This is a genomic window from Brucepastera parasyntrophica (assembly GCF_022376835.1).
Lineage (GTDB): Bacteria > Spirochaetota > Spirochaetia > Treponematales > Treponemataceae > Brucepastera > Brucepastera parasyntrophica.
The window spans coordinates 1,129,216-1,244,558 of the sequence record NZ_CP084606.1 but is presented as its reverse complement, the minus strand read 5'-3'; the positions used below and the strand labels follow the sequence as shown (position 1 = coordinate 1,244,558).

Annotated in this window: 101 protein-coding genes, 1 tRNA gene and 4 pseudogenes (1 of these 106 running past the window's edge); 85 read left to right on the top strand and 21 right to left on the bottom strand. The window is 48.7% G+C overall.

All coding sequences use genetic code 11. From position 1 onward, the window contains the following. Nucleotides 1-54: 54 nt before the first annotated feature. The 11 genes and pseudogenes from K7I13_RS05950 to K7I13_RS05900 all read left to right on the top strand — a co-directional run. Nucleotides 55-639 carry a hypothetical protein gene (locus K7I13_RS05950; RefSeq protein WP_255948741.1) on the top strand — a complete coding sequence of 195 codons (585 nt, stop codon included), beginning with the start codon at nt 55-57 and terminating at the stop codon, nt 637-639. Nucleotides 640-989: 350 nt separating this feature from the next. Then, nucleotides 990-1,946 carry an ACP S-malonyltransferase gene (locus K7I13_RS05945; protein ID WP_255948739.1) on the top strand — a complete coding sequence of 319 codons (957 nt, stop codon included), beginning with the start codon at nt 990-992 and terminating at the stop codon, nt 1,944-1,946. Then, nucleotides 1,946-2,689 (top strand): 3-oxoacyl-[acyl-carrier-protein] reductase, encoded by a 744-nt coding sequence (gene fabG, locus K7I13_RS05940; protein ID WP_255948737.1) that lies wholly within the window; start codon nt 1,946-1,948, stop codon nt 2,687-2,689. The genes K7I13_RS05945 and fabG overlap by 1 nt, the downstream gene beginning before the upstream one ends. Beyond that, nucleotides 2,686-3,939: a beta-ketoacyl-ACP synthase II gene (gene fabF / locus K7I13_RS05935; protein WP_255948735.1), complete on the top strand. Its 1,254-nt coding sequence runs from the start codon at nt 2,686-2,688 to the stop codon at nt 3,937-3,939. Before fabG ends, fabF begins: the two co-directional genes overlap by 4 nt. Continuing rightward, nucleotides 3,936-4,412, top strand: a complete 477-nt coding sequence (gene fabZ / locus K7I13_RS05930) for a 3-hydroxyacyl-ACP dehydratase FabZ (RefSeq protein WP_255948733.1) — start codon at nt 3,936-3,938, stop codon at nt 4,410-4,412. Before fabF ends, fabZ begins: the two co-directional genes overlap by 4 nt. Next, a complete protein-coding gene (gene fabV, locus K7I13_RS05925) occupies nt 4,409-5,605 on the top strand; it encodes an enoyl-ACP reductase FabV (protein ID WP_255948731.1) in 1,197 nt (398 codons plus the stop codon). The genes fabZ and fabV overlap by 4 nt, the downstream gene beginning before the upstream one ends. Nucleotides 5,606-5,634: 29 nt before the next feature. Beyond that, nucleotides 5,635-6,108: an acetyl-CoA carboxylase biotin carboxyl carrier protein gene (gene accB, locus K7I13_RS05920; RefSeq protein WP_255948729.1), complete on the top strand. Its 474-nt coding sequence runs from the start codon at nt 5,635-5,637 to the stop codon at nt 6,106-6,108. Continuing rightward, a pseudogene (locus K7I13_RS05915) lies at nt 6,105-7,422 on the top strand (acetyl-CoA carboxylase biotin carboxylase subunit). Before accB ends, K7I13_RS05915 begins: the two are co-directional and overlap by 4 nt. Nucleotides 7,423-7,442: 20 nt before the next feature. Beyond that, nucleotides 7,443-8,215 (top strand): annotated as a pseudogene (gene accD / locus K7I13_RS05910) (acetyl-CoA carboxylase, carboxyltransferase subunit beta). Continuing rightward, complete coding sequence (locus tag K7I13_RS05905; protein WP_255948725.1) at nt 8,212-8,427, top strand: hypothetical protein; 216 nt, start codon at nt 8,212-8,214, stop codon at nt 8,425-8,427. Before accD ends, K7I13_RS05905 begins: the two are co-directional and overlap by 4 nt. Then, nucleotides 8,358-9,149 (top strand): annotated as a pseudogene (locus K7I13_RS05900) (acetyl-CoA carboxylase carboxyltransferase subunit alpha); the annotation flags it as partial. The gene K7I13_RS05905 and the pseudogene K7I13_RS05900, both read left to right, overlap by 70 nt. 145 nt (nt 9,150-9,294) lie before the next feature. On the opposite strand, the gene K7I13_RS05895 reads toward K7I13_RS05900, so the two are convergent. The 3 genes from K7I13_RS05895 to K7I13_RS05885 form a co-directional block, all read right to left on the bottom strand. Next, entirely contained in the window at nt 9,295-10,545 is a 1,251-nt protein-coding gene (locus K7I13_RS05895; RefSeq protein ID WP_255948723.1) for a hypothetical protein, read from the bottom strand. 290 nt (nt 10,546-10,835) lie between these two features. Next, nucleotides 10,836-11,642: an outer membrane lipoprotein-sorting protein gene (locus K7I13_RS05890; protein WP_255948721.1), complete on the bottom strand. Its 807-nt coding sequence runs from the start codon at nt 11,640-11,642 to the stop codon at nt 10,836-10,838. A 156-nt stretch (nt 11,643-11,798) separates the two neighbouring features. Then, complete coding sequence (locus K7I13_RS05885) at nt 11,799-14,564, bottom strand: efflux RND transporter permease subunit (protein WP_255948719.1); 2,766 nt, start codon at nt 14,562-14,564, stop codon at nt 11,799-11,801. 335 nt (nt 14,565-14,899) lie between these two features. Between K7I13_RS05885 and K7I13_RS05880 the strand changes: the two genes are divergently transcribed. Next, complete coding sequence (locus K7I13_RS05880; RefSeq protein ID WP_255948717.1) at nt 14,900-15,310, top strand: ArsR/SmtB family transcription factor; 411 nt, start codon at nt 14,900-14,902, stop codon at nt 15,308-15,310. A gap of 113 nt (nt 15,311-15,423) precedes the next feature. Here the strand turns inward: K7I13_RS05880 and K7I13_RS05875 are convergent, their stop codons facing one another. The 3 genes from K7I13_RS05875 to K7I13_RS05865 all read right to left on the bottom strand — a co-directional run bounded on the left by K7I13_RS05875 (nt 15,424) and on the right by K7I13_RS05865 (nt 19,458). Then, nucleotides 15,424-15,930, bottom strand: coding sequence for a hypothetical protein (locus K7I13_RS05875; RefSeq protein WP_255948716.1), 507 nt, complete (start codon nt 15,928-15,930; stop codon nt 15,424-15,426). 217 nt (nt 15,931-16,147) lie between these two features. After that, on the bottom strand, nt 16,148-19,297 hold the full coding sequence (locus tag K7I13_RS05870) for a FlgD immunoglobulin-like domain containing protein (RefSeq protein WP_439647467.1): 3,150 nt from the start codon (nt 19,295-19,297) through the stop codon (nt 16,148-16,150). A gap of 17 nt (nt 19,298-19,314) precedes the next feature. After that, nucleotides 19,315-19,458 carry a hypothetical protein gene (locus K7I13_RS05865; protein ID WP_255948714.1) on the bottom strand — a complete coding sequence of 48 codons (144 nt, stop codon included), beginning with the start codon at nt 19,456-19,458 and terminating at the stop codon, nt 19,315-19,317. Nucleotides 19,459-20,894: 1,436 nt separating this feature from the next. Here K7I13_RS05865 and rsxC point away from each other — a divergent pair. From rsxC to era, 7 genes are all read left to right on the top strand, one after another. Beyond that, nucleotides 20,895-22,280: an electron transport complex subunit RsxC gene (gene rsxC, locus K7I13_RS05860; protein ID WP_255948713.1), complete on the top strand. Its 1,386-nt coding sequence runs from the start codon at nt 20,895-20,897 to the stop codon at nt 22,278-22,280. Beyond that, nucleotides 22,280-23,284 (top strand): RnfABCDGE type electron transport complex subunit D, encoded by a 1,005-nt coding sequence (locus tag K7I13_RS05855; protein WP_255948712.1) that lies wholly within the window; start codon nt 22,280-22,282, stop codon nt 23,282-23,284. Before rsxC ends, K7I13_RS05855 begins: the two co-directional genes overlap by 1 nt. Continuing rightward, the gene (locus K7I13_RS05850) at nt 23,281-24,405 is read left to right on the top strand and encodes an FMN-binding protein (RefSeq protein WP_255948711.1); all 1,125 of its coding nucleotides are present in this window, start codon (nt 23,281-23,283) and stop codon (nt 24,403-24,405) included. Before K7I13_RS05855 ends, K7I13_RS05850 begins: the two co-directional genes overlap by 4 nt. Nucleotides 24,406-24,518: 113 nt before the next feature. After that, on the top strand, nt 24,519-25,148 hold the full coding sequence (gene rsxE, locus K7I13_RS05845; protein ID WP_255948709.1) for an electron transport complex subunit RsxE: 630 nt from the start codon (nt 24,519-24,521) through the stop codon (nt 25,146-25,148). Continuing rightward, the gene (locus K7I13_RS05840) at nt 25,145-25,723 is read left to right on the top strand and encodes an electron transport complex protein RnfA (protein ID WP_255948708.1); all 579 of its coding nucleotides are present in this window, start codon (nt 25,145-25,147) and stop codon (nt 25,721-25,723) included. The genes rsxE and K7I13_RS05840 overlap by 4 nt, the downstream gene beginning before the upstream one ends. A 9-nt stretch (nt 25,724-25,732) precedes the next feature. Beyond that, the gene (locus K7I13_RS05835) at nt 25,733-26,548 is read left to right on the top strand and encodes an RnfABCDGE type electron transport complex subunit B (RefSeq protein ID WP_255948707.1); all 816 of its coding nucleotides are present in this window, start codon (nt 25,733-25,735) and stop codon (nt 26,546-26,548) included. 9 nt (nt 26,549-26,557) lie between these two features. Further along, a complete protein-coding gene (era, locus tag K7I13_RS05830; RefSeq protein WP_255948706.1) occupies nt 26,558-27,493 on the top strand; it encodes a GTPase Era in 936 nt (311 codons plus the stop codon). A 207-nt stretch (nt 27,494-27,700) separates the two neighbouring features. On the opposite strand, the gene K7I13_RS05825 is transcribed toward era, so the two are convergent. Then, nucleotides 27,701-28,174 (bottom strand): hypothetical protein, encoded by a 474-nt coding sequence (locus K7I13_RS05825; protein WP_255948705.1) that lies wholly within the window; start codon nt 28,172-28,174, stop codon nt 27,701-27,703. Nucleotides 28,175-28,491: 317 nt separating this feature from the next. Between K7I13_RS05825 and K7I13_RS05820 the strand changes: the two genes are divergently transcribed. From K7I13_RS05820 to K7I13_RS05700, 26 genes are all read left to right on the top strand, one after another. Then, on the top strand, nt 28,492-34,443 hold the full coding sequence (locus K7I13_RS05820; RefSeq protein ID WP_255948704.1) for an Ig-like domain-containing protein: 5,952 nt from the start codon (nt 28,492-28,494) through the stop codon (nt 34,441-34,443). Between the two features lie 230 nt (nt 34,444-34,673). Further along, nucleotides 34,674-35,996 (top strand): uracil permease, encoded by a 1,323-nt coding sequence (gene uraA, locus K7I13_RS05815; protein ID WP_255948703.1) that lies wholly within the window; start codon nt 34,674-34,676, stop codon nt 35,994-35,996. 167 nt (nt 35,997-36,163) lie between these two features. After that, entirely contained in the window at nt 36,164-36,517 is a 354-nt protein-coding gene (locus tag K7I13_RS05810; RefSeq protein ID WP_255948702.1) for an alkaline phosphatase family protein, read from the top strand. After that, complete coding sequence (locus tag K7I13_RS05805) at nt 36,481-37,209, top strand: alkaline phosphatase family protein (protein WP_255948701.1); 729 nt, start codon at nt 36,481-36,483, stop codon at nt 37,207-37,209. Before K7I13_RS05810 ends, K7I13_RS05805 begins: the two co-directional genes overlap by 37 nt. Next, nucleotides 37,179-37,337, top strand: coding sequence for a hypothetical protein (locus tag K7I13_RS05800; protein ID WP_255948700.1), 159 nt, complete (start codon nt 37,179-37,181; stop codon nt 37,335-37,337). Before K7I13_RS05805 ends, K7I13_RS05800 begins: the two co-directional genes overlap by 31 nt. A 47-nt stretch (nt 37,338-37,384) precedes the next feature. Then, nucleotides 37,385-38,104 carry a hypothetical protein gene (locus K7I13_RS05795; protein WP_255948698.1) on the top strand — a complete coding sequence of 240 codons (720 nt, stop codon included), beginning with the start codon at nt 37,385-37,387 and terminating at the stop codon, nt 38,102-38,104. 236 nt (nt 38,105-38,340) lie between these two features. Continuing rightward, the gene (locus K7I13_RS05790) at nt 38,341-39,321 is read left to right on the top strand and encodes a glycosyl hydrolase family 18 protein (RefSeq protein ID WP_255948696.1); all 981 of its coding nucleotides are present in this window, start codon (nt 38,341-38,343) and stop codon (nt 39,319-39,321) included. A 265-nt stretch (nt 39,322-39,586) separates the two neighbouring features. Then, on the top strand, nt 39,587-40,483 hold the full coding sequence (locus K7I13_RS15595) for a glutamine synthetase III domain-containing protein (protein ID WP_369413706.1): 897 nt from the start codon (nt 39,587-39,589) through the stop codon (nt 40,481-40,483). Nucleotides 40,484-40,497: 14 nt separating this feature from the next. Further along, entirely contained in the window at nt 40,498-41,679 is a 1,182-nt protein-coding gene (locus K7I13_RS15590) for a glutamine synthetase III family protein (RefSeq protein ID WP_369413705.1), read from the top strand. A gap of 803 nt (nt 41,680-42,482) precedes the next feature. Next, the gene (locus K7I13_RS05780) at nt 42,483-42,863 is read left to right on the top strand and encodes an ArsR/SmtB family transcription factor (RefSeq protein WP_255948694.1); all 381 of its coding nucleotides are present in this window, start codon (nt 42,483-42,485) and stop codon (nt 42,861-42,863) included. 1 nt (nt 42,864) lies between these two features. Next, the gene (locus tag K7I13_RS05775) at nt 42,865-44,844 is read left to right on the top strand and encodes a heavy metal translocating P-type ATPase (protein ID WP_255948692.1); all 1,980 of its coding nucleotides are present in this window, start codon (nt 42,865-42,867) and stop codon (nt 44,842-44,844) included. Between the two features lie 148 nt (nt 44,845-44,992). Then, a complete protein-coding gene (locus K7I13_RS05770; RefSeq protein ID WP_255948690.1) occupies nt 44,993-45,445 on the top strand; it encodes a hypothetical protein in 453 nt (150 codons plus the stop codon). Nucleotides 45,446-45,636: 191 nt separating this feature from the next. Beyond that, nucleotides 45,637-46,002, top strand: coding sequence for a hypothetical protein (locus tag K7I13_RS05765; protein WP_255948688.1), 366 nt, complete (start codon nt 45,637-45,639; stop codon nt 46,000-46,002). Between the two features lie 636 nt (nt 46,003-46,638). Beyond that, nucleotides 46,639-47,982: a hypothetical protein gene (locus K7I13_RS05760; RefSeq protein ID WP_255948686.1), complete on the top strand. Its 1,344-nt coding sequence runs from the start codon at nt 46,639-46,641 to the stop codon at nt 47,980-47,982. Next, the gene (locus K7I13_RS05755; RefSeq protein ID WP_255948685.1) at nt 47,976-48,875 is read left to right on the top strand and encodes a carbohydrate-binding domain-containing protein; all 900 of its coding nucleotides are present in this window, start codon (nt 47,976-47,978) and stop codon (nt 48,873-48,875) included. The genes K7I13_RS05760 and K7I13_RS05755 overlap by 7 nt, the downstream gene beginning before the upstream one ends. Continuing rightward, nucleotides 48,836-49,555, top strand: coding sequence for a hypothetical protein (locus K7I13_RS05750; protein ID WP_255948684.1), 720 nt, complete (start codon nt 48,836-48,838; stop codon nt 49,553-49,555). The genes K7I13_RS05755 and K7I13_RS05750 overlap by 40 nt, the downstream gene beginning before the upstream one ends. After that, complete coding sequence (locus K7I13_RS05745; RefSeq protein ID WP_255948683.1) at nt 49,543-50,592, top strand: leucine-rich repeat domain-containing protein; 1,050 nt, start codon at nt 49,543-49,545, stop codon at nt 50,590-50,592. Before K7I13_RS05750 ends, K7I13_RS05745 begins: the two co-directional genes overlap by 13 nt. A 103-nt stretch (nt 50,593-50,695) precedes the next feature. Next, on the top strand, nt 50,696-51,979 hold the full coding sequence (locus K7I13_RS05740; protein ID WP_255948682.1) for a hypothetical protein: 1,284 nt from the start codon (nt 50,696-50,698) through the stop codon (nt 51,977-51,979). A gap of 47 nt (nt 51,980-52,026) precedes the next feature. Beyond that, nucleotides 52,027-53,976, top strand: a complete 1,950-nt coding sequence (locus K7I13_RS05735; protein WP_255948681.1) for a hypothetical protein — start codon at nt 52,027-52,029, stop codon at nt 53,974-53,976. Nucleotides 53,977-54,068: 92 nt separating this feature from the next. Further along, nucleotides 54,069-54,347, top strand: coding sequence for a hypothetical protein (locus tag K7I13_RS05730; protein ID WP_255948680.1), 279 nt, complete (start codon nt 54,069-54,071; stop codon nt 54,345-54,347). 11 nt (nt 54,348-54,358) lie between these two features. Then, nucleotides 54,359-56,413, top strand: a complete 2,055-nt coding sequence (locus K7I13_RS05725; RefSeq protein WP_255948679.1) for an autotransporter outer membrane beta-barrel domain-containing protein — start codon at nt 54,359-54,361, stop codon at nt 56,411-56,413. Further along, nucleotides 56,365-56,754 (top strand): hypothetical protein, encoded by a 390-nt coding sequence (locus tag K7I13_RS05720; protein WP_255948678.1) that lies wholly within the window; start codon nt 56,365-56,367, stop codon nt 56,752-56,754. The genes K7I13_RS05725 and K7I13_RS05720 overlap by 49 nt, the downstream gene beginning before the upstream one ends. 41 nt (nt 56,755-56,795) lie before the next feature. Continuing rightward, nucleotides 56,796-58,019, top strand: a complete 1,224-nt coding sequence (locus K7I13_RS05715) for an autotransporter outer membrane beta-barrel domain-containing protein (protein WP_255948677.1) — start codon at nt 56,796-56,798, stop codon at nt 58,017-58,019. Continuing rightward, on the top strand, nt 58,016-58,264 hold the full coding sequence (locus tag K7I13_RS05710; protein ID WP_255948676.1) for a hypothetical protein: 249 nt from the start codon (nt 58,016-58,018) through the stop codon (nt 58,262-58,264). Before K7I13_RS05715 ends, K7I13_RS05710 begins: the two co-directional genes overlap by 4 nt. A gap of 492 nt (nt 58,265-58,756) precedes the next feature. After that, nucleotides 58,757-59,011 carry a hypothetical protein gene (locus tag K7I13_RS05705; RefSeq protein WP_255948675.1) on the top strand — a complete coding sequence of 85 codons (255 nt, stop codon included), beginning with the start codon at nt 58,757-58,759 and terminating at the stop codon, nt 59,009-59,011. A 264-nt stretch (nt 59,012-59,275) separates the two neighbouring features. Next, complete coding sequence (locus K7I13_RS05700) at nt 59,276-61,552, top strand: SGBP N-terminal domain-containing protein (RefSeq protein ID WP_255948674.1); 2,277 nt, start codon at nt 59,276-59,278, stop codon at nt 61,550-61,552. Here K7I13_RS05700 and K7I13_RS05695 read toward each other — a convergent pair. Continuing rightward, complete coding sequence (locus tag K7I13_RS05695) at nt 61,549-61,740, bottom strand: hypothetical protein (RefSeq protein ID WP_255949396.1); 192 nt, start codon at nt 61,738-61,740, stop codon at nt 61,549-61,551. The two genes, K7I13_RS05700 and K7I13_RS05695, sit on opposite strands and share 4 nt — an antisense overlap. On the opposite strand from K7I13_RS05695, the gene K7I13_RS05690 reads away from it, so the two are divergent. Beyond that, complete coding sequence (locus K7I13_RS05690) at nt 61,663-62,433, top strand: RNA-directed DNA polymerase (protein ID WP_255948673.1); 771 nt, start codon at nt 61,663-61,665, stop codon at nt 62,431-62,433. The two genes, K7I13_RS05695 and K7I13_RS05690, sit on opposite strands and share 78 nt — an antisense overlap. Before the next feature lie 128 nt (nt 62,434-62,561). Here the strand turns inward: K7I13_RS05690 and K7I13_RS05685 are convergent, their stop codons facing one another. From K7I13_RS05685 to K7I13_RS05675, 3 genes are read right to left on the bottom strand one after another with little or no spacing between them, the layout of a single operon-like run. After that, entirely contained in the window at nt 62,562-62,879 is a 318-nt protein-coding gene (locus K7I13_RS05685) for an XRE family transcriptional regulator (RefSeq protein ID WP_255948672.1), read from the bottom strand. A 2-nt stretch (nt 62,880-62,881) separates the two neighbouring features. Beyond that, entirely contained in the window at nt 62,882-63,232 is a 351-nt protein-coding gene (locus tag K7I13_RS05680) for a type II toxin-antitoxin system RelE/ParE family toxin (RefSeq protein WP_255948671.1), read from the bottom strand. A gap of 17 nt (nt 63,233-63,249) precedes the next feature. Then, entirely contained in the window at nt 63,250-63,588 is a 339-nt protein-coding gene (locus K7I13_RS05675; protein WP_255948670.1) for a hypothetical protein, read from the bottom strand. A 355-nt stretch (nt 63,589-63,943) separates the two neighbouring features. Between K7I13_RS05675 and K7I13_RS05670 the strand changes: the two genes are divergently transcribed. The 4 genes from K7I13_RS05670 to feoB all read left to right on the top strand — a co-directional run bounded on the left by K7I13_RS05670 (nt 63,944) and on the right by feoB (nt 67,296). Beyond that, nucleotides 63,944-64,026: transfer RNA gene (locus tag K7I13_RS05670), tRNA-Leu, on the top strand. Between the two features lie 320 nt (nt 64,027-64,346). Beyond that, nucleotides 64,347-64,634 (top strand): FeoA family protein, encoded by a 288-nt coding sequence (locus K7I13_RS05665; RefSeq protein ID WP_255948669.1) that lies wholly within the window; start codon nt 64,347-64,349, stop codon nt 64,632-64,634. A gap of 231 nt (nt 64,635-64,865) precedes the next feature. Continuing rightward, nucleotides 64,866-65,087: a FeoA family protein gene (locus K7I13_RS05660; protein ID WP_255948668.1), complete on the top strand. Its 222-nt coding sequence runs from the start codon at nt 64,866-64,868 to the stop codon at nt 65,085-65,087. Between the two features lie 46 nt (nt 65,088-65,133). Next, on the top strand, nt 65,134-67,296 hold the full coding sequence (gene feoB / locus K7I13_RS05655) for a ferrous iron transport protein B (protein WP_255948666.1): 2,163 nt from the start codon (nt 65,134-65,136) through the stop codon (nt 67,294-67,296). 583 nt (nt 67,297-67,879) lie between these two features. Here the strand turns inward: feoB and flgN are convergent. Then, nucleotides 67,880-68,356: a flagellar export chaperone FlgN gene (flgN, locus tag K7I13_RS05650; protein ID WP_255948664.1), complete on the bottom strand. Its 477-nt coding sequence runs from the start codon at nt 68,354-68,356 to the stop codon at nt 67,880-67,882. 11 nt (nt 68,357-68,367) lie between these two features. Beyond that, nucleotides 68,368-68,808, bottom strand: a complete 441-nt coding sequence (fliS, locus tag K7I13_RS05645) for a flagellar export chaperone FliS (RefSeq protein WP_255948662.1) — start codon at nt 68,806-68,808, stop codon at nt 68,368-68,370. Between the two features lie 408 nt (nt 68,809-69,216). Between fliS and K7I13_RS05640 the strand changes: the two genes are divergently transcribed. The 11 genes from K7I13_RS05640 (at nt 69,217) to K7I13_RS05590 (ending at nt 83,372) form a co-directional block, all read left to right on the top strand. Beyond that, nucleotides 69,217-70,344, top strand: a complete 1,128-nt coding sequence (locus K7I13_RS05640) for a DUF362 domain-containing protein (protein WP_255948660.1) — start codon at nt 69,217-69,219, stop codon at nt 70,342-70,344. A 124-nt stretch (nt 70,345-70,468) separates the two neighbouring features. Continuing rightward, a complete protein-coding gene (gene ftsH, locus K7I13_RS05635) occupies nt 70,469-72,466 on the top strand; it encodes an ATP-dependent zinc metalloprotease FtsH (protein WP_255948658.1) in 1,998 nt (665 codons plus the stop codon). A gap of 148 nt (nt 72,467-72,614) precedes the next feature. Further along, nucleotides 72,615-73,268 (top strand): LolA family protein, encoded by a 654-nt coding sequence (locus K7I13_RS05630; RefSeq protein WP_255948657.1) that lies wholly within the window; start codon nt 72,615-72,617, stop codon nt 73,266-73,268. A 15-nt stretch (nt 73,269-73,283) separates the two neighbouring features. Then, entirely contained in the window at nt 73,284-74,423 is a 1,140-nt protein-coding gene (locus K7I13_RS05625; protein WP_255948656.1) for a helix-turn-helix domain-containing protein, read from the top strand. A gap of 1 nt (nt 74,424) precedes the next feature. Then, a complete protein-coding gene (locus K7I13_RS05620; protein WP_255948655.1) occupies nt 74,425-75,894 on the top strand; it encodes a MiaB/RimO family radical SAM methylthiotransferase in 1,470 nt (489 codons plus the stop codon). Then, entirely contained in the window at nt 75,891-78,194 is a 2,304-nt protein-coding gene (locus K7I13_RS05615) for an ATP-dependent helicase (protein WP_255948654.1), read from the top strand. The genes K7I13_RS05620 and K7I13_RS05615 overlap by 4 nt, the downstream gene beginning before the upstream one ends. A gap of 258 nt (nt 78,195-78,452) precedes the next feature. Then, a complete protein-coding gene (gene gatC / locus K7I13_RS05610) occupies nt 78,453-78,764 on the top strand; it encodes an Asp-tRNA(Asn)/Glu-tRNA(Gln) amidotransferase subunit GatC (RefSeq protein ID WP_255948653.1) in 312 nt (103 codons plus the stop codon). Nucleotides 78,765-78,797: 33 nt separating this feature from the next. Further along, nucleotides 78,798-80,237: an Asp-tRNA(Asn)/Glu-tRNA(Gln) amidotransferase subunit GatA gene (gatA, locus tag K7I13_RS05605; RefSeq protein ID WP_255948652.1), complete on the top strand. Its 1,440-nt coding sequence runs from the start codon at nt 78,798-78,800 to the stop codon at nt 80,235-80,237. Nucleotides 80,238-80,257: 20 nt separating this feature from the next. Continuing rightward, on the top strand, nt 80,258-81,739 hold the full coding sequence (gatB, locus tag K7I13_RS05600) for an Asp-tRNA(Asn)/Glu-tRNA(Gln) amidotransferase subunit GatB (RefSeq protein ID WP_439647481.1): 1,482 nt from the start codon (nt 80,258-80,260) through the stop codon (nt 81,737-81,739). 3 nt (nt 81,740-81,742) lie between these two features. Beyond that, on the top strand, nt 81,743-82,705 hold the full coding sequence (locus tag K7I13_RS05595) for a hypothetical protein (RefSeq protein ID WP_255948644.1): 963 nt from the start codon (nt 81,743-81,745) through the stop codon (nt 82,703-82,705). Between the two features lie 172 nt (nt 82,706-82,877). After that, nucleotides 82,878-83,372, top strand: a complete 495-nt coding sequence (locus K7I13_RS05590; RefSeq protein WP_255948643.1) for a hypothetical protein — start codon at nt 82,878-82,880, stop codon at nt 83,370-83,372. A 168-nt stretch (nt 83,373-83,540) separates the two neighbouring features. Here K7I13_RS05590 and K7I13_RS05585 read toward each other — a convergent pair whose 3' ends face one another. Together K7I13_RS05585 and K7I13_RS05580 are read right to left on the bottom strand one after the other, a co-directional pair. Further along, nucleotides 83,541-83,996 (bottom strand): hypothetical protein, encoded by a 456-nt coding sequence (locus tag K7I13_RS05585; protein ID WP_255948642.1) that lies wholly within the window; start codon nt 83,994-83,996, stop codon nt 83,541-83,543. A 722-nt stretch (nt 83,997-84,718) separates the two neighbouring features. Beyond that, nucleotides 84,719-85,831 (bottom strand): HD domain-containing phosphohydrolase, encoded by a 1,113-nt coding sequence (locus K7I13_RS05580; RefSeq protein ID WP_255948641.1) that lies wholly within the window; start codon nt 85,829-85,831, stop codon nt 84,719-84,721. A gap of 873 nt (nt 85,832-86,704) precedes the next feature. Here K7I13_RS05580 and K7I13_RS05575 point away from each other — a divergent pair. From K7I13_RS05575 to K7I13_RS05520, 12 genes are all read left to right on the top strand, one after another. After that, nucleotides 86,705-88,390: an adenylate/guanylate cyclase domain-containing protein gene (locus K7I13_RS05575; protein WP_255948640.1), complete on the top strand. Its 1,686-nt coding sequence runs from the start codon at nt 86,705-86,707 to the stop codon at nt 88,388-88,390. Next, nucleotides 88,369-89,877 carry a hypothetical protein gene (locus K7I13_RS05570; RefSeq protein ID WP_255948639.1) on the top strand — a complete coding sequence of 503 codons (1,509 nt, stop codon included), beginning with the start codon at nt 88,369-88,371 and terminating at the stop codon, nt 89,875-89,877. The genes K7I13_RS05575 and K7I13_RS05570 overlap by 22 nt, the downstream gene beginning before the upstream one ends. Before the next feature lie 13 nt (nt 89,878-89,890). Continuing rightward, on the top strand, nt 89,891-90,616 hold the full coding sequence (locus tag K7I13_RS05565; RefSeq protein WP_255948637.1) for a hypothetical protein: 726 nt from the start codon (nt 89,891-89,893) through the stop codon (nt 90,614-90,616). After that, on the top strand, nt 90,617-91,582 hold the full coding sequence (gene msrB, locus K7I13_RS05560) for a peptide-methionine (R)-S-oxide reductase MsrB (protein WP_255948635.1): 966 nt from the start codon (nt 90,617-90,619) through the stop codon (nt 91,580-91,582). Nucleotides 91,583-91,640: 58 nt separating this feature from the next. After that, complete coding sequence (locus tag K7I13_RS05555) at nt 91,641-92,333, top strand: hypothetical protein (RefSeq protein ID WP_255948633.1); 693 nt, start codon at nt 91,641-91,643, stop codon at nt 92,331-92,333. Nucleotides 92,334-92,359: 26 nt separating this feature from the next. Then, nucleotides 92,360-93,151 (top strand): metallophosphoesterase family protein, encoded by a 792-nt coding sequence (locus K7I13_RS05550; protein ID WP_255948631.1) that lies wholly within the window; start codon nt 92,360-92,362, stop codon nt 93,149-93,151. Nucleotides 93,152-93,336: 185 nt separating this feature from the next. Next, the gene (locus K7I13_RS05545) at nt 93,337-93,618 is read left to right on the top strand and encodes a hypothetical protein (protein ID WP_255948630.1); all 282 of its coding nucleotides are present in this window, start codon (nt 93,337-93,339) and stop codon (nt 93,616-93,618) included. 140 nt (nt 93,619-93,758) lie between these two features. After that, on the top strand, nt 93,759-93,986 hold the full coding sequence (locus K7I13_RS05540) for a hypothetical protein (protein ID WP_255948629.1): 228 nt from the start codon (nt 93,759-93,761) through the stop codon (nt 93,984-93,986). A 78-nt stretch (nt 93,987-94,064) separates the two neighbouring features. Continuing rightward, nucleotides 94,065-94,568 carry a hypothetical protein gene (locus K7I13_RS05535; RefSeq protein ID WP_255948628.1) on the top strand — a complete coding sequence of 168 codons (504 nt, stop codon included), beginning with the start codon at nt 94,065-94,067 and terminating at the stop codon, nt 94,566-94,568. Nucleotides 94,569-94,880: 312 nt separating this feature from the next. Further along, nucleotides 94,881-95,615 (top strand): ATP-binding protein, encoded by a 735-nt coding sequence (locus tag K7I13_RS05530; RefSeq protein ID WP_255948627.1) that lies wholly within the window; start codon nt 94,881-94,883, stop codon nt 95,613-95,615. Between the two features lie 118 nt (nt 95,616-95,733). Beyond that, complete coding sequence (gene hcp, locus K7I13_RS05525) at nt 95,734-96,717, top strand: hydroxylamine reductase (protein WP_255948626.1); 984 nt, start codon at nt 95,734-95,736, stop codon at nt 96,715-96,717. Then, nucleotides 96,714-97,280 carry an anaerobic carbon-monoxide dehydrogenase catalytic subunit gene (locus K7I13_RS05520; RefSeq protein WP_255948625.1) on the top strand — a complete coding sequence of 189 codons (567 nt, stop codon included), beginning with the start codon at nt 96,714-96,716 and terminating at the stop codon, nt 97,278-97,280. Before hcp ends, K7I13_RS05520 begins: the two co-directional genes overlap by 4 nt. Before the next feature lie 122 nt (nt 97,281-97,402). On the opposite strand, the gene K7I13_RS05515 is transcribed toward K7I13_RS05520, so the two are convergent. Together K7I13_RS05515 and K7I13_RS05510 are read right to left on the bottom strand one after the other, a co-directional pair. Then, nucleotides 97,403-97,645 (bottom strand): acylphosphatase, encoded by a 243-nt coding sequence (locus K7I13_RS05515; RefSeq protein WP_255948624.1) that lies wholly within the window; start codon nt 97,643-97,645, stop codon nt 97,403-97,405. A gap of 1 nt (nt 97,646) precedes the next feature. Next, complete coding sequence (locus tag K7I13_RS05510) at nt 97,647-98,726, bottom strand: aminotransferase class IV (protein ID WP_255948623.1); 1,080 nt, start codon at nt 98,724-98,726, stop codon at nt 97,647-97,649. A 599-nt stretch (nt 98,727-99,325) separates the two neighbouring features. Between K7I13_RS05510 and ychF the strand changes: the two genes are divergently transcribed. Genes ychF through K7I13_RS05485 form a run of 5 tightly spaced genes read left to right on the top strand, consistent with a single transcriptional unit; the run spans nt 99,326 to nt 105,223 of the window. Beyond that, nucleotides 99,326-100,435: a redox-regulated ATPase YchF gene (gene ychF / locus K7I13_RS05505; protein WP_255948621.1), complete on the top strand. Its 1,110-nt coding sequence runs from the start codon at nt 99,326-99,328 to the stop codon at nt 100,433-100,435. A gap of 51 nt (nt 100,436-100,486) precedes the next feature. Continuing rightward, complete coding sequence (locus K7I13_RS05500; protein WP_255948619.1) at nt 100,487-101,476, top strand: endonuclease/exonuclease/phosphatase family protein; 990 nt, start codon at nt 100,487-100,489, stop codon at nt 101,474-101,476. A gap of 31 nt (nt 101,477-101,507) precedes the next feature. Then, nucleotides 101,508-103,982: a hypothetical protein gene (locus tag K7I13_RS05495; protein ID WP_255948617.1), complete on the top strand. Its 2,475-nt coding sequence runs from the start codon at nt 101,508-101,510 to the stop codon at nt 103,980-103,982. Continuing rightward, on the top strand, nt 103,937-104,152 hold the full coding sequence (locus tag K7I13_RS05490) for an FG-GAP repeat domain-containing protein (protein WP_255948615.1): 216 nt from the start codon (nt 103,937-103,939) through the stop codon (nt 104,150-104,152). The genes K7I13_RS05495 and K7I13_RS05490 overlap by 46 nt, the downstream gene beginning before the upstream one ends. A gap of 9 nt (nt 104,153-104,161) precedes the next feature. Beyond that, nucleotides 104,162-105,223, top strand: coding sequence for a hypothetical protein (locus K7I13_RS05485; RefSeq protein WP_255948613.1), 1,062 nt, complete (start codon nt 104,162-104,164; stop codon nt 105,221-105,223). A gap of 104 nt (nt 105,224-105,327) precedes the next feature. Here K7I13_RS05485 and K7I13_RS05480 read toward each other — a convergent pair. Further along, nucleotides 105,328-107,141: pseudogene (locus K7I13_RS05480) on the bottom strand (phosphoenolpyruvate carboxykinase (GTP)). Nucleotides 107,142-107,323: 182 nt separating this feature from the next. Here K7I13_RS05480 and K7I13_RS05475 point away from each other — a divergent pair. From K7I13_RS05475 to K7I13_RS05460, 4 genes are all read left to right on the top strand, one after another. Continuing rightward, on the top strand, nt 107,324-107,689 hold the full coding sequence (locus K7I13_RS05475) for a GntR family transcriptional regulator (RefSeq protein ID WP_255948611.1): 366 nt from the start codon (nt 107,324-107,326) through the stop codon (nt 107,687-107,689). Then, entirely contained in the window at nt 107,689-108,390 is a 702-nt protein-coding gene (locus K7I13_RS05470; RefSeq protein WP_255948610.1) for an ABC transporter ATP-binding protein, read from the top strand. The genes K7I13_RS05475 and K7I13_RS05470 overlap by 1 nt, the downstream gene beginning before the upstream one ends. A gap of 15 nt (nt 108,391-108,405) precedes the next feature. Beyond that, complete coding sequence (locus K7I13_RS05465; RefSeq protein WP_255948609.1) at nt 108,406-109,260, top strand: hypothetical protein; 855 nt, start codon at nt 108,406-108,408, stop codon at nt 109,258-109,260. A 99-nt stretch (nt 109,261-109,359) separates the two neighbouring features. Beyond that, entirely contained in the window at nt 109,360-110,127 is a 768-nt protein-coding gene (locus tag K7I13_RS05460) for a phosphatase PAP2 family protein (protein WP_255948608.1), read from the top strand. Nucleotides 110,128-110,223: 96 nt separating this feature from the next. On the opposite strand, the gene K7I13_RS05455 is transcribed toward K7I13_RS05460, so the two are convergent. Then, nucleotides 110,224-110,616 carry a hypothetical protein gene (locus tag K7I13_RS05455; RefSeq protein ID WP_255948606.1) on the bottom strand — a complete coding sequence of 131 codons (393 nt, stop codon included), beginning with the start codon at nt 110,614-110,616 and terminating at the stop codon, nt 110,224-110,226. Between the two features lie 91 nt (nt 110,617-110,707). Then, a complete protein-coding gene (locus K7I13_RS05450; RefSeq protein WP_255948605.1) occupies nt 110,708-111,949 on the bottom strand; it encodes a carbohydrate ABC transporter substrate-binding protein in 1,242 nt (413 codons plus the stop codon). Nucleotides 111,950-112,014: 65 nt separating this feature from the next. Here K7I13_RS05450 and K7I13_RS05445 point away from each other — a divergent pair, with 65 nt between their 5' ends. Beyond that, a complete protein-coding gene (locus K7I13_RS05445; RefSeq protein ID WP_255948604.1) occupies nt 112,015-112,512 on the top strand; it encodes a hypothetical protein in 498 nt (165 codons plus the stop codon). Nucleotides 112,513-112,615: 103 nt separating this feature from the next. Here the strand turns inward: K7I13_RS05445 and K7I13_RS05440 are convergent, their stop codons facing one another. After that, nucleotides 112,616-113,929 carry an aminotransferase class I/II-fold pyridoxal phosphate-dependent enzyme gene (locus K7I13_RS05440; RefSeq protein WP_255948603.1) on the bottom strand — a complete coding sequence of 438 codons (1,314 nt, stop codon included), beginning with the start codon at nt 113,927-113,929 and terminating at the stop codon, nt 112,616-112,618. A 95-nt stretch (nt 113,930-114,024) separates the two neighbouring features. On the opposite strand from K7I13_RS05440, the gene K7I13_RS05435 reads away from it, so the two are divergent. Together K7I13_RS05435 and K7I13_RS05430 are read left to right on the top strand one after the other, a co-directional pair. Beyond that, nucleotides 114,025-115,041 carry an AAA family ATPase gene (locus K7I13_RS05435; protein ID WP_255948602.1) on the top strand — a complete coding sequence of 339 codons (1,017 nt, stop codon included), beginning with the start codon at nt 114,025-114,027 and terminating at the stop codon, nt 115,039-115,041. Between the two features lie 13 nt (nt 115,042-115,054). Beyond that, nucleotides 115,055-115,343: the 5' portion of a DUF58 domain-containing protein gene (locus K7I13_RS05430; RefSeq protein ID WP_255948600.1), read on the top strand. Its footprint extends 596 nt past the window's final position; only the first 289 of its 885 coding nucleotides appear in the window; the start codon lies at nt 115,055-115,057; its stop codon lies beyond the right edge, outside the window.

Genomic DNA, 115,343 nt, shown 5'->3' with positions numbered 1-115,343 from the left:
GGTGAAAGATCCTTTTGTGGAGAATTCTACTGAAAAAGTTCAGGAGGGAAAATTATGGAGGAATATTATAAGAAAGTTTATACGGTATTATCTGAAATATATAATTCCGATAAAATTATTCCGGATCATTGTCAGAATGAAAGATATTTACACCATTATTTTTCCCGTAAAATACAGGACTCTTACCGGATAAACTATGCCAATCTTATTGAAAGTAAACTGCACTCGGAATGGCCCACATACAAGAAGGAAACGGATATCCTGTTTGCAAAATACCGGTATAACAAAGAAACAAAAGTATATGAAATAATTGACCCAACGGAAAAAATAGGCCGGGGAGGTTTTATTGACTTTGCCATCGATGAGTATAAGAATCCACGTTTCGCTATTGACTTTACAGCCAAGTACAGCTGGGATAGCGAAGACATAATATTTGATTTTATGAAACTTCTGGATTCAAGAAATCAATTCACTGAGTGCATATCTTTTAATCTTCTTTTTGATGAGAAAGATCTTAGAAAAAAAGGATCTTTAACACGATTGGAAAATAAAATGAACGCCGCAAAAAAAACACGGAAGAAAGACTTGGAAAGTATTTTGACAGAAACAGAAAGTTTCTTTTCCGGATTATTGAAATAAGCATTTCGGGCAAAAACAGCCGGCACCTGAAAAATGTAATGAATACGTTTTTTTTACGGTGATCCCGGCATTCTATGCCCATGAAACTGTAGCCTTCCGCTTTAGAGCGCCGGAATTCCGTCAAAAAGTATTTTTCTTCTATAAAAAGATTATGTAATTAAATGCTGATACCATCCATACTCCCGGTACAATTCCGCCGGGAACAGGCAGCTTAGGAGGGAATTTGCCGCTCCGCTAAAACTTTCCTGTAATACAGCCTTACTGCCTTGACTTTTATTGGAAAAAAGGGGAATCTATGTACTGATTGTTGACGAAATGACGTTTAATGTCAAAATAAAAAAGGAGAGGATATGCCGGTTTTTTTGTTTCCGGGGCAGGGCGCCCAGTTTTCAGGTATGGGAATGGATATGTACGACGCGGACACGGACGGTTCGATGGGAATCCGCAACCTTTTTGATTCAGCAAGCTCTATATATGGGAAAGATATACGCACTGTTTTGAATTCCGACGCGGAAGTTCTTAAAAGAACGGATGTGAGCCAGATAGCCATAACCGTGGTATCCCTGGCCGCTGTCCGCTTTCTTTCAGCCCGGAATATAGGGGTTTCGGCCTGTGCCGGTTTCAGCCTGGGCGAATATCCCGCGCTCGCGGTTTCCGGCATCCTTTCGGAAGAAGATACGCTGAAACTCGTAATCGAACGGGGGCGGATCATGCAAAAGGCCAGCGATGCACTCGCATCTTCCGGGGATGAGCCTGCCGGTATGTCGGTTGTTCTCGGACTTTCCTCCGGGCAGATTGATGAAATTATCGCGTCCTCCGGAACCGGAGATCTGTATGCGGCAAACTATAACAGTCCCCTGCAGACAGTGGTTTCAGGGACCGCTCCGGCGCTGGAAAAGGCAGCCGAAATTTTCAAGGAAGCCGGCGCGCGCCGTGTGCTCAGGCTCAAGGTCGCCGGCCCGTTCCATTCTCCCCTCATGAATGAGGCGAAGGAAGAATTCGCGGCAGTGCTTGAGAATTTTGCTTTTTCGGATCCCTCTATTCCTGTGTTTTCCAATGTTACGGGAAAGCGGATTACAGGCGGGGCGGAAGCGAAGCAGTGCGCGGCCCGGCATTTGGTAAGTCCGGTGCGCTGGACCCTTGAAGAATCCGAAATTGCCTTGCTGATGCAGGGCCTGAAAAATGAAATACGGGAAGATATTCCTGAGCTGATTGAAGCAGGTCCCGGAAAAGTATTGAGCGGTCTCTGGACCGATTCAGGACTGCCCGGGGTCTGTAAACCATATACGGAAGCAGGGAGAGAATAATGTTACTGGAAGGAAAAACCGCATTGATAACCGGCGCGAGCCGCGGGATCGGCAGGGAAATTGCCCGCCGTTTTATTGAAGAAGGAGCAGAGGTCTGGGGCCTGGCTACAAAACCCTCGGAAGGCGCTAAGGAACTGGCTTCTTTTGCGGAGCAGAAAGGGACCGGGTATCATGAACTTATTGCCGATATCGGGGACGCCGGAATGGTCCAGTCTGTTATTTCCCAGGCGGTAAAGGATTCCGGCGGATTTTCCATTCTTGTAAATAACGCCGGTATTACCCGCGACGGCCTTTCTTTCAGGATGAAGCTGGAAGACTGGAACGATGTCCTCCGCATTAATCTGACCGGGACTTTTCTCGTGAGCCAGATTGTGTCTGCGGACATGATCCGGAAACGGGCGGGCTCAATTATCAACCTTTCAAGTATTGTCGGTCTGCATGGTCAGGGCGGCCAGGTAAATTATGCGGCAAGCAAAGCCGGCATCATCGGCTATACAAAGAGTCTTGCGAAGGAAACTGCCGGAAGGGGAGTCCGCGTCAATGCGATTGCCCCCGGATTTATTATAACGGAAATGACTGAAGTTATTCCCGAAGAAGCGAAAAAAGTCTGGCTTGAATCAATTCCCATGAAACGGGCCGGAACTGTAACCGAAGTTGCGGACGCTGCTGTGTTTCTTGCTTCGGACTTATCAACATATATTACCGCACAGGTAATCGGAATTGACGGAGGAATGGGAGCATGAGCAGACGTGTAGTAGTAACAGGACTTGGCGCGGTTACACCGCTTGGAAATTCGGTAAATGATACCTGGGCTGGGATCCGGGCCGGAAAATGCGGCATAGACCGTATTACTCTTTTTGATACAACCGATTTTGAAGTGAAAATAGCCGCTGAAGTAAAAAATTTTGATCCGTCCCAGCACGGCATAGACCGGAAAGACGCCCGCAAGATGGCCCGTTTTACCCAGTTTGCATGCGCGGCTGCGGTTGAAGCTATCCGCGACGCGGGATTTGATAAGGAAACAATATCAAAAGTCAACTCGGGAATTATGGTGGGAAACGGAATCGGTGGTTTTGAAATTCTTGAAGCTTCATTTAAAAAATATTTTGAGGCCGGTAACACCCGCATCCCGCCCCTTTCAATTCCCATGCTCATAATGAATGAGGGGCCTGCAAATATCAGTATGATGTACGGCATTACCGGGCTTTCCTGGACGCTTGCGACCGCCTGCTCTTCGGGAACCGACGCGCTTGGCGTGGCGCTCGATCTTATCCGCTCCGGCCGGCTTGATGTCTGTGTCGCGGGCGGAACTGAAGCGTCCATTACCGGATTCGGCATCGGCAGTTTCACTGTCCTTCAGACACTTGCTGCTTCATTCAATGATGACCCGTGTAAGGCCAGCCGTCCATTTGACAGGGACCGCGAAGGTTTTACAATGGGCGAGGGCGCCGGCATTCTGATTCTTGAAGAACTCGAGCACGCGCTTGCGCGCGGAGCAACCATTTACGCCGAATTTACCGGATACGGCGCTTCGAGCGATGCCTACCATATCACCAGTCCCAGGCTGGATGGTAGCGGCGGGGCAATGGCCATTGAACGGGCTTTAAAGGATGCCGGAATAAAGCCGGAAGACGTCCAGTATTACAACGCTCACGGGACTTCGACTCCGGTCAATGATCCCGCGGAAACGCTCATGCTGAAAAATGCGTTCGGCGAACATGCCTATAAAATGAAAGTGTCGAGTACCAAGAGCATGACCGGACACTGTGTAGGTGCGGCCGGCGCTATCGAGGCCATCATAGGTATTAAAGCCCTCAATGACAATTTCTATCCGCCTACAATTAATCTTGAAAATCCGGATATTGAACACGGCTGTGATCTTGACTATGTTCCGAATGTGGGAATTGAAGCCCCGATGGACTGTTTCGCGTCAGGATCGCTGGGGTTCGGAGGCCATAACGGCGTTATTGTTATGAGGAAGTATAAAAAATGAATCCAGCCGATTTGAATGATAAAATGGTCCGCGCGGAAGAACGGAAAAAAATAGAACAGCTTCTGCCGCACCGTGACCCCTTTCTTTTTGTTGATGTTATTGACGTAACTGATGAGAAACAGGTTGTCGCAAGGCATGTTTTTTCCGAAGATGAGTTTTTCTTTAAAGGCCATTTTCCGGAATACCCTGTTGTTCCCGGAGTTATTCTTGTCGAAACTATGGCCCAGGCAGGAGGCGCCGGACTTGTGCGGCGCGGCATTATGAGTGATGATTCGCTCTTTTTTCTTGCCTCGGTTGACAAGGTGAAATTCCGGAAACAGGTCCGCCCCGGCGATGAAGTACGCCTGGTAATCGAAAATCTCAGAGTTTCACCAAAAATGATAAAACAGGCGGGAAAGGCTTTTGTTGGCGAAGATCTTGCGGCAGAAGCTGAATGGCTTTGCCTGGTCGGCGGAAAAGGAGACATTGCATGATAATTAAACCAATGATACGGAGCAATATCTGTATAAATGCCCACCCCGCCGGCTGCGCCGCTGAAGTGGACCGTCAGATAGCCTATGTCCGTGAGAAGGCCGCGGAAAAACATATAGAAAAAGGAAAACTGAAGGCCGCGCTGGTGCTGGGCTGTTCAACCGGATACGGACTGGCAAGCCGCATCACCGCCGCCTTTGAGTATGGGGCTTCAACGGTCGGGGTTTCCTTTGAAAAAGAAGGAACTGAAAGCCGCGGCGGAACACCGGGCTGGTACAATAATCTTGCCTTTGACCGGGCCGCCGCAGACGCGGAGCTTCCTTCGGTTACCATCAACGGAGACGCTTTTTCGGATGAGGTAAAAGCCAGAGTTATTGAAACCGCAAAAATAATGGGGATTACTTTTGACCTTGTTGTATACAGCCTGGCCAGTCCGGTACGGACTGATCCCGAGACAGGTGAGCTGTATAAGTCGGTACTTAAGCCCTTCGGAAAACCCTACAGTGGTCAGACTGTTGATCCGATGACAGGAAAGCTCAGCAGCATGAGTGCCGAACCGGCGACCGAAGAAGAAGCGGCCCAGACCGTCAAAGTCATGGGCGGTGAAGACTGGGAACTCTGGATTACACAGCTTTCAGACGCAAATATTCTTTCGGACGGCTGCATTACTGTGGCCTATTCCTATATCGGTCCCGCTCTTTCCCATGCCATTTACCGCGACGGAACTATCGGCGGCGCAAAAAAACATCTTGAAAAAACTGCCCGCGAAATGGACGCGGAGCTGAAAAAAGATATGAACGGGCAGGCCTTTGTTTCAATTAATAAGGGACTGGTTACCCGTTCGAGCGCGGTCATTCCGATTATTCCGCTCTATCTTTCAGTTCTCTTTGCGGTTATGAAGGAAAGGGGAACGCATGAAGGCTGTATTGAACAGATCGAACGTCTGTTTACCGAACGCCTTTATACAGGAGGTCCGGTTCCGGTCGACGGGGATCATCTGATCCGTATCGACGATTGGGAACTCGACCCCGAAGTACAGAAAGAAGTGGACAGGCGCCTCGCAATGATAACGGAAGAAAACCTTCCTGAATACGCTGATCTGGCAGGTTACCGCCATGACTTTCTCGCCGCCAACGGTTTTGATGTTGACGGAATTGATTATGAAGCCGATGTTGCGCGGCTCGATACGATTTAGCCTTTTCACTCAAAGGAGATTGCAGGCTTATGGAAGAAAAATTTCTGCTTGAACTTTTTGACCGCTTTAATTCCTCAGACGCCGCTGAACTGAAAATTTCAGCGGATGGTTATACCTTTGAACTTCGCCGCAAGGAAGCGTGTATTGCAGGAAGCCCGGCTGTTCCTGCCTCGGCGCCACCTCCTGTTTATAACGCTGCCGCGGATAAAAAGCCGGAGCCGGATTCAAAACCTGCGAAGAACGCTGCTCCTGCGGCGTCCGATACCATAATCATCAAAAGCCCCGTTGTGGGAACCTTTTACCGGTCGCCGAATCCGGACGCGCCCGCTTTTGCCGAAACAGGCAAAAAAGTTTTAAAAGGACAAAAGCTCTGCATTATAGAAGCAATGAAAATGATGAATGCCCTTGAAGCTGAGTTTGATTGTGAAATTGTGGATGTACTTGCCAATAACGGCGATCTTGTTGAATTCGACCAGCCCCTGTTTGAGGTCCGTCACGTATGATTAAACGTCTGCTGATTGCAAACCGCGGTGAAATAGCAGTCCGGATTATCCGGACCTGCCGGGAACTGGGCATAAAAACAGTGGCCGTGTATTCAACCGCCGACCGGGATGCGCTTCATGTGCAGATGGCGGATGCGGCGGTTTGCATAGGTCCGGCAAAATCATCAGACAGCTACCTGTCAAAATCAGCTCTTATAACCACAGCGATCCGTACCGGCTGCGAAGCTATTCATCCCGGCGTCGGATTCCTGTCAGAGAACGCCGATTTTGCGCGGGAAGTAATAAAGGCCGGACTCATCTGGATCGGCCCGGACCCTTCGGTAATTGAAATGCTCGGCGACAAGGTTGTCGCACGTGATACCGCCCTGAAATTCGGATTGCCGGTTACTCCCGGATCCCCGGGACCCATTGCGAAAAAGAAGAAGCAATTGAGGTCGCCCGGACCTGCGGATACCCGGTAATTATCAAAGCCGCTTCAGGCGGCGGCGGAAAGGGAATGAGGATTGTCTGGAAGGATGAAGACCTTCAGGAGAATCTTGAAATTGCATCCCGTGAAGCTGAAGCGAATTTCGCGGACGGTACCGTATATATAGAAAAATACCTGCAGAATCCGCGCCATGTTGAATTGCAGGTAATAGCTGACGGGAAGGGCGGAGTCGCCGTTCTGGGTGAGCGGGACTGTTCCGTCCAGAAAAACCATCAGAAGCTGATAGAAGAAAGTCCTTCGCCCGGTGTTTCTCCCGTGATGAGAAAAAAATGGGCGACGGAGCGCGCAATCTTTTTTCAAGCCTGAAATACTGCGGGGCCGGAACAATAGAATTTCTTGTGGTTAAGGACGAGTTTTTCTTTATGGAAGTAAACGCCCGTATCCAGGTAGAGCATCCGGTCAGTGAATTTGTGACCGGGACCGATCTCATCCGGGAACAGATACTTGTATGCTGCGGGGAGCCCATGACCATTGACCCTGATAATATTCGCCTGAGCGGCTGGTCAATTGAGGCAAGGATAAATGCGCTTGCGCCCGGAAAAGTTTCCAGGCTCGATATCCCCGGCGGACCCGGTGTACGCTTTGATTCTTTTTTGTACACAGGCGCGACTGTTTCGCCTTTTTATGATTCCATGGTCGGCAAGCTTATTGTCCATGATATTGACCGGCCCCATGCCCTTGCCCGCCTCGAACGCGCGCTTGATGAACTTCATATTGAAGGCGTTCCGGTAAACACCGGTTCCCAGAAAAAAATAATTTCAAACAGGATATTCAGGTCCGGCAGTTTTGGTACCGGACTCTATGCCCAGCTGGAGGCTGAACTGTGAGCGGAAAAAATGAAAATATAATTACCTGCAATTCCTGCAAGGCCGAAATAAAAGAAGACGCCTTGCAGAAAAACCTGAAAGTCTGCCCCTCCTGCGGTTATCATTTCAGAATGGAACCCCGGGAACGCATTGACTATCTTACGGACAAGGACAGTTTTGTGGAGTTCTGCAAAAACATGAAAAGTCTGAATCCCATTGCAATGGACGGATATGAAGAAAAACTCAGCGAAGCTGAAAAAAATCAAACATGACCGACGCTGTCATAACCGGCACCGCTTCGATAGATTCGATGCCCGTTGTGCTTGCCCTTATGTCCTTCAGTTTTATGGGAGGTTCCATGGGTTCGGTAGTCGGCGAAAAAATTTACCGCACTATGATGAAGGGCCTTCAGACAAAATCGCCTGTTATTATTTACGCGACTTCGGGCGGGGCCCGTATGCAGGAAGGGATTTTTTCCCTTATGCAGATGGCGAAGACCGCGAGCGCAACCGCGGAACTTGACCGGGCGGGCATTCCCCTGTTTGTGGTCCTTTGCGATCCGACGACCGGAGGCGTAACGGCGAGTTTTGCCATGCTGGGTGATATTACGCTTGCCGAACCCGGCGCCCTCATCGGCTTTGCGGGACCAAGGGTTATTGAAGGAACTATAAAACAGAGTCTGCCTGACGGATTCCAGCGAGCGGAATTTCAGCTTGCAAAAGGTTTTGTTGATTACGTTGTCCCTCGCAGTGAGCAGAGGGAGCTTTTCAGGAAATTACTGAAAGCCCATGGTGTTTCCGGAGGCGGTAAATGAGTGCACAGAAAAATGTCAGATCGAGTATTGAAGAATTGCAGAAGCTGGCCGAAAAAGCCGGAATCGATATTTCTGATGAAATAAAAAACATCACAAAAAAGTCGAAGAACAGAACAAGTCAGCGAATGCCTGGAAACGGGTCGAACTTGCGCGGAACCCTGACCGGCCCCGCGCCCTTGATATTATCCAGTACATTTGTGAAGATTTTATAGAACTTCACGGGGACCGCTGCTATGGCGATGACCCCGCGCTTATCGGCGGGATCGGATTTATAGACAGTATTCCTGTTACTATAATTGCCAATCAGAAGGGCCGCAATCTGAAAGAGACAATGGAGCGTAACGGAGGCATGGCCAATCCGGAAGGTTACCGGAAAGCACTCCGGCTCGCGAAACAGGCTGAAAAATTCCACCGTCCGATTATCACTCTTATTGATACGCAGGGAGCCTATCCCGGGCTCGGCGCTGAAGAACGCGGAATAGGAGAGGCCATCGCGGTGAATCTGCGTGAATTCAGCCAGCTGAAAACCCCTGTTATCTGCATTATTATAGGCGAAGCCGGGTCCGGCGGGGCTTTGGGAATCGGAGTCGGGGATAAAATTTATATGCTTAAAAACGCGGTGTACTCCGTTATTTCTCCTGAAGGATATGCTTCCATTCTGCTCCGCGATGCTTCCCAGGCAAAACATGCGGCGGCTATGATGAAAATTACATCGGAAGACCTGCTTCAAATGAAAGTCTGCAACGGCATCATAAAAGAACCGGAGGGAGGAGCCCAGTTTGATCCCGCCGGGACTGCCGCGAATATAAAGGATGTGATAATCCGTGACCTGAAAGACCTTATGCCGCGCAATCCAGCGGTGCTTGTCCGCTACCGGAACCAGAAAATAAGCAAGATAGGGCATTTTACCGAAGAAGATGAAGAATGCTCATAAAGTAGTATATGAACAGTTGTTCACCTATTATATGAACAACTGTTCATATAAGGGTTAACGGTCGTTCATATAAGAACCGCTGATTCAAAACGGCTTTTTCGTTACACGGTTTTTGAAAAAGCCGTTTTTGCTTTCCTGCTCAAAATCAGAATTTATAAGTTAATCCTGCCTGAATAAAACTGTTGTTCCGGTAATCGTAAAATTCACCGTCCTTATTGGTGTTTACATATATGCCCTGCAGGGTCAGGAATAAACCGTCCGCCGCGTTAAATGAAATCTTCGGCTGTACAAGAAATTCCCTGCCTTCAATTCCCCAGATAAAGTTACAGGAAAGCTCAAGTTTGTCCCTTAAAAAGGAGTCCTTTAAAACTACCGCAATTCTGTTGGAAGAATAATAGCCATTTGACCTGTAGTCGGTATCATATCCCGGCGGAATGACTCCGCTGCCTATTTTATCATTATGCAGAATATACATTCCCTGGTTCTGTATATTGATATTGAAATTATGGACAGGAAGATCAACATCAAAACCGGCGACCCAGTTAATGCTGCTGTTCCGCACCCACGGGTCCTCTCCCTTAATATCTCTGGTAAGATAATACGCTGCTTCTCCGCGCAGATTAAACCGGCCCGCGGCGGCCGCGGCTTCGATACCGAAAATCTGGAGCGAATCATAATGCAGTGCGGGCAGGGCTGAATCGGCTGCCAGGGCGTCTGGGACGCCGGCGGCTTCCATCGCTTTCGCTGTAAGATATCCGGAAAGATCAGCGGTGGGCTGCTTGTAATGTCCCGCATACCAGGACACCCCCATGTCCACAGGCCCGAAGGTATGGGTAAGACGAAGCCCTGCCTGACCGTAATCAAATGAAGCGGTTTCAGGAATGATGGTATCCGCCTTTGCCTGTATGGAGGCTATCGCTGCGGCGTCGCCTGAGGCAAGCGCGGCCGCGGCCTGGGCGCCAAGCACTTCCGCGGCCGTCCCGGCAAGCTCCGTGACAGCCGACGGCATCCATATCCCGGAAGAGGCGGAACGGTCAGCTGTCATAAATGGTGTATACACAGCTTCGGCCTTCATTCCGAAAGGGGCGTTCCACACAACGCGGAACATGGGTTCGGCGATCCGGCGGTCAATGTATTCGGGAAAAATAAAATCTGTATAATCATTCGCGTTAAAGCTGTCGATGACATGGAGCTTGTCCCCCTTGCCCCAGACTATTTTCATTTTTCCGCCCTCGATTATGAAATTCCCGGCAAACAGTCTGATAGTCAGCTCTTCAAGAATATCTTCGGGATATGTTTTTATTGAGACGGCGTCAAATTTAAGAGAAGCTTTTATTTCCGACGCCGTACCATCGTACCCAAAATCAAGATTGAGTTTTGGAAACGCAAAAATCAAATCTCCGTTTTTGTCGCTGTCAAAATAATCTTTATAGGCGCTGCCCCCGACAATAGCCCTGGCATCAAAGGAAGCCCTGCCGCCGAAGGAAAACGGCGAGACTTCCTCAGTACCGAAATCATTAAACCCGCCGAAAACTTCCTGACCGTCAAAATATCCGGAATCGGCTTCGCCCGAAAAGGGATCCTGGGATATGCCGCGATACAGCAGAGCAGTACCGCGGCGGCAAGCCGGACCGTTCTTTTTTCATATTAATTCCTCCAATAATTTATTACCCGATTTTTTGAATGTTATGGCCGGCCGGTGTTCAGGAAGTTCTGGGTAAATACCGAATCGCTCACGGGTTTGTCGACTTCAATATTTGTGATAACCATACGTGTGGAATGGCCGGACTGTATATTTTTCAGAAGGGAACTTACCGGTATATTATATTCCTGCACCTTGCGGATGTTTTCGACGGTGAGTTCTTTCAAAAGCCTTCCTTTTTTATCAAACATCTGACTGTACACGGGCAGCAGGGTTTCCTTATCAATGCAGACAATGCGGTACGAATATTCCGATGAAGACGGGTCTTTTGGAGTTGAACGTACCTCCCAGCAGTCATATCCGTTTGCTTTTTTTTCCGACAGTAGTTCATGACTATCGTCATCGACCTCTCTTGAACTCATATCATCATAAGAGGCGTCCGTGCCCATAAACGGCTTGCTTCCTTCCGAAGCCGCTATCCTCCGGGTTGTCCTGAGCGCGGGCAGATAAATCCATTTGTCATCAGCCCTGTCTTTGTTTTCAATCTGGAGGAACCGTGTATCTTTTACCGACGCCGGACTCCTGAAGACCATTACCGTTGATTTCAGACCGTCCTTCTCTTTTCCCCATTCTTCTACCACACGTGTTTCAGTGTTTCCATTCTGTTCTATCAGCTCCATCCGCACCAGCGTATGCGTGTATGACGGTGAGGGCGCGTCATGCGATTTTTTGATTACCGCGCGTCCGTCCGTTACTTCGGCTTCGCCGGCAAATAACGGGAATGCAGCCATTACGCCGCACAGTATAAGCGCGGGTATCTTTGCCGCTGGCATTTTTTTAGTCAGTTTCATATATACTCCATTAATTTAAGTTTCCGGTGTAATGAATTAACCGATTCATTGCATCGGAAACAGTTTCAATCGGATATAGTCAAATAATTTATTATTTGGTTATACTGTTCCTTAAAAATAAATTTCCGTTTCCGGATATAATTCCATCCTGTGCGCTTATTCGTTCCGGTTTCCCCGGCCTTTTTTACTGCGCCTCATAAATTTCGGGTCCAACATATTTAAAATTCCCGGAAGAACAGTCATCGCAAGAAGAGAGCTGGTGAACATAACTACCGCGGCGAGAATTCCGATATACCTGAGTACCACAAATTCCGAAAAGCACAGTACAAGAAAACCGAACCCGACCGCCATAGCATTGGTGACAATTCCTCTCCCGCTTTTTTTGAGCGTCCGCTTTATCACTTTTTCCGGGTCATCACAGACCGCGCGTTCCTCACGGTAATTGGTCATAAAATGGATGGTATAATCAATACCGACTCCAACAGCTATTGACGCAATAATGCTGGTAAACATATCAAGATTTATTCCCAGAAAACCCATTGCCATATAATTCAGCAGAATACTGAAAAGCAGAGGTACACAGCCGATAAGTCCCGCGAACGGGGATTTAAATGAAACGGCAATTATAATGAACACGCTTATCAGGGAAAATAACAGACTGCTTAACTGGCTTGAAATAATCATGTTTGTCATTGTGTATTCAAGTTCCGCGTTTCCCGCGGCTTCAATCCTATAGCCGTCCGGGAAAAAAGCTGCTGCGTATTCCTTCGCATCATCAATAATATTGCCGATAGCTTTTGAACTCCTTGTTCTGAGCTGAACAGTCATCCTGACTGTCCGGGGCTGAAGCGAATCATCAATAAACTTGTCAAGCGAACCGCTGAACAGCAGGAGATACTGGGATACAAGATCACTGAGCTCCTCCCGGGTTGCGGCAGGATACTTTGATACCTCCCAGGGAATTTCATAATACGCGGTTCCGTTATAATTCAGTTCGCGTTCAAGCTCACGGACAATGTCTTCGATCCCTGCGTTTTTCCCTCCCGCAAGTGCGTAAGCCCTGTTGAGTATTGCGAGACCTTCCCCGATCGAGAGCTGCTGCGAAAGAAGCCGGCTGTATTCAATGTTGGGGTCAATAAATGCTTCATATCCGGCTGACTTGTCTTCCTGATAAAAGGATCCGTAAAAAAAATCTTCCTCCCCGAATGCGGAAAAGCCGGTGTTATCAAAACTGTCAAAACCGGCTTCTCCGGCGGTTTCATAGAATTCAGCCGCTTCCGGAATATGCATCACCTGGTTCATTCTTTTTACGAATGTTGAAAAAGAAACAACCTTTCCTATTTCACCGTATTTTCCCGTAAGGTAGCCCTGCATATCATCAAGAGGTTTAAGAATTTCGGACCTTGTCATATCGCCTTTTTCATTTCCACTCACAATAAAATAAATGCTGTTTGTACCGGCGAATTCTTTATCAACAAAATCTATGTCCAGCCGCATTGCGCTGTCCGCCGGAAAGTAATTTATAAGGGCAGTCTCAACCACCAGTTTCCGTATGCCAAACACTGACAGAACAGCAATCGCTATGCAGGTAACGGCGAGTCTGGCCGGCGTCCCCGCAAGCGTACGGTATATGGCGAACAGAGGCGATTTTCTTTTTTTCTGCTGGCTTTCCGGAGTTTCCGCAGGGTTTTTATCCGTGCCGGCTTCGGACAAAACGGTTCCCCCGCCGGTGTCCTTTCCGTCCTGAGCTGCTTTTGTTTTCCGTGAAAACAACTTTGTTTTTTTTCCGACATTTTTCAGCGGCTTTACCATCAGAAGGGCGGGAATAAAAGTTGTTGCGAGCAGGAGAGAAAAAACAACACCAAGCGCGGTAAATACGGCGAAGCTGCGCAGCGGAACAAGCGGGCTTGTTACCAGGGAGACAAACCCGGCAACTGTTGTAATGCCCGCAAGCAGTACTGCCGGAAGAACGCTCTTCAGCCCTTCCATGATAACTTCACTGTGCCGTTCCCTTGTCAGTTCACCCCGGACATTTTCAAGAGCTATATAATAATGATTGAGAACATGGATGCCGTAGGCTGAACCCACCGCAATCAGGGCAACCGGAATAACACTCGACACAATGGTAAAAGTAATGTTCAGCATAGCCATGATGCCAACCGACCATATAGAACTCATAAGCACAGTAACCAGAGGCAGCAGGGTTCCGTCAAGGGATTTGAATGAAAGAAAAAGACAGATGAGCAATACCAGTACTACCAGAGGGATAAGCACAATTAAATCGGAAAGCATAAATTTCTGCGCATTTTCGCTTACAACGATGTCACCGGTAAAGAGGACCGACAGATTAGGATTATCCGCTTCTTCCCGGACTATCCCACGCAGGTTATCAAGGACAGTCTGCTTTTGGACAGAACTCAGGGTTTCTTCGACAGTGACCGCCATCTGTGTACTTTTCAGATCATCCGAAATAATAACCCGGTTGTACATATCGGGCCAGTCGCTGAGTTTCTGGCGTATTAAAACAATATCTTCCGTTGATCCTGTATATTCCGCCGGTATGAGACTTCCCGCGGTAAGGCTTCCGTCTTCAACCTGAATGTAATCCACATTGGTCAGGGACGTGATTTCATTAACGAAATCAGCTTCTTCCGCCCGTCCGGTGATGCGTCCGATTATCTCAAGATATTCGGGTGTCAGTATCGTTCCGCTTTTAGCCTGGATAATGATACTCAGCATTTCGGTGCTGCCGAAATCATCTTCCATCGCTTTAAACCGTTTGTACGATTCATGCTGCTGCGGAAAATACTGCCGCAGCGAATTGTCAATTTCCACGTTTCCAAGCTGCAGGGAAAAAAATACAGTGAGCGCAAGACAGACTGTAATTATAATCCAGGGCTGCCTGAATACCCTTTTTTGCATACAATAGCCTCCGTTAATGGTTTAATAGTTTAAACGTTCAAACATATAAACCAAATATATAAAACTTATATAAAAAATGTCAATAAAAAACACTGCTTTTTTGCAGGAATTCCACTTTTTATTTTGGTACAGCGCTTCACTTCTTCTTTAATATAGGTTCCGAACTGGCAGGAAAATGACAGAAAAACAGACGGGGAAACCTTGGCCTTTCTAATTTATAAAGAAGCCCCGGAATTTAAAAATCTTGACAGTTTTTATCTATTGATACTATATTGAAAAAAACGCAGTATCCATGTTTTTGCGGAAAAAGGCCGCTGCGCCGGGAGAAATGATCAATGATAAGCCAGAAAGAAATTAACCAGCTGATAAATAAATTCAGAATCTGCAGTCCTCTCTTTATTGCCCTTGGAGAGGAGGCCAGACAGCGTATCCTGCTTATCATTGCGGAAACCGGTATAACTGGCATGAATGTTTCCGATATCACAAAGAAAACGGACCTTTCCAGACCGGCCGTTTCCCATCACCTGAAAATACTGAAAGACTCCGGTTTTATATCTTCATATAAAAAAGGAACCCAGAATTTCTATTTTGTAACTCTGCAGAAAAATATTGACATTGTGAAAGATCTTATCAATTCAATTGAAATAAAGCTTAATTCCATTGATCCGCATGAACTTGAAAGAGACGCACCCTGGTTGAGCGAGGCTGGTTGTGCACCGAAACCCCGCGTCAGGAAACGTCGCTGAAATCAACTCTTCTTTACGCGCATCCGCATAAAAAAAACGGCCCGTTTACAGCGGGCCGTTTTGCCTTTTCAGAAAACAGCCGTATGAGCAGCTGTTAATTCCGGGCTGAAATATCATTCATCCTGTTTGATATTTTTCACATTCGTAATATTCAGAAAAACCGTTTCAGGTTCATATTTCCATATCTGCGAACCTTCCGGATAATAAGCGACAGTCGTGAGATAGTCATCCGTCCCGTTTGTATATACAAATTGATAAACCATATCAGTATCATTAAGCGCTTCATTGACCGGAGTAATTAGATTGCCGAAAGCGTCCGGAATGTCGGCTATTGATGAAGCTCTTATTATTACCGCTTCCGCAAATACTGAAAACCCGTCGGTCCCCACCGGAACAATTACAGCGGTCAGTGTACCGTTATCCCGGTTAACTGAATACTGTACTGCTTTTGCTCCCTGTGGGAGAGCAATTTCTCCGAGTCCAAAGGCCGTAAAATCGCTGCTGTTCCACTGGTTTGTCTCTGCCTGGCCGTTTTGTGCCTGTGCCTTTTCCCTGTTTGTGCATGCAGAGAATATAAGCACAAGCAGCAGGGCTGCGGCGCATAATGTTTTCCTGTTCATGAAAAATCTCCTCCTTGGATATACAAAGACAGGGGCCGGCGCAATTGCCGCCGGCCCCGTCCTGTTTTATTCGAGGCGAGGGTTTAATACCCCTCTGCTCTGCGGCGGTTTTTATAACAACCTATAAAACCGTTCGTTTTTATAGGTTCCATGGTATTAAACCCGAGACCAATTCCTCGGGAGAGAAAAATACTCCGCCGCTTTGCGGCGGGGTATTTTATTTAATCAGAATAAATTCAACGCGCCTGTTTTTCCACCAGTTTTCACGGTCGCTCCAGGCGGCAACCGGTCTGGTGCCTCCCATTCCGATAGTTGAAAGCCGTGAGCCGTCGACGCCGTTCCGTATAAGGAACTGTTTTACGGCTTCCGCCCTTTGCTGTGACAGCGGAATGAGTTCGGTTTCCTCTTCACGCTGCGTATTGCTGACGTTATTGGCATGACCTTCAATCTGTACCTTGTAGTCCTTGAACTTGTTCAGTATTTCGGCAACGCGCCGGAGAACCTGCGTGTTCTTGTCAACAATTGCCTGATCGAGGCCGTTAAAGTCCGCCGCGTTAGCCCTGAAGATAATGGACGGAACCGCTATCTTCAGTTTATCGCCGTCACGTATAACCAGAACATCGACGGGAACATAGCCGCGTACAACAGAAGTCATTCCTACATCATCCGTTACCGTGAAGGTGAACGGATAATCGGTGGCGGCCTGGACCAGTTCACCTTTGAGCGAACGTCCGTCCCAGATAATGCGTTCCGTTATTTTTCCCTTGCCTCCGGTTCGCCAGAATACATTGCCGCTGGTTCCTTCGGGTTCATAGATTTCAAATGACCAGTCGGTGAACGGTGACGCGGATTCCGCGGTCAGGTCAATAAAGAGTTCGTCATCAACCCCGTCATTATCCGGGCTGAAATATTTCGGCGAAAGCCTGACATTCAATGCTGGCGGTTTCGCGTTCACCAGGAATACCGGTGTCGCGACAGTGACCACATCGCCCTTTACATATTCGAGATTCAGTTCGGCATAGACTTTTCCCTGCGTGACAGCACCCGCATCATTTTTCCCGTCCCAGTTAACGGTCGCGGGAAGTGTGCTGGAAGTTGAAGAATTCCATGTCCGGATTGCTGAACCTCCTCCTTCGGGCTTGATTGCAAGCGACCACGAGGCAAGTCCATCCGGAATACTGGTTACAATGGACAGTTTCTGGGTGTCCTTGATACCGTCACCGTTCGGAGAGAACGCCGGGAGTTCCGCAGTCAGGAAAGCCTTTGGAACACGGGCGTCCACAACTATACCGGAGATGTTTTGCGTGGTTTTGTTTCCCGCCTTGTCTTCGGCAGTTACGGTATACGTGTATGTCCCGTCTGCGACCCTGTTTCCCGAATCATCGGTAGCGTCCCAGATTATATTTTCCACAGTCCCGTTCCAGTGATAATTTTTAACCACAGTCCTTCCTGTTGAAATGGCGGCTGTCCACAGATCTTCTTTTGAAGAAGTCTGATTTATCTGGATGGTATCGCGTTTCCCGTCTCCGTTTGGCGAGAACAGCAGATAAGGGGCGGAAATTTCTATTTCCGGGAATTCAGTGTCAATTTCAAAGTTCGGCGCCGCCGACCGCGAAACCTGCTGGTTAATAAGAGTGACTTCGAGGGCCGCTCCGTATATGCCGTCAGGACTCCGCGTGCCTGTTGAAGCGCCTTCTGCGGGGTCTGCAATACCGTTCCATGTAAAGGATACGGGGACCCTGCCTCTGCCGGTAAATGTTTTTACAACAGCGCCTGAAGTATCGGTAATTTTCAGCGAATACTGATCAACGGCGGTTGCGGCCTTTATTATCGGGGTAAAGATAATAGTATCTTTTACATTGTCTCCGTTGGGGGAGAAGGCGGTTGTGTTTACCTGCAGAATCAAGTCTGCTTTTTCGGTATTGAGTTCAACTGCCGCGATATTAGAATACCCGGTATTTCCCGCCCGGTCGGTACTCACGAGGCGGTATCCGTATTTGCCGTCCACCGCGAGTTTTCCCGTGTCATCGCGTCCGTCCCAGACTGTCGTAGTGTCCGGGGTCGCTCCGAACCGGAAGGTCCTGACCGCTGTTCCTGCGGGCTCACCAGCCGCGTTTAATGCAAAGATTTCTCCGGTCCAGGCTGTTTCCGCACTTGCCTGCTGCGTGAATGTCACTGTGTCCAGATTACCGTCGCCGACCGGCGAGAAAATCTGGCCGGATGCCCTTACCTGGGCTTCGGGCGGAGTAATATCCATAGTAAAGAAGGGTGAACGCGCGACAGGCGCATAGCCGTTAATATATTGAGCTGAAATGACGGCCTGATAGTCTCCTTCGGCGATGATTTTCCCTGTTTCATCTTTTCCGTCAAAGGCTATTACCCTAGGGACGTCAGTTCCCGCATATGTTCTGACTGTGGTTCCGCTGCGGGAGTTTACCGCGATCCGCCAGGTAATCAATCCTGTGGTTACCGGAATACTCGGCGTCATCTGAACTGCATCCCGTACGCCGTCTCCGTTCGGGGAGAACGCATTAATGTCAATGCTTATATTAATAGAAGGTTTATCAGTGTCTATAATAATATTAGTAATCCGCGCTGAGGATGTGTTTCCTGCCCGGTCAGTTGATGTAATGGTATACGAATATACTCCGTCAGGAACAATTGTATTATTGTCGCCCTTGCCGTCCCAGATAAAATCGGCCGGCGCAGCGTTTCTGGTTTCAATTAAACGTACTATTGTTCCCGCGCTGTTTTCTATAGTTGCGGTCCATAAATCCTCGACCGAACCGCTCTGGGTAATTTTAAAGGTATCCTTGTTGCCGTCCCCGTCCGGACTGAAAATCATTGCGTTTGCGCCTGTCGGAGGGGAAATGGTTATTTCAGGATGCGTGTTATCGACAAAAAACTGGTATTTTTGTGAAGTACCGACGTTTCCGTTATCATCTTCGGCGGAAATCCAGAAATAATATGTTCCGTCAGGGGCAGTCTCTCCCGAATCCATTATGCCGTCCCAGCGGAGGGTTGAAGGCAGGGGTATTCCTTCCTTTACTCTGGTCAGAAGTTTCCAGAAGTTCTTAAAGAAATTTCCAATCCCATTTGATCCGCTCATTTCAGGGCGCTGTTCCTTGTTTTCTATTTTTCTGACAACATTTCCATGTTCATCTTCAATTACAAATGACCAAGCCTGTACATACCGCTGGTCATTTATTGAAAGGGGAAATTCAAGAGCATCCTGCACACCGTCATTATTCGGTGATATATACCGGTAAGTCATCGGCCCCTGGGCAAAAGCGGGAACCAGGGAAAAACAAATCATAAAAAAGCTGCAAAAAAAGAATATGCGAAAACGCATGGTAGTCCTCCTCATGTATAGTCCCGGCAATATTATTCTTCAGGGAAATCGATGCTGATAACCGGCGGTTTTGTATCTTTTACACCGAGTTTAATACTCGCCCCCGCTCCTGCCGCGTAAATATCACCCTTGAGATGCTTAAATGCCGCGGTGGGTGTGAATTCACTCTGCCCCATCCGTTTCTCGTGAGAAGGGAATCGCCCTCCGGCGACCCGACTTTCAGTTTTACGCTTATTCCTACGGAAGGCATAAGCGATTGAAGTTCTTTCCGCATTTCAACCGCATTCAGGGACCAGCCTGTTTTTACACAGAAAATATCGGCAAACACAATTTCAAAACCCGTATCAAAAATAAAGTTCTGGAAAGTCGGGAATGAAAAATCAAATGAAGCGCCGATTTTTACAACACGGTGGTTCAGAAGGATAGCCGAGACTCCCAGGTGGGGAGTAAAAGCGGAGGGGTAGCCGGATATTTCTGTACCTTCGCCGTAAATTCCCTTTGAGTCTGCCGGAGTAAAAGGACGGCCAAGTCCTGTTATTGAAAGTCCGATTTTAGTATTTCTCAGGAATCCGACGTCTCCGAAAACATATATCCAGCCGAGTTCTCCGCTGACGCCCCAGGAATTATCAGCCCCGAAGGAAGCCGTAATTCCCGCTCCAAGATATACCCTGTCGGTTAAATCTTTTGAGGCGGACAGATGCAGAGTTCCCGCTGTTCCGAGCGGAAGGGATTCATCAAAAGGCGAGGTGAGAAAATTCAGGCTCCCCGCAAAAACTCCAGCCCTGGTCGGAAAAACGGCACCTGCGTTAATTATGTGTCCCCAGCCGTCTTCATTGCCTGCCCCGATAAGGGCCGCATATGAGACATCGAGAACGGTCCGCTGCTCTCCGGCCCCGATCGCCGGATTTACAGCCAGCTCGCCGGGCAGAGCCGCATCAAAGGCTCCCCCGTTACACTTGTCCCGCGGCCAAGAAGGTCCGGGGAAAGAAATACCGAACTCCCGTCTCCTCCGATCGGCGGATTATATGCAAACAAAACTGCTGCACCTATTACCAAGAAAATAAATCCGAACACAGTACGCGGCCTGAAATACATTTATACTCCTTTAAGGTACGTTTCTGATACAAAGAAATAGCTAATTCTTTGTATCAGAAACATTTGCAATCGGAAGTAGTCAAATAATTTAAATTATTTGACTATACTCCTCCTGAGAAAAAGAACGGGCCAAAGAATTCAATCAGCCCTTATGCCATTTATAACAATAAAACATTATTATAGTTATTTTTCTTCCACTTAGTATTAATAATAATAAATTCCGTTAGTTATATGAAGTAGTCGGCAGGGATTACTGTTAATAATCCCCAAAACCTCCGCCATAAACGCGCAGAAATATCTCCGGAAACATGAATTTCCGGGTATTATGTTGTTTATATGCAATATATCGGTAATAAAACAGAAAAACTCGCTTATTTGAAAGAAAAAATATCTGTCCGGATAAAATGACGGTTTTTTTATCTGGAATTTAAAAAAATGGATATAAACAAAAGTACTGACGGTTTTTCTCCGAAAGGAAAGTCTTGACTTGAGATTTCTGGCGGGATAGTATCACAGAATGAATATTAAATCCTTCAGGGGAGGAATCCATCCTCCCCAACGGAAGAAAATAACGGAAAATCTTCCTATAGAACCTCTCTTTCCCCATACGAATGCGGTATGTATTCCCATAACCCAGGGAGGGGCGCCGAACGCTCCCATAGTTAAAGTAGGCGATACTGTTGCCCGGGGCCAGAAAATAGCGGAATCCGACGCATTCATGTCTGTACCCGTCCATGCTTCGATTGCGGGCGTAGTGAAAAAAATAGAAAACCATCTTGTTATCGGAAATACGGACGCTCTTTGTATTATTATTGAAGATGACGGGTCCGGACAAACCTCCTTTATGGATCCCCTCGATCCTTTCACCTGTACTACCCAGGACGCTGTCAAACGTGTCCGGGATGCGGGTATTGTCGGTATGGGTGGAGCTTCTTTTCCGACCCATGTAAAACTGAATCCCCCGAAAGAATGCAAAATTGATTTACTGATTGCGAACGGTGCTGAATGCGAACCCTATCTGACTATTGACGCCCGCATGATGCAGGAGTCAGCCTCAAAAATAGTTGACGGCATCGCAATAGCCATGCGCATAACCGGCGCGTCCCGGGGTATTATTGCGGTTGAAGACAATAAACTTGATGTCCTGCCCTATCTGGAAAAGGCGGTCGCGGAACTGCGGGCAAATCCCATCGGGGCCGGCGCCCGGAATATTTCGGTAGCATACTGTAAAACAAAGTACCCCCAGGGAAGTGAGAAAATCCTTATCAAAGCCCTTACCGGGAAAGAGGTGCCTTCCGGCTGCCTTCCGGCCCATGTCGGCTGTGTCGTTAATAATGTGGGAACGCTGAAAGCTATTTCGGAAGCCTTCAGGGAAGGGAAACCGCTTATCGAACGGACTCTGACCGTTTCCGGCGGGTCCTGTGTTAATCCAAGAAATATAGAAGTTCCGGTCGGGACGCTCCTTGGCGATCTGATCCCGTCGTCTTTTACCCTGCATCCCGGAACAATAAAAATTGTAGTCGGCGGCCCCATGATGGGAATTGCCATGAAAAGCGCTAATTTTCCCATTATAAAAAGTACGTCCGGTATCCTGTTTTTGTCGGCAAAAGAAGCTTCAATTGAAGAGGAAGGCGCCTGTATAGGCTGCGGCCGCTGCATCCCTGCCTGTCATTGCCGTCTGATACCCGTGCAGATGATGAAAGCGCTCAAGGCTTCCGACCTTGAAGAATCAAAACGTTACGGCTTGATGGATTGTGTCGAATGCGGCGCATGCGACTACGTTTGTCCGGCCCGGATAAAACTCGTACAGCGTTTCCGTGAAGGAAAACAGCTTGAACGGGCTGAAATACAAAAAAAGAAAGAAATGGCCGCCGCTCAAAACTCAGCCAAAGGGGTCCGGTAATGGCAGAATCCGACAGAAATGAAATATATTTATCATCCAGTCCTCATATATTAACGCCTATTGCGACCAGGCATATAATGCTTGTTGTTGTACTCACCCTGCTTCCGATTGCCGTTTACGGAGTTTACCTTTACGGAATGCCGGCGCTTGTCCAGATTCTCACAGCGGTTATTTCCTGTGTTGCTTTTGAATCTTTGTTCCGGTTTATTATGAAAAAAGACATCCGCGCGGGTGATTTTTCAGCTGTCATTACCGGTCTTCTGCTGTCCATGACCCTGCCTCCGGCCATTCCGGTCTGGATGACTATTACGGGCAGTTTCTTTTCTATTATAATAGCCAAGGAGTTTTTCGGAGGACTTGGAGCGAATGTGTTTAATCCTGCTCTTTCCGGCAGGGCTTTTATGTTTGTCAGTTTTTCGGCTGCCATGAGCAAGTGGATTGCTCCCCGGACCATGGACGCCGTTTCTTCCGCAACAATGCTCGGCCGCATGACGAACCCGGAAGGCTCTGTGTTATCCATTTCCGAAATCGTGCAGAATTCAGGGTTTGATTCAAAAGCCGATCTGTACTGGCGCTATTTTACCGGCGAACGGAGCGGGTGTATCGGCGAATCGGCGATAATACTGATTCTGATTGCATTTTTTGTGCTTCTCGTTACAAAGGTAATAGACTGGCGGGCCCCTGTTGCCATGGTAGCAACGGCGGTCCTTGTTTCCTGGATCGCGGGTTATGATCCGCTTCTTGTACTTCTCTCCGGCGGACTGCTTTTCGGCGCCGTTTTTATGACAACAGACTATACCACTTCACCTGTCACTCCCTGGGGCAGAATCCTTTTCGGCGCCGGCTGCGGCCTTATTACGGCCTTTATCCGGATTTTCGGCGGATATCCCGAAGGAGTTATGTTCAGCATTCTTATTATGAATTCCCTCGTTCCCTTTCTTAACAGAATTATTCCGCGCAAATACGGCTGGCAGCCAGGGAAAAAGGAGCAGGCAGCAAAATGAAAAACATGGTAAAACTTGCTCTGATACTGACAGTCTTTGCTTCCGTTGCCTGTGTCGCTCTTGCCCTGGTATACAATGCAACGGCTCCTATTATTGAGGGGGCAAAAACCAGGGAGGAATTTGCCGTTTTTCAGGAATTTTTCCCGAATGCGACAGGATTTGAGGATGTAAAGAATAATATTGAAAGCGGCAGCAGTTCAATTTCATTTGACACGGCCTATGTAGCAAAAGAACAGGATTCCGTCATTGGCATGGTTATCAGCGCGACAGGAAGAACCTACGCGACAACTACCGTTCTTCTTGCCGTGGATATGAACCGGAAAATCAAGACTCTGAAAATAAATACGAGCGATACGCCGGGTATCGGCTCAAAGGCCGCCGAATCTCCTTTTAAGGACCATTTTCCCGGAAAATCGGTTGATGACGAATTCAAGCCGGGCACTGATATTCAGGCTATATCTGGCGCGACTATCAGCTCCCGGACTATTTCAAGCCTTATTAAAACAGCTTCTTATCAGGCCGCCGATTACCTTGCGTCGCATTACGGCGGATTATCCGGCAGCGGCGGATCGGCTCCCATTTCTGCGGACCTCACACCGATGTCTGTTACTGACGCCCTTGCCGAACTGTTCCCCGGAGCGGACGCGGAGCCTCTGCCTGCCCGGTCCATAACAAACACTGTGGAAAGAAGTATTGTACTGACGGACGCCTGGCTGGTAAAAAAAGACGGTTCCGTAATAGGCGCGGCAGTGCAGGGCAGGGGGCAGACCTATCATGCTTCCACCATTCTGGTCGGTGTCGCCATGGACCGTACTCTCGCCGGGATACGGATTAACGCTACTACTGATACGAGAAATTACGGGTATGAAATGCTTAACCCCAATTTTTATCTGCAGTTTGCAGGCAAATCGGTTGACGACGATTTTACAGCAAATTCGGCGAAAATAGGTTCGGACATTGATGCGCTTTCCGGCGCAACTTCCAGCAGCATGGGAGTAGCGAATATAGTCAAAATTGCCGGATATGAGGCGGCTAATTTCCTCGCGGAACAGTATGGCGGGAAAACAGCTCCTTCCGGGGCCGGTAATTTCATATTAAACACTATACCGGACGAACAATAAAGATCAGTATAGTCAAACAATTTGAATTATTTGACTATTTCCGATTGTAAGTGTTTCTTATGTAAAAAATTAACCAATTCTTTACATAAGAAACGTAAATTAAAGGAATATACATGAAAAAATACGGAAAAATATTCGCAAACGGCCTGGTTACGGAAAACCCTCTGCTCGTTCTGATGATAGGGCTCTGTTCCTCCCTGGCGATTACGACCAGTGTCGCCAACGGACTCGGGATGGGACTCGCCATGACCTTCGTTCTGCTTATGAGCGAAATAATAGTAAGCCTGTTCAGAAAACTGATACCGGACGCAATCCGCATTCCTGTTTTTATAATTATCATTGCGACTTTTACTTCCATAGTGGATTTTCTTATGCAGGCCTTTACCCCCGGGCTGTCCAAATCAATGGGCGTTTTCATCCCTCTTATTGTTGTTAACTGCATTATCATGGGACGGGCCGAAGCCTTTGCCTCAAAACGGCCGATTGATGAAGTGGTTTTTGACGCGCTTGGCATGGGAATCGGGTATACCTGGGTGCTTGTCGCTATTTCCCTGATACGTGAAATACTGGGTTCCGGAACTATTTTTAAAATTCCGGTTATCCCGCAGGAATACACAATAGGTTTTTTCAATCAAGCGCCCGGAGGCTTCTTTGTTTTCGGACTGATGATAGCCATTACCTTTTCGATAAAAAAATACGCTGAAAAAAGAAAACAGATCGCGGCAAAGGAGGAAGAAAAATGAGCGAGCTAATGAAAATTTTTCTTTCATCGATGCTTTCCGATAACGTTGTTCTTATTCAGTTTCTTGCCCTGTGTCCTTTTATAGGAATGTCAACTGATGTTAAAAAATCAACAGGAATGGGAATGGCCGTGCTTTTTGTCATGGTTCTGGCAACGGCGGTAACCTATCCGATATATACCTTTATTCTGCAGCCGATGGGACTCGGCTTCCTTCAAACCCTTATCTTTATTCTCATTATCGCAAGCCTTGTCCAGCTTGTTGAATTTTACCTGAAAAAAAGCATTCCTTCGCTGTACAATTCAATGGGAGTATATCTGCCGCTTATCACAACAAATTGCGCTATCCTGGCTGTAACCCTGAATGTTATTATCAAGGAATATAATTTTGCACAGGGGCTGGTGTACGCCGCCGGAACTTCCGCGGGATTTCTTGTTGCGCTCATATTATTCGCCGGGATCCGGAAGCAGATAAAAATTGCGCCTGTCCCGAAATTCCTGCAGGGAACGCCCATTCTGTTTATAGCGGCGGCCCTTCTTTCGCTTGCGTTCGGCGGGTTCAAGGGCCTTTTAAATTAGGAGAAAAAAGTGCACATTATTATTGCGACCTTCATAGTTTCAGCTGTACTTGCGCTGGTACTCGGATTTCTGCTCGGGTTTTTCAAAAAAATCTTTCATGTTGAGACAGACCCTACCGTCGAAATGATCCTGAACGCGCTCCCCGGTTCAAACTGCGGGGCCTGCGGGTATCCGGGCTGTGCGGCCTGCGCCGAGGCCATAGCCGGCGGACTGGCTCCCGTTACCGCCTGTACTTCAGGCGGCGCGGACGTAACAAAGGCTGTCTGCGCGATTATGGGCGTTGAGGCGGAAGCGGATACCCGTGTGGCTGTTCTCTTGTGCCAGGGAACAACCGAAAAAACAATGAACAAGGCAGACTACATCGGCGTAAAAACCTGCCGGGCGGTAAAAATTTCAGTAAATGGCCTCAAACTCTGCGACTACGGCTGCATAGGGATGGGCGACTGCGAAGCTGTCTGCAAGTTCGATGCGATACACATCGGAAAAGACGGCCTTCCCCATGTTGATTATTCAAAATGTACCGGCTGTAACGCCTGTGTTAAGGAATGCCCTCAGAAAATCCTTACAACAGTCTCCAATGTACAGAAAGGGGCTATTGCGCTCTGTTCAAACCGCAATCCCCGCAAGGCCCAGGTCATCAAGGACTGCAAAGCGGGCTGTATAAAATGCGGAAAATGTGAAAAAGTCTGCCCCGTAAAGGCTATCAGGATAGTAAACGGCATCCCCCTGGTTGACTATTCCCTCTGTAATTCCTGTAATGACTGCGTAAAGCAATGCCCGACGAAGGTCCTTGCCCTGACCGAAACAGTCATTCAGCCGGTGTGAGATATCTTTATGGAAGAAAATAAAAAAACTGAACAGCAGCCGGACCCTGTGGAAAAAAAACGCTGCGCGGTTGTTGCGATTATAGGCCGGCCTTCCGCGGGCAAGTCCACTTTCCTGAATACAGTCTGCGGGGAAAAAGTTTCAATTGTTTCCCCGGTACCCCAGACAACCAGAAATGCAATCAGGGGGATTGTAAACGGTTCGCGGGGCCAGCTCGTATTCATAGATACGCCGGGTTATCATGATTCCGAAAAAAAGATGAATCTGCGCCTGCAGCGGCTTACAAGGGAACGTATTCCGGAATCCGACTGTATTCTGTATCTCATAGACTCGGTCCGTGAACCGGGGAATGAGGAAGACCGGATATGTGAAATTCTGAAACCGGTTTCTTCCAGGGTTGTTATCGGACTTAACAAGATCGATCTGCCTTCCGCAAAACCATCCCGTATCCGCCGCTATCTTGAAGAAAAACTTCCGGAAATGCCGGCCAGCAGAATATTTGAAATTTCAGCGGAGAAAGACCGGCATATTGGTCCCCTGCTTACCGCCTTATTTGATCTTTCCCCTGAGGGAGACATTCTGTATCCCGAGGAGCTGTATACCGATCAGGAAGTTGAATTCCGTATTGCCGAAATCATCAGGGAAAAGGCAATTCTCCATACCAGGCAGGAAATACCCCATGCCATGTATGTTGACATAGCCGATATGGAAATGAAGCGCAACGGAAAGGAACTGTGGGTCAGGGCCTTTCTGGTGGTCGAGCGGGAAAGCCAGAAGGCCATGGTCATAGGCAAGGCCGCGTCAAAAATAAAAATGATCCGGGAAGAAGCCATGAAAGAGTTCCGGCATATTTTTTCCTATTATATCCATCTTGATTTACAGGTGCGGGTCAACAAAAACTGGCGCCAGAAAGACCCCCTTCTCGGCCGGCTGCTCGGAAGATAAACTCAGGACAAATAAAATACTCCGCCGCAGAGCAGAGCTGAACCGGGGCGGTTCAGGCAGACCTTCGGTCTGGGTTATTCGCAGGTCGCGGACGCGGCCATTACATACCTTACAGAACCAGCCGCAGGCTGATTAAACCCTCGCATCGAATAAAAAAGGCCGTCTTCCTTATGGAAAACAGCCTTTCAGGTGATCAGTGGGTTCTGATTAGAACCAGAAGCGGACACCGAGATTAACCGGAATAGTCCAGTAGAATCCGCCTGAATTGCTTGCAATCCGCGCGCCAAAACCCGGAGCTACCTGCAGATACAGCTCGATAACGTTTTTCGCCAGTTTGAGGTCCAGCCCTATCGGTATGCGTCCGCCGACAGTAAAGGCTACATTATCTCCAAGCCAGACGCTTCCGAAGATACCACCGCCGATATAGAAGCTCAGCGGGCCGGTAATGGTCGGATTGTAGAACCAGTAGTCACCGGTTACACCAACGCCAAAAGAATTGTCGCCGAAGCCGAAGTCAACAGCGAAATACCAGGGATGTCCGAAACTGAATGTCAGTGCCGCCCCTCCGCCAACACCTGTTCCGAATGTCCCGCCAGCCTGCACGCCGATGCCGAATGCGAATACATTTACTGTTCCAACACAGAGTAGTATTGCTACAACGGCAATAATTTTCTTTTTCATAGCTTTCTCCTTATGATTTTAAGAAATTACTTGTTTTAAAAGTATACATATGTAATAGAAAAATCAAGGTAAACCTCCCTGTTTTTTGCGAATTTTGGCAAAAAACAGCCGATTTCTGTTACAATAAATTTACAATTCTTTTTTCCCTTTTTTTAGAAACCTGACTTATAATTATTTTGAGCAAATTTTTCTCATAATCGGGTAATAATTTGCACCAATTATAATGGGCACAGGACTTGCCGTTAGCTGCCAAAAAACAGCGGAAAGGCCGGGCTGCTTACAAGAATTACAGAAATATATAAAAGGGAGACAAAGTAATGAACAAATTCATGAAAGGGGCGGGCATTTTCATTTTGCTGATAATGCTTATTTCGCTCACGGCATGTCAGAATCCGTTTTTTTCTGATGTGGAAAACAAGGAAAAGAACAATTCCTCTATAGTGAAATCGGTGGGGCTGAACAGCACAAACCAGACCCTGTATGTAGGACAAAGCTTCCAGCTCGAAGCGACTATTATGCCTACAAACGCGCCGAACCAGAATGTTTCATGGCAATCAAACGATGATACGGTCGTAACCGTAGACGAAGATGGCCTTATGACCGCAATCAAAGAAGGCAGCGCGGTAATAACGGTAACTTCCGAAGACGGGAAAAAGAAAGACACCTGTCAGGTTACCGTAACCAGGCAGCTCATCCATGTAGAAGATATTGCCCTGCATACTATATCACTGACCGTGGCGCAGAACAGCGTGGGCTTTATTAGCGCGACAGTATCACCTGCCAATGCAACAGACTGTTCCCTCCGCTGGAGTTCAAGTCACCCGAATATTGCGACCGTAGTTGACGGCGCAGTTAACGGCATAAGTCCCGGTGAAGCAATTATTACGGCTATTTCAAAAAGCAACGGCGAAATCCAGGCATCCTGTTATGTGACGGTTTCCGAGTCCGTTTCTGTTCCTGTACAGGTTGCGTTTAATACACAGGGCGGCAGTTCAATAGAAACACAAACGGTTAATACCGGTGAAGCAATCGTAAAGCCTGCTGATCCGACCAAATCGGGTTATGTATTTGACGGATGGTTCCTGACTTCGGCCTGCGTCGGAAGTCCCGTAACATTCCCGTATACGATTACTACCGGCGGCATTACGCTGTACGCGAAATGGACTGATACATCGTCGGCAGTGGCGGTAACCGGCGTAAGTCTGAATATCAAGACCCACGCGATGAGCGTCGGTGAATCTGTGAACCTCCAGGCCACGATAAGCCCCGCCAATGCGACCAACCAGCAGATAACCTGGACAAGCAGCGATACCTCCAGGGCGTCTGTGGTAAACGGCCAGGTAACCGCGCTCGCGGCAGGTTCGGTAACGATAACCGTCACAACGGCGGACGGAAACAAAACCGATACTTCCAGCATAACCATTACAGCTGCCCAGGAAATGGTGACCGTCCAGTTTGAAACCCAGGGCGGAAGCAGCATAGCAGCGAAAACCATACAGAAAAACGGCCAGCTCAGCGATCCCGGAGCCCCGACCAAGCTTGGTCACCGGTTTATCGGCTGGTATACAAATTCGGAAGGGACAGGATCAAAAATAACCTTCCCGTATACAGTAACATCGAGTATTACACTGTACGCGAAATGGGAAGTACCCGTTACCGGCGTTACCCTGAACAAGACAGCGACTACCATAGCCGCCGGCGGCACGGAAACCCTTACGGTGACCATAGCGCCTTCCGATGCGACAATTAAAACAGTCCAGTGGCGTTCAGCGGATCCTTCCGTTGCGACGGTAGATTCAACCGGAACAGTTACCGGCGAACAGGCCGGAGGTTCCACGACCATAATTGTCAGGACTGATGACGGAAGCTATGAAGCCTCCTGCACGGTGACCATAAGCGGGTCAGTCGCGGCAACCGTAACCTTCGATTCAAAGGGCGGTTCTGCGGTATCGGCATGGACCGGCCAGACCGGCGACCAGATAGCGAAGCCCGCAAACCCAACTCAAACCGGTTATACCTTTGACGGCTGGTACATTGACGAAGCATATACCGGCAATCCGGTCGCCTTCCCGTATACGGTAAGCGGTACCATAACCTTGTACGCAAAATGGACCGAAGCAGCTTCCACAATAGCTGTTACCGGCGTTTCTCTTGACAAGACCACCCATACAATGGGTGTCGGCGAATCGGTAACGCTGGCTGCTGCCATCGCTCCGGCGAATGCGACCAACCAGCAGATAAGCTGGACAAGCAGCGACACCTCAAAAGCGACCGTTGCAAACGGCCAGGTAACCGCGCTTGCCGCGGGAACGGTAACAATAACCGTTACCACCGACGACGGCAGCAAAACGGCGGCCTGCACGGTAACCGTAAAAACAAAGTCGACCGTAACATTCAATTCGGCAGGCGGCAGTGATGTGGCTGCTCTAACGGTTTATACCGGGGACACAATCGACAGACCCGCCAATCCGACCCTTACCGGCAGTACCTTTGCTGAATGGTATACAAGCGGAGCGTATACAGGCGAACCCGTCAGTTTCCCGTATACAGTTTCCGGAAATGTTACGCTGTACGCGAAATGGATAGTTAATGTAAGCAGCGTGACTCTTGACCGGTCAACGCTTGAAATACGGGTAGGCGATGAGGAAACTCTGGCCGCGACTATACTTCCTTCAAACGCTGCGAACAAAACAGTGACCTGGACATCAGGTTCACCTTCTGTTGCGACTGTCGTAAACGGACTGGTAAAAGGTATTTCTGCGGGAACGGCCACAATAACGGCAGCAAGTGTTGACGGGAACCGTATGGCAACCTGTACTGTAACTGTCGCGGAAGCTCTGGTCCTGTGTGCGACGCCTGCGATCAGCGCAACAAGCGGCACCACCGCAACAAGCTTTATCCTTACCACCGCAACTTCCGGCGCGGATATCTATTACACCACGGACGGAACGGCCCCGACCACGAGCAGCACGAAATATACCGCGGGATTCACTCTTGCAGCAGGAACCCATACGGTAAAGGCGATCGCGGTAAAAGCCGGTATGTCAAACAGTAATGTATTTACCGGAACCGTAACGGTCAGCGCCGCTTATGACGGTATTATTATCTTTGTAAAGAACTCTTCTGCTCCGACTATCTGGGTCTGGGAACAGAGCGGCAAGGAAGTCTCCAAAAATATGGGAGGCACATATCCCGGTTCAGCGATGTCTGCGGCAACATCAACATATATGGTAGCGCCGAGCGGCTGGTATATGTATCAGATTCCGGCAGCCGAACTTACGACACCGGGAAAGGCCCTTTCGTTTATCCTGAACGGCGGCAGCAATATTGTTACAACAAAGACAGCCACCTTCTGGTATGATAACGGAACCTATTCAGATACGGACCCGACAGCTTCCAACGGTAATGGTTCTGATGAAGACCTTACCATTTATGTAAAGAGTTCTTCCGCCCCGAAAATCTGGATGTGGGAAAACAGCGGCAAGCAAATATCCCTGAATATGGGATATACCTGGCCCGGCGCAACAATGACTGCCGCTTCAGGAATGAATGATCCGACCGGCTGGTATATGTTTACCGCTCCAAAGGCACAGCTGACGTCCCCGGGAAAAGCTATATATTTCCAGCTGAACAGCGGCGGCAATATAACAACAACAAAGACAGCCACCTTCTGGTATGATAACGGGACCTTCTATGACGCTGATCCGACCACACCTTCACAGCCGGTCGTTCCGACGGTGACTATTTCTCCGGCTTCCGGAACTGTCGCCCTGACCGGAAATATTACCGTAACCCTGACTAACGGCGGGTCTGCCATCACCTCGGCGAGCGTAACAGTAAACGGATCAAGTTATACATACGCAAACTTTGTGAGCAATGTGCTGACGGTCCCTGTTTCTACCGTTACGTCGTCGGCGGGAACGGCTATTTCGGTCAGTGTGAGCGCGACAAACGCCGTCGGGACCTCAACCGGCAGCGCTTCGCTGACAACCGCCGCGTCTTCCGATCTGACGATCTATATAAAGGCCGGATCGGCCCCGACAATCTGGGTATGGGAAGAAGGCGGGAAGTCAATATCCACGAACATGGGATATACCTGGCCGGGAACCGCAATGGACGCAGCCTCAAACCTGAACTATTCAGTCGGCTGGTACCAGTTTGTCATTCCCGAAGCGCAGCTGACTTCGCCGAGAAAAACCATTAGCTTTATCCTGAACAGCGGCAGTGATGTTACTACCGCAAAAACGGCCACCTTCTGGTATGACAGCGGGACCTATTATGACGCGGACCCGACCATTCCTCCGGCTCCCGAGGCCCCGACAGTGACCATTACACCCTCAAGCGGTGAAATAGCGCTTAACGGATCAATCAAAATCGCGCTGACGAATGGGTATGCGAACATTACAGACGCGAGTGTGACAGTCAATTCGTCAAGCTATACCTACAGTGATTTCACGAATAATCTGCTGACGGTGCCGGTTTCAGGTATTACCTCGACCGAAGGCGCGACCATAAATGTCAACGCAAGCGTAACAAATGATTTCAACACTTCGACAACCAGAACAGCTTCCGCTGTGTATACGACAGTAGACCGGGCCGTCGATGTGTTTACCTGGGACAATGCTCTTGTATACTTTGTCCTGACCGACCGGTTCTATGACGGCGATTCCAGCAATAACAACAGCTATAACCGCAGAAGCGGCGGTTATAACAATGCTCCGGCCCTCGCAACCTTCCAGGGCGGCGATATAAAGGGTATGACCGAAAAGCTGGATTACCTTGAAGACCTCGGCGTTAACGCGATCTGGATAACCGCGCCCTACGAGCAGATCCACGGATGGGTTTCCGGAAAAGACAAGGCCTTCCCGCATTATTCGTTCCATGGCTACTATGCCCTGGACTGGACCTATATGGACAAGAATGTGGGTACAATTGAAGAATTCCGGACCTTCGTGAATACGGCCCATTCAAAAGGCATTCGCGTAGTAATGGACGTTGTTATCAATCATACCGGCTACAACAATACCGAAGATATGATAACCTATAACTTCGGCGCGACCTCCCAGACCCAGCACGGCTGGCTGGCCCAGGTCGGCGGTGTCTGGGACGCGAATGATGGGAATAACTGGTCCGATTCCGCCTGGGGCAACTGGTGGGGCGAGTGGGTCCGCGCGTTCGAAGGAAAATTCGGTTTCGCACCTGAAGGTTCCGGTGAACTGACCGGTTCCCTCGCGGGACTCCCTGACGTGGTTACCGAAAGGACCTCAAGCGTTACAATTCCCACCTTCCTGAAACAGAAGTGGGCGGCTGAAACCGCGGCGGCGGGCTACGGCAACTGGATACTTCCGGCGGCTTCAAGCCTGAGAGCCGACAATCTCGGCGCTCCGGCCGACTACCTCATCAAGTGGCTTGCGGCCTGGGTAGAAGAATTCGGAATCGACGGCTTCCGCTGTGATACGGCAAAACATGTTGACCGTTACCGCTGGGGACAGCTCAAGTCCGAAGCGAACGCGGCCCTCCAGCGCTGGAGAAACAGCTCAAGGGCCAGCGGAGACGCGAGATACTGGGATGAAGATTTCTGGATGACCGGGGAAGACTTCGGCTTCACTATCGGAAGCATGAATGGTTCCGATTACTACACGACCGGTGGATTTGATTCAATGATCAACTTCTCGTTTAACGGAACCTCCGGCGGCACCGGACGCACGCCGACAACCAGCGACTGGGAAAGCTATGCGTCTACCATTAACAGCAGCTCGGGACGGAACATGCTGTCCTATGTTTCCAGTCATGATACCGGACTGCACCGGCCCGGCGACCAGAAGAATCTGGGAACCATGCTTGTGCTTCTGCCCGGCGGCGTACAGATTTACTACGGTGATGAAACCGCCCGTCCGAACGTTGACGGTCTCGGCGATGCCGATATGGCTACCCGCGGCTTCATGAACTGGTCGGCTGAAAACGGCGATGTAGCGACCCACTGGAAGAAGGTTGGTTCCTTCAGGAAAAACCATCCGGCAGTCGGCGCGGGAACGCAGACCAAGATTGAAACCAATACCTATGGCCGCGTTTACAGCAAAGACGGCTTTACTGATAAAGTTGTTATCAGAATAGGCGCGAGCGGATCGACCTCCGTTAATGTGGGGACCATCTTCTCGAACGGCACCCTAGTACGCAATGCCTATGATGGAACAACGGCCGCCGTATCTGGAGGGGCAGTAACCTTTACCGCTTCAAACGGAGTAATTCTTATCGAAGCGGCTGACTGAGATAGTCCGCTGATTCTGTGAAACTTCAAGTCCGGCAGGAAATCCTGCCGGACTTTTTTTGTATGCAGCGAATATGCAGCAGTTTGGGGAGAGAAGCTTTGCTTCACCCGCAACTGCCGTGTAAAGACGCTGCGCAGCTTTAAATCTTCCATAAAATATATGGAAATGAACCCGCGGATAACTTGCTGTGTTGGTTTTGTTTATGCTATTCTGGCTGGCGGAGGTTGAGTATGTCAGATAATATTATTGGGGTCAATGAGCGCCCGCCGCTCGGAAAATGGATCCCGCTGAGTTTTCAGCATGTTTTCGCCATGTTCGGTGCCACTGTTCTGGTTCCCTTATTGACCGGACTCAGTCCGTCGGCAGCCCTTTTTTCAGCCGGATCAGGAACTCTGATCTATATTCTGGTAACGGGGGCCAAGGTACCGGCCTTTCTCGGTTCGTCCTTCGCCTTTATTCCGCCCCTGCTTGCCGTGAGCCAGGCCCAGGGTCTGGGAATGCCTTATGCGCTGGGAGGCGCTGTTGTTGCGGGACTGTTCTATTGTGTCGTGGCTTTTATCATTAAACTGACAGGTACCGGCTGGCTTGACCGGATACTTCCGCCTATTGTTATCGGGTCGGTAATTATTGTTATCGGACTTAATCTCGCGCCAACCGCGATGAGCATGGCCATGAATAATGCGGACGGCAATTACAGCCTTGTGCACTTTTCAATTGCCGGCGTAACGCTGGCTGTCGCTATTATTGCGACCATCTTTTTCAAGGGTTTTTTCAATGTTATTCCAATTCTGATAGGACTGGTAGCGGGATATCTTTTTACCTTTATTATGGGGCTGTTTATTCCGGCTTATCATATTCTCGACTTCCAGCCTGTCAAGGATGCCGGCTGGTTCAGCCTTCCGACATTCCAGATCCCCAAATTCAATCTGATGGCTTCGCTCACCTTTGTTATTGTTTCCCTCGCGACCATCTGCGAGCATCTGGGCGATGTTATGGTGACGAGCCGGGTCGTGGGTACGGACTTTTACAAAAAACCGGGTCTGCACCGGACGCTTGCCGGCGATGGTCTTGCGACCGCTTGGGCTGCGTTCTGGGGCGGTCCGCCGAATACGACATACGGTGAAAATATCGGTGTTATGGCAATTACCCGGGTATACAGTGTATGGGTTATCGGCGGCGCCGCGGTTATCGCGGTTTTACTGTCCTTTATTTCGAAATTCGGAGCAATCATTCAGACAATACCGACCCCGGTTATGGGCGGTATTTCAATGCTTCTGTTCGGTATCATAGCTTCCAGCGGACTGCGGACTATTGTTGAAAGCGGGGTCGATTTCAAATGCAAACGGAATCTCACAATCTGCTCCGTAATCCTTGTGGTCGGCATCGGCGGCGGACGGCTGGCTTTCCCGGTCGGCGGCGGCCTTAACTTTGAACTGGCCGGCGTTGCTCTAGCAACAGTTATCGGAATTGTTCTCAATCTGGTACTCCCGAAAACGGTTGATAAAAACGAGGCCGCTCCTGTTGCCGCGGAAGCTGCAAAAAAAGAAGACTGATTCACAGCGAACGAGCCTCCGAGGAGGCTCATTGTTTTCGTCCAATCATGAGGGGCCTGAACAGGCCTCTTTTTTTATGCCTGAAAATAGTGTATAAGTGAACATACGGTTTCAGGACCGGAAGCCGGGAACTGATCCGGTTCCGGCCGTATAAAGGGGTTTGCGGAATGGGAAGAATAGTTTTTCCCGATTATTCGAACAGTATTTTAAATCTCGTTTCTTCAATACTGGGGTACTACAATGTTCCCGCAAACTACCATGAGCTGGATGTTCTTACACAATACCTTGAAAAACGCCGCAAAAATATAGTGCTTATGATTTTCGACGGCATGGGCGCCGATATGCTCGCAAAAAACGCGCTGCCTTCTGGCTTCCTTCTGAACCATGCCATAAAGCGGATCACTTCCGTATTTCCGCCGACAACTGTCGCCGCGACAATGTCATATTATTCGGGACTCTCCCCGAACGAACATGGCTGGCTCGGATGGTCTCTTTTTTCAGGGAATACGGCAGAGCAATAGACGTTTTTTCAAACACGGACAGTATAACCGGAAAATCCGCTGGCGGCCCCCATGCTGCCCATACCCTGATGCCGTTTAAAACTGTTTTTGAACAGATCCGGGATGCCCGGAATAATGCTGTGCAGACCTATTTGGTCAGTCCCTCCTTTGTCCGCATCCCGGATTCGCCTGCGGTACGCGTGCATGCGGAAACTGTTGAAACGCTCTGTTCCGGAGTGGCCTCGCTCTGTTCCAGGCCCGGAGAAAAATTCATTATGGCTTACTGGCCAGAGCCTGACGCGACTATGCATGAGACCGGCTGCTATTCAGATGAAGCGAAGGCAGTCATCCGGAATATAGACGCCTGCGTGGAAAACCTTGCCGGAAATACCGGCGATACTCTTTTTATTATCTCGGCTGACCATGGTCTGATTGATATTTCGGAAACAGTCTGGCTTAACGGAAAGAATGATATACTCGAATGTCTTATTATGCCGCCGTTCATGGAAGACCGCGCTCTTTCCTTTTATGTAAAGGAAGAAAAAAAGGATCTGTTTGAAAAAAAATTCGGGCAGTATTTCGGGGATGATTTTCTGCTGCTTTCAAAAAAGAAGTTTTTGAAAGAAAACTGCTGGGGAAGGGGACCCGTCACGGGAAAACGGCGGACTTTACAGGCGATTATATGGCCTGCGCCACCGGGACCAGAATGCTGAGGTATAGGGCCCTGAACGGAAAAGAGCGGCCGGGAATGAAAGGGCATCATGCCGGACTGCTTGAACAGGAAATGATAGTTCCCCTCATTGTTGCCTGTAATGAGGGCCGGGCCGCATCCGGTAAATAGGCAATTACAGTGTTAATACGTCATTTTGGAAGAAATAGTAGGGATGTGTGGATAGGCCTGGTTTTGTAGATTTTATTAATCTTCAGAAAGAATCCCTTCTTTATGAGTTAAAGAATAGAATGGCAGAATGCTTGTCTGCTACAACGAAAGAACGGTTATTCCGGCATGCAAAAACTTATAATTGGGAAATAAGCGTTCTGCCTAAGACTGATTTCGGTAAAGTCTTAATTATTAAAAAGCAGGGCAGTAAAATTCCTGAAATTTGGGTTTGCAGTACTTATACAAAATATAGGGCGGCCTTCAATAAATATCTTTTTGAGTATTTTAATATCTCGGAAAAAATACCCCAAAAATATCATGTTGATCATAGTCTTCCTAAGTCACGTTTTGGAAAGAACTTCCCTGACTATTTTATTAGATTGTTTTTGATAAATCATGATGTAAATTGTTCTTATGGCGCTGTTTTTGAAAAAACTTTTTACCAATTTGAGTCAACTAAAAAACCCTCTGGTGGTTTTCATGTTGATTTAATAGCTACTTTAAAGATTTTTGGATATTCACTTATTGCCAAAAAATCAACTCATACAGAACGGAATGAATGGGCATTAATTACATCAAAAAAATTAGAAAAAGACGGACTTGAAAATTGGGAATGGCATTCCCCAGGATTATTGTCATTAATTTATCGTGGGTATCAGGATTTAAATCTTGAAAAAACAATAAATTCGAAACATTTTACAGTCCAACTATATCAAGAACATGTTTGAAAAATAGGGTAATCATTAGAAGCTGTAACCGGAAACGCCCTACGCTGTCTGTTCGAGCCGTATGTCTAAGTTTCGGGCTGCTGCCGACATAGAAATATTTTCCAATTCCCCGGCATGCGGGTTTTCAGAATGGTTTTCATACTGTATTATAGAATGTAACATAATGTGAACTGCTTTATTAATAAAAGAGTGATATTACATAAATGTCTGCAGCGAGACTCAGGAGTTTTATTAGTATGAAGCATTTTTCATCAGGCGTTATTTTTTTCTTTATTGCCGTGACTGTTCTGCCGGCGCAGCTCAATGAACGTGATCTGGTTAATCCTCCTTCTTCCGTATTCACCGAAATATGGGCCTATCTCATGGACGGAGAAGAAGACCGTTTTGATTACAGCGCCCCGGTGACCGACATCGGATATTTCGGGGCAGGACTGAATACCTTCGGGAAACTGGTGGGAGTGCCTGATCCTGCAAAGATTGCCAGGTTCCCCGGAAAAATTCACCTGATTGTTGTGGACAACGGCCGGGCCTTAACCCATTTTTCACTTAATCCGGCCTATAATGTCCGGGAAGAACTTATCACTGATATCGTACAGGCGGCGGAACCCTTCGACGGAGTACAGATTGATTTTGAACTTGTCCCGAAGGAAGACAAGGAGCATTATCTTTCTTTTCTTTCCATGCTCAAGAGCCTTCTCGGCGAAAAGATGCTTACTGTAGCGATCCCCGCACGGACGCGCTACCTGGAACGGGACGCCTATGACTATGCGAGAATTGCCCGAACCGTGGACAGGGTTATTGTTATGGCCTATGACGAACACTGGAGTACAAGCGCTCCCGGACCCGTGGCCTCTTTTGACTGGTGCCATCGGGTTTCACAATATGCCCTCGCGACCATAGGGCAGGAAAAACTTGTTATGGGCCTGCCTTTTTACGGACGAGCCTGGGGAGATATAAACCCCTCCCGGGCTTACCGGCATGTCACTCTTTCGGAACTCATCAAAGACAAGAAAGTTTCCGGAATTACCCGCCAGCAGGGCGTCCCGACATTTACCTATCAGGAAACGGTCAGCGTAACTGTTTACTTTGATGACGCCATATCGATCGCGGCCCGCGCGAAAATGTATGAACGGGATGCCGTACGGTCCATAGCTTTCTGGCGGATCGGGCAGGAAGACCCCGCTGTATGGAAGTATTTATCTGTTGCGCAATTTTAACAGATTTTTATATTTTTTTCACTTATGGCCTTTCCCCTCTGTTTATGCTCCTGAAAAAGGGATACAATTACCGCAGAAAGTCCTGGCAATCCCCGGAATGCAGGAAATAATGCGTTTTCTGAAAATAAGGAAGAAATTCCGCATCCAGATATTGCACAAATATACAGAAAATAGTATAAATATTGCATAAATATTTAATTATGCCGGTATGCAAGGGGGTATGCAGGCAATTTTCCGGACTTCCGGATAATGAGGAGGCTCAGATATGCCCTTTAACGAGACTTATGGTATCAATGCATTCGGCGATTTTGTGATGAAAGAACGTCTTCCCAAGGCAACCTATAATGAACTCAAAAAAGTTCAGGAGGGTGAACTTGAGCTGACCGCCTCCGTTGCCGAAGTTGTCGCGAACGCGATGAAAGACTGGGCTATAGAAAAAGGCGCGACGCACTATACCCACTGGTTCCAGCCAATGACAGGCCTGACGGCAGAAAAACATGATTCCTTTATTTCTCCGACGCCGGACGGCCGCGCAATCCTGGAATTTACCGGCAAGGAACTCCTTCAGGGAGAGCCGGACGCTTCAAGCTTTCCGTCAGGCGGACTCCGGGCGACCTTTGAGGCGCGCGGCTATACGGCCTGGGACGTTACCAGCCCGGCCTTTATCTGCGAGGAAGGCTGCAGTAAAATCCTGGTAATCCCGACCGCCTTTATTTCCTACCGCGGAGAAGCCCTGGATAAAAAAACGCCTCTTCTGCGTTCAATGCAGGCTATCAGCGGGCAGGCTATGCGCGTTGTACGGGCCCTCGGCAATACAACATCCAAACGGGTAATTTCTTCAGTCGGCGCCGAACAGGAATACTTTCTCGTTGACGCAAAACTCCACGCGACCCGGCAGGACCTTGTGCTTACCGGCCGGACGGTTTTCGGGGCCCTGCCTCCAAAAGGACAGGAACTGGAAGACCACTATTTCGGAAAAGTCCCCGAACATGTAACAGCTTTTATGTCGGAAGTAAATGAGGAACTCTGGAAAATAGGTATCCCGGCAAAAACCCAGCACAATGAGGTCGCCCCAAACCAGTTTGAACTTGCCCCCATTTATGATGTTTCGAATGTGGCCACCGACCAGAACCAGCTTGTCATGCAGACTCTGAAAAAGTAGCGGCCCGCCACGGCATGGTCTGTCTCCTGCACGAAAAGCCTTTCCGGGGCGTAAACGGATCGGGCAAACACAACAACTGGTCCATAGGCACGGATGACGGCATCAATCTCCTGAAACCGGGCGATACGCCGGAAGACAACCTGTCCTTCCTCGTGTTTGTTTCAGCCGTAATAGCGGCGGTGGATATCTACGCGCCCCTTCTCCGACTGTCGGCCGCGAACGCTGGAAACGACCACAGGCTTGGAGCGAACGAAGCTCCGCCCGCCATTATTTCAATATTTCTGGGCGACCAGCTCCAGAATATTTTCCAGTCGATAGCCGAAGGAAAACCGATCAAGACCGACGGGGGCAAAAAACTCGAGCTGGGTGTGAATACCCTGCCGAAACTCCCCATGGATCTGACCGACCGGAACCGGACCAGTCCTTTTGCCTTTACAGGGAACAAGTTCGAATTCCGCATGGTGGCTTCTTCGGAATCCATCGCCGGACCTATCTTTACCCTGAACACTATTGTAGCCGAGTCCCTCTCCCAAATCGCGGACAGGCTGGAAAAGGCAAAGGACATACCGGCGGCCGTAAAGGAAATTGTCACCGATACCTGGAAAAAACACAGCAGGGTAATATTTAACGGAAACGGCTATACCGATGAATGGGTTAAGGAGGCTGAAAAGAGGGGACTCCCGAACCTCCGCAGCTCGGTTGACGCCTGGCCCTATTTCGCGAAAAAAGATTCCGTTGAGGTTTTCACCAGACACAAGGTCCTTACCCAGCAGGAAATCGAGGCCCGCCTTGAAATCGTGCTTGAAAAATACTCAAAAATTCTCAATATTGAGGCCATAGTCACGTATGAAATGGCCGCGCAGGTAATCCTTCCCGCCTGTTCAGCCTATTCAGCCGAACTTGCCGGACAAATCCAGATACTTGAAGCTTCCGGAATGAGGCCGGACTCACTGAACAAGAAACTGGGCGATATTGTGTATCTGGTCGAGCAGGCCGCAAAAATAGCGGAAAAACTCGACGCGGACAGGAAGGCGGCCAAGGCGGAACAGGATGTCCAGAAACAGGCTGAAACCTACCGGGATACCGTGTTCAATTCAATGGAAGCTCTCCGGGCCCCTGTGGACCGGCTGGAAAAGATAGTCCCGCGCGAATACTGGCCTGTGCCTACCTACGAAGACCTGCTCTTCCACATATAATACAGCTTTTGACCTCCTGAAATACTTCGGGCCGTCCTCGAAAAAAGGACGGCCTGTTTTTTTATGGCCAGCCTGTCCGTGTAAAGCCATTTAATGGAATATCCTGGAAAACCCCTCGGATTTTCCAAGACTTATTACAACACTTATTATAAGTATTATAATAAGTCGGTGCCTCTTCAGGTTCACGAAAATCAACTTTGTGCTGATACCGAGATTGGTTCACGGAGAAGTCATGCTATTAAGCCTCCTTCACGCCCTGTGTTACCCCTTATATGAAAAGCATTATACCCGCCAAGAATCCGCTGCCGAAGTTTTTTTCTTATATACTTACCGGTAGGTATATAATCTTTCTTTCTGAACACAGATCAAACATACCCTTCATCCTGAAACAGCCTTATCCTGTTTTACTTTTCAGGCAACATTGGTTCGTCTGTAAACTTGGCGTTAAAAATACCCCTTAATGTAAGAAAAGCACTGCACCAACCAAAAATTTTGTGCCAACGTCTTGTATGCTGTATACTTACCGGTAAGTATGCAATCTTTCTCCCCGCGCACAGATCAAACATTCCCCTTGGCCTGAAACAAGTGTATCCTGTTTTCCTCTTCACCCAAAATTGGTTAGCCTGTAAGACTGACGTAAAAAATACCCCTTAATGTAAAAAAAGTACTGTACTCACCCAAAATTCAGCGCCAAAGGCTTTTCGTTGTATACTTACCGGTCGGTATGCAGATTTTCTCTGAAACTATAATAAATACCAAATTTACCCTTGACAACTTGAACAATTGAGCATATATTCAAATGTATGAAGAATGAAGATGAAAAAATTATCCAGGGGGATGAACCGGAAAACGGTCATGTCCATGAAAATGATGTTGCCCGGGCCCGCTCAAAAATGCCTGAAGAGGAATTGCTGTGCGATCTGGGTGATTTTTTCAAAACGCTCGGCGACTCGACCCGGATACGGACCGTGGCCGCCCTGATGTCAGGCGAGCTGTGTGTCTATGACATTGCTGCTGTCCTCGATATGAGCGTATCGGCTGTTTCCCACCAGCTCCGCGTACTGAGGCAGGCAAAAATTGTCCGCACGCGGCGCGATGGAAAACAGATTTACTACTCGATTGATGATGAGCATGTCGGAATACTGTTCACCATTGGTCTTCAGCATATTCGAGAAGGAAAATAGTATGAGCTGCAGTTGTACAAACCATTCCGCCTGCTCGGCAGTCCGCGGAAAACCGGAAAAGAAGGAAAAGAGGGGCGAGGGGAAAAAGCTTGCCATCCGTTTCACTTCAGCCGCCGTTCTGTTCGCGGTTGGGGTGGTCCTTTCGTATTTTACAGGCAAAGGAAGTCTTCCCGCATTTACGGTCTATCCGGTGCGGATACTCTTTGTTCTTGCCTGGTTCATTTCAGGCTATCAGGTCCTGTTTTCCGCTGTCCGGAATATCAGGCACGGAAAAGTCTTTGATGAAAATTTCCTGATGACAATAGCCACCATAGGAGCCTTTTGCATAGGCGAATGGACCGAAGGCGCCGCCGTCATGCTCTTTTTTAATCTGGGTGAAATGGTCCAGGAATTTGCCGTAAGCAGGTCCCGCCGTTCCATTACCGACCTTATGGACATGAGGCCCGACAGCGCCCGGATCGCGGATTCCGGCGAAATCGTCCATCCTTCCTCATTGGAGGCAGGGACTCTTATCCGGGTACTCCCCGGGGAAAAGGTTCCGCTCGACGGGGTGATAGCCGAAGGCATTTCTTCCTTTGATACATCGGGATTGACCGGTGAAAGTCTGCCGCGAGAGGCCCGTGAAGGCGATGAAGCGCTTGCCGGCTTCGTAAACGGACACGGGGTCCTGGTCATCCGAACAACCGCGCTCTACGCCGAAACGGTTGCATCCAAGATGCTTGATCTCATTGAAAACGCGCAGAACAGGAAAGCAAAGTCGGAAAAACTGATAACCTCTTTCGCCAGAATTTATACACCCATCGTTGTTGCCTGCGCTGTCCTCCTTGCGGTCATACCTCCGCTTCTTGCTCCGTACTCGAACGGCCTGATAGTACCCGGTTTCCAGACATGGATTTCCCGGGCCCTGGTCTTCCTTGTCATATCCTGCCCCTGCGCCTTCGTGATTTCGGTTCCGCTCGGCTATTTCGGCGGAATAGGCGGGGCGGCCAGACAGGGTATCCTTGTCAAGGGAGCCGACTATATCGATACGCTGGCCAAGGCAAGAGCCGTTGTTTTTGACAAAACAGGGACCCTCACCAGCGGACGTTTCACTGTACAGTCAGTCAATCCTGCTGAAGGATTCCCTGAAAGCCTTCTTACCGAGCTGGCCGCTGCGGCCGAGTTCCACTCGACCCATCCCCTTGGCCTCGCCATAACGGCCTATGCCGGGGAAAAAGGGACAGAAATCAGTAAGGAAGATATTGCTTCTTACACGGAAAAGGCTGGTTTCGGCGTCGAGCTTTTGTACAAAGGGAAGGCCCTGATCGCGGGCTCCCGGAAATATATGGAAGAAAACGGCGTCCGGACCGGCGCGGGACGGCCCGAAGGCGGCTCGGCGGTTGAATTCGCCTATGACGGAAAATACGCCGGGTATGTTTCCCTCAGCGATACCCCGAAACCGGAAGCGGCCGGAGCGGTCGCCGCCCTGAAAAAGCTGGGAATTAATGAAATTGTCATGATAAGCGGAGACACCGAGGCTGCGGCTTCGGACGCGGCGGCCAGAATAGGCATCGAAACCTATCACGCCGGCGTCCTTCCCGACCGGAAGGTCTCCCTCTTCGAAGAAATATCGGACAGGGTAAAGGCCGGAGATGAAAAGGCCTCCGTACTCTTTGTCGGCGACGGTGTAAATGACGCGCCCGTCATAGCCAGAGCGGACGCGGGCATTGCCATGGGCGCGATCGGGAGCGACGCCGCGATAGAAGCGGCCGATGTTGTCCTCATGAATGACAATCCCGGACTGGTGCCCCAGGCAATAAAGAGCGCCCGATGGACCAGACACATTGTGGCCCAGAACATTGTTCTTTCCTTTGTGGTAAAGGTCGGCTTTCTTGTGCTTGGCGCCATGGGTATTGTGGGACTCCAGCTGGCCGTGTTTGCCGATGTCGGCGTCGCCCTGCTCGCGGCCCTGAATGCCCTCCGCGCCCGGAAAATCCCCTGACCTTTTTCTCCGCTCCTTTATAGCCGGTCCCGGACACAGTTCCGGGGCCGGTTTTTTTATCGCTTTTTTCCGGAAACTTTTGTTGACTTGTTCCCTTTCGGGGTTATCATTATATATAACATAATAGTATTGAATCAGGAGGCTCTTGATGAAAAGAATTTCAAAAATCACAATGCTGATTTTGGCTGTTGTCTGCTGTCTGTTTATGGCGGCGGGCTGCAAGAACAATGACGACGGTGACGAAGATACTTTTGATCCGCATGATCCCGCGAATCTGATAGGACAATGGGTGCATGAAGGAACCTTACAGGATTATATGTATGAGTTTACTGCCACGGCTGATCTTCACTTTTCTACTGGGGTAGCTGAAACTTCTACATGGACACTCCAATGGACTAAAAAGTATCTGGTTGTGGGTTCCGTAATATATTTTGATGATAATCCAAGTGATCCTGAAGATTCTTCTACCTATGCCGACAGTTACAATTATGTCCTTACGAAAACATCTCTGTATCTGGAGCCTACATATGGCGACAATATGTATTACCCGGAACGCGGACTTTTCATGGGCACCATGGTTTTCAAAAAGGTCGTAGACTGAGTTCCGCCTTTTTCTGGAGGCATCCGCGGTTTTGAAAAACCGCGGGTATTCCAGGAAAACTGTATTATAATTACAGGGAAAACGGGTACAGCCCGTTTTCCTGAAACAATCCTTCAAAGAGGATTTTATCTGGCTTGAATGTCTGCCGGTTCGGGCGGGCTTATTATTTATATGTTTTTTAGGAGGAAATTATGAAAAAGGTGTTTTTTGCTCTTGTGGTCCTGATGCTGGCCGGAACAGTCTCCGCGGCCGATATCAATCTCGGTGACTTCCCTCTCGGAAGCTGGACAGATACAAACTATGACGCTGTCTGGGAATTTACTTCAGGCAATATCCGCATTCTGGATCTGAACGGAGCTGTTCTCTATGATTTTTCCGACAAGACCGTTAATGACTTCAGGGTCTTCCTTGATGGAAACAGCCCCGCTATTTCCTTTTCCTGCGTAGAGTCAGGCCGCTCTTATAAGTTTGTAAAGCCTCTGACAAATACCGATATTCAGATGGAAATCAACCGGACTTCCCTTCCTGTATACAAAGTCACCATGAAGAGGAAATAAAAACCTCACGAGTACTATAAAGACCGCCCAGGGCGGTCTTTTTTTATACCTACGGAAAATTCCTACACATACCCTTGTGTAGAATCTTACACATCAGTATGTGTAGGATTTCCGCCCCGTCAAGGTCAGGATTCCCGAAGTCTGTCCGGTCGGGCAGGGGTGCGGTTTTTCTAGGCTGGTTTTTTTCTTTACAAATCTTTGTGTTTCCATGTCCGCTGTATAATGGCATAATACGGATGGATTTTCGCCGAAACCACAAAACCTCTGTGAATAAGGGAAATGGAAAAAACCGGAGGAACGCTGACGGGTGGGATAAGACAGGAATCGGGGAAACATTTTTCCTTCCGTCTTTTTATCCTGTGTTTGCAGGGCTCCGATATTTCCTGGAGCAAAACGGGCCGTACTTTTTCCGGGGCCACTGCGGCGGCTAAAACAGGAAAAACCGCGAATTATCCCTTCAAGATAAGCTATTTTGCCCCCTTTTCCTCCAGTTTTTTCTATAATATACTATCGGCCTGTTTCACTTCCGGCAAAATCCCCCTGAAATATTGTAAAATTCATGCCTGGGGGCGAGGTTTTTTCATATAAAATATATTTTTTCCTCGAAATTTTGTTTCCGCTACGCTATACTGTAAAATGATGAAATCTGCCCAAAATAACGGCGCCCGGAAGGGCCTCCGTTCGGTTAAAAATCTGGCTGCCCTCTGCGTGTGCGCGCTGGCCCTTCTTTGCGGCTGCGACATGTTCAATGTGTCGGTACCCGAATATCTGGATGAATATACGAATAACGCTGCCGGAGTTTCCTGGGAATTCCGGACAACCTGGCTGAGCGGGCCGGAATCAAAGGCCAGAGTAATCGGGCCGGGCAGCGCGGAAAATCCTTCTATTATAGAAGTAACGCTCCGGAATCCCCGGAAATACAATCTGGAAGTCGGCGTCCAGTTATATGATACATCCGAAGGGGCCTTTATTTCCTGCGAACCGGAGACCGCGCACGCCGAGTATAAACCTCATGATACAGTCCTTCTGTATATAAACAAGGCCGAGCTCGGGAAAAAATACCGGTTCCGGCTGACGCTGTCTGACGGGCTGAGAAATTTCACTTCCTATGATCTCCCTGAAATAAAATGTAACACCCCTCCGGAACCGGCTGAAAGTCTTGATGTTTCAAGCGCGACCGGAAGTACGGGTGAAATCCCTTCAGCTTCCTGGACAATGATAACTGACGGCGACCATGAGGATGTGTGCAGGGTGGAACTCCGTTTTCAGGAAGCGGGAACCGATTACGGAAATAAAGTTTTTACACTGGATAGCGGCGTCTGGTCCTGCAAGGGGGAAGACCTTGGATATGAAGACCCGAGCTGCCTCTGGTCAGCTGATTTCCCCATGGCTATTTCAAGCCTGTATGATATTGATAATTACCATTTTGCCGTGATTCTGTATGATGATGACGGGTTTTCCTCAATCGCGGCGACGGCCGGTTTCAGTCTCGATACATCCCCTGATGTTTCCATCCTGACCGCCGACGACGGGGACACCGGCCGCGTAAGGGTCACGCTTTCCGCGATTGACGGGAGCCTGAAGGCCGATTCAATATGGTATAAAACTGGTGACGGGTCATGGAACCTGTACAGCAGTCCCTTCTCCGTTGACTCGGGAAAACTTGTTACCGCGTACTCGAAAAAAAGCGGATATCTGGATTCCGGAAAAATATCCAGGGTGTGTATTTCCTACGGGTCTGTGTATGTCAATCCTGAATATACCGGTACACCCGACGGGAATACCGGCTGGTTCCGGGAGAATCCGGTCAGAACTGTCGGCGAGGCGATTGATGTATGGAACGCTTTCTATGCGGCCTCACCGGGAGAAACCGCCCAGGCCGTGATTGTGCTTCTGAATGACGTGACCGCCGGGAATACCGCGGCGGAAGCAAACGCCCTTACCGAAATTACGGATTTCGACGGGCCTCGCTTGTGCTGAAGGGCGACACGGACGGCCTCGCGATTGACGGACAGAACAGTGTCCGCGCCCTGTATATCAATACGGCGGCCGAAGTCACGCTGAAAAATATTTCGATACGGAACGGATACATGAGCGGCGGCAATGGCGGCGGTGTGCATATTGCAGGCGGGACCGTAACAATGAGCGGCGGGAACGTCAGCGGAAATACGGCCGAACTCGGCGGCGGCGTATACGTAGCGTCAGGCGGTATATTTACCATGACCGGCGGTACAATCGGCGGCGCCGATACAGCGGATAAAAACACTTCCATAAGCGGCGGCGCAGGACTGTATATTGCCTCCGGCGCATCTTTTGAAATGAATGGGGCAGACGCCCTCGTTACCGGCAATACCAATTCCCATGCTTCCGGCGGCGGTGTATATGTGGCTGGAGGGAACTTTGCCCTGAAAAACGGTTCTGTCACTGGTAACAGCAGTGATCCTTCCGGCGGCGGCGTGCATATTGCCGGCGGCTCTGTAACAGTGAGCGGCGGGAACATCACGGGAAATACCTCGTATAAAGGCGGCGGCGTGTGTATAGACGGCGGCGTCTTTACACTGAGCGGAGGGGCCCTCAGCGGGAATGCCTCCTATGACGACGGTAACGGCGTATATGTTTCCGGCGGGACCTTTAACATGAGCGGGAACGCGGCGGTCAGCAGTGATAACGATGTGTACCTGCCGTCCGGGCAGACAATAACAATAGGTGGCGCTCTGACCGCACCGGCTCCTGCCGCGACCATAACGCCCGAGGCTTATCCTTCGGGACGACCGAGGTTCAGGTGCTTTCGGGCACACCCTCCGGTCTTGCAGCTTATGCGGGACGTTTCGCGGTGGCCCCGCAGCCGGGTGAGACCAACCAGTGGACCATAAATTCCGAAGGAAAACTTTCACGCGCCGAGGGGATTACCTGTACGTTTGACAAAGATTTCCCTGTTCTGTATTTCAGCGGCAGCAGCGATGCCCTGAAAGTGTTTGCCGGAGATACTGTCAGCGTAACCGTGGTTCCCGGTTCCGTTGATCTGACCGGTGCGGTATGGCATGTCTGGATAGACGGAGAAACCGCGGCCCATGCATTTAATGGCGGAACAAATACTCTCACGTTTACCGCGCCGGATGACGCCGGGCAGCACACGATAAGTGTTGCAGCCAGCGTGAACGGAAACCTGTATTCGGGCAGCTTTATGCTGACTGTGGGGATGTCTGTGCCGGGTTCTTATTGGACAGCCTCGAATATAACCGGTCTTTCCGACTGGCTTAACGAGCAGGATGCTGCCGGTGAACCGGGACCATATACTGTCACAATAGTCGGGATGGATGTATCCGATTCATCGGCCCTTGCCTCGATATATGAACAGCTTACTCAGCATGTAAACCTCGATTTAAGCGGATGCGCGGGGACGACGTATGGAAGCGCAACGGTTGCCGCCAGTTACACTCAAAACCTTGTATCGATTACTTTACCGGAAACGGTGACTACGGTGAACTGGGGGCTTTTAACTCTCGTTCCGGTAATTTCTCCAGTCTGGAAGAAGTTTATATGCCCGGGGTGACATACATAAGCGGAGATGCCTTTTATGGTTGTTCCAGTCTTGTTTCCGTATCCATGCCGAATGTTGCTACTGTTAATAATGAAGCCTTTACCGGCTGTTCAAACCTTACAGAATTTATTGTTGATAATGGAACATTCAGTACCGTGGAAAATGGGAAAATACTGGTTAAAAATGATGGCAGCGATATCATTCTGGTAGCCTGGCCAGCGGTAGAAGATCCTGTTACAATTCCCGGCAGTATTACCCGGATAAGCGATTATGCTTTTTCGGGTATAAGTACGATAACTTCTGTGAATATGAATAATGTTGAAAAAATAGGAGAAAGTGCATTTAGAAACAGCTATGCCATAACTACCATTACCGGAATGGACAGAGTTGAAACAATTGAAAATACGGCTTTCGCAGGTTGTTCCTCGCTTGCGTCAATTGATCTGTCCGCTGTCTCTTCCATAGGATCTATGGCATTTGCCGGCTGTACGGATTTACTTTTTTCTTCCGCACCCGGTTCAACATATTCAGTTTCCGGTGATAGAAAAACACTTTACGGTACCAATGATACCGGCAGAACGCTGGTATCCTGGCCGTCAGCCTCAGGCAATATTACGCTTGACGTTGATATTACAGAAATAGGCGCGGGTGCTTTTGCCTGGTGCAATAATCTTACATCAATTGATCTGGTTAATGTTACAGTAATTGAGAATGCTGCTTTTAGTAGTGCCAGGCTTACTTCAATCACGATGGAACATGTTATATCAATAGAAAACTATACGTTTGAAAGCTGCAGTTCTCTTACTTCAATCACCTTTCCATCAACAGTAACATCAATCGGTTATGGCATCCTTGCTCAATGTTCAAGCCTGACAGATATTACTATGCTGGGCAGTTCGCCTCCGGCACTGCAAAGTCTTTTCTATACCGCTAGTGATGACTTGATTATTGCGTCTCTAACCATCTCCGTCCCCTCTTCTGCTGTTGATGCTTACAAGGCGGCACCCGGCTGGAGTACGTATGCGGCCAATATAACGGCATCCCCCTGAGCAGGGAATGTCTCCGGCAGGCGGAATTCCTTGACCGGGACACTCGAAAAATGAATATGAATTATCCGGCTTTTGCAGGCCGGACTTATACAGGAAGGATAGAATGAAAAAGGAACGCGGAAATAAAAAACGGACGCCCGGGCGGAGCAGATGGCTTTATCTGCTGCCTCTGGGTTTTGCCCTGCTTTCTGTTCTTTCCTGCCGGAACCCCTTAACCGGGCCGGAAAATACGGACGGGACCAGGCAGCTACACATATCCGTACAGCCCGGCGGCGACTTCGAAGCCCCGTCCGCAGGCGCGGCCAATTACCGGACCGCGGTCCCCGACGCTTCAACGTATCCCGCTATCGGCTGGTACGAGGCTGCTGTAACGGATAGCGCTACCGGTACAAAAACATACGGCAGCGCGAGCGGTTCGTCAACCTCTCTTTCCGTGACTGTAACGGCCCCGCTTTCAAGCGCCCTCAGGGTGACTGTCCGGGGCTATACGGACAGTACAAAAGCGCTCAAAATCGCCGAAGGAAGCGTCCCTGCCGCACCGGACGGAACGACCTTGGTGACCATATATCCCGCGGCTGATGGAACCGGAACCGGAAAAATCGACCTTGAAGTCCGATTTCCGAATACAATAGGCGTAACAGCGGTTGCGGCTGATCTGTATAAGGGAACTTCATTAAATAATGCCGATGTTTTTTCCGGCCTGGCGAAAAGTTCCATAACTTCCGTTCAGGATGACCCGGACTATTCATGTGTAAAATTCACCGCGTCCGGCGTGCCGTCAGGCGGATATCTCCTCAAGCTGGTATTCACGCGGACAGGCACAAAGACCATGACCGTTATCCAGGCCGTGAACATCCGGAACGGGGCGACGACCAGCAAGTGGATCCCACGGAACGGCGGCGGCACGCTTCTGGATTATCTTCTGCTTGAGGAAGACGATTTTTTCAGCACGAACACCGGGCTTGGCGGCGACGGAAAAATTTACTGGGAAGGCGATACCATACGATTTACCCTCGCCGAATACGGTCAGTCCTTTACGGCAACGCTGGACGGTACGGATATAACCTCACAGTTCAGTTATGTTGCCGATGCCGACAATACCTGGGAAGCCTCCGGTTTAGACATGGTTCCCGGTTCCACTTATACCTTCACCCTTACCGTTACCGCTCCCGACGGGGTAACGAAGTCAGTACCTCCTCATACAAAAAACTATTTCAGCGCCGTGTGGTATGTCGACGAAAACGGGTCTGATGTGGGCAACGGTTCCGCCAGCGCGCCCCTCGCCTCCGTGCAGGCCGCAGTGGATGCGATTATTGGTGCTTATGACAAAGCCAATCCCAACTGGGTTGCCTCTGGTGGTGCAGCTGACCGTACTACCGCGGGATAAAGGTTTCAGGGGAAATCCCCTATAATTCCGGAAACGGACTAAACGGGATGGTCGACATTACCGAAGACAGCAGCGATATGTATGACAACGTCCCGCCCATCAGGATTGAAGGTAAAAGTGAAACCGAGGCCGGAACTCTGAATGCGAATTCCAGTGCCCGCGTACTGTATATCAGCAACGCCGACGTGACCCTCGGAGCAAATATTACCCTTACGGGAGGAAATGAAACGGCTTACTACATTGGCACCAGCGGCACTGGTGGTGTAAGCGCGGGCGGTGGCGTGGCGGTAGCAACAGGAAGTGTCTTTACCCTGAACGGCGGTACAATCAGCACAAACTCTGCCGGGTCGGCTGCTGATGAACCTGGCTACGGCGGCGGCGTGTTTGTGGCTCCCGGTGCTGCGTTCTATATGATTGACGGAAGTATTAATGATAACAAAGCTATGTACTCCTCTGGTTATGGCTCTCATGGCAAAGGCGCCGGGGTGTATGTTGACGCATCAGCAAGCCCCAATAATTATGGTATTTTCACCATGAGCGGTGGTTCCATTACCGGCAACACTATTCCTGATACTGCGGGCGGCTATGGGGGCGGTGTGTATGTACGCGAGGGCGCTCAGTTTACGATGAGCGGTAACGCATCTATCAGCGGCAATACAATACCCAATTCTACATGGAAATATGGAACCGGCGTATATGCGAGTGCCAGTGATTCCTATGAGGATACCGTCTTCAGCATGAAAGGTTCCGCCCAGGTCGACGGCGACAACGAAGTCTATCTCACTTCGGGAGCACAGATACAGATCGGCGGGCAGTTGACCGGGACGGGTACGGTTGCAACAATAACTCCCGAAGCCTATCCCGGAAATCAAGTACAAGTACTTAAACTCACGGCAGATGCGGATACGACAATTGCCGCGAATATTGCCAAATTTGCTGTGACCGCACAACAGGACGGGTCAGATACTTTGGAATGGAAAATAGATACTGACGGATATCTCATTCTGGCAACCCAGCCTTTCATAACATGCAGTCTTGATCCGGTGTACTCCATACTCTCGTTTGCCGGAAACGCGGTAAGCAAAACAGTAGACGAACCTGTCAGCGTAACCGTTCAGAATCCCGGTACTGTCGATGTCAGCGGCGCGGTATGGAACGGCAATATAACCTCGGCCTCCGGTATACGGCAGGAACTCGAAGCGCAGACAGGGGGAACAACCTATACTTTTACACCGGCTATACCTGTGGGACAGTATACGGTGAACATCAGGCTTACTCTGAATGGTAAAACTTATACAGGCGCCTTTTCGCTTTCCCTGACGCCCGGAGATACTTCCGGTATTATACGGACGCAGGCGGAACTGGCGGCGGCCATTGCCTCCGTGAATACGGGACAAACCGGGTATATTACCGTTGAAAAAGATATAATGATGTACGAAAGCATTGTTATCGAACGCAGAACGGTTGTTCTTTCAACTCCCTCCGGTGAAACAGCGACAATGAAAAGGGCACAGGGCTTCGGCAGCGCATTTTTCATTGTGCAGGAGGGAGGGCAGCTCGTGCTTGGCGCTGAAAATACCGGCAGCCTCATCCTTGACGGCGGCGCGGTATGGACGACCGATTCCTCGGGAACAAATACCGGTATCACGGCGACAAGAGCCCTTGTTTCCGTGTCCAGCAGTGGGCAGTTCACACTGAATGACGGCGCTATACTGCAGAACAATGAAAGTTCCGGAAGCGGAGCGGGTGTGTCTATAGGATCGGGTTCTTCTTTCACAATGAACGGTGGCGTTATACGAGACAACGACGCTGCAAGCCAGGGCGGCGGCGGCATATATGTGTATCAGGGAACAGTTACCATGAACGGCGGCGACATAACCGGTAATTATGCTGTAAGTAATTACGGCGGCGGCGGCGCGCTTATCTATGAAGGAGAATTCATCATGAACGGCGGTTCTATAACCGCGAATAAATCGGCCAATCAGGGGGGGCGGTGAAGCTATATGTAAATTCAACGCCACCTTCGACATTTACAATGACAGGCGGAACCATTAGCGGAAACACGGCCTCTACCGGTAAAGGAGTGTATGTGGGTAGTAGTGGCGTATTCAATATGGCTGATGCTGCGTCCGTTGCCGCGGACAACGAAGTGTATCTGACTTCCGGGCGATATATTACCGTAACAGGGGCGCTCACCGAACCTGATGTGGCGACTATAGCACCGTCCGGTTATACATCCGGTACAATGGTGGTACAGGGAAGTTCCGGACATACACTGGATACAGGAGACGTCGGCAGGTTCTCTCTTGCCGGAACGGGTACGCTTGAACTTGGGGTGGGTACCTATGGTACGATACAAATTCAGTGAGGACACGCAGGATGAATGACAGGAAAACCATGCGAAAGACAGATATGTACAATCCCGGAAAATGGAAAGCGGCGGCATCCTGCCTTTTTGCGGTATACATGCTTATTATGACCGCGGCGTGCGGCAACCCTCTCGCGGAAAAACCCGCGGGTAGGGACGCGGGAGAATTTATGACCGTACATATACGGAAAGCGGAATCCGCGGAGCGTACCGCTGTCCCCGGAACTTTACCCGACACCGGATGGTTCCGTGTGTATATATGTGCGGAGAATGATGCCGGCACAGTGTATGCGCAGACCGAAACGGAGGCGGATAATGAAACCGCCTCCGTCGCCCTTTCGCTTTCCAGGCTGCCGGCATCCGGCAACATGGTGGTGCGTGCGGAAGGTTTTGACAGCGACGACGAGCCGACACGCGTACTGCTGTATGAGGGAGAGGGAACCGCGTTCACTGTGGCTTCCGTGCCGGCGTCCGTACATATCACGCTGGTGCCGGTTGAGGGAGCGGGTACTATAGAACTTGAAGTGCATTTTCCCCAATTCAGCGGCGGCGACATCATTGAATCGGTGAAGGTAAACATCTTCACCGAATACAGCAACATAGCGGCCGGCACGCCGTATGCAACCGAGGTCTTTGAGGGTACATCGATCGAAACTCATGGAGGTTCTCGTTGTATCACATTCGAACTGCCGGATGTTCCCGCCGGGCAGAGATACCTTACACTCGCCTTTGTCCGTGCAGACGGAAAAACGGTATATTATACCGAGAAAAGCGTAATTGTTCAGAATGAAAATACAACAAACAGGTGGCTTGTTGATGGAAAGCCGGAAGAATACCTGTCTCTGGAAGAGGCCGATTTTATATCGTCAAACACCCGGCTTGCCGGCATATCACTGGTCCCTGCAGGTGAAACAGGCAGTGTTATTACAGACTTTGACTCCGACACGGAAACGTATCTCATTATCGGAAGCGGAACTACTGACAAGCACTTTGGCCTGTCCTTGACCCTGATGACTGAGGGACAATCGTTCGTCGCCAGCCTTAACGGACATCTGATACAGTATTTCAATTCGGTATCACCTTATGAGATATATACCCTGGATACCGATGATTCCCCATTGCTGGAAAAAAACAAGAGCAACAGTCTTGTTATAACGGTAACCGCGCCCGACGGTGTGACCCGCAAGACATATACGATTACGTACCTCCTTCCGGACACCGGCAGTTCTGTTCAGACAGTGTATTATGTCTCTGAGGATGGTACAGAAACGGGAACCGGCGACGCGCCCGATACGGCTCTGAATTCCGTCCAGCTCGCGCTGAATACGATACGCAACACAAACTATAATAACCAATGGCCCGGCTACGGAACAGACAATGTCTCTCCGGCGGTTATACTGGTAAGCGGGAAAATCGAATACACTTCTATTTCAGGTATTAACGGCGCTGTCGGTGTAAATGGTATGGTTGATATAACCGGAACAAATGCCAATGACCTGTACGCAACCTATCCTCCTATTATACTGATGGGAGCGGGAACCGGAGACAATGCGGGTATCCTGGATGCCGAGGGCGGCAGCGGCAGTGAACGGCGTGTCCTGTATATGGAAAATGCGGACGTAACCCTCGCAGATAACCTGACCCTTACAGGCGGATACGGGGGGACGCTCAATAATACCAAATATGGCGGCGGAGTACATGTGAACGGCGGGACATTCACCATGAGCGGAGGGACTATCAGTGACAACTTGACCGGCGACAGCGGCGGCGGCGTGTATGTGACGGGCAGCGGTTCCTTTATCATGAGTGGGGGAAATATCGTCTCGAACACGGCAATTTCCGGCGGCGCAGTATATATTACTACTGCCAGCGAGTTTGAGTTCAGCGGCGGCATCATCACCCGGAACACGGCGACCTCCGGGGCGGTATATATATACACAGGGCAGGTAATTTCATTATGCCGCTCAGGTCGACTACCGCAAGCCTTATTGATAATGAAGCCCAGAACGGCGGCGGCGTGTATATCGGCGGCGGAAGCAATTCGGACGGCGGGACTTTCACCATGAACAGCGGAAGTATTACTGAAAACAAAGCAGCCGTCAGCGGCGGCGGCATATATATAGACGGGGGTACCGCAACAACGGGCGGCGGGACTTTCACGATGTATGAGGGCGGCCTGACCAAAAACGAAGCCGCCGTTTCAGGCGGCGGCGTGTACATTGCGGCTTCTTCAGGAACATCGAGCAATGCCAGCTTCCGGCTGGAAGGAGGAACTGTCGCGCACAATACAACCCAGGGAGACGGCGGGGCCGTATATATGGAAGACGGGAGCCTCACAGTTGTCCTTGGTTCCATCGATGATAATGAGGCCCGGAACGGCGGGGGGTGTATGTCGGCGGCGGCATAAAGGGTAAAGGCCGCGGTTACTTCCAATTAGCCGGAGGAAACATGAGCGGCAACAGAGCCGGTGAGTCCGGCGGCGCTGTGTATGTAGAAGGGAAAAAAAATGAAGGTACCGGCACATCTACAGGCGGAACATTTACGTTACAGAGCAGTGACAGTGCCATAAGCGGAAATAACGCGGCGAATTACGGCGGCGGCGTGTATATAGCCGGCAGCGAGGTTTCAGGCGGCGGCGGTACGGCACAAATAAGCAGCTACGGGACTATAAGAGGCAACACGGCGGATTGCGGCGGCGGCGTGTATATAGCCGGCAGTGAGGTTTCCGGCGGTGGCGGAAAATTAACAACATATGAATTTACCATAACTGGAAATAACGCAGCAGCTTCCGGCGGCGGCATGTATATGGCCGACAGCGGGGTCTCCGGCGGCGGCGCTACATGTACAATGAATAGCTCTTCGGGGCAGAGCGGAACAATAAGCGGGAATACGGCAACGAACGGCGGCGGTATATATGCGGGCAGTAATAGTACATTAACAATGACTGCCGGAACAATAAGCGGGAACACGGCAACGAACGGCGGCGGCCTATATGTGACCGGCACAAACGCTAAGTTCACGATGGGCAACGGAACTATCAGAGACAACATGGCTGTCTCCGGTACCGGTTCAAGTTATGGCGGCGGTGTGTATGTACACAGCGGCAGTTTTGACATGAACGGCGGTAGCATTACCGGGAACACGGTTTCCGCCACCAACGGCGGTGGTGTGTATTTGTTTGAGGGTTCTTTTAAGATGACCGCCGGAAGTATTACAGGAAATGAAACCAAACAAGGCGGCGGCGGCGTGTTTTCGCATAAGGGTACTTTCACGATGACAGACGGAAGCATTACCGGGAATAAAGCCGGCGTCAACGGCGGCGGTGTATTTTTGGATCATAGCGGTTCCAAATACATTATGGAAGGCGGCAATGTCACCGGGAACACGGCAACTAGCTCCGGCGGAGGTGTGTATGTGTCCGGCAACGGCGGGGCGTTTGAGATGAGCGGCGGGGCGAAGGTTGATGAAGCACCCGGGAATGAGATATATCTGCCCGCCGGCAATCTTATCACCATAGCCGCAAATTTAACGCAGACTTATGCGGGAAATATTAATCCGCAGGGAGGAAGCGGCACACCGGTCCTGGGCGGTACGATTATATCTGCTAACTGCAATAAATTCCTGGTAAACGGGGAAACGGGGAAAATTGGCACGGACGGGAAGTTGCAATGATGACGCAGGAACGGCGAAAGTTCCGCCGTTCCTGTGCCGCTACGAAACTCAGCCCGGCGGATGGCGGTTATAAAATGACGAACGCCAGCCCCGCCTGCGGGACGCGGGTACGTCCGTCACCCCTGGTCCCTGCCTGCGTGGGGATGTCCCGGGTATTTCGCGGTGTGTTATGTGCGTGGATTCCCGCCTTCGCGGGAATGACGGGGTGGCGTGCGGGGATGACGGAAAGGGGCGCCGGGTATTAGCCCGGACGTTTTACCGCAGGCGCAGATAAGAAGCAAAAAGTAAAAAAAGATTTGTCAGACCCTTCCCCCTGAATCTCCGCAATGCCGTATCTTTTTCCTTTACAAAGCAGCTTTTCTGCCCCATACTTGACATATTATCATATAAAGTCGCAACGCATAAAGAAAAGGGAAGCCCTTTTCGTGTTAACTGTTTGTCCCTCGTCCTGTACCGCGCTCTGCTTCTTTATGCATTCATAATGTAAAGGAGCTTCCTGGTGAATAAATCTCTGTGTATGACGCTTCTCATTTTTCTGTTCCTCCTGCCGCTTTGCGCGGAGGAGCCGGCAGACGGGGAAACCACTGAACTGTCCGGTCCTGCTGCGGGTATCCCAGAATGTCGGCGGGCCTTTCGCTTGAGGCCAACGCGAACACCCGCAAAGGTCTGTCGTTCGGGGCGGCCTCCGCTTTGACTACCTGGTGCTTGACTTCCTCTCGGTCGGGGCGGCAGTCTCGGTGAGCAGTGATTTCGCGGGACTCGTGACCCTTGAGCCGTCGGCCCTGGTGCGCTGGTATGTGCCCGTCCTCGGCGGTGAGGGGAAGGGCCTTTTTGTGCAGGGAAATGTGGGGGCGAGCCTCATCTTTGAAGAGGGGGAACCGACGCCTGCCTTTCTCGGGGCCTTGCGGCCGGGTACCGGTTTGTGTTCGGCTCCTGGTTTGTCGAACCCTTTGCCCGGGGCGGCTATCCCTTTTTATGGGGAGCGGGCGTGAGCGCCGGTCTCCGGTTCTAGCGTGCGGATACTGGAATACACAGGCCATACGCACAGACGTGTGTATGGCTATGCGGGGGAAAAACACTTACGCATGGTATTGCATAAAAGAATACAAGTCTTACACATAGGGATGTGTGGAGAATAACGGTTTTACACACTGTCATGTGTAAAGAATGAGCGGCTTACACAGTGTATTGTGTAAGAAAAAAGCGCCGGGGTGCGGAAGCTGCCTTCCCGGCCCGTATGAAAAGGAGAGGAAAAAGTGAAACGGAAAAGTATTGGTTTGATATGTATGATAGCGCTTATTGCGGGGGGACTGTTCACCTCCTGTGAAAACCCCTTCTTTATAGCCCTGCTTATGAAAACCCGGACCGTGACCTATCACGCGAACGGGGGAACCGGGACGGCCCCGAAAAAGGCAGAGGTGGAAGACGGCGAGTCAATCACCGCGCCGGCGGGGACCGGGCTTACACGGACCGGCTTCACCTTTATGGGCTGGAACACCAGGGCCGATGGGAACGGTACCTTGTACCCGTCTGGCAGTAAAATAAAGGTGAGCGGCGACCTCAAACTCTACGCGCACTGGGCAAGCTCGGGGAAAACCATAACGGCCGGGGACATCAGCCTGGCCGGAGACCTTGCCGGCGGGTCGGTTGTTGTTGATGAGGAGAACAAGACCATAACCATAACGGCCCCCTACGGCACCGACGAAACAGACCTTGCCCTTGACATACGCGTGGACGGGGCCGTGGTAAGCCCTGGCGGCGGAGAATCACAGGACTTTACGGACCCGGTGACGTACACGGTAACCGCTGAAGACGGGACAAGTCAGGATTATACGGTAACGGTGACCGTACGCGCGCCCAGTTCCAACGCCGCTTTGAGCGTTCTCACCGTAAGTGAAGGAACCCTGACGCCTGACTTTGACGAAGCAATAACCGCCTACACGGTGAGCGTGCCGGACACGGTGAGCAGTATAACGGTAACCGGGACAAAAGCGGACAGCACGGCAAGCCTGAGTTCCAACAGCGGGGCGCCTCAAAACCTTGAAACCAGCCCCACGGTGATAACCCTCCGGGTGACCGCCCAGGACGGCAGCGTGACGGACTATGAGGTGACCGTTACCCTGATAAGCACCTCGAAGGCCATAACCGGCTTTACCATTCCGGGCGCCCACTCAGGCGGAGACATAAACGAAGCCGCGAAGACGATAGCCATAACCGTGCCTTATGGCACCGATGTAACCGGCCTTGCGCCGACAATAACGCACACGGGCGTAAGCATAAGCCCGGCCAGCGGCGCCGCGCAGAACTTTACCGGCTCTGTCCCCTACACAGTAACCGCCGAAGACGGCAGCACAGCCGTATACACGGTAACCGTAACCGTAGCGGCGAACACAGCCAAGGCCATAACCGGCTTTGCGTTTGAAACCCCGGCAGTTACCGGAGACATAAACGAAGCCGCGAAGACGATAGCCGCAACCGTGCCATACGGAACGGACGTAACCGCTCTTATACCCACGGTAAGCCACACCGGAGAGCGTATAAACCCGGCCAGCGGAGTTGCACAGAACTTTACCGGCTCTGTCTCCTACACAGTGACGGCCGCTGACGACAGCACGCAGGTTTACACGGTGACCGTGAGCGCGGCTTCCCTTACCTCTATAGAATTAAGCGGCAGCTACAAGACCCAGTATAAGATAGGCGAAAGCCTTGACACCACTGGTCTTGTAATCACGGGAACGGACAGCGAGGGGAACAGTATGACCATACCGGCGTCGTCCTGCGCCTTCACCGGCTTTGACAGCGCATCGGCGGGAAACAAAACGGTGACCATAACGGTGACCGGCACGGCGGTGACAAAGACCTTCGGGGTGACCGTGCTGAGCAATAACGCGGACCTGAGTAACCTCACGGTAAGTACGGGAACCTTAAGCCCTGCCTTTGACGCGAACACGACGAGTTACACGGTGAGCGTGCCGTACACCGTAACAGCCATAACGGTAACCGGGACTGCGGCGGACGGCGCGGCGACCGTGAGCAACAGCGGGGTTGCGCAAAACTTAAACGTCGGGTCAAACCCGATAACGATAACGGTGACTGCCGAGGACGGGGAGACAACAAAAGACTATACGGTAACCGTTTCGCGGACCGCCGCGAACACGGACGCGGACCTGAGTAACCTGACGGTGAGCGTGGCGAACAGTGTGACAAGCATAACGGTAACGGGCACAGCGGCGGACGGCAGCGCAAGCGTGAGCGCCAACAGCGGCGTTGCACAGCCCCTGAACGTGGGAGCGAACACGATAACGATACGGGTGACGGCGCAGGACACGACAACGCAGGACTATATAGTAGTGGTGACGCGCGCGGCGAGCAATAACGCGAACCTGAGCGGCATAACGCTGAGCGATGGAGTCTTGAGCCCAACCTTTAACGCAAACACGACGGCGTACACGGTGAGCGTACCCTATAGCACGGCGAGCATAACGGTTACCGAAACCTTGATAGAAATCTTCATGCAGTGGCGCAGGAGTTAATCCGGGGTACATATATACCCGGACCATACCACCAGTTCCGTATCCATGACCCAAAGGAACGGATTATATCCGCCTCTCCGGTACGGGACCGCATTGTTCAGCATGCCGTGATGAATATATTTGATCCGGCCTTTGAACGGTATCAGATTTTCGACAGTTATGCTTGCCGCCGGAACAAGGGGACACATAGGGCGGTGCTCCGGGCATTTCATTTTGCGAAAAGTTCAGCGTATTTTCTTAAAATGGATGTTCGTGCGTATTTTAATTCGATTGATCACACAATTCTCAAAGAATTGTTAAAAAAAATCATCGAGGATAAAAAGGCATTGCGGCTTTTCAGTACGGTAATCGATTCCTATGGCAGTGATACAGGTTTACCCATCGGGAACCTGACCAGCCAGTATTTCGCGAATCAGTACCTTGCCCTGTGTGATCATTACGCGAAGGAAGTAGCGGGAACCCGCAAATATATACGGTACATGGACGATATTCTTGTTTTTTCACAGGATAAAACGTTTCTGAAAGAACTCTATGGAACTCTTGTTTCTTATGCCTGTGGCCGACTTAAACTAACCCTTAAACCGGCAGTGATTGCGTCGACTCATTCCGGAGCGCCTTTTCTCGGATTTCTGGTAAAACAAAACGGTGTCTATCTTTTGCGAAAAACAAAAGAACGGTACAAAGCCGGATTGTCAGAAATTGAACATAACCGGAGGGAGGGAATTTTAACCGAAGCGGAAGCGGGGATGCGGATGGAGGCGGTCAGCAGCCATCTCTATCTTGCCCGTTCCCGGATTTTCCGTAATAAACAAATTGAGGGGCGCCTCCCTGGGCTCTGCACGGCGCGTTACACGCGTGGATTCCCGCCTGCGCGGGAATGACGAAAAAGAGAGCGGAAATGCCGTCCCGTCATCCTCGGGTTTATCCCGGGGATCTACACGGTGCGTTACGCGCATGGATTCCCTCCCGCAAAGTTGGGTTTGCCTCCGGGTCTGCAAGGTTTCAATCTTTATGATTCTATCAATGAAAAATTGGTTATCTTTACTGCGCCATCGGGGAACCGGGCGGTGATTTCGAGTTCACCTCCCATCGCCTCAATATGACTGCGGAGGGTGGAGATATACATATCAGTGCGTTTTTCCATCTTTGCAATTGCTGGCTGCTGTATGTGCAAGGCCTCGGCAAGCATTTTCTGAGATAATCCTCGAGCATTGCGAAGTTCGTTTAGTGGCATTTCCGCTATGGTTTTCTGTATCTGCTCATCAACTTCAGCTCTCGTTTCAGGGGGCATTTTATCGCGTAATTCAGACCATTTATGTGTTTTCATTGTTATTCCTCCTCAATTTCGGAAAGGTAGTGCTTATAGATTTCATCCGCTCTGGGAACCAGTACTTCATAAAATCGATCATCTCCTGTTTTATCCCCGCCAATGAGTAATATTGCATTACGCCGTGGATCAAAAACGTAAAAAGTCCGTAAAGGCCTCCCTTCGCACTGGCTTCTCAATTCACGCATTCCGGAATGTATGGAACCGATAGTTTTACTGCTGTAAGGAAATCTGAGTCCAGGTCCTTCAATCTCAAGAAGTCCTACAGTGAACGCGACTGATTTCTGCTCGGCTTGTGAAAGGGTATCCCACCAACCACCGAATTCATCGGTAAACTCAACGTTCCATTTCATATTTCAATGATATTCCATTAAAGGAATAATGTCAACTGTTTTGAAGGTATTTTCAGAGAGGTTCGAATACTCTTTCCTGTCATGCTCCCAGCGCCAAAGAGCAGGCCAGGCTTGCGCTTATGATGGAAACCATAAGAAAGGAAATTACGGGCTGGCGCAATGCTTCCCGGAACAACCCCAGCAACAGGAACAACAACCTTGGCTTCTGCAAAGCCTTTATTTTTCGCTGAGTGCTGACGGGTGACGAGCGCCAGCGATTGAAGCGGAAAGCCCGGAGCGGGACGCGCTGCTGTGCTGCAGGACTTTTTCGGGCAGGTCCGGACGGCGAGGACTTGGAGCGGAAAGCGCGGTGCCATGAGTTCATCTATGGTGAACTCAGTTCACCATAGATGAACTCATGGCAGGCGCCCAAATGTTACATATTACTGTGTGTAAAGTTCATACTTCTTACACAATATCGTGTGTAAGATTTAGATTTTTTACACATTGTTATGTGTAAGATTTTGAAGCTGGCACTTGAGTGGATTCCCGCCTTCGCGGGGGATGACGAGAATGACGTATGTGAATGACGGGGGCGGGGGCGCTCTGTATTCGCATTCGGCTCGTTGGGTATCTGCGTCTGCAGCTCTGGTCGTCGTTGCAGTACTCAATTAATTCCAACAACGCGTGATAGACAAAACCGGCCTTGCTGTGCTATAATTTTTTTTACTTGCCGGCGTGGTGAAATGGCAGACACGGTAGACTCAAAATCTACTGGGGGCGACCCCGTAAGGGTTCAAGTCCCTTCGCCGGCAAAACCGCACTTCAGTGCGGTTTTTTTATTCGCGCCGGAGTATTTTATAGCGGTACCATCAAGGGGAACGGAACACCCCGCGCCGGTGTATATGCACAAACCCTGCCTGGAGTACGCCTCAAGCTGCAAATCAGCCAATTTCTTCTATATAAATAATAGCTGGCGGAGGCATACCCTTTGTAAAAGTGCGGCTGTCCCCCGCCAGCGTAAAAGAGCAAAATACGCGTTTTTTTGTTAACCTTTGTTGACAAAAACTTGTTTTAAGTATATAGTGTTTCTAGAAGTTAGAAACAGATAACAAAACTGTTATGGAGGGTATATATGAAACAGGTATGCCAGACTTCCATTTTGACGGAAAAACAGCCCGTTTTAAGGACAGGTTCTTCCTCTATTCCTCTTTCAATGCTTCCTGCCGGAACTGAAGTATATGTACAATCGGTTAACGGAAAACAGGAAACCAAGAAATTTCTTGAAAATCTGGGATTTATTGAGAATACCCCGGTCCGGATTGTTTCGGAAATCAATGGAAATATTATTGTTGAGGTGAAAGGCAGCCGGATAGCCCTGTGCAAGGCTCTGGCCGCGCGCATTTACGCCGAAGAACGCTGAGTTGTATACAAAAAAATAGCGATTGTATGTGTAATTAATGTGTATAAAATACCTCGCCGCAGAGCAGGGCAGACCTTCGGTCTGGAGTATTTTTCTCTCCCGAGGAATTGGTCTCGGGTTTAATACCATGGAACCTACAAAAACTAACTTTTTTATAGGTTGGTATAGAAAACGCCGCAGAGCAGCGGGGTTTTAAACCCTCGCCTTGAATAAAAACAAACAGGAGTATGTATGCAGACATTAAAAGATGTTAAAAGCGGTGAAACGGTCACTATAAAGAAGCTGTCCGGCACCGGAGCGGTGCGCAGGCGGATAATGGATATGGGGCTGACCAAGGGAACTGAGGTTACCGTGGTAAAGGTCGCTCCTTTGGGTGATCCCATCGAAATAACGGTGCGCGGGTATGAACTGTCAATCAGAAAGAGTGAAGCCGAGAACATTGAAATCGGCTGATTTTTTTTTCGTTAAAGTTAACCATTACTAACAATAGGAGAATAATATGGATATAAGAATTGCGCTTGCCGGGAACCCGAACAGCGGTAAAACAACGATGTTCAATGGTTTAACGGGCAGCAGTCAGTATGTCGGAAACTGGCCCGGTGTTACTGTTGAAAAAAAGGAGGGCAAGCTTCGGGGACACAAAAATGTAATTGTGACCGATCTTCCCGGTATTTATTCGCTTTCCCCGTACAGTCCGGAAGAACTGGTCAGCCGGGATTATCTGGTAAAGGAAAGACCGGACGCGATTATCAATATTGTGGATGCGACAAACCTTGAACGCAATCTCTACCTTACTACCCAGCTTATCGAGCTGGGTATTCCTGTTGTAATCGCACTCAATATGTTTGATCTCCTGAAAAAGAGCGGAGATACGGTCAATAAGGCAGCTCTGGAAGACCTGTTCGGCTGCACGGTTATTGAAACCTCGGCCCTGAAAGGGCAGGGGATAAAGGAAGCCGCCGAAGCGGCTATCGGGCTTGCTTCACAGAAAAACAAACTCCCGAAACCGGTAGTTTTCAGTAAATCCGTCGAAGCCGTTCTTGCCGGAATATCGGAAAGTATAAATCCCGTACTGCCCGCAAACAGCGGAAATCTTTCACGCTGGTATTCGATTAAGGTTTTTGAGCGTGACGCTAATGTTCTTGACGCCCTGAAGATTCCGGAGACGGAAAGCAAAAAGATTGACGGCAGTATCAAGGCTCTTGAAAACGAACAGGATGACGATAGCGAAAGTATTATTACCAATGAACGGTATACCTTTATTTCAAAAACAATAAAATCTGTCATGCATAAAAAATCTCCTGCTCTTTCAACCTCAGATAAAATAGACAGAATTGTGACCAACCGCTGGCTGGCTCTTCCTATTTTTGCGGTGGTCATGTTCCTTGTATATTATATTTCAGTTACAACGCTCGGCGCTCTTGTGACCGACTTTACCAATGACACCCTTTTCGGAGATTGGATCCAGGGTCCGGTCGGCGAATGGCTCGAAGGTATCGGGGCCGCGGCGTGGCTGACCAGCCTGATTGTCGACGGTATTATAGGAGGGGTCGGGGCTGTGCTCGGGTTTGTTCCCCAGCTGTTTGTTCTGTTTTTCTTTCTTGCCTTTCTTGAAGACTGCGGTTATATGGCCCGCGTTGCCTTTATTATGGACCGTATTTTCAGAAAATTCGGGCTTTCCGGAAAGAGTTTTATCCCGATGCTTATTTCGTCGGGATGCGGGGTTCCGGGTGTTATGGCCGCGAAAACAATTGAGAATGAAAAAGACAGGCGAATGACTGTCATGACGACAACCTTTATTCCCTGCAGCGCGAAATTGCCCATTATCGCTTTCCTTGCCGGCATTATTGCAGGCGGCGCGGGCTGGGTCGCTCCATCAATGTACTTCCTGGGTATTTTTGCTGTTATTTCTTCCGGCATCATTCTGAAAAAGACAAAAATGTTTGCCGGCGAACCTGCTCCCTTTGTTATGGAGCTTCCCTCTTACCACTGGCCTTCAATAAAGAGTGTACTCTTTCATATGTGGGACCGGGTCAAGGCCTTTATTATCAAGGCTGGTACCATTATCTTCATTGCCTGCGGAATTATCTGGTTCCTTTCGAGCTTCGGATTTTCCGGCGGAAGTTTCGGCATGGTCGAACAGGACGAGAGTCTTCTTGCGTTCCTGGGAAATATGTTTGCCTGGATATTTATGCCTCTTGGCTTCGGAAACTGGCAGGCTACCGTAGCGACCATTACGGGTCTTGTCGCGAAAGAAAATGTTGTCGCAACCTTCGGTATTCTTACCGGCGTCGGTGAAGTTGCTGAAACCGATCCCGCGCTCTGGGCAGCAGGCCGTTCGATTTTCCCGACCGCTATACAGGGTCTGTCCTTCCTGGTATTCAATCTGCTGTGCGCTCCCTGTTTTGCCGCTATCGGAGCTATCCGGCGAGAAATGGCGAGCGGAAAGTGGACCTGGTTCGCGATCGGTTACCAGACTGTATATGCCTATGTCATGGCTTTCCTGGTATACCAGTTCGGCAGCCTTATAACAGGCCTTGCTTCATTCAGCGGATGGACAGTGGCTGCTATAGTACTGGCCCTCGGATTCCTGTATCTTCTGTTCCGGCCGGACGGCGGAATGAGACGACGGAATTCCATGCAGAACCACGCTAACGCGTAAGTGCTGGATAAAACCCGGATGAGGCATGAGTTTTTCATGCTGTCCGGGTTTTTTTATGGGCGAAGTTTTCTGTTCATGATTTCATATAAACAGTGTGTTTTGACGGTATCAATTTCAGGACCTGGAAGATTGTATATTGAAGAAATTATACCGACCGGTAAGTATAGCGAAAGTCCGGAGTTGTCCCTGAACAGGCTATTATTATACTCTTTTTCGTAAAAGACTCCTTTCTCCGGGGAGCCGAAGTTTTTTTGCAGCAATAAATACTGTTTTCAGAAGATCAGACCTTCTTCACTCATTGACTGCGATGGTATATATACTTACCGGTCGGTATATCGTATTCTTTAAAAAATCTCTATCCGACTCAGCCATACCCTTTTTCCGGGAAGTCTTCCATTTGCGCGCGCCCCTCCAATGATGATCGAACAGCCGTTTGTGTTGAACTTCCTGCCCAATAATTACAGGGCAGGATTTTGCGAGTTGACGTATAAAACAATAATATGAAGCTTTTCCGCAAAAAATAACAACAAAAAACCCGGTATCATTTTACCGGGTTTTTTCAGCATATAGTAACAAAAAGGATTTATGACTCAATATCAATGACAGACGCGGAGTTGGCGCCCGAAGCGTAAATGCTCTGTTTGCCCGCGTAGGGGTTTTTCATGGAAAGCACCTGTTGCCTGAGGGTCTGCATATGGGATTTAAGCAGGTCCCTGTTTTTTTCGTTCTGCTGGAGGACCTCTTTCCTCAAGTGTTCAAGATCAGTCTTGATTTTTGGAATTTCGGTATCCTGTTTTGCCGGGTTAATGGTTTTGACCAGCTCTTCCATCGGGTCAATAACTTTCTGGATTGTATAAATTTCAGCTATTATGGACTGTTCGATTTCCGTATGTCTGACCATGGCGTCCACATTGTCGGAATGTATCATGTCTTCCTGTTTTTCAAGGACGGAAAGGTATTCGCGGAATTTATTTCTCTGTTCTTCCAGGAGCTGCCTGAACCGCTTCAGAATGGCTACTCTTTCAGCGACCTGCTCCTGTGTTAATTCCTGCTGAGCCATGGTCTTCCCGGTTATCCTGCGATATCAATGCCTGCCGGGGCTTTTTGCGCCGGTGTGGTATTGGCAGTTGTATTTACCGCCTCAGCCCAGGCCTGCCTGAGCTGGTCCATCATATTCCTGATAAACTGCAGTTTTTCCGGTTTCTTTTCAATATTTGCTTCGATCAGCTGCTGGTTGAAATAGGTATACAGAGCAAGCAGGTTCGCAGCGATTTCCCCTGCTTCCATGTTCAGCGAAGCCATCAGCTCCGTAATAATTTCCTGAGTTTTGAGGATATGATTATTGATTAATTCAATACGGCCCGTATTCTTGCGGAAGTCATCATCCATAAGTTCGATAGCCGCTCCCAGCTGTTTGATAGCTTCTTCATACAGCATAACAATGAGAGAACCCTGGCTCGCCGTACGTACCCTTGTTTCCCGATATGCACTTAATGCTTGATTGTAACTCACTTCGCCACCCTCGCTTTAAAAATGGAATTTCCATCCATTCCTGTATACCATATCGGCAGGTTATTCTTCTACTTTAGCCGAAAAGGAAAAAAAAAGCCAGCAAAAAACGGAAAAGGTTTGTAAAAACTGCCTGCATAGTATTTTTCCCCTCGTGTTTCCCATGGAAAGCAACTTTGCGTTTATTGTCTTTTTTGTTGTATACTTACCGGTCGGTATACAATCTTCCTCCCTGTGTGAAGCTCAAACGTTCCCCTTATTCTGGGAGAACCTCATCCTTATTTTAGTCTTTCAGCAAAACTGATTCCCCTTTCGGTTCTGTTTTCCGCTTGCATCAAGTCTTTTCCGGTATTACACTGATGTACAAACCAAGACTATGCCGGAATCCTGCCCGGGACGAAAGAGGATTATATGCCTTCACCTGTAGCTCTTACGGCCTGTCCTGATTATGACAGAAATAATGTCCGTCAGGCACTTGAAAAACTGCTGGAACTGGCCCCTCCGCCGGATGTGCGCGGAAAAACAGTGCTTTTAAAGCCCAATATTCTGTTTCCCAAAAAGGCGGAGTCCGCTGTCTGTACCCATCCCGAGGTAGTATACGCCTCAGTCCGGGCTTTTCTGGAACGGGGGGCCTCCGAAGTTCTGGCAGGGGATTCTCCCGCTATCGCGGGAAGCCGGATGGCCGCGAAAGCCTGCGGGATTTATGATGCAGTCATTGAAGCCGGCGGGATATGGGCCGATTTTGACGGTTCCGTCCCGGTTGCCTGTCCCGAAGGGAAACTCGTCAAGGCTTTTACCTTTGCGGAGGTTTTTGAACGGGCTGATATACTGGTTACCCTTCCCAAGCTGAAAACCCACCGGCTTATGGCATACACCGGGGCAATGAAAAACCTGTTCGGCCTTATGGTAGGCCTTGATAAGGCCCAGATTCATTTCCGCTTTCCGGAACGGAAGGAATTTTCCGCCTTTCTGACTGATCTGAATCTTGCCGCAAAGGCTTCGTACGGCATTATGGACAGCATAATTGCCATGGAAGGTCCCGGCGGTCCCGGAAACGGCAGGCCGGTCAGGGTCGGGGTCCTCGCCGCTTCCCCTGATATTCTTGCCCTTGACTGGATTTCGTCCTCTCTGGTGGGATACCAGCCGGAAAAAATCGAAAATCTTGCGGACGCCCTTGACCGGGGACGCTGGCTGTCCGATCCGTCTGATATTCTGCTGTTGGGGGATTCCTTTGAAAGTCTGAAGCCCAGGAAATTCGACATTGTTAAAAGCTTCCGCGGAAACGACCTTCTCAAACCCTATATGCCCCGGTTTTTTCATACATTCGCTTCGTTTGTTTTTCTTTTGTGGCCCCATTTTGTATCGAAAAAATGCATACGCTGCGGTAACTGCATTAAAATCTGTCCCGGAAAGGCGCTCCGGTTCGAAACCAGGAAAAAGCGCGCCTTTGTTGTTCTTGACCGCAAAAAGTGCCTGCACTGTTTTTGCTGCCACGAAATTTGTCCCGAAGACGCCATACGCCTCCGGAGGATACCATAAATAGCCTATGAAACCGAAAAAAAAAAATAAATGACTCGACGTAATGGGCAGTTTTCCGTATTATATGGATAGGGTTCCCGAAACCATATCTCAAAAAGGTTCCCTTTCAGGCGGTGTATGCAGTATGAGTGATCCAGATAATTCTCAAAAAGATAAAAAAAATGATAACCAGAATGATCCTTTTAATTTTTTCAAGCTGAATCCGGAACCAGGATCATCTGACGGAAAAAATACTCCCAAGATGCCCAGGATTCCTTTTTGGGCAATAATACTGATTATTCTGGCTGTTCTGGTAATCATTAATATGCTTTTCCCCCGTTCGGATCCCGCGATCCCGTTTTCCGAATTCAGGGAGCGGATTTCCTCCGGCGAAATTGTACGGGTTGTGCTCAGCAACAGTGAGTTTGTCGGCTATACTACCCCGGAAGACCCAGATTCCCAGACGAACAGGCCTTTTCCATTCGGCAGGAGTTCATCCAAAGGAAAAAGCTACCGGACATACGGGGTCGCGACTGACGAATTTTTTGAGTTTCTGAACGCCGCGCATGTGTCCTATTCAATCCAGCCTACGAACCGGAATTATTTTTTTGAATTTATCATCCAGCTTTTAATCCCGCTTGCCCTTATTTTCCTTATCTGGCGGTTTCTTATTAAAAGGATGGGCGGTGGACTCGGCGGCAGTATTTTTTCCGCCGGACAGACCCGTTCCGCCGCGGTGGAAGAGGGGAAGGTCTCAACCCGCTTTTCGGATGTCGCCGGGGTTGATGAAGCAAAGGAAGAACTTGTTGAAGTGGTCGACTTTCTCAAATATCCGAAGAAATACACTGATATAGGCGGAAAAATTCCGCGGGGCGTGCTTCTTATCGGGCCTCCGGGTACCGGAAAGACCCTCCTTGCCAGGGCGGTCGCGGGAGAAGCCGGCGTGCCTTTTTTCCGCATCAGCGGTTCCGATTTTGTTGAAATGTTTGTCGGCGTTGGGGCGTCCCGGGTTCGTGATCTGTTCAAGCAGGCCAGGGAAAAGGCACCCTGCATTGTCTTTATTGACGAACTGGACGCCATCGGAAAGTCCCGCATTAACTCAATGTCTTCAAATGATGAACGGGAGCAGACCCTGAACCAGCTTCTGGTTGAAATGGACGGATTTGACGGGTCCAGCGGGCTTATTCTGCTTGCGGCGACAAACCGCCCTGATGTTCTTGATCCCGCGCTGCTCAGACCGGGCCGGTTTGACCGGCAGGTTGTTGTTGACCGCCCCGACGTCAAGGGCAGAGAGCAGATCCTCAAAATTCACGCGAAAAATGTCAAACTTGCGAAGGATGTTAATCTCGCTTCAATTGCCAAAACCACCAGCGGCTCTTCCGGAGCCGACCTTGCGAATATTATCAATGAGGCCGCCCTGCTCGCCGTGCGCGCCGGCCGCAAGGAAGTTACCATGGAAGACCTGGACGAGGCTGTTGAAAAAGCCATAGCCGGGCTCCAGAAAAAAAGCAGGGTAATAAAGGAAGAAGAGCGGAAAATTGTCGCATTCCATGAAACAGGACACGCTGTTATGGCCGCTTTTACTCCGGGAGCGGACAGGGTTCATAAAGTTTCAATTATTCCGCGCGGGGTCGCCGCTTTGGGGTATACCCTCCAAATGCCCGAGGAAGACCGCTATCTGCGGACTGAAAACGAGCTGCTCGGTGAAATTGATGTGTTATTGGGCGGCCGGGCCGCGGAGGAAATAGTATTTTCCCAGGTTTCAACCGGCGCTTCGAATGACCTTTCGCGGGCTACCGATATCATCCGGAAAATGATAACGGACTACGGAATGAGCGGAAAATTCAGGAATGTTGCGCTTAGTCAGCGGGGCGCGGGATACGGATCGGGCATGGAACCCCATCTGGTCAGGGAGTACGCCGAATCGACCCAGCAGTATATTGATGAAGAAATCGCCAGAATAATAGACGAACGGTATGGAGCCGTAAAAAAACTCCTGGCCGAAAAAAGGGTTCTTGTCGATTATATCGCGAACCGCCTGCTTGAAAAGGAAATAATAGAAGAAACCGAGTTTATGGAGATAGTCACGGCGGAAGCCAATCTGCCGAAACCAGGAGACCAGGCCGGAACCGAGATAGACTGACCCGATCTACATGAAAATCTCCTCCCTGAATGCAAAACAGGACAATTTTGCTGTCTGCTTAATTGACTGAATACCTTCTTTCTGGTTTACTTATAGAATGAAAATATTTTCTTCCAGGTTTCCATATGTAATGTTGGTATGTTTTTTTATGCCCTGCATGCTGCTTTCTGCCCAGACATCCATCACTACCGCCGATACCTTTTTTTCATCAGTTTCAGATGTATATGCTTCAATTAGGGATTATTCCGCTAATATAACCATTACCAGCGGCACCGGTTCCCGGGCTGAGACAATGACCGGAAGGGTTATATTTAAAGTTCCCCATCTTTTGCGGATAGATTTTACCAGACCTGATGAACAGGCTATTGTTTTTAACGGGGATATGCTGACTATTTATCTGCCCTCATACAATGTTGTACTTAACCAGTCCGTGGAAAAAAGCTCTTCAGCTTCCGGGGCTTCTCTGGCGACGCCTCAGGGCCTCGCGCTTATGAAGCGGTTTTATTCGGTTGCCTATGAAGAAGGTCCTGATCCGGTTCCAATCAGGGAAAATGCGAGGGAAACGGTCATTGTATTGCTCCTTTCCCGCCGTTCGGCAACCGAAATGTTCAGGACTATACGTCTTAAAATTTCCCCTGAATCGAAACTTATACGGGTGATTGAAGCCCAAACCGTAACCGGCGACCAGATTACCTTTGAATTCTCTGATTATTCGCTGAACCAGGGCATTCTTGATAACCGGTTTATATATGATGCGCCTCCATCGGCAAATGCATTCAATAATTTCCTTTTTTCGGAATAACGGAGATAAAAAAATATGGAAGCGTTCGGCAAAAAGCTGGAAGATACACGGATATCAAAAGGTATTGATCTGGATCAGGCCGCGCGGGAAACCAATATTTCCCGCCGTTTTCTGGAAGCCCTCGAAAATGAGGATTTTTCCGTTTTCCCCGGCGAGCCCTATCTTTTAGGTTTTTTGCGGAATTATTGTGAATATCTCGGTCTGAATAGTGCGGAATTCATTAATGCCTATAAAAACCAGAAAATCCAGGAACAGCAGGTCCCCATTGAAATGCTTGTTCCATCGCGGACGCTTTCTTCCCGCATTTTCAGCGGCGCCGGCGGAAAAATTATAAAAATTATTGCGATTGTTCTTCTGGTCGGATTACTGGGTGTTGCCGCGTTCTATTTTGGCAGCAAACTTTTTGATCCCGCAAACCGTGAACCGGAGGTTGTTGAGGTCCGGACGCCCGTTGCATACAATATCAGTGAAACCGATTTCAGGGAACGGGTATATGCCGGCGACAGTTTTCTCCTTCCGCTCGAAGGCGGGGAATATCTGGTGACCGTTGAATCAACCGCGCCATCCTTGAAACTCTCCACCCCGGTCGGCGACAAAATAATTGAACTGGGGCAGGATCTGCTGATAGATCTTACAGATGACGGAACGCTTGATATCAAGGTGTTTGTTGAGGACCTGTACAAAAATAATCCTTCCCGCGGAGCGAAGATCCATCTTATTTCAGGCGAGGGGTTGTCTGCCGGACTGGCTTCACAGGATCCTGACGCCGCCGCTCAGGGAGATGTCACTGTTCCTCCTCCTTCAACTTCCCCGTCTTCGTCAAACCAGCAGCTTGTACTTTTTGAAGGCGGCTCCGCCTATCCTGTCACAATGGAAGCCATATTCCGCGGGTACTGCCTGTTCCGGTATGAGGCGGATGGCACAAACCGGGAAGAACGGTATTACCAGAAATCCGAAGAGCTTAAGGTCCAGGCCAAAAATGGTATACGGATATGGGCCTCGAACGGCAATGCCGTAAAAATCAGAATGATTGCCGGCGGAAAAACCGTTGACCTCGAGTTGAGCCGGCCTGGTGAAGTAATTGTTAAAGATCTCCGCTGGCTCAGGGACAGTGATACCGGACGGTACCGGTTTGTAGTAATGGATATAGACTGACATGCGGTTTTTCCTTGATCAGCACGGATGCGCGAAGAACCAGGTTGACGGCGAGCTGTTAATCGGTATCCTTGGGCAAAGGGGCTGGATAAGGACTGATATTCCTGAAGATGCTTCCCTGATTATTGTTAATTCCTGCGGCTTTATTGAATCCGCGAAAAAAGAATCCCTGGAGTCCGTAATTACAGCCCGGGCCGCCTATCCCAATGCAAAAGTCCTCTTGGCTGGCTGTCTTGCCGAACGGTATGCGTCCGATCTCTCTGAAAATCTGACGGAAGCTGATGCCTTTTTCGGAAACGGTGATCTTTACCGGCTCCCCGAAATCATTGATAAACTATTTCCGGAGTCAGATATACGGCCAGGACTTTCCGGTAAAACGGAAAAAGTCCCCGTTCTGGTTCCCGCCCAGCAGGGCGTCTGTTCCGGATCGCGTCCACAGCTGCTGTCCTTTCCGGGTTCGGCATACGTGAAAATAACCGAGGGCTGCAATAATCACTGTTCTTTTTGCGCGATTCCCCTTATCCGGGGAGAACTCCGCAGCAGACCCATACACGAGATTATTGATGAATGCAGTCTTCTCATTTCGCAGGGAATTTTTGAATTGAATCTGATAGGCCAGGACCTTGCATCCTACGGAAGGGGCAATGAAGACGCTGTTTCCGGTGAACGGAAGGAAAACCCTGCGGAAGCCGGGACCTCTTTAAGCCCTCTCGCCCTTTTGCTTACAGCTCTCTCCGGGCTTGAAGGGAATTTCAGGATCAGACTTTTGTATATTCATCCCGATAACTTTCCCCGCGATATTCTGCCTGTAATGACGGCCGATTTCCGGTTTCTCCCTTATTTTGATCTGCCTTTTCAGTCGGGAAGCAAGGCCATCCTTCCGGCAATGAACCGGAAAGGAACGCCGGAACAATATCTCGGGCTGATTTCGGATATACGGAGAAGTTTTTCCGAAGCCGTAAATCCCTACGGGTTTGTAGCTTTCCGGACAACCTTTCTTGTCGGGTTTCCCGGAGAAACAGCGGAGGACTTTGATGAAACCTCGGCCTTTCTCCAAAGCATACAGAGTCTCTGGTCGGGAGGTTTTATCTGGTCATGCGAAGACGGAACAAAAGCGGCTTTGCTCAAAAAGAGGCCGCCAAAAAAAGAGGCCCAAACCCGGCTTGAACTTCTCCGCCAAATCCAGTCCGGTATGACTTCGGAAAAGCTTCTGTTTTTTACCGGAAAAATTCTTGATGTTCTTGTTGAGGAACTGGTCCTGAACCCGGAAGAGGGAAACAATGATATTCCCGCTTCCAGGCTTGCGATCGGACGGACATGGTTTCAGGCCCCCGAAGTCGACGGTTCAGTTGTCCTTCAGTATGAGGAAGACCGGACCTCGCTTGACGGCGGACCAATCCGTCCGGGCTCAATTGTGCGGGCCTATATCCGGGGCGTAAGTGGCGTTGATCTGGACGGAGTGGTGCAATGAATAGAGACCAGTATCTTTCTGTTTTAAATCCCGAACAATATGCGGCTGTGACCCATGAAGGTTCTCCTCTTCTCATACTTGCCGGAGCAGGGTCCGGTAAAACCAGGGTCATTACCACAAAAATAGCCTGGCTTATTGCCGAGCAGGGTGTTCCGCCGGAATCGATCCTTGCCGTAACTTTTACAAACAAAGCCGCCAGGGAAATGGCCCAGCGCGCGACCAGGCTTGAACCTCGTGCCGAGCGTTCAGTACTCCGTACCTTTCATTCTTTCGGAGCCTGGCTTTTACGGCGGAACGCTTCTCTCGCCGGTCTTGTTTCAAATTTCACGATTTATGATGATGATGACGCTGTGACTCTTCTTGCCCAGAGTTATCCTGCCCTGACCCGCCAGCAGATTTCTTTTGCCGCGCATAAAATCGCGCGGGCAAAAGATTACGGGTACGGTTTTGACAGCCCCTTCCTCGCGGAAATTGATCCCGATCCTGAATTTGCGGAGATGTACCGGACCTATGAAAGGCGCCTGCGCGGTACCGGAAATCTTGATTTCGGTGATCTGATTCTTCTTCCCGTCCGGCTGCTTGAGGAGCATCCTGAGGTGCGTTCCAGAATCCATTCGCGCTTCAGTGTTATCATGGTTGATGAATATCAGGATTCCAATGTTGCCCAGTTTGAGTTTCTCCGGTCCATAACCGGCCCTGAGACCTATCTCTGTGTTGTCGGCGACGATGACCAGTCCATTTACCGCTTCCGGGGCGCAGAGGTACGGAATATTCTTACCTTTGCGGACAGTTTTTCGGGAACCGAAATTATCAAACTGGAAAGGAATTACCGTTCAACCGAACCCATTCTTGATACCGCCTCCAGAGTCGTTGCGTATAACAGCGGCAGGCTTGGGAAAACACTTTTGGCGGAACGGGGCGGAGGCAAAAATCCGGTGCTGACTTTTTTGCCCAATCAGGATGACGAAGCAAAATTCTGCGCCGCGCTGATTCAGAATGCCCGTGACAAGGGCTGCCCCTATCAGGACTGGGCCATCCTATACAGAACAAATGCCCAGTCCCTCGGATTTGAGACTGAATTCCTGCACCGTAAAATTCCGTACAAGGTTGTCGGGTCACTGAAATTCTATGAGCGGGAAGAAATTAAGGATGCTCTGGCTTTTCTCGCCCTTATTGCAAACGGCCGGGATGAGGTTGCTTTCCGCCGTATTGTCAATAAACCGGCGCGCGGAGTCGGTCAGGTTACCCAGGACAGAATTGTTGCGGAAGCCCATAATCCTTCAGCCGATCCTGAAACCGTGTCCTTTGATTTTGATGAAAAACAGGACCTGTTCTCGGCCTCCCGTGCGGTCCTGCCTTCTCTGTCGAAGAAGGCAAAGTCAGGACTGTCGGATTTTCTGACAATAATAGACAGCCTCAGTCTTCTGATCCGCACTCCGGAAAACGACGAACAATCCGGCGATGATAAACAGAAAAAAACTGCGCGGAAAAAGGGCGCGGTCGGACTCGCAGTTTTTGTTGAAAAACTTCTTGAACGCTCCGGACTTCTGGATTATCATGCCGGGCAGGATGAAATAGCCGGGACCCAGAAGGTAGCAAACCTTCAGGAACTGATGAACGCCTCCAGTCTGTATCCTCTTTCGGAAGAAGGACTTCTTGAATTTCTCGAGCATATCGAGCTTGACCGTTCAATGGTGGAAGAGGAAAATACAAATCCCGATTCCGTGACACTTATAACATTGCATAATACCAAAGGTTTGGAATTTCCAAGGGTTATTATTACCGGTCTTGAAACCGGGGTTTTCCCCCGCGAGGATAAGAAAGGTGATGATCTGGAAGAGGAACGCCGGCTTATGTATGTGGGCTGTACCCGTGCAATGGACGAACTGTACTTTACCAGCTGCGCCATGAGGCGGCTGTACGGCCGGGCGGCCTATATGGAGCCGAGCAGATTTCTTTCTGAAATCGGAACAGAAAATATAGATGTACAGGGTATGGTTCCCCGTTCCTTTTCCTCCCGGATAAGTCTGTCAGGATTAGCCCATGGCGGATATAATCCCCTTTCCGGAAACCAGGAAAGAAGCTCCGGTCCAGGCGGAGAATACGGAAAATGGAAAACAGGGCAAAAACTCTTCCATGATGATTACGGTTATGGTATTATCACAGAGGTGGCTTTTACCGATCCTTCTGATCCGGAATCCGGCTGTGTTATTTTTGTTGATTTTGAAACGGGCGGCAGAAAACGGTTTTTGCCTGAATTCCAGGAAAAGGATTTGCTGCTGATCGGCGAGGATGACTAATAAAATACCCCGCCGCAGAGCAGTCAGCTCGAAGAGCTGCAGACCTTCGGGCTGGAGTATTTTTCTCTCCCGTGGAATTGGTCTCGGGTTTAATACCGAGAAATCTATAAAAAGTAACGTTTTTATAGGTGGCTATAAAAACTGCTGTAGGGCAACGGGGTATTAAACCCTCGCCTCGAATAAACAGCCGGTTCCTGGACCGGCTGCTGAAAAAGAACTCAGCATACGCTATACTGAAAAATCTGAAAGGAATCTGCTATGGACGAACAGAACAATAAAATTGACGAAACAACATTTGAAAATCTTTTATACCTTTCCCGCCTTTCTCCGGAAAGCTCCAATGTGGAAATACTTGCCGGACAGGTACGCGAAATTGTAGGCTATTTCGATGTGCTTGAAAAATTCGCCGGAGATGAAAACCCCTATGACGCTTATCCCACAACTACCATAGAACAGCTCAGGAGTGATGAAATTGTAAAATCCCTCGAGCAGAATGATTTGAAAAAAATGACCCCGGAATTTATGGATGGTTATTTCAGGGTTCCCAAGGTCCTCGGCGGCGGGGCCTGATACCGCGATATACAAAAACTGCAAGGAACTGATATGAATATCTGTGATATGACTTTGACTGAACTGAAAGATAATCTCCGCTCCGGCGCGCTGACCAGCGTCCGGATTGTCCGGGCTTTCCGCGAAGCTTATGACGCTGACGCAAAAAGCGGACAGCCCCTGAACGGCTATATCGAGTTTTACGATAATGCCGAAGAGATGGCAAAGAAGGCTGATGAGGCCAGAGCCAATGGTGATGATCGTCCTTTTCTCGGTCTGCCGTTTGCCGTTAAGGATAATATTTCGGTAAAGGGAAAATCCTGTACCTGCGGAAGCAATATTCTGCGCGGCTATGTCGCGCCCTATAACGCAACCGTAACGGAGCGCCTGCTTGCGGCAGGCGGGATTCCGCTTGGCAGGACCAATATGGATGAATTTGCCATGGGATCCTCAACTGAATATTCATCATACGGTCCGTCAAAGAATCCCGTTGACCGGACTCTGACTCCGGGCGGCAGCTCGGGCGGTTCAGCTGCCGTTGTCGCGGGCGGTCAGGCTCCCTTCGCCCTCGGCACGGAAACAGGCGGTTCAGTACGCCTCCCCGCGTCCTATTGCGGTATATACGGACTCAAGCCAACCTATGGGACTCTCAGCCGGTCCGGTGTTGTTGCCTTCGGCTCATCGCTTGACCAGGTTGGCCTTCTTGCGAAAACTCCGGATGATATTGCTCTTGCCCTTTCGGTTATGGCCGGCAGGGACATCCATGATGACACCAGCGCCGATCTGGATTTTTCCGGTCTCGACCGGCTCGAACCCGCGGAAATCAGGGGCCTCAGGGTCGCTCTTCCGGAAGAGTTTATGCGGGAAAAAGGCCTTGATCCTGAAATTGCCGCTATTTTTAAAAACGCCTGCGACTGGTTTACTTCCCGCGGCGCTGTTCTTGAAACGGTTTCCATTCCCGTGCTTGAGGCCGCGATAGGCTGCTATTACGTTCTCGCCCTTTCCGAAGCGGCCAGTAATTTGTCCCGGTTTGACGGAATCAGGTACGGCCTCCGGAAAGACCCCGGGGAGGGGTACGATGAATTATATGTCGCGACCAGGTCCGAAGGTTTCGGCTCCGAGGTAAAACGCAGAATAATTATCGGAAATTATGTGCTGTCCACACATTTTTCCGGCGACTGCTACAAAAAGGGAATGAGTGTCCGCGCCCGTATCCAAAAGGATATTGCGGAGGTTCTGAAATCACACGATATTATTCTGTGCCCGACAAATCCTGCGCCGGCTTTCAGGCTTGGTTCAAAGGTTGACGATCCCCTCTCGATGTATCTTTCCGATCTTTTTACAACCTTTGTTAATCTGGCACGCATTCCTTCCCTGTCCGTTCCGATGGGAAAAACAAAGGAAGGACTCCCCGTCGGAATACAGATTTGCGGGCCTCATTTCGGAGAAGAAAAAATTCTGCAGATTGCAAAAACATGGGAGCAGTCAAAATGAGTGATAGTCCGAATACTGAAATGCATACAGACGGAAAGCTTTCCTATGAAATAATAATAGGCTGTGAAATCCACTGTGAACTGTTAACAAAAACGAAAGCCTTCTGTTCCTGTGAAAACCGCTACGGCGGGATGCCCAATACCAGGGTCTGTCCGGTCTGTCTCGGCCTGCCCGGTGCCATGCCCATTGTCAGCAGGGAATATGTTGAACTAGGCACAATAGCGGGCTTTGCGTTTGACTGTGAAATAAACAGTTTTACCAAATTTGACCGAAAGCATTATTTTTATCCTGATCTGGTAAAAGGCTATCAGGTTACCCAGTATGATATTCCCCTGTGCAGGGACGGGCAGGTTATGATTAATATTGCCCCGGTAAATGAAAGCCCCCGGTATAAAAAAGTCCGTATTGAACGTATCCATCTTGAAGAAGACGTAGGCAAGAGTCTTCATATAGAAGGCGCACACAGTTATATTGATTTTAACCGTTCGGGCGTCCCCCTTATTGAAATAGTATCGAAACCCGATATGTCCAGTCCGGAAGAAGCCGCTCTTTTCATGCAGAATATAAGGGAGGTCCTCCGGTATATCGGCGCGACCGACGGCAATCTTGAAGAAGGTTCCATGCGCTGCGACGCGAATATCAATCTGAAAATAATTGAAGACGGAAAAGAATACCGTACTCCGATATCCGAAATAAAGAATATGAATTCTTTCAAGGCAATCCGCGACGCCTGCCACTTTGAAGTCTCGAGACAGCTGGAAGAATTTAAAACCGACCGGCAGACTTACACGGCGGGTTTCAAGCGGACAATGGGCTGGGATGACGCAAAGGGAGAAACGGTTATCCAGCGGACAAAAAATTCTTTCATTGATTACCGCTTTGTGGTTGAGCCCGATATTAAACCCTTTTATCTGAGCGACGGATTTATTGAAAACGCGAAGTCAAAAGTAGGGGAGCGGCCCCAGGAAAAACGCGACCGGTTCCGGAAGGAATACGGACTTTCCGATTTTGATGTGAACACGCTGACCGCCGACCGCGCCCTTGCCGAATGGTTTGAGGAAGCCGCGAAAAAGTCGGCTGATCCCAAAAAGACCGCGAACTGGATACTCGCGGAAGTCCTCGCTGTTTTAAATGAAAAGAACATAGAACTCGCCGGACTGAAAATTACGCCTGTCCATATATCGGAGCTGGTTAACGCGGTAGCAAAAAACCTCATCAACAGCCGCCAGGCAAAAGATGTCTTTACCGAAATGCTTGAAACCGGCGAACTGCCCGGCGCCGTTATTACAAAACACGGCATGGCCCAGGTGAGCGACTCCGGTGCCGTTGAAAAAATTGTTGATGAAGTTTTCGCCGAAAACCGGAACGCAGTGGAAGATTTCAAAAACGGAAAGACCAATGCGGCGGGGTGGCTCACCGGTCAGGTAATGAAAAAATCAAAAGGGCAGGCGAACCCGACCCTCGCGGCAGAACTTGTCAAAAAGAAATTATCGGAAAGCTGAAATATGGCGGACCTGTATCAGCCTGCGGGCGGAATAAAAAAAACAGATATCAAAGAAGAAATTCGCCGGCGCTACGGAATTGTCCGAAGGGCTTCAGGTTATCATCTTTACACCGCAAAGGGCCGGCGGCTGCTTGATATGTGGCAGGAACGCGGCAGCGCCATACTGGGATGGCGTTCCGGACGCGCAAAGCTGGTATTCAAAAATATTCTTGACCGCGGAATAACCGGAACCTTTCCTTCGGAAACGGAAGGCGAGCTGATCGGCGCCGTCAGGAATTTACTGCCTCACTACAGCACGGTCCGCTGGTACGCGACCAAGGAACGGGCCCGGATCGCCTGCGCGGCTTATCTTGATTTATGGAGCGATATCCCCCTTATTGAGCATCCTCTTTTGCATCCGGAAGCTTCCAGGAATTTTGGCGACTCCGGCGAAGACCTTCTTTCGGCCGCAAAAAATCTTCACGGCGTGCCGCTCTGGCGGCCCTGGCTTGATGACGCGTATTATAATATGAGTGACCGTGTAAATGATTCCTTTCTCAGAAATGTTAATGCCGCGCTGAAAGCAATGGTATTGGTTTCCCCCTTTCCGTTTGCGGGCGGCTGTACCATTGCGGTTTTTGCCGGCGGGGAACCGGTGAATGTCCCTCCCTCGGACTCAATCGCTCCCGCCCTGCTCGGCGCCTATGCCCGGGCTTTCCGTGACCTGGCAAAGGCTCTTTTTGAAAGGTCCGAATCCGACTGGGCGCAGTTTGACAGTTTTATTGCTCCGTACTGGGACCGCCGCGGGCCTTACCTTATTCCGAAAATCGCAAAGGACAGATACGCAGACTTTTTCTCCTCCTGTCTTGATGAGGGAATCCTGATATCGCCGAACCACCGGATACCTTCCGTAGTCCCTTTTGAAGCTGACACCGGTAATTTCAAACCCTTTACACTGAGCGGTCTGCAGCAGTTTCTCGAATAAAAATTTTCTTTGTTCCCCGGAAACTGTATTCAGGATATATCATCTGAATCAGGTAATTGATCATTAAAGCTTTTACCAGGCGGGAATTAAAATACAATTAACATAGCGGCTTGCCGCCCCTTCTCTATTATGTGTTGACAATATACGTATTCTGCCCTAAATTTCCCACACAATGAAAAAAATTGTATTACTATTTCTATTGGTTATTATAGGATGTTCATCATCTGGTAATATACCGATAAGTAAATCTCTGGAAAAGTTATTGCGAGCTGACTATAACGATAATGGTTTTGTTATTTTTGAAGATCCGGAGACAGAAGACTATGTTCAATATGCATTAGAGGAAAAAGGCCTGTTGCTTGTTTGGCCATATTTTTCTGATTATCCCGGACACCAAACAGCGGATATAGATAAAGTAAAAGATATTTTGAATAAGTTTAGTTTTTCTGAAGATTTAGACAATAAACCAGTCGACCGAAACTATATTGTAAATATGAACTCAGGAGAATATATATATGATTCTGATACTGCTTTCCCGGGGATTTATGCCATGTGTGGAACAGATGTTCAAATGTTGGAATCGCTCACAATAGAGTTTTTTAAGGAAATATATGGTTTTTCTGAAATAGAAAGACTAAAAACACAATTAGTATTAGAGAATTGGTAATTCTCTTCTCTATTATGACGGCGGCGGCCAAGTCACCGAACCGCTATTAGGCATAGATCACTATATTAAGGTATGGTAAAACTTACCGGGCCGGTTATCTTGTCATTTGTCCAGACGTTTGTTGTCTGCCGCTGCCATTTAAATCTCAGTTTTATTCGAGGCGAGGGTTTAATACCCCAGACCGAAGGTCTGCCCTGCACTACGGCGGTTTTTATAACAACCTATAAAAACGTTAGTTTTTGTAGGTTCCATGGTATTAAACCCGAGACCAATTCCTCGGGAGAGAAAAATACCTCGCTGCTCTGCGGCGAGGTATTTTATTTCAGTAGTGTCAGATGATGTTAAAAAAACATCATGGTTATTAAAATCATTTTCGGATGCTGTATGTATATGCCGGAGTGAAACAAATGGTACTTCTTCGAGCGTTTCCAGGCTTAATCCGTATTCATCTGTTACCGTCTTAACATAATGCCTTTTGCCGTTTAATACTGAATGGTCGATGTTCTGTTCGGGGAACAAATACACAATTGTATTATAAATATCTATTGCCTCAGTCTCATGGGGAAATAAAACCTCATTGCCGCTGATATATTTGGAATAGTCTGTCTTTGGCAGATCAGTCACCAAATCCTCACAGGCTATGAAGAGTATAAGGAATAGTGAACCGCTGAACAGGATTATCCTTTTCATGTGTGTATTTTACCATACCCGCAGCTTAATCCGCAAGTATCCATTCTGAGGCCCGTCCTGCCTGCGCCTCCGCCGGACAGGCCTCTTCTGATGAATACGATGGCGCATCGTATTCATCATCGTATCATGATACGGCAGAAGGATAAAATCGCACGCATAATACTCTATTATTAGAGTACTTTATCATTATACTACTATAATAATAGAGTATAAGGCATAGTGAAATTACGAATTCTGACTGATGCCGTCTGTGTCCGGAAATGCCGACCCCTTTTGCGGGCATGGATCATGGGTTTTAACGGGAACGACCGCTTCCGTTAATTTCAGGAAAATTCCGCTTTAGAGTATCCAGGGCCGCAGCGCAATCAAAATATTTTATGTGTGTCCGGATGGCCAGCGGATTCCGGCCGCGGGCTTCTCTCCAATCGAACCGCAGTAACCCGGAAATATTTTTTCTGATTTCTTCGTAGTTGAAACCGGTCAGGGTGCCGTTTTTCATGGGCGGTTTTTTCCCGGACAGCCGAGGCGCTGGACTGAAAGACACTCTGGATGACTATGACAATGACCACGAGAAAATCAAAACCAGGGGCGCTAAGAGCAGCCGGGTAAAAATAGGAAATTTGGGCTTTGCCGTTCCGTTTTTTTGTCACTCATCTTCATTTTCCGTTTCCCCGGAACCGCCTGTTTCTCTTCTGGGCCTCCTCCGGAATAATCTTTAATGAGCCGGCGCAGGCAATAAACAGTTCCACCAAGTGGGGATCAAAATGCTGACCGCTGTCTTCCTGTACTATTTTCATAGACTCTTCATGGGTGAACGCTTTCTTGTAGGGCCTTGCGGAGATAAGGGCGTCGTACACATCCGCAACGGCGACAATCCGGGCAGACAGGGGTATATCTTCCCCTTTACGGCCGGTAGGATAACCGGACCCATCCCATTTTTCATGATGATACAGCGCGATGTCATGGGCAATGAATAAAAAGGGATCAGCCCCCTGCGGGTCGGCGAACTCCTCAAGAAATTCCGCTCCCCAGTGGGGATGCAGTTTTACTATCTTGAATTCCTCAGGCGTGAGTCTGTCCGGCTTTCTGAGTATCTGGCCGGGAATGGCTATTTTACCTACATCGTGGAGTTTTGAGGATTTTATAATATCCTCCGCCTGATCCTGCCTCAGGACATAATTTTCCTTCGGTTCATCCAGCAGTTTTTCCGTGAGCAGCCGGACAAATTCGGTGACCCGCCAGATGTGGTCTCCCGTACTGCTGTCGCTCATATCCGTGGCTATGGCCAGCATGCTGAGAGTGGCGTCTTCCCGGAGCCTCAGCCGGTTGTACGTATGGATCAGGTTTTTTGCTTTTTCCGCTGCCAGGGCTTCGAGATGTTTGCGGTATTGCTGTAATTCAAGCTGGTGGCGGACCCGGGTTCTCAGCACTTCCGGTTCTATGGGTTTGCGCAAATAGTCCGCCGCTCCCATCTCAATGGCCCGGATTTCGCTGTCGCGGTCTTCCTTGCCGGTCAAAAAAAGAATTGGAATTTCAGCTGTCTTCGCGTCCCGCTGCAGGACATCCATGACTTCGAAGCCGTTCATTCCGGGCATAGTGCAGTCAAGAAGAATAAGGTCTGCCGGAGAGGAGTCAAGGAATTTCAGGGCGGTCTCTCCGGCCGCGAATGGGTGTACCTGATATGAAGGTTTCAGGATACTCAGGATGGTGTTCAGGCTGATAGGATCATCATCGACAGTGACAATGAGCTGTTTCAGATTGTTATGCATACATACCTCCCTTAACGCGGATTACCGTAAATCGCCGGGGCTCCCTGCTGCTGTAACGGCAGATGATTCACGGAAAGGGAGGCCGCGGTATAATTACCGCGTTATTACTGTGACTATCCGCACTGAGTTTGAAGGGCATGATGGAAGCAGGCATATAAAAACAGCACAGGACTTGCCGAAGCAGTTCTGGCTAATTCTGTGATGATAATTCGGAAGGTTCAGACAGAAAATTAACCGCAAGCAGGATAATCAGCAGTTTATAAATACATGTTCATATAAAAATATAGTACACCTTTCAAAAAAAACAATAAAAAAGATAAATAAAATATGCGCGTTCTTCCGTTTGGGAAATCCCGGATATATTTTATTCAGTATCCCGGCTGACCTTAATTCTGAAAATGAGGAACTGAGTCTGAATTACCGGATCCGCTGAAACATCGTGAAACCATACAGCCTTATCATAAAGCCGACGGCTTCAGGAAAAACATGAAATGAAAAATAACATCTTGTAATAATTGACTTCATTTCAGTATCATCCTGCCGGCAGCGGTATCCCCGGGAAATATTCCGGCGGTACGCTGACGGAATGGAAGAATCTGTTATTCGTCTTTTTGGAGACCCGTTTATACATTACCCGCAAATTGACCGGTTTTTTTTCAAAAAAAGACTGCACAATTCTCCAAAGCATGTTATCATAAAAAGGTTGGACACGTTTTGTGCCATTTGAAATAAACTGAACGGTATTTTGCCTGCGGAGCGTACGCATTGTCTCAGGTATCATGTGCCGGACGGACGGGACTGCTTCAGGCGGCACCGGAAAAAATGTTTTTAAATAATCCAGTTGTGCAACTAATACAGTTTGAAAGGTTATAGATGGAAAAGAGACGTTTCTTTCAGAAAGTGGGAAAAACCAGGGTTATCCCCATATCGGCAAAAATCCTTCTGATATTTGCCATTTTATTACTGTTTTCAAATTTCGCTACCAACTATATCAATATTGTCCTGCACAGAAAAGAGACGATGGATCTGACCAACCAGATGCTTGTCCGCGATCTGAAGGACATGTATATAAACGCCGGGAACCAGTATGAAATTTTTCTGTTTTCCGGTGACCGGGACAGCGCTCTCGCCGCAATTTCGGGGGCCGCCGCGAAAGATATGATTTATGAACACAGCTGGGCGCTGGGGGTCGCCGAAAACGGACTTATCCTGTTTCAGGCCGAATCCGGACTCATCTATGATCTCTTTCCCGATATGGACGTGCTGCGCGAGATGCAGTACAAACGGGCAGACGGGATTAATGAAGGCGCCTGTTTTTTCAATTCCCAACAGGGGGAATATTTCGGCGTATATAAATATAACAGCGAATGGGAGTGCTTTTTAATCAGGGCTGATTTAATGTCCGATATGATGAGCGCTTCAAACACCGTTTTCCTGCAGGTTTCCGTAATCATTGTATTTCTGACAGTGCTGCTGGGCGCGGTAGGTTTTATTGCCCTGCTCTGGATTCTCAGGTTTATCGGGAAAATTTCTACCGGCCTTCAGTATATGCAGACCCAGCAGGGTCTGAACCTCATTGATTTGAAGGACGCCCCGAATGATGATGTTACCTATCTGGGTATTTCCTTTAATGCGCTTTCCGCCACAATGAATAACCTGCTGACCATTTTCAGGAAATTCGTATCAAAGGACGTTGTTACCAAGGCTTACGAGGAGCGTCAGGTAAATCTTGAAGGAGTCCAGAAGGAACTCACCATTCTTTTTTCCGACATAAAGGGTTTTACCTATATGACGGAGACTCTGGGCAATGATATTATCAACCTTCTGAACCTTCATTACGACAGGGCTATCCGTGTGATCCATGAACAGCAGGGTGTTATCGGCTCCATTATCGGCGATGCGGTCCTGGCCGTTTACGGCGCGATTGAAACCTATGAAAACAAGTCGGTCGCCGCGGTGGAATCCGCCTGGGAAATCCAGACTGTTGTCGCCGAACTTCGCGGCAAAATGTTCCAGCGCCGGAATACCATAGAAACAACCCGGGCCCTGACCCCGGCTGAAGAGCGGGTTTTCAAGGCCGTCCTTCTGGACATAGGAATCGGCATAGACGGGGGAACCGTATTTTACGGTAACATAGGTTCCTCCGAACACATGACCAATACCGTTATCGGTGACAGCGTAAACCTTGCCTCCCGTATGGAAGGGCTTACCAGACTGTACCGGCTGCCGGTTATTGTTTCATCCTATGTCAAGGATGAGGTTGAATCGTCAACTAACCGGTATAAATTTTTTGAAATCGATACTGTTCTGGTAAAAGGCAAAAACGAGGGTACAAAACTGTGGTTCCCTCTGGACATTAACCGGTTTACGCCTGAGGATATTGGTCATTTCGAGTTATTTGCACAGGGACTGCAGGCGTATTATGAAGGTGACTGGAAAACTGCCCGGTCATATATGAAAAAGTCAGTGCTTGATGTGGCAGAAGTATTTATTGAACGAATGGGAAGGGGATCGGCCCCTGAAGACTGGAGCGGAATATGGACAATGACAACGAAGTAGATTCCGGCGAAATTATACAGCAAAAAGAAGTAAAACTTTTTTTGCAGGGATTTATGTCCGGTTTGAAAACCGAACCGCCCGCCTTATATGATCTCGAAACGGAATATGAAAAAACAAGGAAAAACCGTTCATGGTTTGTGATAATCCTTATTACCGCAGCTATTCTCCTTGTAGCCGCCGGCCTGTGGCTTGCCTCTTCGCTTATATCGCGTCAGACCAGGGACGTTTCCGTTGGTATTGAAGAATTTGAAGACCTTAACCTGCGGAACCTCCTCGATATGGCCTCCCGGGTGGAATCCGCCCTTATGACAGCGATAAGTGAAAAGGCAAACCTTGAAGGTATGATGAAAACGGAACTTGATACCCTTTCCCTTAGAACGGAAACGGAACGGCATGTTATCAGTTCCCTTTCCCTGCCCGCCGCGGAAGAAACAGCCCGCCTCGCGGCCGTCAACAGTACCTTTACTGCCGGGGAACAGGCTGTCCGCGAGCGGTATATGCCCCGCATTAATATATGCGACGCCCAGATTGCCGAATACCGGGAGCAGATGACGACGTTCGACCTCGCGCGTATAGAAGAGGCCCAGCTCCGGCAGGAAAATGTCAACTCGGAAAGAAGACTGTTTGAACTTGAAAAGCAGCAGATCCGCGACCACTATGAGGAAATAATAGGGGACCTCCGCTATCAGATGGAAAATTCCCAGGAAGCGAGTTTCAGGACCCAGGTGGAAAACCTTAACATGGTTTCTTCCCGCTACCGCCAGGAAATTTCCCGTCTGGACCCCGTTTTTTCCGACAGCCGCGGCAGGGAAATCCTTTCCGGGTTTGAAGAAGAGGAAAGCCTTCCTGTTCCCTTTGAGGATCCACCGGTCCAGGCGGCCGAAGAACTTGGAATTGATTCCGAAATATTCAATATGATACGCGAAGACTATCAGAATATTGATTATCTTATAAATACCATGTTTTCCATACCATGGAGAAATTCGGCTTCTTCCTATCTCCGGGGAATACAGACCCTTGCGCATTCCGCCGGAAAAAAGGCCGATGATTTTATGCAGGAATTCTTCGGCCAGGTTGTGGAGCAGCGGGATATGTATGAAAGCCAGATACAAACAATTTATGATGCCGCAGAACAGAACGAACAACAGCTTCTCGAGCAGATCGCCGGTATTTCCCTTTCCCTTGATGAAAGCGGCAGGCTTTTGTCACAGTATGAATATTTTTTCAGATCAATGGTCGAGAAAAGCGGAAATGCAGGCTATGTTATTGATCCGAGAGACAGGAATAAAATCCTGGTGTATGTAGATCCGTTATACGGAAATGAGCTGCAGGGCAAGCAGGCCTTTATTTTCAGAACCGGGACCCAGTATATAGGCTCGGTAATTTTAACGGGCGCCGACGGTGTGTTTACCGCCCGGATAAGTGAACTGGCACCCGGGCAGGAACCGGCCCCGAATGACCGGATCCTGCTGAATATGACCAGATAGAAGGGGATTGTGAATGTTCCGTAAATCGTTTGTTTTCGCTGTATTGCTGCTTAGTATTGCGACCCTGTCCGCCCAGAACTGGACCGCTGGCGACGTGGCTGAGACCAGAAATGAAACAGTTACAGTCCTTGCGGGAGACGGCGGGAAAAGCGCAAGAGTCATTTCCGCCGGCCCGCTGGCCGAAGATGATATCCGGCTGATAGGAAACTGTCTGGACACGGTCTGGGCCATTCCCGGACTGGAAGGGACCGATGCTTCTGTCAGGATAGAGGATAACGGCTTCAGGCTTGTAATTTATCCCGTTTCGTTTGTATACAACCGTGAAAATTTCGCGCCGCGCCTTCCCTCCGGACTCTCTTTTTATTACCGGAACAGTCTCTTCTATGATGTCACTCTCAAAGTGGACTCCTATATGCCGAAAGTTACCGGAGCCTATGTTTCGCCGGAAGGATTTCTTAAAAGTCTGTACGGCGCCCTGGTTGTCCCTGAAATGTACATGTACGATGAGTCTCTGCTTAAACGGGTAGAACGTATCGAAAACGCGCTTATAGCGGTGGTCAATAAAACCTCTCCCCAGCCCGTTAATGAAGACCTTGTCCTTGACGTTATCAGCCTGTATAATGAAAATTCAAAGATAACCCCTGCCCAGGTAGTAACGGCCCTGAAGCGGCGGGGTATAAAAACTTCCGTTAAGGAAGTGAAGGCCATTTTCATTGTTATGCTGGGAAAATACGACTGAATGAACTCGGAACAGAAATTAAAGGATATATGGTTTGCCGGCGGCTGTTTTTGGGGACTTGAAAAATACTTTTCACTTGTTCCCGGTGTAATTAACACCGCCGCCGGATATGCCAATGGGAATACGGAACAGACAACATATGAGGAAGTCTGCCGGGGAGACGCCGCTTTTGCGGAAACCGTGCAGGTAACATATGATTCTTTTATAACCGGACTGGAAAATCTTGTTTTTCTGTTTTATAAGGCTGTTGATCCGACTACCGTGAACCGGCAGGGGAATGACCGCGGAATACAGTACCGGACCGGGATTTATTATACCAGTGAAGAAGATGCGGAAGCGATCCGCCGGGTAACTGAAGAAGTCCGGAAAAAATATGCTTCCCCGCTGGCAGTGGAAATAAAACCCCTGAAAAATTTTATTCCGGCAGAGGAATACCATCAGAAATATCTTGATAAGAATCCCTCCGGCTACTGCCATATCGGAAAAGAGCAGTTCGAGGCCGCAAAAAGAGGAAATATCGACCCCGCGGACTACGAACGTCCTCCTGATTCTGTCCTGAAAGACGTCCTATCGCCTGTCCAGTATCAGGTCGCGCTTGAAAACGGAACCGAACGGCCGTTCGGAAACGAATACTGGGACGAACACCGGAAAGGTATATATGTCGATATCACAACCGGGGAACCCCTGTTTTCATCCCGCGACAAGTTTGACTCGGGCTGCGGCTGGCCCAGTTTTTCAAAGCCGGTTGATCCCGCAGTCACTGTGGAAAAAGAAGATGCGTCTCATGGAATGGACCGCACTGAAGTACGCAGCCGTTCCGGAAATATTCATTTGGGACATGTTTTTGATGACGGTCCCCGTGACCGAGGCGGGCTCCGTTACTGCATTAACAGCGCTTCGCTCCGTTTTATCCCGGAGGAGAAAATGGAAGAAGAAGGTTATGGAGCCTATCTGCCTTTTGTGTAAAAAAAGCCGGCAGAGTTTCCGTTTTTTCCATTTTGCTGTTATACTGTATTTATAAGACATGAAGAAAGTTTTCATTTTCTGTGTTTCAATAGTAATAAGTTTTCAGGGTTTGTACGGTCAGGACAGGGTCCGTATTACCTCTGCCGAAGCTGGCGTCAGCTTCCGGCCGGAATATAACCGTTCTTTTCAGTTTTGCTGGGACCTGCAAACGTATGGAAGACTTACTATAAATGATACCGTTTTGCTCCGGGGAGGGGTTTCCCTTGGACAGTCCGATGTTTTTAACGCCAATACATTCCTGCACACGGGGGTTCATTTTCCCCTTAAAATAGCCCTTTCGGCTCACTTTCTGTATATGTATAATACCTGGCCCGATTATAAAACATCAATTCACTCCTTTTTGCCGTTTTTTTTGATCCAGGGAAAATGGATTGGGGGTGTCCTGGGTTTTAATACCCGTAAAGTCCTCTATGAAAAAGAACTTTTACAGACGGAATCAATACTCCTGTACGGGATTTATGGTTTTTTCTATCCCTCCGATTCAATAAAACTGATTCTGTCTATTGCAAACTTTAATGACTTTTTATCCGGAAATATAGGTTCCTATACCCTTGGTCTGATATGTACTGCCCGGGTTTCCCCTCTGCTTTCAATAATCGGACAGGCGGAAGTTTTCCAGACCGGAAGTTTCGGGCTGGCTTCAAATTTCTACGGGACCGCTTTTAAGGGAGGTGTGATATTTCATTTTTAAATAAGACTGAAAGACTTCTCCTCCTGATGACCGCGCTTGTTCTGATTATCACAGCTGTTTCCTGTTCATGGAATGTGTCCGGAGCCATCGCTTCTGGCGACTTCCGGCACAGATGGGCGGCAAGGGATACCTTTGTTTATGTAACAGACCGGACCATAGCCCTGAATGAATCGTATTCTTTTCTGGTCCTGACTGATGCGCATCTAACCGATGACGACAGCCGGGGCCTTGAAAAAATCGCGCAGGAAATTGCCGGCGGAGGGGATTCTTTTGTCGTGATAACGGGCGACATCACGGACGGAGGAAAGAGCGCAGAAATACGGAAATTCATTAAAATCGCGGAAACTTTCGGGGTCCCCTGTTATCCGGTGATAGGCAATCATGATATTTTCTCCGGAAACTGGTCAAACTGGAAAGACCTGATCGGTTCAACAGTATACCGGATCGACTCGACCCAGGCCACCTTCCTGTTTCTGGATTCCGCCAACGCTTTTTTCGGCAGCAATCAGCTTGAATGGCTGGAAAGTAATCTTAAAACAGCGAAAAAAAACACCTTTGTTTTTACGCACTGCAATTTGTTTACTGACAGTATCGTCAATATCCAGCAGCTTACCGACATCAGGGAACGGGCCCGGATTATGGGAATACTTGACGGGAAGTGCAGGGCACTGTTTATGGGCCATGTACATAAGCAAATGGAAAATACAGCCGGAGGCGTCAGGTATATTACGCTTCAGGATTTCAAGACAAAGGGGACCTACTGCCGCGTAAGCGTGACGCCCCAGAAAATTTCGTATTCGTTTCATTCGATTTACTGAAACGGTTTCGCCGGAATACCCTCAAATCTGTTATTTTTTTCCCGGGAAGTCCTCTTAAAAATATAGCGTCAGTGAAATGTATATTAATAGTTTAATTTTATTGAACTATTAATTCAATAAAATTTCTTAAATTTCAGTTTTTATCCCCTCAGGTCGATAAGAAGAATAGAGAAGGATATATAGAAATGAAACTCAAGGATTTTATCTACTATTATTCAAAAATCTATCTGACTGAATTAATTAATGAAGTTCACATTGCTGAAAACTGGGCTGACAGGGATTTCGATGTCAAGTATGCCCGGTATCTCCAGGAATTTATCAATACGTCCCATGTACTCAAAAAGTTTGAAGAAAAAATTAAAAGGAATTTAACGGATGATGAATGTATAAAAATTCTCATAAGTCTGAAAAAAATGCGTATGGAGGAATTGTACGATTATCTTTCTGAAGTTTTTTTGAAGAAATAAAAGAGCAGAAACCCCTTAACATCATTGATGAAATCAAATTTGAAAAGAGGTTGTATTTATGCCGGGACGGCGAATGCTTTAATTTCAAGTTTCTTACGGAAATGAAAAAAATTGAAGAAGACTTTTTAGGAGGATAACCTATGGATGCAGCAAAGAATGCAATAATGGATATGTATCGGTCACTGGTAAAAACACCCAATTCTACCTTTGATGACGCGCGTAACCGTTTTGCCAAAACAAAGATTGACCAGCCCCTTGTCGGCAGTTACCAGATTGACGGGAAAACACCGGTCCCGTCACATATTCTTGAAAATGAATACCATGAACGAAGCGTTGAAGATATAATAAGTTTGTTAATAAGCTCTTAGTTTGCCATTCCGAAATACCTGTTGTTAGAAAAGTTCCATACATTACGAAATACTCAAATTAATAACCAGGACAGGTTTATGGATACGATAGACAATGTTGCTGCGGAAATCGATAAATATGTTGATTATGTCGCAGCCTTGCAGATTGTTGCGAAGGAAATAAACGCGGGAATGACGGTTTCTCCTTTGCATCATTTTAAGGATGCCTTATGGCATTATACACAGCTTTATGAGATACACAAAAAAGATAAAAACAGCGTTGCTGTTTATTATCATGTCACTTCAATTGATGAACATCTGTACTGCGGACTGCGAAATATATGTCTGTATATTATTCATGTTTTGAAGTTCCGTATCAGGCGGTATCTGACCCACAATCCAAGCTCATACAAAAGAAAATTCCGTCTCAGGTGTCTGCTGTATGATTATAAAATGCTTGAAATTAAAATCAAAAATGATTCAGGACCCTTTGTGGTAAAAAAAATCGAGCATTACATCGTTGTTCTGAAATCATTGTATATCAGAACATTTGATATATGCAGATCAATGGGGACCGAACGGACTATTGTCCGCGGAGCATAGTCAGGGAACTTGTGCCTGATCATGCAGAACTTCAAACCGGCGATATAACCACGGATTTGAATATCGCCGGTTTGATTCTCTCCGGAAAAGTTTTTTCCGCTTCCTGACTTTTTTGCCGCATTTCCGCAGAATCTTATTGTATTGAAAGAAAACAGATACAATTCAGTCTCTTATTGGGTTTGTTTAAACCGGATAAAGCCCGGTGAAATATATTTCCTGCAAAAGATGCCAAAATAATAGTATATTTAAACCTGAGGCAGAAAAAAATATAGGCGGCAGCGCTCCCGGTCTCCGGGGAAAGGAAACGCGGTTATGGTACGGAAAATAGTCAAAATAGATGAAGAAAAATGCGACGGCTGCGGTCTGTGCGCAGACGCCTGCCACGAAGGCGCCATTGAAATCGTTGGCGGTAAGGCGAGGCTTATTAAAGACGATTACTGCGACGGACTCGGCGACTGCCTTCCCGCCTGTCCTGCCGGCGCTATCAGTTTTGAGGAACGCGAGGCCGCGCGTTATGATGAACAGGCTGTTCATGCGCGCCTTAAAGCAAAAAAAGCTCCGCGGGCTTCCGTTCCTCCGGGTTGCCCCGGGAGCCGGGCTGGTCTTCTTTCTCATAACAACTCGCCCGGAAAGCGCGGCATAAAATCCGGTCTCCCGGAAACAAATGATTCTGAAACTCAAAGCAGGCTTGGCCAATGGCCGGTCCAGCTGCGGCTGGTGCCGGTACACGCCCCTTATTTTGCCAATGCCGATCTGCTTATTGCCGCGGACTGCAGCGCCTTTGCCCGCCGTGATTTCCATGACAGATTTATGAAAAACAGGATTACCCTTATCGGATGCCCGAAACTCGATCCTGTTGACTATTCGGAAAAACTTGCCGAAATCCTGAAAAATAATGAAATTAAAAGCATAACCGTTGTGAGGATGGAAGTTCCCTGCTGCGGGGGAATTGTTGAAGCCGTTAAAAAAGCTCTGCAAAAAAGCGGAAAAATAATTCCCTGGCGCATAATAACACTTTCCGTTAACGGCGATATTCTTGAGGAATAAAAGTCCGCATGTGCGGTCCGCGCCGCGAAATCCAAAAGTTGCAAACAACCTTTTTCTCTGAAGAACTGCATCGCAGTATGCTGAATAATACGGCAGTAATAAATGAAGGAGTTTTGTAATGTTTTGTTTTCAGTGTGAACAAACCGCCGGCGGGAAAGGCTGCGCCGGAAAGGCCGGGGTCTGCGGTAAACAGGATCATACCGCGCTTTTGCAGGATGAACTGACCGGTGCCCTTATCGGACTTGCCCGGGCGGCATACGGAAAGAATACCGGGCCAACTGTAAGCCGGGCAATAATCGAAGGATTATTCACTACAGTCACGAATGTGAATTTTTCTGATGAAGCAATCAGGCAGCAGGTTTCCCGGGTACGAAAAGAAATTAACGCGCTCGGGGGCGGAGCGGAATATCCGATGCCGTCGCTGTGGAACGACAATGAAGACATCCGTTCGCTTAAATCCCTGATTCTCTTCGGGATCAGGGGAATGGCCGCCTATGCGTACCACGCGCTTATACTCGGGTTTACCGATAATGAAGTCAACGCTTTTTTTATCAAGGCCCTGAATGCCATCGGCGAAAACCTGAAAATGGAGGAACTTCTCCCGCTCGTAACCGAAACGGGTCGGGTGAACCTGAAATGCATGGAACTTCTCGACAGGACGAATACTGAAACCTATGGAACGCCAAAACCTGTCACGGTCCCGCTCGCGATCGAAAAGGGCCCGTTTATCGTTGTCAGCGGACATGATCTTCATGACCTGAAACAGCTTCTCGATCAGACTGAGGGTAAGGGCGTGAACATTTATACCCATGGAGAAATGCTTCCCGCCCACGGTTATCCCGAACTGAAAAAATATACCCATCTGAAGGGCAACTTCGGAACAGCCTGGCAAAGCCAGCAAAAGGAATTTGACAATATTCCAGCCCCTGTTCTCTTTACCACCAACTGCCTCATGCCTGTGAAGGACAGCTATGCCGACCGGGTTTTTACTACCGCACTGGTTGCTTTTCCCGGACTGGCACATATCGGCGAAGACAAAAATTTTTCTCCGGTGATAAACAGGGCCCTCGAACTCGGGGGTATACTGAGGACCGTCCCATGACCGGTATTAACGGAGGGAAAACTGTTACAACAGGTTTTGCTCATGGAACTGTTCTGGCGGCCGCGGACACTGTCATCAATGCCGTTAAAGGCAGATCAATAAAACATTTTTTTCTGGTAGGCGGCTGCGACGGCGCAAAGGCAGGCCGGAATTACTATACTGATTTTGTTAAACAGACGCCAGATGATACTATTGTCCTTACTCTGGCCTGCGGAAAATACCGGTTTAACGATCTCAGCATCGGTGAAATCGGAGGACTGCCCAGAATTATGGATATGGGGCAGTGCAATGACGCCTACAGCGCGATTAAGGTTGTTTCCGCATTGGCGGAAGCCTTCGGAACTGACGTGAATGGGCTCCCGCTTACACTTGTGCTTTCCTGGTATGAACAAAAAGCAGTCTGCATTCTGCTGACTCTGCTGGCGCTCGGTATAAAAAATATGTATCTTGGCCCGAGTCTTCCTGCTTTTGTATCCCCAGCTGTACTTGATTATCTGGTAAAGCAATATAATATAACGCCTGTCAGTACTCCGGAAAATGACCTGAAAAAAATTCTTGCCTGATGCAAAACTGCCCGGAAATACTGCGGCTTTCCGGGCAGCATCCGGCCGAATAGCGCTGAATCAGTAATCTATTTCAAATCCGCGGAAATGCTGACCGGGAATTTCGGTAATTGAAATTCTGTCTACCCGGGCAAAGGAATTAATTTTTTCAGCTTTTCAAGAAACTGTTCAATGATCTGCGGCGCGGCTTCCGCCGCAATTTCAACCGAGCCGTCGGAGCGGTTCCGCACCCAGCCGCAGACACCGAGGCTGCGGGCAAGGGAAACTGTCCTCGCCCTGAATCCGACGCCCTGCACTCTGCCATATACAAAAATATGGCGGGCGGCTGTTTTTCCGCCGTCCGCCGTGTCATCAGCCCAGGCCATCCTATACGGTAATGTTCCAGCCCCTGGTATCTTTTTCAATACCGTACTGAATTCCCTTCAGCCTTGACTGCAGCTTTTTTCCCAGTTCCCCGCCGCCGGTAAACTGTATTTCCTTTTCGTCTACCGTAATGCTTTCAATGGGAGTGATACCCGCCGCGGTCCCGGTGACAAAACATTCAACGCATTTCTTTGCGACTTCCTGTATTGATATTTTCCGCTCGGAAACAGTCACTCCTTCTTCGCGGGCAAGTTCAATAATCGATTCGCGTGTAATACCCGGAAGAATCGTGTCTCCGAGCGAAGGCGTTACCAGTTCCCCGTTTTTCATTCTGAAAAAGATGTTGCTTGATGAACCTTCTTCAACATATTTCCGGTTTACCGCATCGAGGAAAATAACTTCCATAAACCCTTCTTCCTCGGCTTCTTTTTTTGCGAGGGCGGAAATAACATAATTCGATGCGCACTTTATCCATCCTGTTCCGTTCGGGGTCGCCCTGATCCGGTTTGTCACAATGGCTTTATTGTTTGATTCCTTGAAATATGAGGAAACGGTGGTCGCGCAGATAATGACCCTCGGTTCCTTGGAAATACCGATGCCTATAGCCCCTTCGCTGTACATGAAAGGCCTCATATATACAGCCCCTGCCGAAGAAAAGTTTTCCTGTTCCCATTCGGGATCGAATGAAGGTATATATCCAAGCTTTCTGTTTTTTTTCAGATATTCAATGGAAGCCGCGACAAACATTTCCTGCGGAAATCCCGGCGCGTACAGTCCCCGCATCGAATCATAAAAACGCTTTGCGTTCCGGTCCGGGCGGAAGAGGGTAAGGGTCCCGTCTTTCCGGGGATAGGCTTTCATCCCTTCAAAACAGCCGAGACCGTATTGGGTCGTATAATTTACCAGAGGCAGATTGAACAGGTTCCGGCGGGAAAGAACTTCCTGCCGTTTTTCTTCACTCATTCCGGCCAGTTTTTCAAAGGGGATTGAGTCCGCTTCGACCCATGATTCTTCCCATTCCTCGGTTGCTGAATTATAACGGGCAACATAGGATATAGGATACATTGCAAGACTAAAGGCCATACCATCTGCCTCCTGTGTATAGTTTTTCTTACATAAGCCGTTTTCCGAACAGGAAAAATTCCGGAAACGGAAACAGTCAATTTACTATATACCAGCCTGAGGGATTAAGTAAAGAGGGCTGTTTTAGTTTTCATTCCGGGATTTTTCCTGAAAACATGTTGCCCTCATTCCTGTCCCCGCTTTTTCCATACAAACGCAGGTTAACAAGTGTTCATATGCAGGTGAACAGTCGTTAACCTTGACCGGTGAAATATCTTTATTTACCGACCGTCGGTCAGTTTTCGGTATCACGCCTGCCGTATAATGATTTCACGAACAGTAAAGCCGGTAAAAAATCCTGCGCTGTTCCGCTTGAAGTTTCCCTGTTTCATCTGTACAATAGAATACTCCGCCGCTGAGCAGGGCAGACTTTCGGTCTGGAGTATTCTGCTCTCCCGTGGAATTGGTCGCAGGTGTTAATACCATGGAACCTGCAAAAACCAGCGGTTTTATAGGTTGTTATAAAAACGCCGTAAAGCGGCGGGGTATTAAACCCTCGCCACGAATAAAAGCTTCCCGTTCCAGGGGGACGCGGAAAATTCTGAAATGTCGAGGATTGTATGGCTATAAACTGCGGTATTGTAGGGCTGCCCAATGTAGGCAAGTCCACTATTTTTTCCGCCCTGACAAGCGCGCCCGCCGAGGCCGCGAATTATCCTTTCTGTACGATTAATCCCAATGTCGGTATTGTCGATGTTCCGGACGGCAGGCTTTCGTATCTTTCCGAAGCGTTCAGTCCGAAAAAAACGATTCCCGCTGCGGTCGAATTTGTTGACATAGCCGGTCTTGTAAAAGGGGCTTCAAAGGGCGAAGGGCTGGGCAACCAGTTTTTGTCACATATCAGGGAGGTCGGGGTAATCGCGCAGGTTGTGCGCTGTTTTGAAAATCCCGATATTATCCATGTAAATAACAGGATTGATCCCGCCGGCGATATTGAAACCATTAATATTGAACTTGCCCTTGCGGACCTTGAAACTGTCGAAAAAAAGGCGGAAAAGGCCGTCCGTTCCGCGCGGGTCCAGGGCAAGGACGCGCAAAAAGAAGCCGGAATAATTCTTGGCGCAGTCGGAAAAATAAAACCCCTGCTTCTCGACGGAAAGGCAGCCCGGCTCGCCGAGCTGACGGATGAAGAAAAAGCCTCGGTATATGACTGCCATCTGATTACCATGAAACCTCAAATGTATGTGTGCAATGTTGATGAAACTGCCGTGAATAATACAAATGAATATGTTGAAATCGTAAAAAAAATTGCGGAACAGGAAGGGGCCGGCGTTGTGGTTATCTGCGGAAAGTTTGAAGCAGAGCTCGCTGATCTTGAAACCCAGGAAGAAAAACTCGCCTTTCTTGAGGAAATCGGATTAAAAGAATCCGGCCTGACCGCGCTCGCCAGGGCCGCTTACCATTTGCTGGGGCTGCGGACATTTTTTACAGCGGGAGAAGATGAGTGCAGGGCCTGGACCATTCACGCCGGAGATACCGCGCCAAAGGCGGCCGGTGTTATTCATTCCGATTTTGAACGGGGCTTTATCCGGGCGGAAGTTTACAGCTTTGATGATTTTGTTAAATACGGGACCGAACAGAAAATACGTGAGGCGGGAAGGCTCAGGCAGGAAGGGAAGGATTATGTTGTCGCTGACGGCGATATAATATTTTTCAAGTTTAACGTGTGATTTGGCAAAAACGGGAATTCCCATATATGAACAGTTCCGGAGGTATATAATATGTACAGACGGAACTGTTTTTTTCTGGGTTTTACGGAGCTGGTTTTTTCGTTTTTGCTTTTGTGCGCCTGCGGCCGGATTTCCCATCCCGGAAACGGTGCTTCAATAAGAATACTTTCCTATAATACGCAGACTTTTTTTGACGCTGTTGATGACGGCCGGGAATTTTCCCAATTCAGGGGAAGCAAGTCGCCCTGGACTGAGTCCCGGTATTCAGTCAGGCTTGACCGGCTCAGGGAGGTGCTTCAGCTGGCGGGTTCCCTGACCGGAATGTCTCCGGGGATGACGCCGGAAATTGCCGTATTCCAGGAAATTGAAAGCGTCAGAGTCCTGAATGATTTGGCAAAACGTCTGCCGCGGCGCGCGGATTATCCCTGGGCTGTCTTCATTCCGCCCGAAACCGGTTCCGCGTTCGGGAGCGCCCTGTTTTCTCGTTACCCTGTCCTTTCGGTAAAAGCCCATACTATTGATGAAAAAACTGCCGCCGTACGTCCTGTTATGCAGATTTCGATTGATGCCGGCGGCGTTCCTCTGGAAATATTCTGCGTTCACTGGAAATCAAAAGCCGGACAGTCGGGAACTGATGCAGTCCGTGAAAAACAGGAAAAGCAGTTATTTGAACTCATGATTACAGCCGAAAAGGAAATTCCGGAAAGCTTTATTCTTGCCTGCGGAGATTTTAACCAGCGGACTGATGAATTCCACCTTATGCATGCATACCGGAACGGCTGGACTGAATTCTGTAATACCGGTGCGGATCTTTTTTTGGAAGCCGGCGGAGGTTCATATTATTACCAGGGAAAGTGGGAACGTATAGACCATTTTTTTTATCAGAAAAACGGACTTTTTTTTGAAGTCAGAAACTTTATGCCCGTTGCTGCCGCCGGACTTACCGATAACGCCGGAAGTCCCCTGCGGTATAACCTGTACTCCGGAACAGGCTATTCGGACCATCTGCCCATTATACTGGAAATCAAAAGAAAGAATTGACCTTTTCACGATTTCAGGTGAAAATTGTTTTATGGAAAGTAAGGAAAAAAAAAGGTTTCGGCCGCTCAAAATTATTCTTGTTGTTTTACTTGTTCTTCTCGTCGTCCTGCCTCTTCTGCTTGCCGGCCTTTCATTTATCGGAAGAATTTCATCAGATTCCGTAATACCCGGACGGAACACTGTCTATATGTATGTTCCGAAAACAATTACGGCGGTAAATAAGATTCTCCAGCATGAGCCTCTTCCGGATATTCTTACGGATCCCGCGCTGGCGTCCGTATTGCCCCTGGTAAGCGGGCTCCGGAAAAGCGGCATAACATCAAACCCCCTTGTCCGTTTTGCCGCGAATGGGTCCGCCTCAGCAGCAGTTCTGCCTGACGGACATTTTGTCGCGGCTTATGACACCGGTGTAATGTCCCTGTTTCTCCGGACTCTTCCTGCCCTTGCGGGCAGACTGACAGTAAGAGGCCTGTATTATGTACAGGCCGGAAAACTTTCCCGTTTTGAACTCAGGGATCAGAATGGGCTGACCGTCTACATCGGGTTTTTGAAGAATCTTGTTATTGTTTCGGACAGCCAGATTCTGTTTGAACAGATGTTTACCGGTTCTGTTCCGCGTGAAGACAATACCGATATCTCCGCTAAAAAATTTCAATCCTCTTCCTTTGATCTGGGTGTAAAAGTTTCATCCTCCATGCTGCAGGCCCTTGCGGGTACAGACCCTCTTCTTCTTTCTCTTTTTGAAAAACTCCGGTTTTCCGAAATGCTCGAAATAGGAATATCCATTACAAACAGGAAACTGAATATATCTCTTTTGTCCGATCTGAAATCCGAAGTTCCGGAATTGAACCGGCTCCTGTCCGGGAATTCCCCCATACCCGCTGCCCTTGATATTCTGCCCGGAACCACCCAATATGCGACGGTCCTCTCTCTTGCTCCGGTTGAGGAACTTATAGAGGCCGCTCCCGTTATTATGGGCCAGGAATTTAAAACAACCCTCAAACGGATTGATGATTCCGCCAGAATGGTGTTTTCCGCAGGACTTGATGAACTTCTGTATTCCTGGACCGGTTCGGAGATAGCTGTTTTCGGTCTGGAAGGCCGGCCCAAGCCCGTTTTTGCCGTACAGGTCAGGGATGAACGGAAACGGCGGGAAGTCTTTGACTGGGCTTTTTCGTCCTTTGTTCTGAATGAAGACAGTTCCGTTGTGCTTGACGGACACCGGGTTTCCCAGATCAGCCTGCCCGCTTTTTTAAACGCGTTTTTGAAGTTATGGAATATATCCGTTCCTGCCCCTTATTATATTGTCCAGAACGGATTTCTGCTGTTTTCGGAATCCCCGGAAAATCTCCTTACAACAACGGTTGCAATTAATAAAAACGCCCTCATCCAGAGAAATGAAATATGGAAAAATCTTTCAGGCGCCAGAATGGCGAATTCCTCTTTTAATGTTTATTATTCCCTCGATCATGAAATGCCTTCCATCCTGAAACAGAATGACCTGCTCCGGCTGATTTTCTCATCATACCGCCAGGGATATTTCAGGCTGAATATAAAAAACGGGAAGGCCGAATGTACCCTGGCGGTTCTTGCTGCCGCGTCGGGAGGAGTAGTGTCTCTGCCGGGATATCCGGTTGCCCTTTCGGGGAAAGCGGGCAATGAAGTCCAGGGGGTCCTTTTTGCAAAGAGAGGGGAAAGCAGGATACTTCTGACACTGGACTCGGTGAAGGCCGTTTCGATAGATCCGGTAACCGGTGTGCAGTATAAATATGAAAGCAATGAGCCTGTATGGTGTATTCCCGCCGATGGACTGTCGCCGAGAACAGCAGAGGACCCCTCTTTCTGGATTGTCAGCGCGCGGGGGATAGTGACCCTTGTAAACGGCAATATGGAGCCTGTGGACGGTTTTCCTGTTTCAACCGGAGTCCGGCTTTCATCAAAACCGGCCGCGGCCGCGGGACTTGTCTATCTTCCCGACACCGGCGCTTCAATTTTTACCGTCAGCAGTACCGGCGATGTTGCGCAGCTTCCCATTGCTTTTTACGATGTCCTCCGTTCTTCTCCCGTTTTCTATACGCCCGGGCGCCGGTCTTTTATGGCGGTTTATTCAAAAAGTTTTCCCGGCGAACTTTGGCTGGCTGACGGGAGCGGTTCAGTATTTGACGGATGGCCGGTTCCTGCTTCCGGCATTGCCTATGGTTCTCCTGTACTTGTTCCGGACGGGGCCTCGGCGCTGCTGGCTTTTATTACTCAGGCCGGCGAATTGACCGTATATAATCCTGACGGAACTCCTCTTACAGGTTTCCCTGTTCAGCTGTCCGGGGTATTTTATACCCAGCCGGTTTTTGCCGATGGAGGATTGTGGATTATTTCCGCAGGCGGCGTTCTGTACAGGGTCTCGCTTAACCGTGATATTCAGGAGCAGCAAATTACGGATTTCACCGCCGAGCAGGGGCTATTATGGCCTTTGATATTGATAATGACCGGGCCGCCGAAATATTCATAAGCGGCGACGGAAATGCCTTATACGGCTATAAACAGAATTTTTCCCAGATAGGCGGCTTCCCCCTGCCTGCCTGGGGAACTCCTTTTTTTGCAGACTTAAACGGGGACGGAAAAATAGAATGTGCCGCAGTAGGTATGGATAGCCGTCTGTACTGCTGGCAGTTCAGATAGGAGCCGGAAATGAAATTGCGCGTGAAGATTCTGCCATATTTTTTTATTCTGTTTGCACTTGTCTCGTGTGCGAGTTTCCGGAATGACACTGTTTTATTCAGCGCGGGAGAGGCGGCAAACCAGTACATTGCGGAGCTCGAAAAACTCATTGTGCCGCTTGACGCCGGGTTTTCCCAGGCGGACCTCCGTCAAATCCGGATACGGATCGGCGAAATAGAGGCTATGGAAATTACGGATACTGTTTTTGATGCCCGGCTCCAGGCCTGGTCAGGCCGTCTCTATATTTTTGAAGGAAAAAATTCCGAAGCGTCAAGACGACTGAAACACGCTGAAGAATTACTTCCCTCAGATGTTCAGGTGACAATTCTGAAGGCCAGACTTGAACCCAGTGCCGAAAAACGGCTTTCACTTATTTCAAGCGCGCTTTCACTGGAAAATACTTCCGGTGAACTGGAAATAGAGCGGGCGAGGGCCTGTGTGGCGCTGAAACGTTACAGTGAAGCTGTCGCGGCTTTTGATACAGCCTTTGTACTGCTTCCCTCATTCTACGCTGAAACGTACCGCCCTGAGCGGAATACTGCATGGGATTTGCGTGAAATTGATTCCGGCGTCCGTGACCGTACCGCAATTCTTGCGGTCGCTTCCTCTTTAAGATGGCTTGACGCTATCGAACTTGCCGATGCGGAAACAAATCTGTTTCAGTTCATTACCGGAGGAAAAAAGTGGACGCCTGCCCAGCTTTTTTCCCGTCTTGCCGAACAAAACATTATCCCGCCGGAATTCAGGGCCGCGGATACGGTAAAGCGGGCCGGGTCCGCCTGGTTTTTCTGGCATTTGGTAGCAATCACTAATTCCAATCCTTCCCTTCTGACACGGTATTCGGACCGCTTCGGGGCGCGGCCCAATGCGGTAAGCCCCGTGCCTGATGTTCCTATCGGTTCGGCGTATTTTGATTCCGTGCTTGGCTGTGTGGAATGGGAAATCATGACTCTTCCTGACGGGAAAAACTTTAATCCGGACGAAACCGTAAAAGGCTCCGCATTTTTGCAGATGCTGAAAAAGGTTAACTAGGGTACAAAAAAGCCATGCTGAGAACAGCATGGCTTTTTTACTCGTGGTGAGGGGGTTAACAACTCCGCCGCTCTGCGGCGGAGTGTTTTATCAGACAGAAATTATCAGCCCAGACGAGCTTCAAGTCCCTTGAGTTCTTCCATCAGTTCTTTCGGAAGTTTGTCTCCAAACTTCGGATAGTGGTTCGCAGCGATATCCGCAATCTCCTTCTTCCATCCTTCGGTATCAACAGAAAGAATTCCCTTCATGGCTTCGGGCGTGACATCAAGGCCGGTGGTATTGATCGCGCCGTCTTTGGGCATAAAGCCGATAGCGGTTTCAACTGCGTTGTCCTTATTGTCGCAGCGGTCAAAAATCCATGCCAGAACGCGGCTGTTTTCACCATATCCCGGCCAGATAAACTTGCCGTCGGCGTCCTTGCGGAACCAGTTAACATAGAAGATTTTAGGCAATTTGTCGGCTGTCGTTCTTTTACCGATATTGATCCAGTGCTGGAAATAATCGCCCATGTTATAGCCGCAGAAGGGGAGCATCGCAAAGGGGTCCCGGCGGATTGTTCCTGCCTTGAGGTCAAGTGCGGCAGCGGTGATTTCGGAACCGACAATCGAACCAAGGAATACTCCATGGTTCCAGCTTTTGGACTGGTGTACCAGAGGTACTGTATTGGGACGGCGTCCGCCGAAAAGGAACGCGTCGATCGGCACGCCTTTCGGATCTTCCCATTCAGACGCAATGGCCGGGCACTGTTTTGCGGGCGCGGTAAAGCGTGCGTTCGGGTGCGCGGCAGGCTGCTGCTCCTTGTTGCCCTTGTCCTGTACCCACGGTTTTCCGTGCCAGTCGATGACTTCTCCGGGAGCATCATACCCGATGCCTTCCCACCAGATGTCTCCGTCTTTGGTAAGGGCGCAGTTTGTAAAGATGGTATTTTCCTTGATGGATTCCATCGCGTTCTTGTTGGAGTGGTCGGAGGTTCCCGGAGCAACGCCGAAGAATCCGGCTTCAGGGTTGATGGCGTACAGACGTCCGTCGGCGCCGAATTTCATCCAGGCTATATCGTCGCCGATTGTTTCAACCTTCCATCCGGGATGGTGGGAATAAGCATGGCGAGGTTTGTCTTTCCGCAGGCGGAGGGGAAGGCACCGGTTACATATTTTACCTTTCCTTCCGGATTTGTCAGTTTGAGGATGAGCATATGCTCCGCGAGCCAGCCTTCATCACGCGCAATAACAGACGCAATGCGAAGCGCGAAACATTTTTTTCCAAGCAGGGCGTTTCCGCCGTATCCTGAACCATAGGACCAGATTGTTCTTTCTTCAGGGAAGTGGGAAATATATTTATCATCGAGGGGCGCGCAGGGCCATTGTCCGCCGTCAGACTCGCCGTCATTGAGGGGCTTGCCGACAGAATGGAGACAGGGAACAAATTCACCGTCTGTGCCGAGTACATCAAGGACCTTTGTTCCTACTCTGGTCATAATATCCATGTTGCAGACAACATATTCCGAGTCGGTTATTTCAACGCCGATTTTAGCGATATCTGAACCGACCGGGCCCATTGAGTAGGGAATTACATACATGACGCGGCCATGCATACAGCCCTTATACAGTTTTGTCATGGTTTTTTTCAGCTCATCCGGATTAATCCAGTTGTTTGTGGGCCCTGCGGCTTCCTTTGTTTTTGACGCAATATAGGTGCGGTTTTCAACACGGGCGACGTCCGAAGGATCCGAACGGAACAGAACGCTGTTGGGGCGTTTCGCGAGAGGTGTTCCCAGGCCGGAATCAACAAGAATCGTCATAAGCCTGTCATATTCTGCAGCTGAACCGTCACAGACATACACTTCTTTCGGTTCGCATAAAGCGGCAATTTCTTCTACCCAGGTTTTAAGCCTGGAGTGTTTAATGTCACTAATCTTCATAATTACTCCTTAACGAGGCGGGAAATAATGAATTTTTTCTTTTCATTCGATAGTAAAATACTCAATTTACGGGTTTTATGCAAGGATACAAAATCAATCTTAGCCAAAATTAACATTTTTCCCTTGACAGTGTTATTGTTCTAGTGTATTATATCATTAATACACTAGAACAAGGAAAAATGATGGCGGATTTTGATCCAAACATACCGATCTATTTTCAGATAATTAATGCGATAAAGCAGAAGATTGTCGCCGGTCTTATAAAACCGGGAGAACGGCTGCCTTCTGTCCGCGAGTACGCGGAGGAACTGTCAGTAAATCCGAATACGGTCCAGCGCGCATATCAGGAACTGGAAAGGGAAGGAATTACCGAAACGAAGAGGGGAATGGGTTCTTTCATTACTGAAAATGAAAGTCTTATCCCTTCCATCCGGAAAGAGATGGCTAAATCACTAACCCGGACTTTTATAAAAGGCATGACCGCGCTTTCATTTACAAAGCAGGAGATATTACAGGAACTGGCAAATCAACTGGAGGAAAGTAAATAATGGGTACCATTCTGCAGGCGGAAAACATAAAAAAGAATTATTTCACGAAACCCGCGTTACGGGGAATTACATTATCGCTTGATAGCGGGAGAATTCTGGGCCTGGTCGGTCCGAATGGCTCGGGAAAAACAACATTTTTGAAAATTCTGGCCGGGTTACAGAAACCGACCGGAGGGTCTTTTACGGTGAACGGCAGTCCGAATGGCTATGAGACGAAAAAAGCTGTCTCGTTTCTTCCGGACAGAAATATTCTGTATTCCTGGATGAAAGCAATAGATGCCATAGACTTTTACGCCGATTTTTTTCCGGATTTTGACCGTGAAAAAGCCCTGGATATGCTTTCGTTCATGAAACTGGAGAAGACTGAACCTGTAAAACAGATGTCAAAGGGAATGCTGGAAAAACTGAACCTGACTCTGGCTTTTTCCCGCCGGGCGAGTCTTTTTCTTCTGGATGAACCGTTGGGGGGCATTGATCCTGTTGCCCGTGAACAGATTGTGTCCACAATAATCAAAACCTGGAATGAAAACGCCGCAATTATTATCAGCACACATCTGGTAAGCGATGTTGAACAGGTTTTCAATGATGTTGCCTTTCTTGACTCAGGTGAACTTATCCTGATGAAAGACGCCGAAGCTCTGCGGTCAGAGCGGGGCAAGTCGATTACACAGATATATCTTGATATTTTCGGGAACAGATAAAAAGGGGATACTGCTATGGGGACAATAATCAAATATCAGCTGAAAGAAAGCAAAAACAGGGCGCTTTTTATTCTGGGCCTTCTCGCTGTTTTTCATGTAATTGCATGGTTTTTTGAATTAAGGGAAATTATGCTCGGCACCTATACTTTTACGGCGTCCGTAAAATTCTGGATATTTCTCTCTATGAGCGTGACATTTATTATGCTCATTATCCAGTTTTTCCGCTGCGCTTCGGGACATACCGATCAATTATTATACCGTGATACCAGTTACCTGATGCTGACTGTCCCCCGGCATGGCTGGGAGATACTCGGCGGAAGATTTATTGCAGGGCTTATAGAATTTGTCATTTATCTTGCAGGCGCCGGTGTTTTACTGCTGGTCCACGCCGCGACTATATTTACCCTGGCCAGGAGCGGAGCTGTTGTTTTCTTTGATGTACTGGAATACGGACTGAAACATATTTTTGTTGATAATTTTGTCTTTTCGCTTCAAATGCTGCTTATTATGCTGTGCATGTATTCGGTGACCGGAATATGTCTTACTTTTGCATTTGTCGCCTCCAGGTCATTTATCAAGCGGAAAAGTATAGCAACAATTGTTTCGGTTTTAGGGTTTATTTTCATTACAAACTGGACTCTGTATTTCGGGAATGTACTCAGTGAACGCTATAACTGGTATGCGAAGATGACGCTGACTATTGATACCCTTCCGTATACGGGAATGCATTCTCTTGACCGCATAGCCAATTCGAATCTTATAGTCCAGGACATGTTTTTTCCTGTGGCCCCGCTTGTTTTCTTTATAATTCTCGGGGCTGGCCTTTTTGCCGCCGCCTCCTGGCTTATGGAAAAGAAAGTCGAAGTTTAATCTTTTGCCGCCGTATTTCAGGAAAGCCGCCTATTTTTTCCGGGCAGGCTTTTCTGAAATCTCTTCTTACTAAAACACAATTTTCCGGGGAAACAGAAAATGAAAAAAACTGTGATTATCTGTATGTGTATATATTTGTTCTGCGCAGACGCATTTTCGGACAGCGCATTCAAACTCAGCCTTACAAAAGATATTCTGTTAGGCACCGCGGCGGTCGGAATGCTGGTTCCCACGTTTATATTTGACCCTTCGCCGGGACCGGCAGGAGAAAAAGATTCAATAAATGCTTTTGACAGAAGTATGATGTTTTCATATAACAAACCGCTGGATATTATCAGTACTATAGGAGCATATACCGCTCTTGTTATTCCCGCGATTTCGGTGATAGGGAATATTACACAGTTGGATGTACTCGCGACCTATGGCGTTATGTATGCCGAAGCTTTTTTATTGACTATGGCTACGAAAGATTTGATTAAGTTATGTGTTGCGAGAAACCGTCCATATACATATTCCGGTGAAATACCCGCTGGAGAAGAAAATGATTATTATAATAGTTTTCCGTCCGGACACACAGCTTACGCATTTTTGGGCGCGACCTTTCTGACAGTAACCTTTCTGGCGGAATATCCCGAGTCAAAATGGAGAATACCGCTGATTGCAGGCGGTTATACCCTTGCGGCTTCTGTCGCCGCAGCGCGTGTTCTTTCCGGGAATCATTTTGTAACCGATGTTCTCGCCGGCGCACTCATCGGGTCCCTGTATGGCTGGCTTATCCCCTTTGTTCACCGTACTCCAGAAGCTGAAAAAAATGAACTGGCAGTGGCCCCGGTGCCGGGAGGTTTTTCCTTTTCCATCTCATACTGAGCTTATGAAAATATTGCGGTTCTGCGCCGGCAAATTATGCGCTTTCACAAAAAAAGCCATGAAATATATGGAATGTATCAGTTTTTCGGGCCGGGTTCAGACCGTAAAATTAAGTACAGCGCCTGTCTGAGGCATTACCGGCTTGTAGGTAAGGTTTTCAGCTGCTGCGACAGCATTCTTGATTTGGGTTTGATATTGTTTGATTAATGCGTCAATCTGGCCGTCGCTCATTTCGCCCTGTGAGGAAATTTCAGGATGGATGTTTTTCTGTTTCATGCTGACCAGGTTTTCAATCAGCGTGTTCAGAATACGGAGTTTGTCAATTGAGACACCGTTTTCTCCCTTTGCGGCGGGCACGCCGGAGACGTACTGAAACTGGGAATACATATACTGATTGGGATTAACCGGGATATGAGTCCTGCCGCCCGAAGAAACAGTGTTTATCATGCTGTAAGATAATGTCCGCAGGGGACCAATATTTGACACCATGTGTCCATCCTCCGTTTAAATTATCGGAAAATGAGACGGCGGGATTAGAAAAAAGTATGGATTATTACATATAATGGAAAGCTCAGCGGTCCTAATGTGTTTTCAGCCAGGCTGAAATACGCATTTCAAGCGGAATTACTGCATCTACGTCTCCGTCAGAAGCAGAAACCGCGTCTTTCAGATAGGGTATAACGATTTCGTTTTTAAGTTCTTCCCAGCTGTTCGGCAGAATTTTAGGTGTAACAAGGGTTTCTTCCGGAGGCAAATGACCCAGCAGAACAGGATATGAGAGGGGAAAATACTTTTCGTTTACCGATTTCAGCGCGGAAAATCCGCCGGAAATGCCAAAAGATTCATCCGCCGCTCCAAGTTCCCTGCTTCGGTCAAGCAGCTCTTTTTGTGTTTTTTCGTTAAAAAACCATATAAGAAAACTTTCAGCGGCGTCCGAATGCTGCGCTTTTCTGCAAATCCCTATATTTATTATATCATCCGTTATGGGCGTCTGGTTTTTTTCCGTTATCCAGCGGAAGTCGATTGCGTCAAGTTTTTCCTGGGGTAATATAAAGAGGTCATTGCTCGACATATATGAAAAAAGGTTTCTCCCTCCGGTAATAAGTTTATAGGGAGGATCATATAAATATTTGAACTGAAAATCATCTTCCGCCTGTACGGAAGTATTTACAGTCTTTGTCCAGTCCCGGAGCATGGAAATCGTTTCAGCCAGAGCCGTTTTGTTCCAGGTGAAAAGAGGGGATGCTTCCTCAAAACCTGCGTTCATCAGCTGGGCCGTCAGATATAGAAATTCACTGTCCCAGCGGGGTGAAAAACCCATTCGGGTATATACTCCCTGCCGCTCGATATTGAATTCTCCCGAAATGTTTTTGATTTCTTCAAGGGAAAGCGCAAAATCATTGGGGATCAGCTGCGCCTGTTCCGGGGAAAAGATTATGGCGGGCAGATTGAAACTGACCGGCAGGAGATATTGCTTTCCCCTGATATTCCCCAGGTCAAGGAGCCGGCCGTAAAAAAGCCGGGAATTGATTTTATATTCATCAAACAGATAGTTTACCGGGACCAGTTTTGCTCTCGCCCGTTCACCTTTCAGCCAGGGGCCGATAACAATGTCGGGAGGCTGTTTTGTATTGATAAGATCTACCGCAGGGTTTTCCCTGTATTCAACAACGACCTTGTATTTTGACTGGTTTTTATTAAACTGCTCGGCATAAAGGGCAAATTCCGGCTGATTTGTCCAGATAAGGGCTATATTTGAATGATTGCTGCCGCAGGAGGCAAAAATCATGACAAGGACGCATAAAAAAGCTATCTTTTTCATAAAACTACTCTATGAGGATATGAGGAAGGTTGTCAATCCGTTCCGGGGAGTGTATATTTCTAAGTATGTTAGTTAAAGATCCTAATATTCAGGAAACGATTTTTAAAATAGCTGACCATTACAATACTAATATTGAAACCCGCTTTATCAGCCCCCTTTTGGCGGGGGTGATGTCTGATACGGTTCTTTCGCATAAAATCAATGAACTTATGTCACATACCGAGGTTTTTGAAGAACAGGGATTTTATATTGACGATCTGTATTACTATATCTATGCGCTGGCACAGTTTATCTATCTTGTTCGTGCGGAAGTATTGCCCGGCATGAACTTCCGTCCTTCCATTGCCGATGGTGATGATTCAAATAAGGTTTTCCGGGTTATGGCTCTGAGCAACTTCAAGGCAAACATCCAGATTCTGGCTGACTATACCAAAGAATTATTCCAGCAGGCTATGGAATATGACAAAGCCCACAGCGGCAAAAAAAAGCCAACCTACGAAAGCCTTCCTGTTATTTCCGACATAGAATTGTTTTTGACTGAAGAAAAAAACGAATTATACTGACGCAGGGTTTATTCCGCGTCGGTATACCTGTTTTATTCGTGGTGAGGGTTAATACCCCTCAGGTTCTATGATATCAAGCCCGAGGCCAATTCCACGGGAAATTTTATTTTTTCCGGAGTTCTTCCGCAGTACTGAATATGGTATTGTATACCATTTCAATTTTTTCAGTATCCACCGAGGAAAAAGCCACACGGAGATGACGTTCATCTATGGAGACTGTTCCGATCCCGTGTTCATGCAGCAATTTCTGCCTGAGTTCCTCTGCCGCGATGCCCTTGCATTTTATGCTCATAAAATAGCCTGAATTAAAGGGCAGAGCCTCAAGTACGGTACTATCTTTATGTGAATCTATAAATTTTCTCACAACCTGATAGCGTTCTTTCAGGAGCTCCTTGAAAGCCTTTTTTTCCTGTTCAGTCCTTGAGTCCGATATCGTTTTCAGCAGAAGAGACTGGGACGGCGTTGCGGTACAGGAAACCGAACAGCGGATCGCACCGGTAAATTTTTTAATCAGAGCGTCGTATTGTTCTTTATTCATTCCTTTTGAGCCAAAGGTCAGAAATCCCGTACGCAATCCCCACACATAGTCTTCCTTTGTCGGACCGTCAATTTTAACGGCAAGAACACGCTCATGCGCGTTTGCAAGATATGCAAAAAGAGACTGGGGTTCTATATCGTTTTCGTAATCGAGATCAAAATATGCGTCATCGCACCAGACAAGAACATCGGCGCCGTCTTCCGCAGTTTCCGTTATGATTTTTACTATTTCCGCGGCTTCCGTTTTCGTCGGTGTATATCCTGACGGGTTCTGGGGAAAATTAAGAAGCATCCGGACCGTACCTGTTTTGGCCTGCTCCCTTACCGCCTCTCCGAAGCCGGAAATATCGAATTTACCGTCTTTGAACATCGAAAAGCCTTTGAGTGTTGCGTTCCTTCGCGTTTCGGCTATGAGAACATAGTTATCCCATGCCGGAGCCCCCGTTAAAAGAACGGAATCATCATCAAGAAACATATCCGCGAGATAGAACAAGCCTGCGGTCAGTCCCGGGACAAGTATGGGCATTGTTATCTGTGATCCTTTCAGTGAAGGGTTTTTCTCATAAATAGAATCAAGCCACACTTGGCAAAGTTCCGGATTTCCTGCGGTCGGCGCGTAACCCACGGCTTCTCCCGGACTCAGGGAAGGCAGCTGGTCCTGCAGGGCTGAAAGTATAAGAGGCTGGCCGTGGTTTACCGCCATACCGATAGTTGCGTTAGCTGTTTTTCCATACTTTTTTGCTTCTGCGCTTTGTGCGATTATTCCCTTCGGAAAATACAGTCGGGATCCGAGTTCTGATAACAGGCGGCCTGCGATACAGGGTGCCAGAATGGTGTTTAGCTCCTGGGCTAAAGGGTGAATATGCTGCGAATTTGACATAGTTCTTATCCTATACAACGGAGGGCCCCCGGTTGTCAATCTGCCCGAAGGCGCGTAAAATGAAATTCAGTAAATTTTTTTTCAGGAAAATATAAATGAACGATGTACAGTCCGGGTTTGAAAAAAGCAGGGAAATAGTCAATGCCTACCGAAACGGTATGGCGGAAAAGATTATTGGACAGAAAAAACTGATAGACGGAATTCTTATGGCTGTTATTGCCGGAGGCCATGTGCTGCTGGAAGGCGTACCCGGGCTGGCAAAAACACTTGCCGTAAAGACATTCGCGGAATTATCTTCCCTCAGTTTTAAACGTATCCAGTTTACGCCGGATCTTCTCCCTGCCGATCTCATAGGCACCCTCATTTTTGATCCCGCAAAAAGGGATTTTTCGGTCAGAAAAGGCCCCGTTTTTGCCAATCTGATCCTGGCGGACGAAATAAACCGGGCGCCTGCCAAGGTCCAGTCTGCGCTTCTTGAAGCCATGGCGGAACATCAGATAACAATAGGAGAAAATTCATATCCGCTTCCGGAACCTTTTTTTGTCCTGGCTACCCAGAACCCCATTGAGCAGGAAGGAACCTATACTCTTCCCGAGGCCGAACTGGACCGCTTTTTGCTCAAACTGGTTGTTCCCTATCCCCTTATGAATGAGGAAGCTTCAATAGTAAGAATAACAAACGGACTGCAGTCTCCGGAGTCCCCGGCAGAAAGGAAGAGCGGCAGAACGGCTGTAATAAGCACCCATGATATTATTCAAATCCGTGAGGATATTCAGTCGGTCCATTGTGATGATGCTCTTGTTTCATATATTGTATCGCTTGTCGCCGCAACGCGGCCTCTGGCGGAAACCCGCCGGGACAGACATCTCAGGGATGATTACCTGAAATATATTTCTTTTGGTGCGTCACCCAGAGCGAGCATTGCGCTGTGCCAGTGCGCAAGGATAAATGCTTTTTTTGAAGGCCGGAATTTTGTTCTGCCGGAAGATATTAAGGCTGTTGCATTACCCGTACTCAGACACCGGCTTGTGCTGTCTTATGAGGCCGGGGCGGACAATCTTTCTGCGGATGAAATCATAAGCGGAATCCTTGAAATAATTCCGCTTCCCTGATGGAAGTCACACTATGGAAAAATCGTATATTGCCGCACGGGCTAAATATTTAAAACTTGCCGCGTTCTCCATTTCCGAAGGAATGCTTTCCGGATGGTTTTTGTCGCGTTTCCGGGGCCAGGGCATGGAATTCGACAGCGTGCGTGAATATGAACCCGGCGATGATATCCGTTTTATTGACAGAAATGTTACCGCCCGGAGCGGTAAACCCTTTGTAAAAATTTTCCGCGAAGAACGCGATTTAACCCTGTTTCTTGTGGTGGATGCGTCCCTGTCAATGAACAGTATTGCCGGACCCGTAT

Coding starts and splice junctions, on each gene's coding strand:
- K7I13_RS05950 (WP_255948741.1), top strand. CDS start 55: ATGGAGGAATATTATAAGAAAGTTTATACGGTATTATCTGAAATATAT.
- K7I13_RS05945 (WP_255948739.1), top strand. CDS start 990: ATGCCGGTTTTTTTGTTTCCGGGGCAGGGCGCCCAGTTTTCAGGTATG.
- fabG (WP_255948737.1), top strand. CDS start 1,946: ATGTTACTGGAAGGAAAAACCGCATTGATAACCGGCGCGAGCCGCGGG.
- fabF (WP_255948735.1), top strand. CDS start 2,686: ATGAGCAGACGTGTAGTAGTAACAGGACTTGGCGCGGTTACACCGCTT.
- fabZ (WP_255948733.1), top strand. CDS start 3,936: ATGAATCCAGCCGATTTGAATGATAAAATGGTCCGCGCGGAAGAACGG.
- fabV (WP_255948731.1), top strand. CDS start 4,409: ATGATAATTAAACCAATGATACGGAGCAATATCTGTATAAATGCCCAC.
- accB (WP_255948729.1), top strand. CDS start 5,635: ATGGAAGAAAAATTTCTGCTTGAACTTTTTGACCGCTTTAATTCCTCA.
- K7I13_RS05905 (WP_255948725.1), top strand. CDS start 8,212: ATGAGTGCACAGAAAAATGTCAGATCGAGTATTGAAGAATTGCAGAAG.
- K7I13_RS05890 (WP_255948721.1), bottom strand. CDS start 11,642: ATGAAACTGACTAAAAAAATGCCAGCGGCAAAGATACCCGCGCTTATA.
- K7I13_RS05885 (WP_255948719.1), bottom strand. CDS start 14,564: ATGCAAAAAAGGGTATTCAGGCAGCCCTGGATTATAATTACAGTCTGT.
- K7I13_RS05880 (WP_255948717.1), top strand. CDS start 14,900: ATGATAAGCCAGAAAGAAATTAACCAGCTGATAAATAAATTCAGAATC.
- K7I13_RS05875 (WP_255948716.1), bottom strand. CDS start 15,930: ATGAACAGGAAAACATTATGCGCCGCAGCCCTGCTGCTTGTGCTTATA.
- K7I13_RS05870 (WP_439647467.1), bottom strand. CDS start 19,297: ATGAGGAGGACTACCATGCGTTTTCGCATATTCTTTTTTTGCAGCTTT.
- K7I13_RS05865 (WP_255948714.1), bottom strand. CDS start 19,458: ATGGGGCAGAGTGAATTCACACCCACCGCGGCATTTAAGCATCTCAAG.
- rsxC (WP_255948713.1), top strand. CDS start 20,895: ATGAATATTAAATCCTTCAGGGGAGGAATCCATCCTCCCCAACGGAAG.
- K7I13_RS05855 (WP_255948712.1), top strand. CDS start 22,280: ATGGCAGAATCCGACAGAAATGAAATATATTTATCATCCAGTCCTCAT.
- K7I13_RS05850 (WP_255948711.1), top strand. CDS start 23,281: ATGAAAAACATGGTAAAACTTGCTCTGATACTGACAGTCTTTGCTTCC.
- rsxE (WP_255948709.1), top strand. CDS start 24,519: ATGAAAAAATACGGAAAAATATTCGCAAACGGCCTGGTTACGGAAAAC.
- K7I13_RS05840 (WP_255948708.1), top strand. CDS start 25,145: ATGAGCGAGCTAATGAAAATTTTTCTTTCATCGATGCTTTCCGATAAC.
- era (WP_255948706.1), top strand. CDS start 26,558: ATGGAAGAAAATAAAAAAACTGAACAGCAGCCGGACCCTGTGGAAAAA.
- K7I13_RS05825 (WP_255948705.1), bottom strand. CDS start 28,174: ATGAAAAAGAAAATTATTGCCGTTGTAGCAATACTACTCTGTGTTGGA.
- K7I13_RS05820 (WP_255948704.1), top strand. CDS start 28,492: ATGAACAAATTCATGAAAGGGGCGGGCATTTTCATTTTGCTGATAATG.
- uraA (WP_255948703.1), top strand. CDS start 34,674: ATGTCAGATAATATTATTGGGGTCAATGAGCGCCCGCCGCTCGGAAAA.
- K7I13_RS05810 (WP_255948702.1), top strand. CDS start 36,164: ATGGGAAGAATAGTTTTTCCCGATTATTCGAACAGTATTTTAAATCTC.
- K7I13_RS05805 (WP_255948701.1), top strand. CDS start 36,481: ATGGTCTCTTTTTTCAGGGAATACGGCAGAGCAATAGACGTTTTTTCA.
- K7I13_RS05800 (WP_255948700.1), top strand. CDS start 37,179: ATGGCCTGCGCCACCGGGACCAGAATGCTGAGGTATAGGGCCCTGAAC.
- K7I13_RS05790 (WP_255948696.1), top strand. CDS start 38,341: ATGAAGCATTTTTCATCAGGCGTTATTTTTTTCTTTATTGCCGTGACT.
- K7I13_RS15595 (WP_369413706.1), top strand. CDS start 39,587: ATGCCCTTTAACGAGACTTATGGTATCAATGCATTCGGCGATTTTGTG.
- K7I13_RS15590 (WP_369413705.1), top strand. CDS start 40,498: ATGGTCTGTCTCCTGCACGAAAAGCCTTTCCGGGGCGTAAACGGATCG.
- K7I13_RS05780 (WP_255948694.1), top strand. CDS start 42,483: ATGAAGAATGAAGATGAAAAAATTATCCAGGGGGATGAACCGGAAAAC.
- K7I13_RS05775 (WP_255948692.1), top strand. CDS start 42,865: ATGAGCTGCAGTTGTACAAACCATTCCGCCTGCTCGGCAGTCCGCGGA.
- K7I13_RS05770 (WP_255948690.1), top strand. CDS start 44,993: ATGAAAAGAATTTCAAAAATCACAATGCTGATTTTGGCTGTTGTCTGC.
- K7I13_RS05765 (WP_255948688.1), top strand. CDS start 45,637: ATGAAAAAGGTGTTTTTTGCTCTTGTGGTCCTGATGCTGGCCGGAACA.
- K7I13_RS05760 (WP_255948686.1), top strand. CDS start 46,639: ATGATGAAATCTGCCCAAAATAACGGCGCCCGGAAGGGCCTCCGTTCG.
- K7I13_RS05745 (WP_255948683.1), top strand. CDS start 49,543: ATGCCCGGGGTGACATACATAAGCGGAGATGCCTTTTATGGTTGTTCC.
- K7I13_RS05740 (WP_255948682.1), top strand. CDS start 50,696: ATGAAAAAGGAACGCGGAAATAAAAAACGGACGCCCGGGCGGAGCAGA.
- K7I13_RS05735 (WP_255948681.1), top strand. CDS start 52,027: ATGGTCGACATTACCGAAGACAGCAGCGATATGTATGACAACGTCCCG.
- K7I13_RS05725 (WP_255948679.1), top strand. CDS start 54,359: ATGAATGACAGGAAAACCATGCGAAAGACAGATATGTACAATCCCGGA.
- K7I13_RS05715 (WP_255948677.1), top strand. CDS start 56,796: ATGAGCGGCAACAGAGCCGGTGAGTCCGGCGGCGCTGTGTATGTAGAA.
- K7I13_RS05710 (WP_255948676.1), top strand. CDS start 58,016: ATGATGACGCAGGAACGGCGAAAGTTCCGCCGTTCCTGTGCCGCTACG.
- K7I13_RS05690 (WP_255948673.1), top strand. CDS start 61,663: ATGAATATATTTGATCCGGCCTTTGAACGGTATCAGATTTTCGACAGT.
- K7I13_RS05695 (WP_255949396.1), bottom strand. CDS start 61,740: ATGTGTCCCCTTGTTCCGGCGGCAAGCATAACTGTCGAAAATCTGATA.
- K7I13_RS05685 (WP_255948672.1), bottom strand. CDS start 62,879: ATGAAAACACATAAATGGTCTGAATTACGCGATAAAATGCCCCCTGAA.
- K7I13_RS05680 (WP_255948671.1), bottom strand. CDS start 63,232: ATGAAATGGAACGTTGAGTTTACCGATGAATTCGGTGGTTGGTGGGAT.
- K7I13_RS05675 (WP_255948670.1), bottom strand. CDS start 63,588: ATGGCACCGCGCTTTCCGCTCCAAGTCCTCGCCGTCCGGACCTGCCCG.
- K7I13_RS05665 (WP_255948669.1), top strand. CDS start 64,347: ATGAAACAGGTATGCCAGACTTCCATTTTGACGGAAAAACAGCCCGTT.
- K7I13_RS05660 (WP_255948668.1), top strand. CDS start 64,866: ATGCAGACATTAAAAGATGTTAAAAGCGGTGAAACGGTCACTATAAAG.
- feoB (WP_255948666.1), top strand. CDS start 65,134: ATGGATATAAGAATTGCGCTTGCCGGGAACCCGAACAGCGGTAAAACA.
- flgN (WP_255948664.1), bottom strand. CDS start 68,356: ATGGCTCAGCAGGAATTAACACAGGAGCAGGTCGCTGAAAGAGTAGCC.
- K7I13_RS05640 (WP_255948660.1), top strand. CDS start 69,217: ATGCCTTCACCTGTAGCTCTTACGGCCTGTCCTGATTATGACAGAAAT.
- ftsH (WP_255948658.1), top strand. CDS start 70,469: ATGAGTGATCCAGATAATTCTCAAAAAGATAAAAAAAATGATAACCAG.
- K7I13_RS05630 (WP_255948657.1), top strand. CDS start 72,615: ATGCCCTGCATGCTGCTTTCTGCCCAGACATCCATCACTACCGCCGAT.
- K7I13_RS05625 (WP_255948656.1), top strand. CDS start 73,284: ATGGAAGCGTTCGGCAAAAAGCTGGAAGATACACGGATATCAAAAGGT.
- K7I13_RS05620 (WP_255948655.1), top strand. CDS start 74,425: ATGCGGTTTTTCCTTGATCAGCACGGATGCGCGAAGAACCAGGTTGAC.
- K7I13_RS05615 (WP_255948654.1), top strand. CDS start 75,891: ATGAATAGAGACCAGTATCTTTCTGTTTTAAATCCCGAACAATATGCG.
- gatC (WP_255948653.1), top strand. CDS start 78,453: ATGGACGAACAGAACAATAAAATTGACGAAACAACATTTGAAAATCTT.
- gatA (WP_255948652.1), top strand. CDS start 78,798: ATGAATATCTGTGATATGACTTTGACTGAACTGAAAGATAATCTCCGC.
- gatB (WP_439647481.1), top strand. CDS start 80,258: ATGCATACAGACGGAAAGCTTTCCTATGAAATAATAATAGGCTGTGAA.
- K7I13_RS05595 (WP_255948644.1), top strand. CDS start 81,743: ATGGCGGACCTGTATCAGCCTGCGGGCGGAATAAAAAAAACAGATATC.
- K7I13_RS05590 (WP_255948643.1), top strand. CDS start 82,878: ATGAAAAAAATTGTATTACTATTTCTATTGGTTATTATAGGATGTTCA.
- K7I13_RS05580 (WP_255948641.1), bottom strand. CDS start 85,831: ATGCATAACAATCTGAAACAGCTCATTGTCACTGTCGATGATGATCCT.
- K7I13_RS05575 (WP_255948640.1), top strand. CDS start 86,705: ATGGAAAAGAGACGTTTCTTTCAGAAAGTGGGAAAAACCAGGGTTATC.
- K7I13_RS05570 (WP_255948639.1), top strand. CDS start 88,369: ATGGACAATGACAACGAAGTAGATTCCGGCGAAATTATACAGCAAAAA.
- K7I13_RS05565 (WP_255948637.1), top strand. CDS start 89,891: ATGTTCCGTAAATCGTTTGTTTTCGCTGTATTGCTGCTTAGTATTGCG.
- msrB (WP_255948635.1), top strand. CDS start 90,617: ATGAACTCGGAACAGAAATTAAAGGATATATGGTTTGCCGGCGGCTGT.
- K7I13_RS05555 (WP_255948633.1), top strand. CDS start 91,641: ATGAAGAAAGTTTTCATTTTCTGTGTTTCAATAGTAATAAGTTTTCAG.
- K7I13_RS05550 (WP_255948631.1), top strand. CDS start 92,360: ATGACCGCGCTTGTTCTGATTATCACAGCTGTTTCCTGTTCATGGAAT.
- K7I13_RS05545 (WP_255948630.1), top strand. CDS start 93,337: ATGAAACTCAAGGATTTTATCTACTATTATTCAAAAATCTATCTGACT.
- K7I13_RS05540 (WP_255948629.1), top strand. CDS start 93,759: ATGGATGCAGCAAAGAATGCAATAATGGATATGTATCGGTCACTGGTA.
- K7I13_RS05535 (WP_255948628.1), top strand. CDS start 94,065: ATGGATACGATAGACAATGTTGCTGCGGAAATCGATAAATATGTTGAT.
- K7I13_RS05530 (WP_255948627.1), top strand. CDS start 94,881: ATGGTACGGAAAATAGTCAAAATAGATGAAGAAAAATGCGACGGCTGC.
- hcp (WP_255948626.1), top strand. CDS start 95,734: ATGTTTTGTTTTCAGTGTGAACAAACCGCCGGCGGGAAAGGCTGCGCC.
- K7I13_RS05520 (WP_255948625.1), top strand. CDS start 96,714: ATGACCGGTATTAACGGAGGGAAAACTGTTACAACAGGTTTTGCTCAT.
- K7I13_RS05515 (WP_255948624.1), bottom strand. CDS start 97,645: ATGGCCTGGGCTGATGACACGGCGGACGGCGGAAAAACAGCCGCCCGC.
- K7I13_RS05510 (WP_255948623.1), bottom strand. CDS start 98,726: ATGGCCTTTAGTCTTGCAATGTATCCTATATCCTATGTTGCCCGTTAT.
- ychF (WP_255948621.1), top strand. CDS start 99,326: ATGGCTATAAACTGCGGTATTGTAGGGCTGCCCAATGTAGGCAAGTCC.
- K7I13_RS05500 (WP_255948619.1), top strand. CDS start 100,487: ATGTACAGACGGAACTGTTTTTTTCTGGGTTTTACGGAGCTGGTTTTT.
- K7I13_RS05495 (WP_255948617.1), top strand. CDS start 101,508: ATGGAAAGTAAGGAAAAAAAAAGGTTTCGGCCGCTCAAAATTATTCTT.
- K7I13_RS05490 (WP_255948615.1), top strand. CDS start 103,937: ATGGCCTTTGATATTGATAATGACCGGGCCGCCGAAATATTCATAAGC.
- K7I13_RS05485 (WP_255948613.1), top strand. CDS start 104,162: ATGAAATTGCGCGTGAAGATTCTGCCATATTTTTTTATTCTGTTTGCA.
- K7I13_RS05475 (WP_255948611.1), top strand. CDS start 107,324: ATGGCGGATTTTGATCCAAACATACCGATCTATTTTCAGATAATTAAT.
- K7I13_RS05470 (WP_255948610.1), top strand. CDS start 107,689: ATGGGTACCATTCTGCAGGCGGAAAACATAAAAAAGAATTATTTCACG.
- K7I13_RS05465 (WP_255948609.1), top strand. CDS start 108,406: ATGGGGACAATAATCAAATATCAGCTGAAAGAAAGCAAAAACAGGGCG.
- K7I13_RS05460 (WP_255948608.1), top strand. CDS start 109,360: ATGAAAAAAACTGTGATTATCTGTATGTGTATATATTTGTTCTGCGCA.
- K7I13_RS05455 (WP_255948606.1), bottom strand. CDS start 110,616: ATGGTGTCAAATATTGGTCCCCTGCGGACATTATCTTACAGCATGATA.
- K7I13_RS05450 (WP_255948605.1), bottom strand. CDS start 111,949: ATGAAAAAGATAGCTTTTTTATGCGTCCTTGTCATGATTTTTGCCTCC.
- K7I13_RS05445 (WP_255948604.1), top strand. CDS start 112,015: ATGTTAGTTAAAGATCCTAATATTCAGGAAACGATTTTTAAAATAGCT.
- K7I13_RS05440 (WP_255948603.1), bottom strand. CDS start 113,929: ATGTCAAATTCGCAGCATATTCACCCTTTAGCCCAGGAGCTAAACACC.
- K7I13_RS05435 (WP_255948602.1), top strand. CDS start 114,025: ATGAACGATGTACAGTCCGGGTTTGAAAAAAGCAGGGAAATAGTCAAT.